Annotated in this window: 151 protein-coding genes and 2 tRNA genes (2 of these 153 running past the window's edge); 84 read left to right on the top strand and 69 right to left on the bottom strand. The window is 60.2% G+C overall.

Going from position 1 to position 106415, the window contains the following annotated elements; all coding sequences use genetic code 11:
* The 57 genes from J1C56_RS02480 to J1C56_RS02200 form a co-directional block, all read left to right on the top strand.
* Positions 1–1475, top strand: the 3' portion of a protein-coding gene (locus tag J1C56_RS02480) for a DNA-directed RNA polymerase (protein ID WP_214385680.1). The gene continues 1063 nt to the left of window position 1, outside the view; only the last 1475 of its 2538 coding nucleotides appear in the window; its start codon lies beyond the left edge, outside the window; it ends in the stop codon at positions 1473–1475.
* A gap of 27 nt (positions 1476–1502) precedes the next feature.
* Positions 1503–1739 carry a hypothetical protein gene (locus tag J1C56_RS02475; RefSeq protein ID WP_214385678.1) on the top strand — a complete coding sequence of 79 codons (237 nt, stop codon included), beginning with the start codon at positions 1503–1505 and terminating at the stop codon, positions 1737–1739.
* Positions 1740–1741: 2 nt separating this feature from the next.
* Entirely contained in the window at positions 1742–1963 is a 222-nt protein-coding gene (locus J1C56_RS02470; protein WP_214385676.1) for a hypothetical protein, read from the top strand.
* 3 nt (positions 1964–1966) lie between these two features.
* Positions 1967–2272: a hypothetical protein gene (locus J1C56_RS02465; RefSeq protein WP_214385675.1), complete on the top strand. Its 306-nt coding sequence runs from the start codon at positions 1967–1969 to the stop codon at positions 2270–2272.
* On the top strand, positions 2265–2549 hold the full coding sequence (locus J1C56_RS02460; RefSeq protein WP_214385673.1) for a hypothetical protein: 285 nt from the start codon (positions 2265–2267) through the stop codon (positions 2547–2549). Before J1C56_RS02465 ends, J1C56_RS02460 begins: the two co-directional genes overlap by 8 nt.
* Positions 2542–3150 (top strand): ssDNA-binding protein, encoded by a 609-nt coding sequence (locus tag J1C56_RS02455; RefSeq protein WP_214385671.1) that lies wholly within the window; start codon positions 2542–2544, stop codon positions 3148–3150. Before J1C56_RS02460 ends, J1C56_RS02455 begins: the two co-directional genes overlap by 8 nt.
* A gap of 34 nt (positions 3151–3184) precedes the next feature.
* Positions 3185–3625, top strand: a complete 441-nt coding sequence (locus tag J1C56_RS02450) for a PDDEXK family nuclease (protein ID WP_246591071.1) — start codon at positions 3185–3187, stop codon at positions 3623–3625.
* A 71-nt stretch (positions 3626–3696) separates the two neighbouring features.
* Positions 3697–3870 (top strand): hypothetical protein, encoded by a 174-nt coding sequence (locus tag J1C56_RS02445; RefSeq protein WP_214385667.1) that lies wholly within the window; start codon positions 3697–3699, stop codon positions 3868–3870.
* A 128-nt stretch (positions 3871–3998) separates the two neighbouring features.
* Positions 3999–4445 (top strand): hypothetical protein, encoded by a 447-nt coding sequence (locus J1C56_RS02440; protein WP_214385665.1) that lies wholly within the window; start codon positions 3999–4001, stop codon positions 4443–4445.
* Positions 4446–4458: 13 nt separating this feature from the next.
* Positions 4459–4656, top strand: coding sequence for a hypothetical protein (locus J1C56_RS02435; RefSeq protein ID WP_214385663.1), 198 nt, complete (start codon positions 4459–4461; stop codon positions 4654–4656).
* Positions 4649–5098, top strand: coding sequence for an NUDIX domain-containing protein (locus J1C56_RS02430; protein WP_214385661.1), 450 nt, complete (start codon positions 4649–4651; stop codon positions 5096–5098). Before J1C56_RS02435 ends, J1C56_RS02430 begins: the two co-directional genes overlap by 8 nt.
* A gap of 25 nt (positions 5099–5123) precedes the next feature.
* Positions 5124–5327: a hypothetical protein gene (locus tag J1C56_RS02425; protein ID WP_214385659.1), complete on the top strand. Its 204-nt coding sequence runs from the start codon at positions 5124–5126 to the stop codon at positions 5325–5327.
* A gap of 153 nt (positions 5328–5480) precedes the next feature.
* The gene (locus J1C56_RS02420) at positions 5481–6077 is read left to right on the top strand and encodes an RNA ligase family protein (RefSeq protein ID WP_214385657.1); all 597 of its coding nucleotides are present in this window, start codon (positions 5481–5483) and stop codon (positions 6075–6077) included.
* 119 nt (positions 6078–6196) lie between these two features.
* Entirely contained in the window at positions 6197–7750 is a 1554-nt protein-coding gene (locus J1C56_RS02415) for a toprim domain-containing protein (protein ID WP_214385655.1), read from the top strand.
* Complete coding sequence (locus J1C56_RS02410) at positions 7750–8037, top strand: hypothetical protein (protein ID WP_214385653.1); 288 nt, start codon at positions 7750–7752, stop codon at positions 8035–8037. Before J1C56_RS02415 ends, J1C56_RS02410 begins: the two co-directional genes overlap by 1 nt.
* Before the next feature lie 133 nt (positions 8038–8170).
* A complete protein-coding gene (locus tag J1C56_RS02405; RefSeq protein WP_214385651.1) occupies positions 8171–8380 on the top strand; it encodes a helix-turn-helix domain-containing protein in 210 nt (69 codons plus the stop codon).
* Positions 8380–8610: a hypothetical protein gene (locus J1C56_RS02400; protein WP_214385649.1), complete on the top strand. Its 231-nt coding sequence runs from the start codon at positions 8380–8382 to the stop codon at positions 8608–8610. Before J1C56_RS02405 ends, J1C56_RS02400 begins: the two co-directional genes overlap by 1 nt.
* 106 nt (positions 8611–8716) lie before the next feature.
* A complete protein-coding gene (locus J1C56_RS02395) occupies positions 8717–10732 on the top strand; it encodes a DNA polymerase (RefSeq protein WP_214385647.1) in 2016 nt (671 codons plus the stop codon).
* Positions 10733–10912: a hypothetical protein gene (locus tag J1C56_RS02390; protein ID WP_214385645.1), complete on the top strand. Its 180-nt coding sequence runs from the start codon at positions 10733–10735 to the stop codon at positions 10910–10912.
* Between the two features lie 233 nt (positions 10913–11145).
* Positions 11146–11955 carry a hypothetical protein gene (locus tag J1C56_RS02385; protein WP_214385643.1) on the top strand — a complete coding sequence of 270 codons (810 nt, stop codon included), beginning with the start codon at positions 11146–11148 and terminating at the stop codon, positions 11953–11955.
* Positions 11937–12269 (top strand): DUF3310 domain-containing protein, encoded by a 333-nt coding sequence (locus tag J1C56_RS32735; RefSeq protein WP_246591067.1) that lies wholly within the window; start codon positions 11937–11939, stop codon positions 12267–12269. The genes J1C56_RS02385 and J1C56_RS32735 overlap by 19 nt, the downstream gene beginning before the upstream one ends.
* On the top strand, positions 12266–12628 hold the full coding sequence (locus J1C56_RS02375; RefSeq protein ID WP_420797354.1) for a DNA ligase LigA-related protein: 363 nt from the start codon (positions 12266–12268) through the stop codon (positions 12626–12628). The genes J1C56_RS32735 and J1C56_RS02375 overlap by 4 nt, the downstream gene beginning before the upstream one ends.
* Before the next feature lie 264 nt (positions 12629–12892).
* Positions 12893–13093, top strand: coding sequence for a hypothetical protein (locus J1C56_RS02370; protein ID WP_214385639.1), 201 nt, complete (start codon positions 12893–12895; stop codon positions 13091–13093).
* A gap of 14 nt (positions 13094–13107) precedes the next feature.
* Positions 13108–14754, top strand: coding sequence for a portal protein (locus J1C56_RS02365; protein WP_214385637.1), 1647 nt, complete (start codon positions 13108–13110; stop codon positions 14752–14754).
* Entirely contained in the window at positions 14754–15131 is a 378-nt protein-coding gene (locus J1C56_RS02360; protein ID WP_214385635.1) for a hypothetical protein, read from the top strand. The genes J1C56_RS02365 and J1C56_RS02360 overlap by 1 nt, the downstream gene beginning before the upstream one ends.
* A 21-nt stretch (positions 15132–15152) precedes the next feature.
* Positions 15153–16025, top strand: coding sequence for a capsid assembly protein (locus J1C56_RS02355; RefSeq protein ID WP_214385633.1), 873 nt, complete (start codon positions 15153–15155; stop codon positions 16023–16025).
* Positions 16026–16122: 97 nt separating this feature from the next.
* Entirely contained in the window at positions 16123–16269 is a 147-nt protein-coding gene (locus tag J1C56_RS02350) for an HNH endonuclease signature motif containing protein (RefSeq protein WP_214385632.1), read from the top strand.
* Between the two features lie 42 nt (positions 16270–16311).
* Positions 16312–16385, top strand: a tRNA-Asn gene (locus J1C56_RS02345).
* Between the two features lie 188 nt (positions 16386–16573).
* Positions 16574–17542, top strand: a complete 969-nt coding sequence (locus tag J1C56_RS02340; protein ID WP_214385630.1) for a major capsid protein — start codon at positions 16574–16576, stop codon at positions 17540–17542.
* 65 nt (positions 17543–17607) lie between these two features.
* Positions 17608–18216, top strand: coding sequence for a hypothetical protein (locus tag J1C56_RS02335; RefSeq protein WP_214385628.1), 609 nt, complete (start codon positions 17608–17610; stop codon positions 18214–18216).
* A complete protein-coding gene (locus J1C56_RS02330) occupies positions 18216–20603 on the top strand; it encodes a phage nozzle protein (protein WP_214385626.1) in 2388 nt (795 codons plus the stop codon). Before J1C56_RS02335 ends, J1C56_RS02330 begins: the two co-directional genes overlap by 1 nt.
* Positions 20603–21088 carry a hypothetical protein gene (locus J1C56_RS02325; protein WP_214385624.1) on the top strand — a complete coding sequence of 162 codons (486 nt, stop codon included), beginning with the start codon at positions 20603–20605 and terminating at the stop codon, positions 21086–21088. The genes J1C56_RS02330 and J1C56_RS02325 overlap by 1 nt, the downstream gene beginning before the upstream one ends.
* Positions 21081–21542 carry a hypothetical protein gene (locus J1C56_RS02320; protein ID WP_214385622.1) on the top strand — a complete coding sequence of 154 codons (462 nt, stop codon included), beginning with the start codon at positions 21081–21083 and terminating at the stop codon, positions 21540–21542. Before J1C56_RS02325 ends, J1C56_RS02320 begins: the two co-directional genes overlap by 8 nt.
* On the top strand, positions 21542–23554 hold the full coding sequence (locus J1C56_RS02315; protein WP_214385620.1) for a hypothetical protein: 2013 nt from the start codon (positions 21542–21544) through the stop codon (positions 23552–23554). Before J1C56_RS02320 ends, J1C56_RS02315 begins: the two co-directional genes overlap by 1 nt.
* A 3-nt stretch (positions 23555–23557) precedes the next feature.
* Positions 23558–27382 (top strand): hypothetical protein, encoded by a 3825-nt coding sequence (locus J1C56_RS02310; RefSeq protein WP_214385618.1) that lies wholly within the window; start codon positions 23558–23560, stop codon positions 27380–27382.
* An 8-nt stretch (positions 27383–27390) separates the two neighbouring features.
* Positions 27391–29166 (top strand): phage tail fiber domain-containing protein, encoded by a 1776-nt coding sequence (locus J1C56_RS02305; RefSeq protein ID WP_246591065.1) that lies wholly within the window; start codon positions 27391–27393, stop codon positions 29164–29166.
* The gene (locus tag J1C56_RS02300) at positions 29166–29585 is read left to right on the top strand and encodes a hypothetical protein (RefSeq protein WP_214385614.1); all 420 of its coding nucleotides are present in this window, start codon (positions 29166–29168) and stop codon (positions 29583–29585) included. The genes J1C56_RS02305 and J1C56_RS02300 overlap by 1 nt, the downstream gene beginning before the upstream one ends.
* Before the next feature lie 59 nt (positions 29586–29644).
* Positions 29645–30346 carry a glycoside hydrolase family 19 protein gene (locus J1C56_RS02295; RefSeq protein ID WP_214385612.1) on the top strand — a complete coding sequence of 234 codons (702 nt, stop codon included), beginning with the start codon at positions 29645–29647 and terminating at the stop codon, positions 30344–30346.
* On the top strand, positions 30346–30702 hold the full coding sequence (locus J1C56_RS02290; protein WP_214385610.1) for a hypothetical protein: 357 nt from the start codon (positions 30346–30348) through the stop codon (positions 30700–30702). Before J1C56_RS02295 ends, J1C56_RS02290 begins: the two co-directional genes overlap by 1 nt.
* Positions 30699–30884, top strand: a complete 186-nt coding sequence (locus J1C56_RS02285; protein ID WP_214385608.1) for a hypothetical protein — start codon at positions 30699–30701, stop codon at positions 30882–30884. Before J1C56_RS02290 ends, J1C56_RS02285 begins: the two co-directional genes overlap by 4 nt.
* Entirely contained in the window at positions 30884–31111 is a 228-nt protein-coding gene (locus J1C56_RS02280; protein ID WP_214385607.1) for a hypothetical protein, read from the top strand. The genes J1C56_RS02285 and J1C56_RS02280 overlap by 1 nt, the downstream gene beginning before the upstream one ends.
* 108 nt (positions 31112–31219) lie before the next feature.
* Positions 31220–32950 carry a phage terminase large subunit gene (terL, locus tag J1C56_RS02275; protein ID WP_214385604.1) on the top strand — a complete coding sequence of 577 codons (1731 nt, stop codon included), beginning with the start codon at positions 31220–31222 and terminating at the stop codon, positions 32948–32950.
* 1591 nt (positions 32951–34541) lie between these two features.
* Positions 34542–35336, top strand: a complete 795-nt coding sequence (locus tag J1C56_RS02270) for a GP88 family protein (RefSeq protein ID WP_214385602.1) — start codon at positions 34542–34544, stop codon at positions 35334–35336.
* 70 nt (positions 35337–35406) lie between these two features.
* Positions 35407–35982 (top strand): hypothetical protein, encoded by a 576-nt coding sequence (locus tag J1C56_RS02265; RefSeq protein WP_214385600.1) that lies wholly within the window; start codon positions 35407–35409, stop codon positions 35980–35982.
* 26 nt (positions 35983–36008) lie between these two features.
* Positions 36009–36173 carry a hypothetical protein gene (locus J1C56_RS02260; RefSeq protein ID WP_214385598.1) on the top strand — a complete coding sequence of 55 codons (165 nt, stop codon included), beginning with the start codon at positions 36009–36011 and terminating at the stop codon, positions 36171–36173.
* Positions 36166–36381 carry a hypothetical protein gene (locus J1C56_RS02255; RefSeq protein WP_214385596.1) on the top strand — a complete coding sequence of 72 codons (216 nt, stop codon included), beginning with the start codon at positions 36166–36168 and terminating at the stop codon, positions 36379–36381. The genes J1C56_RS02260 and J1C56_RS02255 overlap by 8 nt, the downstream gene beginning before the upstream one ends.
* Before the next feature lie 3 nt (positions 36382–36384).
* Positions 36385–36678 carry a hypothetical protein gene (locus tag J1C56_RS02250; protein WP_214385594.1) on the top strand — a complete coding sequence of 98 codons (294 nt, stop codon included), beginning with the start codon at positions 36385–36387 and terminating at the stop codon, positions 36676–36678.
* 3 nt (positions 36679–36681) lie between these two features.
* Positions 36682–36858 carry a hypothetical protein gene (locus tag J1C56_RS02245; RefSeq protein ID WP_214385592.1) on the top strand — a complete coding sequence of 59 codons (177 nt, stop codon included), beginning with the start codon at positions 36682–36684 and terminating at the stop codon, positions 36856–36858.
* Positions 36859–36861: 3 nt separating this feature from the next.
* Positions 36862–37095: a hypothetical protein gene (locus J1C56_RS02240; RefSeq protein WP_214385590.1), complete on the top strand. Its 234-nt coding sequence runs from the start codon at positions 36862–36864 to the stop codon at positions 37093–37095.
* 378 nt (positions 37096–37473) lie between these two features.
* Positions 37474–37659 carry a hypothetical protein gene (locus J1C56_RS02235; RefSeq protein WP_214385588.1) on the top strand — a complete coding sequence of 62 codons (186 nt, stop codon included), beginning with the start codon at positions 37474–37476 and terminating at the stop codon, positions 37657–37659.
* Positions 37660–37686: 27 nt separating this feature from the next.
* On the top strand, positions 37687–38139 hold the full coding sequence (locus J1C56_RS02230; protein ID WP_214385586.1) for a helix-turn-helix domain-containing protein: 453 nt from the start codon (positions 37687–37689) through the stop codon (positions 38137–38139).
* 389 nt (positions 38140–38528) lie between these two features.
* Positions 38529–38897, top strand: a complete 369-nt coding sequence (locus tag J1C56_RS02225) for a MarR family winged helix-turn-helix transcriptional regulator (protein WP_214385584.1) — start codon at positions 38529–38531, stop codon at positions 38895–38897.
* Positions 38890–39858 carry a tyrosine-type recombinase/integrase gene (locus J1C56_RS02220; protein ID WP_214385582.1) on the top strand — a complete coding sequence of 323 codons (969 nt, stop codon included), beginning with the start codon at positions 38890–38892 and terminating at the stop codon, positions 39856–39858. The genes J1C56_RS02225 and J1C56_RS02220 overlap by 8 nt, the downstream gene beginning before the upstream one ends.
* Positions 39859–40054: 196 nt before the next feature.
* Positions 40055–40903, top strand: coding sequence for a prohibitin family protein (locus J1C56_RS02215; RefSeq protein ID WP_214385580.1), 849 nt, complete (start codon positions 40055–40057; stop codon positions 40901–40903).
* Positions 40904–40986: 83 nt separating this feature from the next.
* The gene (locus J1C56_RS02210; protein WP_214385578.1) at positions 40987–41169 is read left to right on the top strand and encodes a hypothetical protein; all 183 of its coding nucleotides are present in this window, start codon (positions 40987–40989) and stop codon (positions 41167–41169) included.
* Entirely contained in the window at positions 41166–41564 is a 399-nt protein-coding gene (locus tag J1C56_RS02205) for a hypothetical protein (protein ID WP_214385576.1), read from the top strand. Before J1C56_RS02210 ends, J1C56_RS02205 begins: the two co-directional genes overlap by 4 nt.
* Before the next feature lies 1 nt (position 41565).
* Positions 41566–41650, top strand: a tRNA-Leu gene (locus tag J1C56_RS02200).
* A 275-nt stretch (positions 41651–41925) separates the two neighbouring features.
* Here J1C56_RS02200 and J1C56_RS02195 read toward each other — a convergent pair.
* Positions 41926–42201, bottom strand: coding sequence for a hypothetical protein (locus J1C56_RS02195; RefSeq protein ID WP_214385575.1), 276 nt, complete (start codon positions 42199–42201; stop codon positions 41926–41928).
* An 87-nt stretch (positions 42202–42288) separates the two neighbouring features.
* On the opposite strand from J1C56_RS02195, the gene J1C56_RS02190 reads away from it, so the two are divergent.
* Positions 42289–42486 (top strand): hypothetical protein, encoded by a 198-nt coding sequence (locus J1C56_RS02190; RefSeq protein ID WP_214385573.1) that lies wholly within the window; start codon positions 42289–42291, stop codon positions 42484–42486.
* 91 nt (positions 42487–42577) lie between these two features.
* Here the strand turns inward: J1C56_RS02190 and J1C56_RS02185 are convergent, their stop codons facing one another.
* From J1C56_RS02185 to J1C56_RS02155, 7 genes are all read right to left on the bottom strand, one after another.
* Complete coding sequence (locus J1C56_RS02185; protein WP_246591063.1) at positions 42578–42952, bottom strand: DUF1515 family protein; 375 nt, start codon at positions 42950–42952, stop codon at positions 42578–42580.
* A gap of 1 nt (position 42953) precedes the next feature.
* Complete coding sequence (locus J1C56_RS02180) at positions 42954–43250, bottom strand: hypothetical protein (RefSeq protein WP_214385571.1); 297 nt, start codon at positions 43248–43250, stop codon at positions 42954–42956.
* A gap of 246 nt (positions 43251–43496) precedes the next feature.
* Positions 43497–43895 carry a hypothetical protein gene (locus tag J1C56_RS02175; RefSeq protein WP_214385569.1) on the bottom strand — a complete coding sequence of 133 codons (399 nt, stop codon included), beginning with the start codon at positions 43893–43895 and terminating at the stop codon, positions 43497–43499.
* Entirely contained in the window at positions 43892–44290 is a 399-nt protein-coding gene (locus J1C56_RS02170) for a hypothetical protein (protein ID WP_214385567.1), read from the bottom strand. Before J1C56_RS02170 ends, J1C56_RS02175 begins: the two co-directional genes overlap by 4 nt.
* On the bottom strand, positions 44290–44688 hold the full coding sequence (locus J1C56_RS02165; RefSeq protein WP_214385565.1) for a hypothetical protein: 399 nt from the start codon (positions 44686–44688) through the stop codon (positions 44290–44292). Before J1C56_RS02165 ends, J1C56_RS02170 begins: the two co-directional genes overlap by 1 nt.
* Entirely contained in the window at positions 44688–45545 is an 858-nt protein-coding gene (locus J1C56_RS02160; protein ID WP_214385563.1) for a glycoside hydrolase family 19 protein, read from the bottom strand. Before J1C56_RS02160 ends, J1C56_RS02165 begins: the two co-directional genes overlap by 1 nt.
* A gap of 22 nt (positions 45546–45567) precedes the next feature.
* Entirely contained in the window at positions 45568–47685 is a 2118-nt protein-coding gene (locus J1C56_RS02155; protein ID WP_214385561.1) for a D-Ala-D-Ala carboxypeptidase family metallohydrolase, read from the bottom strand.
* A gap of 216 nt (positions 47686–47901) precedes the next feature.
* Between J1C56_RS02155 and J1C56_RS02150 the strand changes: the two genes are divergently transcribed.
* Positions 47902–48480: a hypothetical protein gene (locus J1C56_RS02150; RefSeq protein WP_214385559.1), complete on the top strand. Its 579-nt coding sequence runs from the start codon at positions 47902–47904 to the stop codon at positions 48478–48480.
* Here the strand turns inward: J1C56_RS02150 and J1C56_RS02145 are convergent.
* Positions 48477–49301 (bottom strand): hypothetical protein, encoded by an 825-nt coding sequence (locus J1C56_RS02145; protein WP_214385557.1) that lies wholly within the window; start codon positions 49299–49301, stop codon positions 48477–48479. The genes J1C56_RS02150 and J1C56_RS02145 overlap by 4 nt on opposite strands.
* A gap of 51 nt (positions 49302–49352) precedes the next feature.
* Between J1C56_RS02145 and J1C56_RS02140 the strand changes: the two genes are divergently transcribed.
* Positions 49353–49490, top strand: a complete 138-nt coding sequence (locus tag J1C56_RS02140; RefSeq protein WP_214385555.1) for a hypothetical protein — start codon at positions 49353–49355, stop codon at positions 49488–49490.
* Here J1C56_RS02140 and J1C56_RS02135 read toward each other — a convergent pair.
* From J1C56_RS02135 to J1C56_RS02100, 8 genes are all read right to left on the bottom strand, one after another.
* Positions 49487–51583: a hypothetical protein gene (locus tag J1C56_RS02135; RefSeq protein ID WP_214385553.1), complete on the bottom strand. Its 2097-nt coding sequence runs from the start codon at positions 51581–51583 to the stop codon at positions 49487–49489. The two genes, J1C56_RS02140 and J1C56_RS02135, sit on opposite strands and share 4 nt — an antisense overlap.
* Positions 51583–52632 (bottom strand): hypothetical protein, encoded by a 1050-nt coding sequence (locus J1C56_RS02130; protein ID WP_214385551.1) that lies wholly within the window; start codon positions 52630–52632, stop codon positions 51583–51585. Before J1C56_RS02130 ends, J1C56_RS02135 begins: the two co-directional genes overlap by 1 nt.
* A gap of 110 nt (positions 52633–52742) precedes the next feature.
* The gene (locus J1C56_RS02125; protein WP_214385548.1) at positions 52743–53135 is read right to left on the bottom strand and encodes a hypothetical protein; all 393 of its coding nucleotides are present in this window, start codon (positions 53133–53135) and stop codon (positions 52743–52745) included.
* 3 nt (positions 53136–53138) lie between these two features.
* On the bottom strand, positions 53139–53597 hold the full coding sequence (locus tag J1C56_RS02120) for a GNAT family N-acetyltransferase (protein ID WP_214385546.1): 459 nt from the start codon (positions 53595–53597) through the stop codon (positions 53139–53141).
* Complete coding sequence (locus J1C56_RS02115) at positions 53597–54523, bottom strand: hypothetical protein (RefSeq protein WP_214385544.1); 927 nt, start codon at positions 54521–54523, stop codon at positions 53597–53599. The genes J1C56_RS02120 and J1C56_RS02115 overlap by 1 nt, the downstream gene beginning before the upstream one ends.
* 34 nt (positions 54524–54557) lie before the next feature.
* Positions 54558–54896 (bottom strand): hypothetical protein, encoded by a 339-nt coding sequence (locus J1C56_RS02110; RefSeq protein WP_214385542.1) that lies wholly within the window; start codon positions 54894–54896, stop codon positions 54558–54560.
* A gap of 11 nt (positions 54897–54907) precedes the next feature.
* Positions 54908–56101: a hypothetical protein gene (locus J1C56_RS02105; protein ID WP_214385540.1), complete on the bottom strand. Its 1194-nt coding sequence runs from the start codon at positions 56099–56101 to the stop codon at positions 54908–54910.
* A complete protein-coding gene (locus J1C56_RS02100; RefSeq protein ID WP_214385538.1) occupies positions 56098–57900 on the bottom strand; it encodes a hypothetical protein in 1803 nt (600 codons plus the stop codon). Before J1C56_RS02100 ends, J1C56_RS02105 begins: the two co-directional genes overlap by 4 nt.
* 397 nt (positions 57901–58297) lie before the next feature.
* Here J1C56_RS02100 and J1C56_RS02095 point away from each other — a divergent pair, with 397 nt between their 5' ends.
* Positions 58298–58663 carry a hypothetical protein gene (locus J1C56_RS02095; RefSeq protein WP_214385536.1) on the top strand — a complete coding sequence of 122 codons (366 nt, stop codon included), beginning with the start codon at positions 58298–58300 and terminating at the stop codon, positions 58661–58663.
* Here the strand turns inward: J1C56_RS02095 and J1C56_RS02090 are convergent.
* The 18 genes from J1C56_RS02090 to J1C56_RS02005 form a co-directional block, all read right to left on the bottom strand.
* Entirely contained in the window at positions 58660–59478 is an 819-nt protein-coding gene (locus J1C56_RS02090; protein ID WP_214385534.1) for a hypothetical protein, read from the bottom strand. The genes J1C56_RS02095 and J1C56_RS02090 overlap by 4 nt on opposite strands.
* A gap of 4 nt (positions 59479–59482) precedes the next feature.
* Entirely contained in the window at positions 59483–60571 is a 1089-nt protein-coding gene (locus J1C56_RS02085; RefSeq protein ID WP_214385532.1) for a hypothetical protein, read from the bottom strand.
* Complete coding sequence (locus J1C56_RS02080) at positions 60572–61207, bottom strand: phage adaptor protein (RefSeq protein ID WP_420797353.1); 636 nt, start codon at positions 61205–61207, stop codon at positions 60572–60574. It abuts the gene before it with no gap.
* 7 nt (positions 61208–61214) lie between these two features.
* Positions 61215–61640: a hypothetical protein gene (locus J1C56_RS02075; RefSeq protein ID WP_214385528.1), complete on the bottom strand. Its 426-nt coding sequence runs from the start codon at positions 61638–61640 to the stop codon at positions 61215–61217.
* Between the two features lie 10 nt (positions 61641–61650).
* Positions 61651–61833, bottom strand: coding sequence for a hypothetical protein (locus J1C56_RS02070; RefSeq protein WP_214385526.1), 183 nt, complete (start codon positions 61831–61833; stop codon positions 61651–61653).
* A 1-nt stretch (position 61834) separates the two neighbouring features.
* The gene (locus J1C56_RS02065) at positions 61835–62059 is read right to left on the bottom strand and encodes a hypothetical protein (protein WP_214385524.1); all 225 of its coding nucleotides are present in this window, start codon (positions 62057–62059) and stop codon (positions 61835–61837) included.
* A gap of 54 nt (positions 62060–62113) precedes the next feature.
* On the bottom strand, positions 62114–62515 hold the full coding sequence (locus tag J1C56_RS02060; protein ID WP_214385522.1) for a hypothetical protein: 402 nt from the start codon (positions 62513–62515) through the stop codon (positions 62114–62116).
* 68 nt (positions 62516–62583) lie between these two features.
* Entirely contained in the window at positions 62584–63594 is a 1011-nt protein-coding gene (locus tag J1C56_RS02055) for a major capsid protein (protein ID WP_214385520.1), read from the bottom strand.
* Positions 63595–63623: 29 nt separating this feature from the next.
* Entirely contained in the window at positions 63624–64892 is a 1269-nt protein-coding gene (locus J1C56_RS02050; RefSeq protein ID WP_214385518.1) for a hypothetical protein, read from the bottom strand.
* 2 nt (positions 64893–64894) lie between these two features.
* Positions 64895–65248, bottom strand: coding sequence for a hypothetical protein (locus J1C56_RS02045; protein WP_214385516.1), 354 nt, complete (start codon positions 65246–65248; stop codon positions 64895–64897).
* A gap of 32 nt (positions 65249–65280) precedes the next feature.
* Positions 65281–66276 carry a hypothetical protein gene (locus J1C56_RS02040; RefSeq protein ID WP_214385514.1) on the bottom strand — a complete coding sequence of 332 codons (996 nt, stop codon included), beginning with the start codon at positions 66274–66276 and terminating at the stop codon, positions 65281–65283.
* Between the two features lie 181 nt (positions 66277–66457).
* Positions 66458–67138, bottom strand: coding sequence for a hypothetical protein (locus J1C56_RS02035; RefSeq protein WP_214385512.1), 681 nt, complete (start codon positions 67136–67138; stop codon positions 66458–66460).
* 11 nt (positions 67139–67149) lie between these two features.
* Entirely contained in the window at positions 67150–68145 is a 996-nt protein-coding gene (locus tag J1C56_RS02030; protein WP_214385510.1) for a hypothetical protein, read from the bottom strand.
* A 137-nt stretch (positions 68146–68282) separates the two neighbouring features.
* Positions 68283–68531 (bottom strand): spike base protein, RCAP_Rcc01079 family, encoded by a 249-nt coding sequence (locus J1C56_RS02025; protein ID WP_214385509.1) that lies wholly within the window; start codon positions 68529–68531, stop codon positions 68283–68285.
* Entirely contained in the window at positions 68528–70627 is a 2100-nt protein-coding gene (locus J1C56_RS02020; RefSeq protein ID WP_214385508.1) for a portal protein, read from the bottom strand. Before J1C56_RS02020 ends, J1C56_RS02025 begins: the two co-directional genes overlap by 4 nt.
* Positions 70628–70691: 64 nt before the next feature.
* Positions 70692–71108, bottom strand: coding sequence for a hypothetical protein (locus J1C56_RS02015; RefSeq protein ID WP_214385507.1), 417 nt, complete (start codon positions 71106–71108; stop codon positions 70692–70694).
* A 3-nt stretch (positions 71109–71111) separates the two neighbouring features.
* Entirely contained in the window at positions 71112–71711 is a 600-nt protein-coding gene (locus J1C56_RS02010; RefSeq protein ID WP_214385506.1) for an HNH endonuclease, read from the bottom strand.
* The gene (locus J1C56_RS02005; protein WP_214385505.1) at positions 71704–72168 is read right to left on the bottom strand and encodes a hypothetical protein; all 465 of its coding nucleotides are present in this window, start codon (positions 72166–72168) and stop codon (positions 71704–71706) included. Before J1C56_RS02005 ends, J1C56_RS02010 begins: the two co-directional genes overlap by 8 nt.
* 124 nt (positions 72169–72292) lie before the next feature.
* Here J1C56_RS02005 and J1C56_RS02000 point away from each other — a divergent pair, with 124 nt between their 5' ends.
* Positions 72293–72481 (top strand): hypothetical protein, encoded by a 189-nt coding sequence (locus J1C56_RS02000; RefSeq protein WP_214385504.1) that lies wholly within the window; start codon positions 72293–72295, stop codon positions 72479–72481.
* On the opposite strand, the gene J1C56_RS01995 is transcribed toward J1C56_RS02000, so the two are convergent.
* The 30 genes from J1C56_RS01995 to J1C56_RS01850 form a co-directional block, all read right to left on the bottom strand.
* Entirely contained in the window at positions 72478–74187 is a 1710-nt protein-coding gene (locus J1C56_RS01995) for a hypothetical protein (protein WP_214385502.1), read from the bottom strand. The genes J1C56_RS02000 and J1C56_RS01995 overlap by 4 nt on opposite strands.
* Before the next feature lie 11 nt (positions 74188–74198).
* The gene (locus tag J1C56_RS01990) at positions 74199–74792 is read right to left on the bottom strand and encodes a terminase small subunit (protein WP_214385500.1); all 594 of its coding nucleotides are present in this window, start codon (positions 74790–74792) and stop codon (positions 74199–74201) included.
* A gap of 557 nt (positions 74793–75349) precedes the next feature.
* Positions 75350–75511, bottom strand: a complete 162-nt coding sequence (locus J1C56_RS01985) for a hypothetical protein (RefSeq protein WP_214385498.1) — start codon at positions 75509–75511, stop codon at positions 75350–75352.
* Entirely contained in the window at positions 75508–75771 is a 264-nt protein-coding gene (locus J1C56_RS01980) for a hypothetical protein (protein ID WP_214385496.1), read from the bottom strand. The genes J1C56_RS01985 and J1C56_RS01980 overlap by 4 nt, the downstream gene beginning before the upstream one ends.
* Positions 75768–76067, bottom strand: a complete 300-nt coding sequence (locus J1C56_RS01975) for a hypothetical protein (protein ID WP_214385494.1) — start codon at positions 76065–76067, stop codon at positions 75768–75770. The genes J1C56_RS01980 and J1C56_RS01975 overlap by 4 nt, the downstream gene beginning before the upstream one ends.
* 9 nt (positions 76068–76076) lie before the next feature.
* Positions 76077–76622, bottom strand: coding sequence for a transcription termination/antitermination protein NusG (nusG, locus tag J1C56_RS01970; protein ID WP_214385492.1), 546 nt, complete (start codon positions 76620–76622; stop codon positions 76077–76079).
* Positions 76619–76813: a hypothetical protein gene (locus J1C56_RS01965; protein ID WP_214385490.1), complete on the bottom strand. Its 195-nt coding sequence runs from the start codon at positions 76811–76813 to the stop codon at positions 76619–76621. The genes nusG and J1C56_RS01965 overlap by 4 nt, the downstream gene beginning before the upstream one ends.
* Positions 76814–77009: 196 nt before the next feature.
* A complete protein-coding gene (locus J1C56_RS01960; protein ID WP_214385488.1) occupies positions 77010–77342 on the bottom strand; it encodes a hypothetical protein in 333 nt (110 codons plus the stop codon).
* Positions 77339–77653, bottom strand: coding sequence for a hypothetical protein (locus tag J1C56_RS01955; RefSeq protein WP_214385486.1), 315 nt, complete (start codon positions 77651–77653; stop codon positions 77339–77341). Before J1C56_RS01955 ends, J1C56_RS01960 begins: the two co-directional genes overlap by 4 nt.
* Positions 77644–78036 carry a helix-turn-helix domain-containing protein gene (locus J1C56_RS01950; RefSeq protein WP_246591152.1) on the bottom strand — a complete coding sequence of 131 codons (393 nt, stop codon included), beginning with the start codon at positions 78034–78036 and terminating at the stop codon, positions 77644–77646. Before J1C56_RS01950 ends, J1C56_RS01955 begins: the two co-directional genes overlap by 10 nt.
* Before the next feature lie 79 nt (positions 78037–78115).
* Positions 78116–78763, bottom strand: a complete 648-nt coding sequence (locus tag J1C56_RS01945) for a hypothetical protein (RefSeq protein WP_214385483.1) — start codon at positions 78761–78763, stop codon at positions 78116–78118.
* On the bottom strand, positions 78756–79280 hold the full coding sequence (locus J1C56_RS01940) for a hypothetical protein (protein ID WP_214385481.1): 525 nt from the start codon (positions 79278–79280) through the stop codon (positions 78756–78758). The genes J1C56_RS01945 and J1C56_RS01940 overlap by 8 nt, the downstream gene beginning before the upstream one ends.
* The gene (locus J1C56_RS01935; protein WP_214385479.1) at positions 79277–79822 is read right to left on the bottom strand and encodes an HNH endonuclease; all 546 of its coding nucleotides are present in this window, start codon (positions 79820–79822) and stop codon (positions 79277–79279) included. The genes J1C56_RS01940 and J1C56_RS01935 overlap by 4 nt, the downstream gene beginning before the upstream one ends.
* Positions 79819–80193 carry a DUF1064 domain-containing protein gene (locus tag J1C56_RS01930; protein WP_246591061.1) on the bottom strand — a complete coding sequence of 125 codons (375 nt, stop codon included), beginning with the start codon at positions 80191–80193 and terminating at the stop codon, positions 79819–79821. Before J1C56_RS01930 ends, J1C56_RS01935 begins: the two co-directional genes overlap by 4 nt.
* Positions 80190–80465, bottom strand: a complete 276-nt coding sequence (locus J1C56_RS01925; RefSeq protein ID WP_214385477.1) for a hypothetical protein — start codon at positions 80463–80465, stop codon at positions 80190–80192. The genes J1C56_RS01930 and J1C56_RS01925 overlap by 4 nt, the downstream gene beginning before the upstream one ends.
* Positions 80462–81814, bottom strand: coding sequence for a DUF4942 domain-containing protein (locus J1C56_RS01920; protein WP_214385475.1), 1353 nt, complete (start codon positions 81812–81814; stop codon positions 80462–80464). Before J1C56_RS01920 ends, J1C56_RS01925 begins: the two co-directional genes overlap by 4 nt.
* Positions 81811–82005, bottom strand: coding sequence for a hypothetical protein (locus J1C56_RS01915; RefSeq protein WP_214385473.1), 195 nt, complete (start codon positions 82003–82005; stop codon positions 81811–81813). Before J1C56_RS01915 ends, J1C56_RS01920 begins: the two co-directional genes overlap by 4 nt.
* Positions 82002–82334 carry a hypothetical protein gene (locus tag J1C56_RS01910; protein WP_214385471.1) on the bottom strand — a complete coding sequence of 111 codons (333 nt, stop codon included), beginning with the start codon at positions 82332–82334 and terminating at the stop codon, positions 82002–82004. The genes J1C56_RS01915 and J1C56_RS01910 overlap by 4 nt, the downstream gene beginning before the upstream one ends.
* Positions 82335–82342: 8 nt before the next feature.
* Complete coding sequence (locus J1C56_RS01905) at positions 82343–82960, bottom strand: GcrA family cell cycle regulator (protein ID WP_214385469.1); 618 nt, start codon at positions 82958–82960, stop codon at positions 82343–82345.
* Entirely contained in the window at positions 82961–83482 is a 522-nt protein-coding gene (locus J1C56_RS01900; RefSeq protein ID WP_214385467.1) for a hypothetical protein, read from the bottom strand.
* Positions 83482–83667: a hypothetical protein gene (locus J1C56_RS32730; protein ID WP_246591060.1), complete on the bottom strand. Its 186-nt coding sequence runs from the start codon at positions 83665–83667 to the stop codon at positions 83482–83484. The genes J1C56_RS01900 and J1C56_RS32730 overlap by 1 nt, the downstream gene beginning before the upstream one ends.
* 189 nt (positions 83668–83856) lie before the next feature.
* Positions 83857–84459: a helix-turn-helix domain-containing protein gene (locus J1C56_RS01890; RefSeq protein WP_214385465.1), complete on the bottom strand. Its 603-nt coding sequence runs from the start codon at positions 84457–84459 to the stop codon at positions 83857–83859.
* A 139-nt stretch (positions 84460–84598) separates the two neighbouring features.
* The gene (locus tag J1C56_RS01885) at positions 84599–84910 is read right to left on the bottom strand and encodes a hypothetical protein (RefSeq protein WP_214386630.1); all 312 of its coding nucleotides are present in this window, start codon (positions 84908–84910) and stop codon (positions 84599–84601) included.
* Between the two features lie 380 nt (positions 84911–85290).
* Positions 85291–85515, bottom strand: a complete 225-nt coding sequence (locus J1C56_RS01880; RefSeq protein WP_214385463.1) for a hypothetical protein — start codon at positions 85513–85515, stop codon at positions 85291–85293.
* A gap of 12 nt (positions 85516–85527) precedes the next feature.
* Positions 85528–86052 (bottom strand): sigma-70 family RNA polymerase sigma factor, encoded by a 525-nt coding sequence (locus J1C56_RS01875; RefSeq protein WP_214385461.1) that lies wholly within the window; start codon positions 86050–86052, stop codon positions 85528–85530.
* A 113-nt stretch (positions 86053–86165) separates the two neighbouring features.
* Positions 86166–86570, bottom strand: a complete 405-nt coding sequence (locus J1C56_RS01870; RefSeq protein ID WP_214385459.1) for a hypothetical protein — start codon at positions 86568–86570, stop codon at positions 86166–86168.
* A gap of 367 nt (positions 86571–86937) precedes the next feature.
* Entirely contained in the window at positions 86938–87099 is a 162-nt protein-coding gene (locus tag J1C56_RS01865) for a hypothetical protein (RefSeq protein ID WP_214385457.1), read from the bottom strand.
* Entirely contained in the window at positions 87099–88211 is a 1113-nt protein-coding gene (locus tag J1C56_RS01860) for a hypothetical protein (RefSeq protein WP_214385456.1), read from the bottom strand. Before J1C56_RS01860 ends, J1C56_RS01865 begins: the two co-directional genes overlap by 1 nt.
* Positions 88212–88514, bottom strand: coding sequence for a hypothetical protein (locus J1C56_RS01855; RefSeq protein WP_214385454.1), 303 nt, complete (start codon positions 88512–88514; stop codon positions 88212–88214). It abuts the gene before it with no gap.
* Positions 88511–88732, bottom strand: coding sequence for a carph-isopro domain-containing protein (locus J1C56_RS01850; protein ID WP_214385452.1), 222 nt, complete (start codon positions 88730–88732; stop codon positions 88511–88513). Before J1C56_RS01850 ends, J1C56_RS01855 begins: the two co-directional genes overlap by 4 nt.
* Before the next feature lie 87 nt (positions 88733–88819).
* On the opposite strand from J1C56_RS01850, the gene J1C56_RS01845 reads away from it, so the two are divergent.
* The 18 genes from J1C56_RS01845 to J1C56_RS01760 all read left to right on the top strand — a co-directional run bounded on the left by J1C56_RS01845 (position 88820) and on the right by J1C56_RS01760 (position 98874).
* On the top strand, positions 88820–89104 hold the full coding sequence (locus J1C56_RS01845) for a helix-turn-helix domain-containing protein (protein ID WP_214385450.1): 285 nt from the start codon (positions 88820–88822) through the stop codon (positions 89102–89104).
* A 292-nt stretch (positions 89105–89396) separates the two neighbouring features.
* Positions 89397–89663 (top strand): Arc family DNA-binding protein, encoded by a 267-nt coding sequence (locus J1C56_RS33580; protein ID WP_214385448.1) that lies wholly within the window; start codon positions 89397–89399, stop codon positions 89661–89663.
* A 165-nt stretch (positions 89664–89828) separates the two neighbouring features.
* A complete protein-coding gene (locus J1C56_RS01835; RefSeq protein ID WP_214385446.1) occupies positions 89829–90110 on the top strand; it encodes a hypothetical protein in 282 nt (93 codons plus the stop codon).
* A gap of 96 nt (positions 90111–90206) precedes the next feature.
* The gene (locus J1C56_RS01830; protein WP_214385444.1) at positions 90207–90524 is read left to right on the top strand and encodes a hypothetical protein; all 318 of its coding nucleotides are present in this window, start codon (positions 90207–90209) and stop codon (positions 90522–90524) included.
* Entirely contained in the window at positions 90524–90739 is a 216-nt protein-coding gene (locus tag J1C56_RS01825; RefSeq protein ID WP_214385442.1) for a hypothetical protein, read from the top strand. Before J1C56_RS01830 ends, J1C56_RS01825 begins: the two co-directional genes overlap by 1 nt.
* Complete coding sequence (locus J1C56_RS01820; RefSeq protein WP_184698621.1) at positions 90739–91131, top strand: hypothetical protein; 393 nt, start codon at positions 90739–90741, stop codon at positions 91129–91131. Before J1C56_RS01825 ends, J1C56_RS01820 begins: the two co-directional genes overlap by 1 nt.
* 94 nt (positions 91132–91225) lie before the next feature.
* A complete protein-coding gene (locus J1C56_RS01815) occupies positions 91226–91864 on the top strand; it encodes a hypothetical protein (RefSeq protein WP_214385440.1) in 639 nt (212 codons plus the stop codon).
* A complete protein-coding gene (tas, locus tag J1C56_RS01810) occupies positions 91854–92837 on the top strand; it encodes a TIGR-Tas system RNA-guided endonuclease (protein ID WP_214385438.1) in 984 nt (327 codons plus the stop codon). Before J1C56_RS01815 ends, tas begins: the two co-directional genes overlap by 11 nt.
* A 181-nt stretch (positions 92838–93018) precedes the next feature.
* The gene (locus tag J1C56_RS01805; RefSeq protein ID WP_214385436.1) at positions 93019–94020 is read left to right on the top strand and encodes a hypothetical protein; all 1002 of its coding nucleotides are present in this window, start codon (positions 93019–93021) and stop codon (positions 94018–94020) included.
* A gap of 1 nt (position 94021) precedes the next feature.
* Complete coding sequence (locus J1C56_RS01800) at positions 94022–94894, top strand: recombinase RecT (RefSeq protein WP_214385434.1); 873 nt, start codon at positions 94022–94024, stop codon at positions 94892–94894.
* A 3-nt stretch (positions 94895–94897) separates the two neighbouring features.
* Positions 94898–95317: a DUF1367 family protein gene (locus tag J1C56_RS01795; RefSeq protein WP_214385432.1), complete on the top strand. Its 420-nt coding sequence runs from the start codon at positions 94898–94900 to the stop codon at positions 95315–95317.
* The gene (locus J1C56_RS01790) at positions 95314–95487 is read left to right on the top strand and encodes a hypothetical protein (protein WP_214385430.1); all 174 of its coding nucleotides are present in this window, start codon (positions 95314–95316) and stop codon (positions 95485–95487) included. Before J1C56_RS01795 ends, J1C56_RS01790 begins: the two co-directional genes overlap by 4 nt.
* Positions 95484–95678: a hypothetical protein gene (locus tag J1C56_RS01785; protein ID WP_214385428.1), complete on the top strand. Its 195-nt coding sequence runs from the start codon at positions 95484–95486 to the stop codon at positions 95676–95678. The genes J1C56_RS01790 and J1C56_RS01785 overlap by 4 nt, the downstream gene beginning before the upstream one ends.
* A gap of 169 nt (positions 95679–95847) precedes the next feature.
* Positions 95848–97473, top strand: a complete 1626-nt coding sequence (locus J1C56_RS01780) for a hypothetical protein (protein ID WP_214385426.1) — start codon at positions 95848–95850, stop codon at positions 97471–97473.
* Entirely contained in the window at positions 97466–97765 is a 300-nt protein-coding gene (locus tag J1C56_RS01775) for a hypothetical protein (protein ID WP_214385424.1), read from the top strand. Before J1C56_RS01780 ends, J1C56_RS01775 begins: the two co-directional genes overlap by 8 nt.
* Before the next feature lie 2 nt (positions 97766–97767).
* Positions 97768–98268 (top strand): hypothetical protein, encoded by a 501-nt coding sequence (locus J1C56_RS01770; RefSeq protein ID WP_214385422.1) that lies wholly within the window; start codon positions 97768–97770, stop codon positions 98266–98268.
* Positions 98265–98531: a hypothetical protein gene (locus tag J1C56_RS01765; RefSeq protein ID WP_214385420.1), complete on the top strand. Its 267-nt coding sequence runs from the start codon at positions 98265–98267 to the stop codon at positions 98529–98531. The genes J1C56_RS01770 and J1C56_RS01765 overlap by 4 nt, the downstream gene beginning before the upstream one ends.
* Entirely contained in the window at positions 98524–98874 is a 351-nt protein-coding gene (locus J1C56_RS01760) for a hypothetical protein (protein WP_214385418.1), read from the top strand. The genes J1C56_RS01765 and J1C56_RS01760 overlap by 8 nt, the downstream gene beginning before the upstream one ends.
* A gap of 132 nt (positions 98875–99006) precedes the next feature.
* On the opposite strand, the gene J1C56_RS01755 is transcribed toward J1C56_RS01760, so the two are convergent.
* Positions 99007–100434, bottom strand: a complete 1428-nt coding sequence (locus tag J1C56_RS01755) for a DUF6538 domain-containing protein (protein WP_214385416.1) — start codon at positions 100432–100434, stop codon at positions 99007–99009.
* 210 nt (positions 100435–100644) lie between these two features.
* Here J1C56_RS01755 and J1C56_RS01750 point away from each other — a divergent pair, with 210 nt between their 5' ends.
* On the top strand, positions 100645–101889 hold the full coding sequence (locus tag J1C56_RS01750; RefSeq protein WP_338001392.1) for a glycosyltransferase family 4 protein: 1245 nt from the start codon (positions 100645–100647) through the stop codon (positions 101887–101889).
* 90 nt (positions 101890–101979) lie between these two features.
* Positions 101980–103557 (top strand): glycosyltransferase, encoded by a 1578-nt coding sequence (locus tag J1C56_RS01745; RefSeq protein WP_214385414.1) that lies wholly within the window; start codon positions 101980–101982, stop codon positions 103555–103557.
* A gap of 24 nt (positions 103558–103581) precedes the next feature.
* Here the strand turns inward: J1C56_RS01745 and J1C56_RS01740 are convergent, their stop codons facing one another.
* Complete coding sequence (locus J1C56_RS01740) at positions 103582–104190, bottom strand: GDYXXLXY domain-containing protein (RefSeq protein WP_214385412.1); 609 nt, start codon at positions 104188–104190, stop codon at positions 103582–103584.
* Positions 104187–105290 carry a DUF2157 domain-containing protein gene (locus J1C56_RS01735; protein ID WP_214385410.1) on the bottom strand — a complete coding sequence of 368 codons (1104 nt, stop codon included), beginning with the start codon at positions 105288–105290 and terminating at the stop codon, positions 104187–104189. The genes J1C56_RS01740 and J1C56_RS01735 overlap by 4 nt, the downstream gene beginning before the upstream one ends.
* A 224-nt stretch (positions 105291–105514) precedes the next feature.
* Between J1C56_RS01735 and J1C56_RS01730 the strand changes: the two genes are divergently transcribed.
* Together J1C56_RS01730 and J1C56_RS01725 are read left to right on the top strand one after the other, a co-directional pair.
* Complete coding sequence (locus J1C56_RS01730) at positions 105515–105655, top strand: DUF1127 domain-containing protein (RefSeq protein WP_082496386.1); 141 nt, start codon at positions 105515–105517, stop codon at positions 105653–105655.
* A gap of 50 nt (positions 105656–105705) precedes the next feature.
* Positions 105706–105846, top strand: coding sequence for a DUF1127 domain-containing protein (locus tag J1C56_RS01725; protein ID WP_018427695.1), 141 nt, complete (start codon positions 105706–105708; stop codon positions 105844–105846).
* Between the two features lie 452 nt (positions 105847–106298).
* Here the strand turns inward: J1C56_RS01725 and J1C56_RS01720 are convergent, their stop codons facing one another.
* A protein-coding gene (locus tag J1C56_RS01720) for a hypothetical protein (RefSeq protein ID WP_214385408.1) crosses the window boundary here: on the bottom strand, positions 106299–106415 show its end. 498 nt of this gene lie beyond the right edge of the window; the window shows 117 of its 615 coding nt (coding positions 499–615); its start codon lies off the right edge, out of view; its stop codon occupies positions 106299–106301.

The following is a 106415-nucleotide window of genomic DNA, read 5'->3' as shown; positions in this document are numbered from 1 at the left end:
CGTACTGCTTCAAAATCCACGAACACAACCGCCGAGTGATCGGCAAGCGCGTGATGGCCGCCCGTGCATTCCAGGTGGCCCGAAGGATGTCGAAGTATGAAACGATCTACTTCCCGCATGACCTCGACAGCCGGGGCCGGGCGTACCCGAGGCCGAGCGGCTTCCACCCGCAAGGACCCGACTACGTCAAAGGCCTACTTCTGTTTGCGAAAGGGAAACCCCTCACGCAGACTGGCGTTAGATGGCTGGCAATCCACGGTGCTAACTGTTGGGGGGCGGACAAGCTTCCTATGGACGAACGCGAGGACTGGGGTCATGCGCATCTCGACCTCGCCAGACGTGTGGCCCGAAACCCCCGGGAAAATCTTGAATGGACGAAAGCTGATAACCCTTGCCAGTTCCTAGCATGGTGCTTCGACTGGGCTGAGGCTCACGCCGGTCCCTATCCCGAACACCACGTCTGCAAACTGCACGTCGACCTCGACGCAACCTGCTCGGGTCTTCAGCACTTCTCCGCCATGCTCCGCGATGCGGTCGGCGGCTTCCACGTCAACATGACCCCGAACAACGTCCGCCAGGATGTCTACGGGGCGGTCGCCAAGGAAGCCCTGCTCCTCATGCAGAACGACACCAACAGCGCCGAGGTCATCGAGACCAAGAACGCCGAGGGTCAGGTAGCACACTCCTACCGACTGGCCGACCTAGCCGGTGCCTGGGTGAACTTCGGGGTAACCCGCAGCATCACCAAGCGCCCCGTCATGGTGAAGCCCTATTCCGGCACCCGTGCCTCCTGCGGCCAGTATGTGGCCGAGGCGGTCGACGAGGCTCTGGAGGATGGCGTGGTCATGCCGTGGCCGAGCAAGGAGATGTGGACCTTCAAGATGTATGGTGCCGACATGGTCTGGAAGGCGATCCCCAAGGTCGTCGTCGCAGCCGATGGTGCCATGCAGTGGCTCCGCAAGGTGTCCTCGCTGGTCGGCAAGTCCCAACCAACCGAACGCCGTGTCGAATGGACGACCCCCCTGGGGTTCCCTGTCCACCAGTACAAGTTCGACACCAAGTCCCGCCAGATCAAGACGTTCTTCGACGGCAAGATTTTCAAGCCGAGCATTACCGAAGACCTCGACAAGCTGGACCCTCGGCAGATGGGCTCGTCCATCCCGCCATCCTTTGTTCACTCGCTGGACGGCTGTCACCTTCAGGCAACCGTCAGCCGAGCCGTAGACGAAGGCATCACCGACTTCGCCGCTGTCCATGACAGCTTCGGGGTCCATGCGTGTGATGTCGAACGCTTTGCGGTCATCATCCGAGAGGCATTCGTGGAAATGTACGAGACCCACGATGTTCTCTCCGAGTTCTACGAGACGGCCCTGCCGATGATCTCCGAAGAACTCCGGGAGGAAATCCCTCCTATACCCGCCAGGGGAACCCTCGACCTCCGAGGCATTCTCCAAAACCCCTTCTTTTTCTCCTAATCTCCACGTTAACGAGGACTCCACGATATGAAGATCACCACGAAGATGGAAGAAATTCGCTCCAAGTCGAACTACATTCCGGCATCGGTTCACTACTCCCGCCGCGCGTTCGACAAGCAGTTCGAGATCGTCGCCCGTGTCACCGACCGCACGATGGATGAACTCGGCGTCAACATCGGCGGCGAAGTCTGCCTCGATGTCCAGCGCAACCGGCAGGACGCCCTGGCCGCCGTGCGCTTCTTCCGCCACCAGAAGGAAATCTGATCATGCAGCGAGGAATACGCTGTCGTGGCTGCGGTGAGCGTTTTTACGCCTCCGTGGACCCCAAGGGCAAAGCCCCGGTCGAGTGCCAGAACTGCACAGGGTCCCACAACCCTATCCCGCAGATGGTCGCCGACGAGAAGGCAATCACCGAAGTGAACAAGCCGGTCAAGGGCAAGGCCCAGACCGTCGACCCCCGAAACCCCGGCACCCCGAAGGACGCCTGATCCATGCTGAACGCCTCCAACTTTTCCCGAAATTTCCACGTTAACGCAGCGAAACTGTCGGTCTTGGCCCCCACCCAGGGTAACCGCAAGTCTCGCCGGTATGCTCTCGCGGTGGCCCGTCAGGCCATCCACGGGGGAGAGGTTCTCGACCGGTTCAACGACACCCAAGTCGATGGCTCGATCCATCCCACCAAGGGTTGGCGCGGGGTGAGCCCCAAGCGGTCCATCGCAGCCACCATCGCCAACATGATGAAGCTCGGCTTCTCGTCGACGAACCTCGAAAGCAAGGAGGCCCTGCAGGATGCCTAAGGAAATCAAAGGCGAACTCTGGTGGTCGGATGTCGAAATCAACGACTACCTGGACAACCCCAAGAACGCCATCGCCCACGTCGACGACCCCGCTGACGTGATGGCCACCCTCGGTGAGCAACTGCGCACCGACCACCTCGTGGAAGACGGTTTCCGCGAGGCCCTCACCAACGACACGTTCCTCTTCGACGAGTTCGAAGAAGGCGACTATCACGAAACACTGGACCTCTGCGATATCGTAGAGGCAGTGGGAAAAGGCCACATCCTTTATGTCTAAGTCTGAACTGATCACTCTCCCGAAGGGCGAGGCAGTTTATCCGGCGCTGAGCCGTCCTGATACCAAGTTCAACGACCTCGGCACCTACAAGGCGAATGTCCGCCTGAAGGTCGACGAGGCCCTCCCGACCATCAAGAAAATCCAGACGATTGCCAAGGCCCACCTGGGCAAGGCGATGCCAGCGAAGGACAACAAGGTCTGGAAGTACGAGACGGACGAGGACGGCAACGAGACCGGCTTCGTGGTCTTCACCATCAAGGTGAACAACAAGCTGTCGAAGAAGACGGGCAAGGTCTGGGATCGCCGCCCTCTGGTGATCGACGGCAAGAAGAAGGAAATTCCTGCAGACGTGAACGTTTGGGGTGGCTCTGTCATCCGCGTCCAGGTCGAGGTCTATCCCTACAACCTCCCGAACAAGGGCATCAATCTCCAGCCGACTATCGTCCAGGTCATCGAACTGGTGACGGGCGGCGGCAAGGGTGACACCTCCGCGTTCGACGAGGAAGACGGTTACGAAGGCGAGGAAGGCAGCGATGCCGACACCTCGGGTTTCGACAGTGAGGGCGACGGGTCGGCTGACGACTCGGACGTGGATTACTGACCTAAACCGCTACCGCTCAGGTTTGGAGCGAGACATGGCTCGACAGCTTCGGCTGTCGGGCTGTGAGTTCGGGTTCGAGGTCGACAAGATCGACTACGTCAAACCCGCGAAAAAGGCCAAGTACAACCCGGATTTCCACACCCTGAAAAAGCGGGATGGCACCAAGTTGTACATTGAGGGGAAGGGCCGTTTCCTCACTGAAGACCGACAGAAACACCTCTTGATCCGGCAGCAACATCCTGAGCTTGACATCCGCTTCGTGTTCCAAAACGCGAGGGCGAAGATCAGCAAAACCTCGACCACCACCTACGCAAAGTGGTGCGAGGACAAGGGCTTCCTGTACGCGGACAAGGGCATCATTCCCAAGGAATGGCTGGCCGAATGCATCCCGACGAAATCATCCGCTTCGCCAAGCAAGAGCTTGCCGACGAGGCCTTCAAGGCCGCCGTCGCGGAAGCAAAGCAGCGGATACTGAAACAGCAAGCGAGGCCGTGGTGGCAGCGCCTGTTCCCCTACACCCTGAAGATTGAACGGAGATCGTGAACCATGTTTGACATCAAAGCAGTCGAGGCGGAAGCCAAGAAGGAACTGAACGAGGAACGGACGAAGGCCGCCAAGGCCAAGCTCAAGGCCGCGCTGAAGCGCATCGAAGACGCCCGGGCGATCCTCAGGAACGCCGAGGACGAGTACGCGGTGATCCTCCGGGACATCACCAAGTGAGGTTCGACGACCACTATCTGAGGTCCCAGCCGGTTACCCTTCACTGGGCTGGCTGGACCACTGATACCTTCCGGCTCCAACAGGCCGGTTGGTCCCTCAGTGCCCAGCAGGACCCCTACCGGAACCAGATGTCCATCGCCCTCCGCAATGAACGGGCAGGGATCGCCGGGATCACCGGAGCCGTCGACTGGCACTTCATGGGACACGCCGGGGACCCCTTCGGTGGTCGCACCCGCCTCCCCGACCTCCCAGTACGCCTCATGGCTCGCCAGATCGAAGTGATGCACACCATGGGCAACCACTGGGACAACTTCGCTGCCATCGACGCCCAGCCGCAGATGTACCAGCAGGAACGCCGCCGCCTGGAGGACTTCGTCCACTTCGCCCCGGCCCATACCCGCACCCAACAGCTGATCGTCCCTGAGGACACCGTCGACGACCTGATGGCTCGCATCATCGAGATGCAGCAGGGCCCCAGGATCGAGCGCATCCGGCAGGAGATCGCCGAGGGCGAGAAGGTGCGCTTCACCGACCGCCAGAAATTCCACGCCCAGATCATCAGCCTCGCGGCTTAACCAGGAGATTTCCATGAACGTCGAACAGTTTGATGCGGCCATCAACAAGGCAGTCGATGCCTTCATTGACGAGGTCGTGATCCTCAAGGGGAAACTTGAGGGTGCCATTGATTTGGCCTGTCAGGACGCCGCAGCCCACAACCTCCCAGAACATCTCTGCATCGCGTCAATCGCGGCGGGAATGAAGCGCATGGAGGTCCTCAATGGTTGATAAGCCTGTCGCCCACCGAGAGGATGGCTCACCCGTCTTCGACAACACGCCGACCGTGGTGATCGTCCTGGTTCCCCTGGAAAACAGCCGACGCCTACTAGCGGTTCTCCGAGGCAACAACCCCGGCAGGGGCCTCGTGGGTCTCCCTGGAGGTTACCAGATGCGCGGCGAAAGCTGGCAGGAAGCTGGTGCCCGGGAGGTCTTCGAAGAGACCGGATACCGCATCTACCCCGGTAGCCTGAAGCAGATCGGCCCTGTCGTCACGGACGAGTACGGGAACAACCTGATCATCGCCCAGCACAGCAGCCCTCCTGCCTCCTACGAGCCAAAGACCCTACCCGACCCCGAGACCATCATGGTCCTTGGTCTGACCGAGGTTGGCCCCGAGAGCCACTGGGCGTTCCCCCGGCACTACGACGCCGCCGTCCGCTTTTTCATCTGATCCCCACGATAACGGAGTTTCCACGATGTTCACCAAATCTGTTTCCTCGATCACTGCCAAGCTCAACAAGATGGTTCGCCAGCTACACGCCCACGCCGACGCCATGGAAATGAAGGCGGCGGTTCTGGAGGACGAACTCGACCGCCTGGCGAAGGATCGCTACGGCGCAATCGACGAGCGCACCAAGGCCCTGCGAGCCGCCGAGAAGATCGCCGCATTGGTGGAATGAGCTTCAACGACCACACGAACGACAGCCTCCCCTCGGACCTCAAGGTCACCCTCAGGGGAGGCGAAATCATCCTGAAATTCCGCACCGCGACTGTCTACCTGAAGCCCGAAGGGGCCCGGGAGATGGCGCAAGCTATTCTTGAGGTAGTCCCACATGCAGTTCCAGCCGTTCCCTAAGCTCTCCCGCCTGTCCACCTCGTGCATCATCACCGAGAAGCTCGACGGCACCAACGCCCAGATCGTGATCTCCGAGGCCACCTCGGAAGACATGGACATGACCAACGAGACCATTGCGGTCGTCAACGGTCTGGCCCTTCGTGCCGGTTCCCGCAGCCGCTGGATCACCCCCGGCAAGGCCACGGACAACTACGGTTTCGCCGCCTGGGCCGAACGCAACGCTCCTGAACTCGCCAAGCTCGGCCTCGGCCAGCACTTCGGTGAATGGTACGGCCACGGCATCCAGCGCGGCTACGGCCTGGGCGAACGCCACTTCGCTCTGTTCAACAGCGAGCGCTGGGGTCCCCACAACCCACAGACACCGAACTGCGTCCAGGTCGTCCCCGTCCTGCACAAGGGCGCGTTCTCCGACGCCGACATTGAGGAAGCCATGTGCGACCTCAGGATGAACGGCTCGCGGATGGTCGACGGCTTCATGAACCCCGAGGGCATCGTGGTCTACGTCCACAGCGCTCGCTCCCTGTTCAAGAAGACGTTCGAATACGACCTCGGCAAGTGGCAGGAAGCGGCTTGAGCGAAGTCGCGATCCGAACCCACCAACCTTGCGACGACTGCGGAAGCTCCGACGCCCTGGCGATCTACTCGGACCACACCTTCTGCCACTCATGCCGAACCCGTAGGAACACCGACGAAGTGGAGAGCATCGACGACGAGGCTCCGAGGACTGCTGGGTCCTCGGCCCTCCTGCGGGGGTCCTATACCGCCCTCGGCAAACGCAGGATCACTGAAGAGACCTGTCGGTTCTGGTCCTACATCCAGGCCGACTACTACGGGAACCCCCGTCAGATTGCCCAGTATCTCTCCGACGACCGCGCTGTGGTCGCCCAGAAGATCAGGACGCCCGACAAGGAGTTCCCCTGGATCAACCACAAGGCCGTCAAGGGTCTCTACGGCCAATGGCTGTGGCGAGACGGCGGCAAGCAGGTGGTGGTCACCGAGGGCGAGATTGACGCGCTGTCAGTCTCCCAGACCCAGCAGAACAAGTGGCCTGTGGTCTCCCTGGTCAACGGCGCAGGTAACGCCGCCAAGGACATCACCAACTCCCTCGACTGGCTCCTAAAGTTCGAGAAGATCATCCTGTTCTTCGACAACGACGAGGCTGGCCGCAAGGCGGTCAACGAGGTCAAAAAGCTCCTGCCTCCGGGCAAGTGTTGGATCACCTGGGCCCCCGAGGGCTACAAGGATGCATCGGACCTACTCCAGGCCGGTATGTCGGCCAAGATTTCCGACGCCATCTGGGGTGCCAAGCAGTACCGCCCTGAGGGGATCGTCAGCGGCTCCAAGATCATCGAGCGGCTGAAGTCGAGACCCAAGGTCACCAGCTTCGCCTACCCCGAGATCATGGCCCTGCTGAACTTCATGACCGGTGGCGGCATCCGGTTCGGCGAGCTTGACACCTGGACCTCCGGTTCGGGCATGGGCAAGACGACGATCATCAAGACCCTCCAGCACCACTACTTCGAAACGACCCCGTTCAATCAGGCCCTCATCCACCTTGAGGAACCCCTGGAGGACACCGGAGACGATCTGATCGCCATCCGGGTCGGCAAGCGTTTCACAGTCGACGACCCCGACTTCAAGGACACCCCCGAGTACCAGAAGGCCGCCGAGGAGCTATTCCTCTCGACCGATGACCAGGGTGCCCCGAGGTTCCAGCTGTACGACGCCTTCGGCTCGATGGAGGACGACAGCCTCTATTCCGTCATCAGGTACCTCCACGCGATGGGGTGCCGCATCTTCTGGTTGGATCACTTGTCAATTCTCGTATCCGAAGCTCCCGGCGATGACGAACGTAAGCGTATCGACTCGATCATGCACAAGCTGAAGTCGCTCACCGTCGAACTCGACATCTACATCGGCCTGATCAGTCACCTGCGGAAACCCCCAGGCGGCGGCAAGTCGTTCGAGAACGGCGCTGTGCCCACCCTGGATGACCTCCGGGGTTCTGGTGGCATCAAGCAGTTGTCCAACGGCGTCTTCGCGATCTCCCGAGACCAACAGGCCGACAGCGACATCGCCAAGAACACGTCGACCGTCTCGGTCCTGAAGTGCCGCAAGACTGGCCGAACGGGCACCGCGGATTTTCTGCTGTTCGAAGACACGACTGGACGCCTCGTCAAGGGCGTCGACCCCAAATCCATTTCAACAGATGCCTTCGATAACGAAGACAACAACGGAGAATACTAATGACCCCACAAGAGTTCCGCGAACTCTGGCGCGAGGACGTCATGTCCCGCGTCCACCGCGACATCGACGACAGCTGGCGACACGGCAACAACGTCACCGAGGTCTACAAGGACGAACTGACGGGCCGCTTCTGGCGCGTCGGCTATCAGGTTTCCGGCGACGGCGAGTACCACGGCATCCGTGAGCTTGAGTTCGACGGCCCCGCCGAGGTCTTCCCACACACCAAGCTGGTGGCCGTGGTGGAGTACCACACGACGAAGCCCCTAAGCGGCGTTGTCCCCGGATGACGCCATCTTTGCCTTAGCCGAGCGGCTGGTCCTTGAGGCCACCGACGATCCCCGACTGATCCCCCAATACATCGAAGCAACGAAGACCGCCCGGGCCCTTGAGGGTGCCCCGGGGTGGAAAGGACGTACCCAAATGACGCAAGTCGAAAAGATACTGAAACACCTGAAGGCAAACGGCTCGATCACGCAGCGAGAGGCCTACCTGGACTATGGCATCCAGAGCTTCCATCGCCGCCTCACGGACCTTCGGGACCTCGGCTACCGGCTCCGGGGCGAAATGCGCAAGCACAAGACCACCGGCCAAGAATACACGCGATACTTCCTCGTGGATGGACCGCGATAATGGAAGCGATCCTCAAGAAGGTCCTCCTGGATTGCTTCGACGACGACATCGAGCGCGACATCGTTCGCAGCCTCTTCCGGGGCTTCGAAAAGGAACTGAACAAGGTCGTGCGGGAGTGGTCCCTTCGGCATGACAAGCTGGTCACCCAGGTCGATCAGCTGATCGCCGAGCGCGACTTCTTCAGGTCCCAGTTCGAGCAAGTCACCAAGACCGGCGAACACGCCGAGTGAAAGCTTCCCACAGCTTCTCGGAGGCTCTGGCCACTTTGGTCATCCTCCTACTGCTGGCGTTCGTGTTCACCACGATGCCCTCGATCCCCCGCTGATCGGAGACCCGATGGTCATCCTCGGTTTCGACATCGAGACCAACGGACTACTGCAAACTCTGACGAAAGTTCACTCCCTGGTCATCACGAATGTCGTGACCCGAGAGCGGACCTCCTACGCTGACCAGCCGGGTTACCGCCCGATTGCCGAAGGCGTTCGGCGCTTGATGGAAGCCGACCTGATCGTCGGCCACAACATCATCAAGTTCGACCTTCCGGCTCTCCAGAAGGTCTACCCGTGGTTCCAGTACGACGAAGAAAAGGTGTTCGACACCATCGTCGCCTCGCGCCTGATCTGGACGAACCTTGTCGACACCGACATGGCCAAGATCAGGGCCGGAAGGACCTCCCTGACCCCCAAGCTTGCCGGTTGGCACTCGCTTGAGGCCTGGGGTCACCGCTTAGGAAACTGGAAGGGCGACTTCTCGGAAGTCAGAGAGGCCCAGATCGTCGCGGAGTTGGGGCTTGATCCCCGGAAAGACGCCGCGAGGATTTCGGAACTCGTCTGGGCCGAATGGTCCGTCGAAATGCAGGACTACTGCGAGCAGGACGTTGATGTCACCCTCGACTTCTACGAACTGATCGTCTCGAAAAACTACAGCATCCAAGCGCTCGATCTGGAGCACCAGGTCTGCTTCGTCATCGCCGAGATGGAGCGCAATGGCTACCGTTTCGACACGGTCGCCGCCGAAGGGCTCCTTGCCCAGCTGTCGGGCAAACGTGCCGAGATGGAGGATAGCCTCCGCTCGATCTTTAAGCCCTGGTATGTCGCCGATGGTGGCCCTCGGGTCCCCAAGAAGCCCAACAAGAAAATGGGCTACTGCGGCGTCGAGGGTGAGCCCTACTACGAGGATCGCGTTGCCGGTTTCGACGACGAGGGTAACCCCATCGTCAAGCGGCGGAAGGTGACCCCGTTCGAGGGCTATCCCTACACCAAGATCAAGCTGCAGGTTTTCAACCCGAACAGCCGAGACCAAATCTCCGACCGGCTCACCAAGCTGCACGGCTGGAAGCCCAGGGAGTTCACACCCTCGGGGAAACCCAAGGTCGACGAAACGGTCCTCGGCGAACTCCCCTATCCCGAAGCGAAAGAACTCACCCGCTTCATGACGGTGCAGAAGCGCATCGGCCAGCTGGCTGAAGGCGACAACGCATGGCTTGCCAAGGTCGACCCCGATGGACGCATTCGCTGCAACATCACGACCAATGGTGCCGTCACTGGACGCGCCACGCACTCCAGCCCGAACCTCGCCCAGGTACCTGCCTGTGACGCAGAGTTTGGTCCTGAGTGCCGCACGTTGTTCACAGCGACCCCGGGCAAGACCAAGCAGCTGGGCTGCGACGTGTCCGGTCTCGAACTGCGAATGCTCGGCCACTTCATGGCGAAGCATGACGGTGGTGCCTATGCGAATGAAGTCATCAACGGCGACGTTCACACGGTCAACCAACACGCAGCTGGGCTCAGCACCCGTGGTCAGGCCAAGACCTTCATCTACGCCTTCCTCTACGGGGCTGGCGACGGGAAGATCGGGTCGATCATCGGCAAGGGTCGCATGGCCGGTCGAGCCATCAAGGCGAAGTTCTTCAAGAAGGTTCCGGCCCTCAAGAAGCTGATCGACGGCGTCAAGAAAGCCGCGAACTCCAAGGGGCACCTAAAGGGCCTCGACGGTCGTCTCCTGCACATCCGCAGTGACCACGCTGCCCTCAACACCCTCCTGCAATCCGCAGGTGCCCTGGTGTGTAAGCAGTGGATCGTCGAGTTCGTAAGGCTCCTTCGGGACCATGGGCTCTACCACAAGGTCCGCCTCGTCATCTGGGTCCACGACGAACTCCAAATGGAGATCGAGACCGACCTGGACGAGAGCTACGACACCGTCAACGACAAGGGCGAGACCGTCAGGGTCCACAAGTCCATCGTCGGCGACCTCTGCATCGAAGCCATCAGGATCGCTGGTGAGAAGCTGGGCATTCGTGTCCCGCTGACCGGCGAATTCAAAATCGGAAACAACTGGAAGGACTGCCACTAAATGGTTGATAACGTTGACATTCGTTACTACGCGATTTCCTCGAACGGCCGAATGCTCCTCCAGGCAGAGACCGACGAGGAGGCCCTGAACGCGGTGGAGGCGAGCTACTACCACCGCCGCACCGCTAAGAGGATCGTCAGGGAAACCCGTGAGACGATCCACCTGAGGGACCCCGCATGATGTTCAACGCCTTCGTCCCTTCTGCCTCGACGGGCTTGTCGGGATCACGCCAACAATATTAGGCGAGTCCTCCGGGATCGTGATCGGGCTGTCATAGCCATACAGGCGGAACGTGATCCGTCCGTCATCCCAAGTGTTCACGATCTCAACCTCGATTGTAATCCTGTCGCCGTGACGGATGTCTCTTGGCTTCTCGGCCATCTTCAGCCCCTTAATTCACCCACGGAACAACTTTGACCAAACTGCTGATCGACGGGGACATGATCGTCCACCGTTCCTGTATCGCTGTCGAGAAGGACACCCGCTTTCTCGACCGGTACCACATCCTGTTCTCGTCCTTTGAGGACGCATGGTTCGTCATGCAGGAGACCCTGGCTGACATCACTGATATCGCCGGGACTGATGACGTGGTCTTCGTGTTCTCCGCCGAGGAAAACTGGCGCAAGACCATTGTCGACCCTGAGTACAAGTCGAACCGAAAAGAGAGCCGCAAACCCCTGGCCTACTGGTCGGTGATCGAAGAGATCGAGCGGCAGTACCCGACCCACCGGTTGCCCCTTCTGGAAGCTGACGACACCCTCGGTATCATGCAGACATCTGCGGAGCCGGGGTCGACGTGCATCTGGACCCTCGACAAGGACCTCAAGCAAATCCCCGGTTTCCAGATCAGGGACGACGAAGTCATCGAGATCACCGAAGAGGAAGGCGACCGCTTCCACCTCTTCCAGATACTCGCGGGTGACCCCACGGACGGCTACCACGGCTGTCCCGGTGTGGGCAAAGAGACCGCCAACAAGGCGCTCGCCGACAAGATCAAGCTCTGGCCGACCGAACACGTTCTGAAGCGTGGTCCGCGCAAGGGCGAGACCGAAATCCGCTGGGAGGAAATCCCCTCGGAGACCCCCTGGAAGACCGTGCTGTCGTTCTATCGACGCGCTGGTCTCAAGCCGAAGGATGCCCTGCATCAGGCTCGGCTCGCCAAAATCCTCCGCGCCGAGGATTACGTGAATGGAGAAATCAAACTTTGGGAACCGAAGAAGTGAAGTGCCGCATCTGCGGTGCTGAGTTCGGCGAACTGTGCCGGAACCCAGGCGGCTGCGGGACACCCTTTCCGATCCGCCAGTCGTTCAACGACGCCCCCAAGCTCCCCGCCTTGGACACCCAGGTCGGCGGCAGTCACTACAAGGACATGGCGATCCAGCCGATGACCTATTCGATGGCTAATGGCCTCGACGCTTGTCAGCACACCATCGTCAAGTACGTCTCAAGGTTCCGCTCTAAGAATGGCATCGAAGACCTTGAAAAAGCTCGACATTGTCTTGACCTCCTGATCGAGTTCGAACGGGGCAAGGCTTGACCCGAAGCATCGATTGGGTCGCTCGACAGGCCGTCATGGCTTCCATGCTCTACTACGGATTGGCCGAGACGACAGTATCGGACGGCGAGTTCGATGAGTGGTGCAAGAGGCTCGCTGCCGAGTGGGATGATCTCGAACCCATACGCCAATGGCAGCTGGGGTCCCCTGCAGAAATCGCCGCCTCCGGGTTCCAGATCAAGGTAACGACCGCAGCCGCCGAGGCCGCGATCCGACACCTTCGATCCGTGCGCCCGGGCCTCCCTCCGGTCGTCATGACCCGAGGGGATGGCTGGAGGTGGGGCGAAGAACATCGCGTCAGATACCTCAACACCTACGAATTCATGTTCGATCCGCGCTGATGATTTAGGGGAGTGACTGAGGTTGCTCCCCTTTTTCATTAAGTCCTACTACAGAACACAACGAAGATCATGCAACAGATTTTCCAAACCGATCCCTCAGTTCCCCAAGTTACTCAGGAACTCCTAAGGTATCTCAAGGAGACCTTCCCTCTGGAGGGCTTCAAGAGCGTTCGAAACGAACAACAACTTTTCAGATACCAAGGGGCTCAGGAAGTCATCGACCATTTAGCCGGTATCTGCTCTCACCAAGACCAGGAAACGTAAATGTGTTTCGGAGACACCCCCGAGGTTGAAGCCCCGGCCCCACCGCCTGAGGTTCTGACCCAGGCCGCCCCGAAGAAGAAGACGGCGGTCGACGACAGCAAGACCAATCCGCTTGCCATTGGCACCAAGAAGTATCGGACCACAACTGGTCTCGGCACTAACCTCGGTATCCCTAAGGCCCCTAGCGGCATCTCAGTCTAACCCCCGAGAATTCATTGACCATCGACCCCGCCAACAATGGTGTGGTCGCGGAGGAAGAGGAAACCGTTGCTGCGATCTACGAACGACTGAGTTCGGATCGACAGAACTTCCTGGACCGAGCCCGAGAGAACGCGAAGCTTACCATCCCGTCTCTCATGCCGCCTGACGGTTACACATCAGGCCAACGCCTCAGTACCCCGTTTCAGTCCATCGGCTCCCATGGCGTCAATACGTTGACGTCCAAACTGCTGATGACGATCCTTCCCGCCAACTCCCCCATGTTCCGACTGTCGGTCACCGATCAGGTGGTCGAGGAACTGAGCGCATCCACCGCGATGCGTTCGGGGGTCGAGAAGAAGCTGAATGAGATCGAGCGATCCGTCATGGACGAGATCGAGGGTCTGGCAATCCGCGCCGCACTAGTCGAAGCCCTGAAGCAGCTTATCGTTTCGGGCAACGTCCTCCTATACCTCCCCGCCAAGGGTAATCTGAAGGTATTCCGCCTCGACCGCTATGTGGTCCAGCGGGATTTCGAAGGGAACCTGCTGCGGGTCATCATCAAAGAGACCATCGCCCGAGAGGCCCTTCCGGCTTCTGTCCAGGCCCTCCTGGCACCCAAGGGTGACCTCCCCTCCGACACCGATAAGGTCGACGAGAAAGAGGTCGATCTCTACACCGTCTTCTACCGGGACGGCGACCGTATCCACACCTACCAGTCCATTAGGGGCCTCAAGCTCCCGAAGTCGAATGGCTCGTGGAAGCATGACCGTTCGCCTGTGATGCCTCTCCGCTGGAGCTACCTCCACGACGAGGACTATGGCCGCGCCTACGTCGACGAGTACATCGGCGACCTTTCGGGCGTCGAGAGCCTGTCCAAGTCGATCCGCGAGGGCACCGCTGCCGCCGCGAAGATCAACCCCATGGTGAACCCCACGGGTCTCACCCGGGCCATCGACATCGCTCGTGCGGAGAACCTTGAGGTCATCTCGGGTCGCGCTGATGACGTGACGATGCTGCAGTTCGATAAACAGGCCGACTTCGCCACCGCGAACACGACCCTGCAGGACCTCATCGGTCGACTGACCCACGCCTTCATGATGAACAAGTCCGTTCAGCGTCAGGCCGAACGTGTCACCGCCGAGGAAATCCGAGCAATGGTCTCGGACATCGACGATGTGCTGGGTGGCGTCTATTCGCTCCTGGCTCAGGAACTTCAGCTGCCTCTGGTCAGCCGCATCATGGACCGCATGGTCCGCGAGAAGAAGATTCCGAACATCGAGAGCATCAAGGGTGCGGACGGCAAACCCGTCACCAAGCCCAAGATCGTGACCGGCATCGAAGCCCTCGGACGTGGCCATGACTTCAACAAGTACATGACCGCAATCAACTCCATCATCCTCCCGTTCAAGGAGGAACTGAAGGGCAAGCTGAACATCGAAGACTTCGTCATGCGTGGTCTGGTTTCGCTCTCCATCGACACCGATGGTCTCTTCCTGACCGAAGAGCAGCAAGCCGCCGAACAGGCCAAGGTGCAGCAAGCCCAGACCGGACAGGCAACCCAGCAGATGATGATGGATGCCGTCAAGGGTGGTGTCCCTGCCTTCGCCAAAGCGGCGAGCGAGCGGATGCTCCCCTCGGAACCCCAAGGAACCCCTCAGTAATGTCCAATTTCGACAAAGCCTTCGCCGCAGCGCGTAAGGCCGGGAAGAAGGGCTTCACGTTTGGTGGCAAGAAGTTCAACACCAAGTTGGCTTCTGGCCCCAGCAAGAAGACCCCGAAGCCCTCCCCGAAGCCAGCCCAGCCGACCCCCAAGAAGGGTCCGGTTCCCACGGCTCGCCCCGACACCACCAAGACCGGCTCCACGGCCTCGGGCCCCCAGAAGTTGACCATCGGCGACCGCATCGTCCGAAGCGTCCGCATTGGGGAAACCGCAGTCAACCGAGGACGCCGCCGCGATGCTGCCCAGGCCAAGAACGCCGGGGCCGGTGACGCCATCAAGAAGATGCTGTCCGGCATGGACAAGCCTCGCAAGAAGTAACCCCAACCCCCTTGAGGAAACATGGCAAACGCCGAAACCGTAACAATCAATACAGGCGATGAAGGCTCGAAAGGCCCCAGCATCGAAGACTCGTACAAGGCACTCGTCGAAGAGGGTCTTATCGCCCCTGAGGGCGACACCCCAGGCGATGAAGCCAAACCGAATGCTCAAGGGGGAGCAGCGGAGGACGCCGATCCGGGCTCGAACGAAGAACGCCCCGATTGGCTCCCCGCGAAATACAAGACCGTTGAGGCCTTCCTGAAGTCCCATGAGGAACTGGAGCGCAAGCTCGGTTCCGGAAAGACGGACGAGGAAGAGCCCCGGGAACCCCAGGCCAACCAGCCGACTGCCGAAGAACGTGCCGCCGCCGAAGAGGCCACGAAGAAGGCAGGGCTCGACCTCCGAACGATTTCGGTCGAGTACCAGAAAGATGGCAAGCTGTCGGATGACACCTACACCAAGCTGGAAGCCGCAGGTTACCCGAAGGAGATGGTCGACATCTACGTCGAGGGTCTGACCAACCGCCTTCAGGCCACAGCCAATGCAGCCTATGAGGTTGCTGGTAGTGAACAGGCCTACGGCGAGATGATCGACTGGGCCATTGCCAACCTCGACGACGCCGAACAGGGCGCGTTCGACAAGGCAGTGAACTCGAACAACAAGGCGACTGCCCTCATGGCCATCCGTGGCCTTAAGGCTCGCATGGATGCAGCGGTGAAAGCCGAGGCCTCCGAGGAGCCCGAAGAGACGGTCGGCAAGGGTGGCAAGACCAGTGGTAACGCCTATGCGTCCCTGGACGACTACATGGCCGACCTGAACGATCCCCGCTACGACACGAATGCAACCTTCCGCAATCAGGTCATGGCGAAGCTCGCCCGTTCGAACGTCATGTGATCCCACGATGGCGAGAGACTACAAGAAAGAATACGCGGCCTCTCGCCGTTCTGATCGCCGTGCCGACAACATAGCCCGAAAACGGGCTCGTCGAGCGATGATCAAGAAACACGGGGCTGCGGCCCTTAAGGGCAAAGAGGTGGATCACAAGGTCCCCCTGGCAGCTGGTGGTTCCACCGGCATGTCCAATCTGACGATCCTATCCCGCAAGGCCAATCGCAAGAAGCAGCCCAAGCGGAAATGACCACGGCCCCAGTCCCTGCAATGCAAACTGGGGCCATCTTACTGGAATGTAGCTCAACGGTAGAGCAGCCCGCTGTTAACGGGTCGATGGAGGTTCGATTCCTCCCACTCCAGCCAATATCCAAAGACGTCAAAAGGCATATCCCCGCTCCTCTTTAGGAGGGCGATCCCCTTTGATTTCGATACTCAGCAAACTTGCCAGTAATCACCGGCCCCCTCGGGGATAACCGCAGATGAACCCAAGTTTTCCGAACGAAATCACCTGTCGAGCCACGGCTCGCTTTTGACTTCCCTTTGGAAAATACATGGCTCAGACGAGCGCAACCCTCGCCGGTATCGTTGCCGGTCCGTCGCATAGCGACAATCTCTACCTCAAGGTCTTCTCGGGCGAAACGATGAAGGTCTTCAACACTCGCACGGTCCTCAAGGGTCGTCACCGCGAGCGCACCATCACGTCCGGTAAGTCGGCCCAGTTCGCCGCAATCGGCAAGGCTGCGGCTGAGTACCACACCCCGGGTCACGTCATCCTGGGTCAGGACATCAACCACGGTGAGAAGGTCATCACCATCGACGACATGCTGATCTCTTCGGTCTTCGTGTCGAACTTCGAAGAGGCCATGAAGCACTACGAGACCCGCTCGGAATTCGCGTTCCAGATGGGTGACTCGCTGGCTCAGGCCTATGACCAGCACCTGTTCGCAATCGCCACCAAGGCGGCTGTAAACGGTGATACCGGTGCCGTCGCTGAGATGGGTGCTGCTACCGAAGACAAGATCGGCGCTTCGCCGACGCTGCAGAACATCGTGGACTCGATCTACAATGGCGCTGCTTACTTCGATGCAACCAACATCCCGGAGACCGACCGCGTCGTCTACGTGACGCCTTCGCTGTACTGGGACCTGATCCAGGACGGCTCGTTCCTCGACCGCGACTTCGGTAACGGTGGTGCGAACCAGAACTCGGGCGGCAAGCTCCGCGTTGCCACGTTCGAGGTGGTCCCGACCAACAACCTGTCGAAGAACTTCGGTGTCGAGAGCATCGTCGGCAAACAGGCCGGTTCGAACATCGCCAACTACACGGTCGATGGTACGTCCACCGCTGCTCTGCTCATGCAGAAGCAGGCACTCGGCACTGTCACGCTGATGAACCTCGCGACGGAGAAGGAATATCAGGTTGGTCGTCAGGGCACCCTGATGGTCACCCGTAAGGCTTGCGGTCACGGCGTTCTGCGCCCCGAGTGCATCCGCCTGATCTCCAAGAAGGCCGCTGCGTAAGCACCTCACACAACTAGGGAGTCCCATAACTGGGGCTCCCTTTTTTCTTTCCCAAGGGTATCCCCATGGCAGCACTCACCCCTATGACCGAACTCGCGGCGGTCAACCTCATCCTCAAGAACATGGGTGAGACCAAGGTCAACTCACTGACCGGCGTCCTGCCCCTTGAGGCCTCCCAGGCGTTCGACACGCTGATCGAGGTATCCAATGAGGTCCAGACCCCCGGCTGGTTCTTCAATCGCGAATATCGAATTCTCTACCCTGACCACCAGGGCAACATCTACGTCCCCGCGAACACCCTGCACATCGAGACGATCCAAGAGCATCGTCACATCAGGGTCACCTCAAGGGACAAGAAGGTCTACAACCAGACCCCGTTCCAGAACACCTTCACCTTCACCGGTCCCCTCAAGGTCATGCTGATCCTTGGGTTGGCGTTCGAATATCTCCCAGCATCCGCTCGGTCCTATATCGCCCTCAGGGCCGCTAGGGTCATGCAGGTTCGCGAACTCGGCGATGCCCAGAACCTCCAAGAGGACACTGGCGACGAGACCCGCGCCCTGGCCCAGCTCCACGCCGAGCAGCTTGCTGCCGAGCCTCTCTCCCTGAAGTCCGCGAGCAACGTCTATGACGTGGCCTCGGGGCTCCCACCGCTCCACATGCGTATCTCTTAATGGCATCAGTTTCTGGCGCTCTCGCCAACCTGATCGGGGGTGTCTCTCAGCAGCCCCCCGAGATTCGTGCGGTCAACACCGCCGATGATCTAAAGAACACTTGGTCTGATGTGGCTGTCGGCCTCGGTACCCGTCCCTGTGGGGCCTATGCGGGAGCCGTCAGTAACGCCCCGGCTGCGGGTAAGACCGTCGCCACCCACAACATCCACAAGCCCTCAGGCTCCTACCGCATCACCGTCCACGGCGGCGCGATCTACGTGACCGACATCAAGACCGGTACCGTGAAGCCTGTGACCGTCGAGGGTGCCGCAGGGGCCTATATCGCCACGGACGACGCCCAGGCTAACCTCGGCTTCATCACCCTCGGCGACACCACGTTCGTCTGGAACCGCTCCAAGACGGTGACCAAGACCAAGGTCACGGAAACCTCGGCCCTCACGGGTGCCTCGTTAGGCGGCGTGACCCGCAGGAACCCCAACAGGCATGGCACGGTGTGGGTCAAGCAGAGGGCTGGCTACAACGCCAACTACGCCGTCTACTTCAACAACGTCCAGAAGGCGATCTTCACGACCGGCGATGCGACCCCCTCGGCCATCGCTAACGATCTGAACAACGACCTCAACGCCGCTGGCATCGCTGGCCTCACGTCGACCATGGCCTCCAACTCGATCTTTTCGATCCAGCTGCCAGCCGAGGGTGACTACATCACCACCCACGACGACTTCTCGAATAACGCCCTTCAGTTCTACAACGACTTTGTCGACGAGTTCACCGATCTCCCGAACTTTGACGCCTTGGGACGCCTCGTCCTGGTCAAGCAGGAGATGGGTAACCCCCGGGACGACTACTGGGTCTGGTTTACGTCTGGTGGCTGGGAGGAGACCGTTGGCTGGAATGCCAGCGAGAGCCTGAACAACGCCACGATGCCCCACATCCTGGTCGACAACAAGAACGGCACCTGGACCTTCAAGCAGCACTCTTGGAAGGGCCGAGAGGTAGGCGACGACGACAGCAACCCCACGCCGTCCTTCGTCGATAAGACCATCAACTCGATGTTCATCTACAAGGGCCGCATGATCGTCCTGAGCGACGAGAACTGCATCGGGTCCCAGGTGGGCACCTTTGAGAACTTCTATCGCTCGACATGCACCCAGCTACTCGACGACGACCCCTTCGACATCGCCTCGCCAAACAGCAGCGGCGCTCAGGTCAACTACGGGGTCGAGTTCGATAATGGCCTACTCCTGTTCTCCAAATACGATCAGTTCAAGATCGACCCGGATAACGAGGGGACCCTCAGCCCGAACACGGTCTCGATCAAGCGGGTGAACGCCTACAACGCGGCCCCCATGGTTCCCCCGACCTACATCGGGTCGAACGTGCTGTTCGTCGACGACTTCGACAATGGCGGCTTTGCCAAGCTGCGGGAATATCAGGTCGAGCGTACCTTTGGTCGCCAAGTGGCCCCTGCGGTCACCGACGCGATCCCCGAGTACATCCCCTCGGGCGTCTACTCGCTCCAGGGCTCGTCCTCCGACGACATCATCGTCCTGCTCTCTAAGGGCAGACAGAAGTCGCTGTGGCTCTACAACTACTACTTCAACAGCGAGGGCAAAGTGCAGTCCTCGTGGCAGGAATGGACGTTCCCATTTAAGCTGTGGGGCGCAGGGTTCGTGGATGACCACCTGATCCTGACCGCCGAGTATGCTGGGAAGCTCCACCTCCTGTCATTCAACTTCGATAGCGGTGCCGATAGGGTCCTCGACCGGGACAGCGTCCTACTGGATTTCCGGCTGAACATCAGTGCCCTGTCGCCAACCTTCAACGGCAAGGACACCACGGTCACCCTGCCCTACGCGGTGCAGAACGACGCCGATCTGGCAAAGCACCTGGCTGTCGTGGCCCCCGGCAACACCGGACCACTTCTGTCGGCCAAAACCTACAAGCCGACCTCGCGCTCGGGCAACACGATCACCTTCAAGAACGTGGACCTCAGGAGCAACGATGTCGTCATCGGGTGGACCTTTGGCTTCTACTGGAAGCTCAATCCCATCTACATGCGCGACAACAACCTCGTCGCCATCCAGGACGGCCGATTGCAGCTGCGGGGCATCTCGCTCCTCTACAGCAACTCGGGTCCCTTCAGGGCCCTTGTGACCCCGGAGAGCCGAGACACCTTCATCAAGCCCTATACCGGCATCATCGTCGGCAGCGGCCAGGACCTCCTCGGGTCCTTCAAGCTCGACAGCGGCAAGTTCGCAATCGGGGCCTACGGCAAGGCCGACACCGTGTCCATCGTGATCGAAGGCGAGACCCCATGGCGGGTCCGCTTCTCCTCCCTGGAGTGGCACGGCTCCTACCGACCCACCAAGAAACGGACGACCTAATGACCCAAGAGATACGGGAGGTCCGTGAGGACGACCTTCCGTTCCTCGCGGCCAACCTCCGTTCTGCCGATATTCGAGAACTAATCGCCGTCTATGGGAAGCCTGACTTCCTCGGGTCCCTTCGGCGATCAGCCGATCTATCTGACCAAACCCTAGTCGGGTGCCCAGCACCTGGGGAAAAACCCGTGATGCTCTTTGGTATCCGAAAGGTGACCCCGAAGAACGCCCTGATCTGGGCATGTGCGACCGTCGACCTCGTCGATAACCGCATGGCCTTCCTCAGGGCCAGCCGACCCATCATCAAAAGGTGGTTCGAGGAGCGTCCCTCCGTCGACACCTTCACCAATTTCACCCACGCCAAGAACTTCGACCACCACCGGTGGCTTCGTTGGTGTGGCGCAGAGCTACTTCCGGCCCGTCGCTTGGGGCCCAGAGGGGAACCATTCCTCCCCTTCATCATACGGAGACAGAAATACCATGTGTGACCTCGGTCTAGCACTCGGTCTCGCTGCCGGTGCCGCCCAGGTTGCCGGTCAGGCCAGTGCCGCCTCCAAAAACCAGAAGATGGTCCGAGAGCAGACGCGCCTTGAGTACGCCGCTCAGGAGCGTGAGTTCCTGGTCGAGGCCGACGCCTCAAACAAGGACGCCTATCAGGCCCACCTAGAGGGTGAACGCGGAAAATCCGCGGTTGCCGCCAAGGGCGAGGGAATGATGGGCAATACCGCTGCCGCCCGAGAGGCCGAGCAGGGTCGCCAGTCCGCCCTCTCCATCCAGAACGCCAAGGATCGCCAGACTGCCGCCCGAGCCAACTACACGATGGCCGGTAAGCACTCGCAGATCGGCGGCCAGAACCAGATCAACACCCTTCAGGTGAACCCGCTGACCGCCTTCATGAACGTGGCGACCTCGGGCATCCAGAACTACGGAGCATTCAAGTAATGGCAGCGCCACAGCAGTCCGCAGTCCCCACTTACAAGGAGACGGCGGGCATCCCGAACCGCCCGAATACGGCCTACTACAAGTATGACGACCGAGAGACCCCAGGTTACGCCCTGGCGAAGCTCCTCGGGGCCCTTCCGGGGGCCGCAGAGAAGGCCGAAGCCATCGACGAGAAGGCCCCGTCGCAGGAGGAGCAGGAACAGCTTGCTGCCCTGGCCGTCATGGGTGCCGAGAAGGACCGCCTGAGGCTCGCCAAGGGCTCCAGCGTCTTCGGGCTCCTCAGGGATTCCGAAGGCTCCATGGACGCCTACGAGGTCAACCGTGGCCGCCGTGACGCCGACCTGTTCGCGGGGGACCTTCGGACGGCCTACGCCGATAGTGGCCTCGCCGACTCCGATGACCCCAAGGCCTTCGCCAAGTTCGTCCAGCAGTACCAGCAGCAAATCTTCAACGAGAAGCTCAAGGGTACCGACCCGTCTTACTACCACGGCTACGTCACCCGCATCGGTGGCGTGTTCGAGGACATGACGAAGGCCCACGCCGGGAACCTCGATAGCTTCATCACCCACAAGAACAAGAGGGCGATGGAGAACCGCATCGAGAGCAAGGTCGCCGTCGAACTGGCTACCGGCAAGGAGCAGGACGCTTTCGGCACCTTCATGGACAGCTTCACGAGTGCCGAGGGTGGTGGCAACTACAACGCCTTCCACGGCAACGCCGCGAACAGCAACATCCGCTTCACCGATATGACGATCCAGGAGGTTCTCGACTGGCAGTCGTCGGGTGCTTGGAAGCGCTATGGGGCCAAAAGCTCCGCTGTCGGCAAGTTCCAGATCATCGAAGGAACCCTGAGGGACATCGTCCGCGCCGCTGGCGTCGACCCGAACACCAAATTCACCCCGGCTGTCCAGCGCAAGCTGATCTTCTTCCGCCTCGCAAAGGACCGGGGGATGCAGGACTACCTGGACGGCAAGATTTCCGCCGAGGACTTCCTCGATAAGGGGCTCGCCAAGGAGTTCGCTGGTCTCAAGATGACTAACGGCAAGGGAGCCTACGATGGTGACGGCCTCAACAAGGCGTCCCACTCCGCCCGAAAGACCATCGCGGCCTTGATGCAGTTCAAGGATGCCTACCTCCGCGATCCTGCCCTGGTCTCCAAGACCGACAAGGCTGGCAAGATTGTCCTCAACGCGGACGATCAGGCGGACGAGCGTGGTTTGGTCGACGATCTAGATGGATCCGATGCCGAATTCGGTGTCGCCCAGCCCGAGGCCCGTAAGGTCGCCGCCGACACCCTGATCCGTCAGATGGAGGCCGACCCGAAGCTCGCCGACCGGGAGGACCTTGAGGACTACATGACCCGCTGGAGGCTCCCCAAGGCCGACCGCGACCGCGTCATGGAAGCCCGGGACCGCCTGAGGACCGAGAGCAGCCAGAAGGCTTCACTTGAGGAACGCAAGGCCACCCAGGAAATCCTCGGTTTCGCCGATAAGGTCATCCGTTCCGGGGACGCCGACAGCCTCGCTGAGGTCCGCAAGCGCAACCCCAAGGTCTACCAGAAGCTCCTCGATCTCCAGACCACCCCGGCTGACCCCGGGGGCCTGGACAATGATGGCTTCCTGGCCAGCGCCAACTACGGGAACCCCCGGTTCGCCGAGGATACCCTGACGGCCTACGCCAACGGCAAGATCGACCAGGAGACCTATACCACTGCCATGCAGCAGTTCGACATCAGGACCAACGTCAAGCCCATCCTGACGATGCCTGGGGTCAAGCCCTACGTCGACAAGCTCAAGCTCACCATCCCCGGCGACGAGAACAAGTCGATCTTCGACGCCCAGCTGGCAATCGCAGTCGATGACCTCACCAAGGCCAACGAAGGCCGCCGCCCCGCGCTGCAGGACATCCATGCAGCCGCCCAGTCCGTCCATCAGGCCATCACCGCGATCACCGCAGGTGAGCAGCAGTCCCGCATGGGACGGCCTGAGTACCAACTAGGAAAGCAATCGTAACATATGGAACAGACCTCCCCTTGGGTCCCGCAAGAGAACGGGACTTACCTCCCGTCCGCTGATCTCGTTAAGGCCGTTCGAGAGAACCCCGACCAGTATCCGAACGCAGTCGACGACTTCACCGCCCTCTCCGGTCTCCCCCGAGAGGAGGTCGAAGCCATCATCCGTAACCCCATGGGTTCGGGTGGAATGTTCGACAACCCTGTCGTCAACGCCCTCACCTATAACCTCAAGCTCGGCCAAGCCGCTGTCCGTGGCGTGGGTGAAGCCGCTGGCTGGGCCACCAAGAAGCTAGTCAGCGAAGATGCTGGCCAGTTCGTCCAAGATGCCGTGGGCCGCGCTCAGAACCCTGTGTTCGACACCGAGCGTGACGTTGGCGAGAAGATCGCAGAGGTAGCCGGTCAGGCCGCTCCTGCGGTTGCCGGTGGTGTCGCCGCTGGTGGCGTCATCGCTGGTGGTGTCGTCGGTGCCGGTATCTCGACCCTGACCTTTGGGGACGAGGACAACGTGGCCAACCTCGCCAATGACTATGCCGACAACTGGACGCCTGACATCCTGGTGATCCAGGACGAAGACGACGCGGACACCCGTGCCTTCAAGAACATGGCGTCCAACCTGATCGTCGACCTCGCGACCGCTGGTCTCGGCCACGGCATCGCCAAGGTCTACCGGCTGGTCAAGGAAGTCCCCAGTGGCTTCGTCGACATGAACGCCCTCAAGCAGATGGGCGACGAACTCGGGGTTAACCTCAGGGACACCGAAGGTGCCACGTCATCAGCCACTAAGGCCCTAGAGAACACCGCGATCCGCGCAGTGGACGAAGTGCCGCCCCAGGTCGAAGCTGAGGTGATCACCAAGGCCGCCGCCAGGGAGAAGGTGGCGCAGCGCATCTACGAGAAGGAGACCGGCACGGCTCCTGTGGAGACCCCGGCGACCCCCGAGGAAGTCCAGGCGTGGCGTCAGGAGACGCTCGGGCCCATCCAGCGCGACCTCAACCGCTCCAAAGAGGTGAATGTCGGTCTCCGTCAGCACCTCAAGGGTTTCGAGGAAGGCCCGGCCTACAGCAAGTATGCCGCCCACAGCGAACAGGTCATGAAGGCCGTGAACGCTGGCAACTACGAGGCAGTGATCAAGCTGTCCCGGGAGATCGACAAGATGCCCGACGCGGCCACTGTCGGTCACGTCTACAAGACCTCGGTCCTCAGGGCATCCCTGGACCGGCTCGAGAAGAACTTCGAAGTGATCCTGGAGCGCATCCGGGAAGACCCGTCGATACAGACCAAGGTGGCCTGGAAGGAACTCGCTGAGGACTTCCACGCGAACAAGGTCAAGCTGGCGGAAGAGTGGCGCAACATCGGCCATTCCTCGGCATACGCCTTCCTGACCCGCAAGGGCGTGAAGTTCGACGATAGCGTCTTGGCGTCCCTCAAGGACGGCGAGGCGGAACTGGCCAAGGAACTCCGCGAGAAGGGCTACACGCTATTCTCGTCCAAGGCTGAGTTCATGTCGTCGAAGATGCTGAACCTGAAGGAGATGGGCTACGACCCGCTCAAGGTCCTGAGCGAATTGAACCTCATGTTCGACGAGTTCGATAAGGCCCGAGCCGGTGTCCTGGACAACCTCAAGCACAACAAGCTCGCGAAGCTCACCAAGGCTGAGCGGGAACACCTTGAGGGCTCCTTCATGCGGTGGCTCAACGACATGCGCAACAGCGCCATGCTGGGCCAGCCATCGACCTCCTTCCTGGAAGCCCTATCCAACACGATCCAGAATGCCTCCCTGCCGATCACCCAGCATGTCCTCCGGGGCAACATTGGGCGAGCCTACCGGGAATACCTCGGCTACGGCACGGCACTCGGGCGCACCTGGGACACCTTCAAGAAGTCCTTCGTGCAGGGCAAGGGCGTCATGGACGACTTCGATGTCGCCGACGCTCAGAGGGCCAACGGCGCGAGCCTCCTCGGCTTCGACCTGACCCGCGACTACACGACCCTCGCCAATGAGGGGAAGTGGGCACGGTATGTGTTCTATCGTCTGTGGGATTTCGCCAGCACCCTGTCCATCGCATCCTCGGAAGCCTCCAAGGCCCTAAGGGGCGCTGGGCTCGCCTATGCTGATGGTCTCGAACTGGCGCTGAAGCAGGGGGCCACCAAGCCCCAGGCCAAGAAGATGGCCCTGGAGTACGCCCAGAAGCAGTTCAACCCCGATGGTTCCTTCAAGGACGCCGCTCTCCGCCTGGACGTGCAATCCACCGCATGGCAGTCGGTCTTCGATACCCGCTACGGGACGGGCCGCCTCGCCCAGGCCGTGGACAACTTCAGGCAGCACAAGAACCCCGTCATCAACGTGATGGCCGGTATCGCGGTGCCCTTCTGGCGCACCCTGGTCAACATCGGCTCCAACTCGTTCCAGTCGATCCAACCGATCCCCTCGGTTCTCCTAAAGCCCCTCGCCCGAACCAAGTACGGTTCGAAGGTGGTGGGACTGACGAAGTTCCTCGACGACTTCACCGGCAGCAACGGCCTCGCCGCCCAACAGCGAGCGATCGGTCGCCAGCGCCTCGGTTATATGACCATGGCCGGTGGCTGGGCCCTGATGCAGTCGGGCACCATCGACATCACCGGTCCCTCAGGGTTCCGCAGCTGGGACGCCAAACAGGCTGAACAGCAGGAGTACCCCGCGTCCTCCCTGATCGTCGGCGGTAAGGCAATCGACCTAACCCGCCTCCTCCCCTTCAGTGCGCCCCTGCTGCTCCTCGGCACGATCAAGGACATGCAGCGGGAGAACGAACTGCAGATGAAGGACGGCAACTACGTCGCGGCCAATGACAGCGCCTATGAGTTCGCAGCCACCTACGGCTCGGCCCTTGGTGTCCTGTCGTGGTCCTTGATGTCCGATGCCGCAGCCTTCCGTGGCGTCGGCGACGTTTGGGACGCCTTGGTCAACGTGGCGAAGGAAGGGGACCCACGGGCCCTCGTCAAGCTCTCCGAGAACTACGCCAAGCAGTTCACCCCAGCTGCCCTCAGGGTCGCCGGGAAAAACTCGGGCATGGTCACCGGGGACTGGTCGCAGCACTCGGCGCAAGGCTTCCTCAACGAGGTCCTGGCATCAGCTGGCTTCCACACCGGCTATCAGCGCCTCAACTTCCTGGGCCAGCCCCTGGTCGACAAGCATCGTGGTCTCGACCCGATGAACACCAAGGATGTCCGCACGGACGACCTGCTCTTCAGGGAGTACACGCTCCTGAACAGGGCTGGCGACCTGGGCCTCAGGGCCCCTGGGCCAACCGAAGTGTACGACAAGGCATTCTGGAAGAACCTCGGCGTCCAGCCGGGGACCATCGACTGGCTCTTCGGGAATGACACTCCGTCGCTCACCGAGATGAAGACCAAGGATGGTGCCAATGCCTACGACCGCTACCGCGATCTCCTCTACAAGGGGACCGCTTCCGCTGACATCCAGAAGACCACGGGCTCCGTGGGTGACCGGATCGACATCGGAACCGTGGTGGTCAGGAAGGGTGAGAACCTGGAGGCCGCCCTGCGGCGGACCATCGCTTCACCTGGTTACCAGAACCTGACGGCGGACGCCCGGGCCAAGGTCTTCAAGACCATCCACGGCGTTTTCACCAAGAACGCCAAGGACTACCTCGCCGACAACCTCATGGTGGACCCCTCGATCTTCGAAGGGAGCCGCTATGGCACACCTACTCTTTCACCAGAACCGCTCGATCCCACCGTGGGTGCCGTCAAGGCACTCGCTGGCGACGTGCAGCGTACCCGGGGTCTCCCCCGCTCTCTGGATGAAATCTTTGCGATAACCCCATGAACTGAGAAATGGCGAATCCTGTGAGCATTCTGTTCCCCGACGAAATCGGGGGACGGACCTCATATGCAATTCCCTTTGAGTATCTCTCCCAGTCGTTCGTGAAGGCAACGTTGAACGGGACTTCGGTCCCGCTCTCGTTCTCCGACACGTTCACTGTGGTGATCACCCCGGCCCCCGTTGGGGAACTCGTGATCTACCGTGATACCCCGAAGGACACCCTCATCAACACATACGCCGATGGGTCCATCCTCGTCGACGACGACCTCAATGCCTCCTTCTGGCAGTCCCTCATGGTGGCCGAAGAGGTCGCTGAAGCTGCCATCGCCAAGGGCGCTGATGGCCACTGGGACGCCAAGGGCCTCAAGGTCTCCAATGTCGCCACTCCGGTCGCCGCGTCTGATGTCGTGACCAAGGGCTGGGCCGAAGATGTTGGCTCTGGCTTCGCTGGACAGGCCGCTGCGTCCCGTGATGCGGCTGCTGCCTCGGCTGCTGCTGCTGCGGCTTCGGCCACCTCGGCGAACACGTCCAAGAATACGGCCACCACCAAGGCAACCGAGGCTTCGGCTTCGGCTACCGCTGCGGCTGGCTCTGCTGCCACGGCAACCACCAAGGCGTCCGAGGCTGCGACCTCTGCGGCTGCTGCGGCTGGCTCTGCGACCACTGCAGGGACCAAGGCGTCCGAAGCTGCCACGAGTGCGGCCACGGCCACCACCAAGGCCTCCTCGGCGACCAGCTCGGCTGACAGCGCCTCGTCTAGCTCAGCATCTGCGGCCTCCTCGGCGGCTGCGGCTCTCGCTGCGAAGATCGCTGCAGAAGCTGCGGTCGTCTCGGTGTCCCCGGCTGACGAGCAAATCTTCGAAGCTACCGGCAAGACCACGCCTGTCGATAACGACCTCCTGGGTCTCGTGGACAGCGCCGCGTCGTGGGTGATGAAGAAGCTGACCTGGGGGAACCTCAAGGCGACCCTTAAGACCTACTTCGACACGCTGTACGCGACTGTCAGCCACTCTCACACGTTTGCCTCGTTGACTTCCAAGCCCACCACGATGTCGGGATACGGCATCACGGATGGCACTAAGCTCTACTCCGCCTCGTTCCTTGTCTCGGGAACCTGGACCAAGCCGACCGGTATCTCCGCTGAGGCAATCGTCGAGGTTGAACTGTGGGGTGGCGGCGGCGGCGGGGGCCAGTACAACGGTGCCCAATGGGGCAGCGCGGGTGGCGGTGGCGGTGGCTACAACACTTATGCGTTCAGAGCCGGGGACCTTCCAGCAACAGTGGCCGTTACCATCGGCGCGGGTGGCGCGGTGAACTCCCAGGGTGGTGCATCCTCCTTCGGCACGTACCTCTATGCCTATGGCGGCGGCGCTGGCGTCCAGACGACAGGCTCGACCATGGCTGCAGGAGGCGGCGGCGGCGGTACGACCAGCGCGGGTGCCAACGGTGCTGGCTCCAGTCCTGGCGCTGGCGGCGGCGGTGGTCACCTTGGCGGCGGCGCTGCGGGTGGCGCTCCTCAAACTGCAGGTGGCACGGCCAATCACTACGGCGGCGGTGGCGGTGGCGGCGGGTCGACCAACGGTTCGGCCTTCAAGGGCGGTGACGCCTTCTATGGCGGTGGCGGTGGCGCTGGTGGCTTTGCCGCCAACAACCAGGGCATCAGCCAGCGCGGCGGTAACGGCGGCGGCGGCTCAAACAATCCTCCTCCCCAGGTGCCCGGCGGCGGTGGTGGTGCCAACCAGGGCCCAGGTGCCGCTGGCAAGTGCATTGTAAGGGTAATCGGCTAATGGCCAAATATGCAGTAATCGACACTTCCCTGAAGGTCGTAAATGTGATCCTCGCGAACGAGGGTTTCACCATCGTCGACCACCTCCTGGTTGAAAATACTTCGGCCAAGATCGGTGACACCTACGACAACATCAATGGCGTTTTCATCCCCGCCCCTGTTTCCCAGCCAACCCCTGAGGAACTGCGGGCTCTTATGCCTGACCTCAGTTCACGTCAGATTCGCTTGGGCCTTATCTCCATTGATGTGGCCGAAGCGGAGGTTGACGCGGCGCTCGCAGGTTCCCCTGAGGGTCTTATCGAGTGGAAACACGCGACATCCTTCCGGCGCTTGCACCCTCTGATCGACCAGATCGGTGTTGTCTTCTCACTCACTCCTGAGCAGATCGACACGCTCTGGCTCTGGGCCGCAGACCTCTAATTCCTAAGCCGTCCTGGGTTTCTCCTGGGGCGGCTCCTCCACCCATCCCCCTAAATCCAATGAATAAGAAGGCATTCTTCGACAGCATCCGTGCGGCGCTGTTCGACGGTAAGCTCAGTGGCGCTCAGGTCCACGGGCTCGAACTCCTGATCGCCGAAGGTGACAAGCGCCTCACCGGCAACGAGTCCCTCGCCTACATCCTCGCCACGGCAACCTGGGAGACCGCTTGGACCCTCAAGCCCATCGCCGAGTACGGCAAGGGTAAGGGCCGCAAGTACGGCGTCAGGGACCCCAGGACCGGCAAGGTCTACTACGGTCGCGGCTATGTGCAGCTGACCTGGGACTTCAACTACAAGAAGATGGGCGACTGGCTCGGCATCGACCTCTACGCCAACCCTGACCTCGCCATGGTCGCCGAAACTGCCGTGAAGATCATCTTCGAAGGCATGGAACGCGGCATGTTCACCGGCAAGAAGCTGGCCGACTACCTCGACGATGTCGATGAAAGTGACGAGGCAGACTTCGCTGAGTTCAAGGCGGCTCGCAGGATCGTCAACGGCACCGACCGGGACGACGAAATCGGCCGTATCGCCCTCAAGTACGAGAAGGCCCTGAGGCTGTCCGGTCGAACCGGTGGCGCTGTCCTGATCGACACGGGCGTTGCCCCGGTAGTCGTGGTCGACACCTTCGCCCCGCCGACCCCCAAGAAACCTTCAGGCCTCCTGCGCCTGATCCTCACCATCATCAAAGCGACCTTCTAATGTTTAAGACCATTCTCGGGTGGCTCACGGGCGGTACGCTCGACCGCCTCCTCGACACCATCGAACACCGTATGGATGACGAGACCAAGAAGGAAGAGATCAAGGCCGAGGTAACTCGCACCTACATCAACGCCAAAACCAATCTGATGGTTGGTCGGACGTGGTGGTTCCAGCTGTTCTTCGTGGTCCCTCTTGGGTTCCATTGGGCCTGTCTGAACTTCGTGTCGGCGGTCCCCCAGTGGGGCTGGACCGTCCACCCGCTTCCCGCGCCGTTCGACGAATGGGCAGGAGAAATCCTCCTGGCTGTGTTCGCTATCGACGGTGCCAAGGCCGTGATCGGAAGGCTTAAGAAGTGATCACCGAATCCTCGCAGACCACCGGCCTCATCGGCGCGGCTGTCACGGCCCCCTGGTGGGCCCCCATCCTGGCCAACGTCAACATCGTGCTGACGGCCATCCTCACCACCCTCGGTATCGTCCTGTCGGCCATCAAGATCGTCCAGGCGCTCCGCAAGCCCCCGACCAAGGAAGACGGCTGATGTCCTCGGCCACCAAAGACCTCATGGAGCTTCTGCACGGTACCGTCGCGCAGGAGCTTCTGGACCGCATCAAGGCAGGTGACGCTACCGCCGCCGACTTCTCGAATGCCATCAAGTTCCTCAAGGACAATGGCATCGAAGCGCAGATGTCGAAGAACCCCGGCGTGACCTCACTGGCCGAGCAGTTCCCCTCCTTTACTGACGACGACGAACACGTCGCTCACTGACTCCTGCAGCCCCGCTGAGGGCCGTTCCCGCCTGGGTGACCCAAGTGTCCCGAGGCCTCCTAGAACGCGCCCAGCGGGGCTCCCTGCCCGTTCCCCCGCAGTTCCCCCATGTCCCTCAAGAAAGCTCTGCTCGCATCGACAGCAGACACCGCAGCCGATCCGCTAAAGCAGGACTTCCGCAAGTTCCTCTGGCTGATCTGGAAGTACATCAACCTTCCTGATCCCACACCTACCCAGTACGACATCGCCCACTTCCTTCAGCACGGCCCCGACAAGATTTGTATCGAGGCGTTCCGAGGGGTCGGCAAGTCCTTCATTACCTCCGCCTTCGTCCTGTGGTGCCTCTACTGCAATCCCCAGGTCAAGATCATGGTCGTCTCGGCTTCTAAGAACCGAGCGGACAACTTCGTGACGTTCACGATGTCCCTGATCCAGATGATCCCTGAGTTGGCGCATCTGAAGCCCAAGCCGAACCAGCGCTCCTCGCGCGTCGAGTTCGACGTTGGTCCTGCCATCCCCGACCAGACCCCCTCGGTTTTCGCCAAGGGCATCGACAGTCAGCTGACCGGTGGTCGCGCCAACATCATCGTCTCGGATGACGTGGAGGTCATGAACAACTCCATGACGATTGCCGCTCGCGATCTGCTCATTGAGAAGACCAAGGAATACTCGGCCATTCTGAAGCCGAAGGATGACGAGTTCTCTGTGGCTCGCATCATCTACCTCGGCACCCCGCAGACCGAGGACTCGATCTACAACAAGCTACCCGAGACGTTCACCAAGCGCATCTGGCCAGCCCAGGTACCGACCCTGGAAGAGGTCCACGCCTACGGCAATGAATTGGCACCCCGCGTGATGAAGATGTTCACCCGGGCGATGTACGGGGCCCCCACGGACCCTGAGCGCTTCGACGAGGATGAACTGATCACCCGCCGCGCCGAGTACGGGGCCGCTGGTTACCAGCTGCAGTTCATGCTGAACACCAAGCTCTCGGACGAAGAGCGCTACCCGCTCAAGCTCAAGAACTTGATCGTCATGGCGGTGCCCCCGGCGAAGGCCCCAGTCGACGTGTACTGGCTCCCGAACCCCGATAGGGAACTCAGGGACCTCCCGAACAACGGCATGGCTGGTGACCGGCTATATGCCGCTGCGGGGCATTCCCAGGAGTGGCTTGAATACCAGCACCGCGTCATGTCCATCGACCCCTCGGGCCGAGGCAAGGACGAGACCGGCTACGCTGTCGGCTACCACCTCGCGGGTAACATCTGGCTTCCCAAGGCCGGTGGCCTCCAGGGTGGCTATGAGCCCGAGACCCTCGACACCCTCGCGAAGATCGCCAAGGTTCACCGCATCCAGACCATCGTCATCGAGAGCAACTTCGGCGACGGCATGTTCGCTCGTCTCCTGGAGCCGGTCCTGGCTCGCCATGGGGTCTCCGCAGCTATCGAGGAAGTGCGCTCCACCACCATGAAGGAGATGCGCATCCTGGACGTTCTGGAGCCTACCGTGTCCCAGCACCGCCTGATCGTGGACCCCGAGGTCCTCAGGGAAGACGAGGACTCGATCCAGAAGTACGAAGGCATGATCCGGCAGCACAAGTCGCTGTTCCACCAGATGACCCACATCTGCCGCCAGAAGGACGCCCTGCGGTTCGACGACCGTGTGGACGCTCTGTCCATGCTGGTTGGCTTCTTTGTCGACCTGATGAACCAGGACGCCCAGAAGGTGGCCTCCAAGAACCACGAGGAGTGGCTCAGGGCCCAGCTGGATACGTTCCACCAATCGCCTCTCAATGCCCACTTCAACATGACTGAAAGGCTGCTCTGGGGCGGTGGATAATTAAGTCCTACTACTGGAGAGAGACAAACTACCCTCCCTCCGGTTTCCCATAGATATACCCTAAGGTACCCTATAGATAACCTATAGGTACCTTAGGTCTCCTCAAGGTCCCTAGGTGGACTACTTCTAGTCCTCCTCCTCTGCTCTCCTCTCTGCTTCCTCCTCACAGGTCTGCTTGCACTGGACAGGGTGATACCCCCCGATGTCCACGCAGCGAGCCACACAAGCCTCCACCCGCTTATCCACGGAGGCCCCGAGGGCACCCTGGGTTCCCAGCGCTGCGCTCACCAGGACCATGGCGGAGACCAGCAGTTTCTTCATTCTCATTCATCCCTTGGTTTAAGATCGCTAGATCGGTCGAGGATCGCTAGATCGGTTCAAGATCGACTGTTAGCCCCCGTGGGAATCCTCAGTCAACCAGAGAGTCTCCACGGTACCGTAGAGGCCCACAGGGAGCCTTCAGTCTCCCAGGCTACCTACTACCGATTATCCCTCCCATGCCTCTCCCTGGGCAGCTGTGGGCCCTGCAGGTACCCTCGGGGACCCAAAGGGACCCGCGACCTTTTTGCGAAAAATCTGTATCCCCATATACGTATACCCAGGTAGCCCCTGCCCCCCGTGCCCCCTAGGTTTCCCTCCGGTAAAGCCCCTATACGCGCCAGCCTTGGGCACAACATCGGGCACACTATCAGCCTAACTCATTGATATAATTGGACTTAGATTGGATACTACATCTGATCAGCCCTGATTAGGACAGAATACCTAGGGATAACAGGTGATCCCCAAGGCGGAATGCTCATTCCATCTCTGAATTATTTGTTCCCTCATGTTCCCTCCCACATTTTTCCACCTTGGGGACACCCCAGTTTCCACCGGCCAGCCGCGCCAAAAAGCGGCGCTCATATACGGTACTAGGGCGCGACCGCGTTCCTATCCCGCTTGGGAACACCTCAGGGGCCTACACATTTTTTCGATTTCTCTCCGTTATCGTGTTGACTTCGGAAATGGGGCGTTCTAATGTTTGGTCACGGTCAAGGAAACGAGATCGACGGGGCCTCCGGGCCTCGGGGTTCCCTCCGGGTTCCTGTTCTTTGACAAGCGAAGATGCGCAAGTTTCCCTAGGGCTTCCTGCTCTTGGTGATCTAGCCACCGGCTCACTGGTTGACCCAATATCCCGACTGCTGCGGCGACAGGGCGGCGACACTGGAAAGCACGACAGGCTGACAAAATCACCACGATAACGGATTGACAACGGAAACGAAGCGAACTAGCTTTCAAACAACGGCGGAGACGCCGAGCGGCGAACGGGTCACCGCGCTAACAAGCGCTTAGAGCCTCGCCGGGTTCTTTGAAAACTGAATAGGTCACCTAAGACCATAAACGGGGCGCGGATGACAAAGCGTCAAGTCATCGGGCGGAGCAGCATCGTCCTAAGAGGGTAGCGCCTCGAATGCTGTGATCTCCTACCACGCAGACCAAGTGGTGGGACTATACAAGCCCAAGGGGTCCTTGGGTTTCTGTAGTCTCACCGTCCGTCACCTCCAGGCTGACGGCGGAGCTATGTCCAATTCCCTACGCTATCGGAGTGACCATGTTCAACGGTTCCCTCATTCGCTCTGGCGGCAACGCCAAGACCATCAAGGGTGACAAGGCTGGCGTCTATGAGACGGCCATCATGTACCTAGCGCCAGCCTCTCAGTCCCTCATGGGCAACGTGTGTCCCATGGCAGGGCAAGCAGGGTGCGAGGAGGGTTGCCTGTCCAAGGCTGGCCGCGCTGCCATCTTCAATTCAATCGTCAAGGCAAGGATCGCCAAGACGCAGCGGTACTTCAAGCATCGAGCCGCGTTCATGGCCGAGTTGGTCAAGAACATCGAAGCCTTTGTGCGGTACTGCGAACGCAAGGGCGTCAAGCCAGCGGTGCGCCTCAATGGCACCAGCGATATCCAATGGGAGTTCGGGCATCCGGTCTACCGCACCACCGACTTCGACACTGAGTTCGGTCCGTGGGTGGGTGAGTATGACAGCATCTTCCACGCTTTCCCTGAGGTGCAATTCTACGATTACACCAAGGTCTACAAGCGAGCCTATCGCAAGCTGCCAGCCAACTATGCGCTGACGCTGAGCTACAGCAACGCCCATCCCGCCTACTCAATGGCTGTCCAGACGGCAATGCGGGAAACCGGCATCAACGTCGCTGTGGTCTACCGCACCAAGGAACTCAGGGACGCCCACGCCGCTCGGGGCTACGGCATCTTCCAAGAGGTGCGGCCTGTCATCGACGGCGACGAAACCGACATGCGCTTCACTGACCCCAAGGGTGTCATCGTGGGTCTCTATGCCAAGGGCCCTGCCCGTAGGGACACCACAGGTTTCGTCGTGGGCTAATGTCCACGTTAACGGGGTGTCTTCGATAGGCACCCAACACCACAACCAATCCTATACCGCGAGCATTCCCATGTCCGTCCGCAAGTCCATCACTGCCGCCAAGGCCGCACTGGCCGCCATCGACACCAAGACCAAGAGCCGTGACGTCATCGTCAAGACCCTAAGGGCCGCTGGGTGGTCCTCGGTTGGGTCAGGCGCTTTCGCCACCTGCATGGCACACAAGGCCGCGCCGGGGATCGTCATCAAGGTCGGTCAGGTCGTCAGTTCCAAGGCGTGGATCAAGAGCCGCTGGCAGGACGGCTTCATGAACTACGTCGAGGCCACCAAGACCACGCAGTCCCGCTATGCGCTCAAGGTCTATCACTCGGCGTGGGTCAATGAACTGAGCGGCGGCACCTACGTCGCCATCGTCGAGCGGTGCCAGAAGGCGAAGAGCAAGGCGCACCGCGAGGCTATCAGTGGCATCGACAACGCAACCGCAAGCTGGGGAACGTCTTGGGGTGGCCGCGCGGTTTGCGTCGGGCTCAACTTCCTCGAACACGTCGCCGTCTATGGCACCCTCGATTGTCACGGCAAGAACGTGATGGTCCGCGCCAACGGCCATCTGGTCATCACTGACCCGCTCGTCCTCCCCGCTTCTCGCTAGTCCCAAACCTATACCGGAGAAGCGCCATGATTGACGCCAGCTGGGTCATCGTCTGCCGCACCACCGGCAAGCCCGTGATGGAAACCTTCAACTTCGAATTGTGCCAGTTCGTCCGCTCCGAGCGGTACCGCGTGGTGCCCATCAGGGCGTGGCTGGCCAGCCTTAACCAACAGGAGCATGACCATGACTAGCCGCATGTACCATACGCTACTGGCACGGGACGGACGCAACGCGCCGTGGAAGATCGAGTTCGGCGACTACAGCCGAGCCACAGTCGAAGCCGAGCGGCGCTACTACCGCGACCAAGGCTACAAGGCCGCGAGCCTCAAAATCATCACCACTGGCGACACGCAAGCCGAGATCAACGCGGCTGTCGACAAGCTCAACGCAGGAGAATGAACCATGGTCGCGAAGATCAAAACCGTCTGCATCGCTGGATCATGGGGTGAACTCACGGTCAGCGCCAACACCGGCAGGGTCATCAGCTATGACCATCAGGGCACCCTACCTGATCCTGACGGCGAGACAGGCTACTCCGACATCGTTCGTGTCGACCTCGACGAATGGCGGAAAACCTATCCCCGCGAAGAGCCCCAGCACCTCGACGTCCTCGACGTGGGCGCTTGGACCTCGGGTGGCGAGTACGTCCCGCCTGAAGTCGAATGGCGCAAGGACATTCGCGGGGTGGAGGCCTGAGCCATGCGCTATCAAGTCCACGCCAGAATGAGGGCCGACCATGAGATTGAGACGCTGACTATGGTCGTCACAAAGCCAACCCGTAGGGACGCCGAAGCGGCGCTGCTCACCGTCTTGGACAAACTCCGCATCTCGCCATTTGATGTCGTCAGCGCCTACTCGCTCGCAATGGAGGACTGAGCTATGCGATCGCTTGATCCACACGAGGAAGCCGAACTCGTCGCCTTCGCTAAGGCCGAGGGCCGCCTCTGGAAGGCCTACCTCAACCTCTTTTGGTACCGAGGGCTTCCTGTACCGGGCTTCCCACTCCTCTACGGCCTCCGCAACACCCACGGCCCTTACTGGCTCGACGCCTACCGCCTCCCGAAGAACCCGGATGCGGTCGCCCAGGCATCTGTCGAAGGCCGCCCAGCCTAGTTATCCACAACCACCAGATTAGGACATCATTCCTACTAGACGGCGATCCCGTCGACGGGTAAATGCATCCTTAAGAGAGGACAATATTCCTATGGAGATCACCGATTTCATACTGGTCGTCGTGCTGGTCGGAGGGCCCTACGGCCTCGCCATCTGGGCGCTGGTGATCGAGGTCAGGAGGACCCACCAGTGACCTATACCGACACCAATCGCCCTGGCTGGCTTGACCGCTGGCTCAACTCGGAGGAGCGCCGCCGTGGCTGAGTTCCCCAAGTTCGACATCGCCGAGCCCGAGGAAACCGTGTGGGCCTCCTGCACCAAGGGCCTCGCCTTCTTCACCATCATCCTCACCCTCATGTGGCTGCTTTAGGAGACACCATGGACAAGCCCAAGATCACCAAGCTCATCACTGACAGCATCGTCGCGGCGGCCTCGGCCATCGAATGTGTCGCCGACGAGAGCCCCGAGGAAGCCGAGCGGCGCATCAAGAGCGCCTACTACGGCCTCGACAACGCCCTGACGCTGGTTCGCCGCGCCAAGGTCACCACCGCCAACGCCGCCTGACCCAAAACCTGTACCGAACGAAAGGACATGACCATGAAGAACCATAAGCCCCTCAACACCGAAACCGCTCGTGCCCTCAAGCCAGGAACGAAGCTGGTCTTCATCAACGCTGGCCGCAACACCGTCTCCGCTCTCAATGGTGCGCTGTGCAAGGTTGGGCCGAAGGGTACCTTCACGCAGTTCGGCAGAACGTGGCTCGACATCATTTGGACAAGCCCTGAGGCACGTGGCCAAAACGACGGCGGCTATCACCCGTATGATTTCGCCGTGGCCCACCGGTCGCTCGCCCCTCAGGCCCGAGAGGTCCTGAAGATGCTGAAGGAAGCTGGCCGGATCACCGGAGTTCAGGCTTGGAACATCCTGAAGGTGCGCAGTCTGCCGCGCCGCATCTCGGACCTCAAGGAGGCCGGATACAACATCAAGAAGGCCATGAAAGAGGACCACACGGGCCAGCGCTACGCTGAGTACACATTAGCTTAAAAGCAACTATCCACAGGTGCCCCGGGGTAGACACGGTGTCGCACTAGACACCTGTCTCTTCGGTTTCGTAAACAAATTTTCATGTCAGGCTTATGGGGAAACCTGACCTTTCTTTGGCAACAAACAGGGACTGAAATCGATATCATGTACATTGCGTTTTTGAATGAGACCGACGACCCCATAGCAGTAATCTCAGTGGATGCAGAGGACCATTGGGGTGCCTGTGAGATCGGTCACGCCCTCCTCGGGGGTGCGAGGTTCCCGGGTGCTGTTGAGTTCCAGGTCTACGAGCGAAACCTCTACGTTTGCCTTCATATTGACGATAACGGAAAAGCTTCTATAGTGCAGATGCCGCCCGAATAAGGGGCATCACCCAACGGAGAATAGAAATGTCCAACAACCTTGAGTTCGATGCTCGCGAGCTAAACGTGATCATTCGGGCCCTGAAAAGGTTCAGCCAGTTTGACCACAAGATGCAGGTCTCCACGATCCTGACCCTTCTTGAGATCGCCCTGGCGGAGCGGAACAACGAAGAGATTTCCGTTCAGGACATCGAGAAGCGTGTCGGCCTCCAGTCTGGCACCGCATCCCGCAACACCTACTACTGGGGCGAAGGTCACCGGGAGAACACTGGGGGTCACGAGATGATCAACATTGGGTTCGCACCGAACGACCGCCGCAAGAGAACATTGCGCCTCACCAACAAGGGCAAGGCGTTCATCAATGACGTTGTGAAAGGGGTGACCGAGAATGGCTAGACAACGTGGTAACCGCTGGCAAGCTGATGTGCTGATCGACGGGCAACGCAAGCGCGTGTCCTTCGCCACTGAGGTTGAGGCGGTAGCCTATGAGAAAGCTGTGGAGCTAGGACACACTGGGGCTCCTGCGGTCACCCTCGGGCCGTTCATTGACGAGTATTTCGAACTCCTCTGGGGTGGCGACAAGCGCCCCGAGAGCAGCCGCCTCAGCTGCAAGGTCATCATGCAGTACATCCCCGAGACCACACCGATGGCCAACATCACGACCAAGATGATCATCACCGATCTGATTGGCGGCATGAAGAAGGCTGGCAAGGCTGGCGGCACCATCAACCGCAAGCTCTCGGCCCTGTCGAAGATCATGAAGCTAGCCAAGCGGCTGGAGGTCGTCGACCGGCTCCCCGAGTTCGACTACCAGCAGGAGGGCAAGGGCCGCGAACTGATCCTGGACAAGCCTGACGAGGTCAAGGGGCTCCTATACCTCGACCACCTCGGGCTGGCCGCCAGCGCCGCTCTGATGCGCTTCCTACTCTACACGGGGTGCCGCCTTGGGGAAGCCTACAAGGTCTCCCGCAAGAACGTCGCCAACGGCTACGTCACCTTCGTCGACACGAAGAATGGCGACAACCGCAGCGTCCTCCTGATCGGCCCTGCCAAGGAAGGTTGGGAAGCGATCTGCAAGATGACCGACGCCGACATCCCGTTCGCCGAAGCGCTGCCCGTCAAGACCTTCAGGGGTCACTGGGAGCGCCTCAGGGTACACCTTGAGATCGCCGACGATGGCCAGTTCGTGCCGCACATGCTTCGGCATACCTGCTGCAGCCGCTTGGTCATCAAGGGCGTCCCGCTGCCTCAGGTCATGAAGTGGATGGGACACCGGAACATCCAGACCACGATGCGGTACGCCCATCTGGCACCCAAGGACCTCGACATGGCGGCTAGGGCCCTCTTGGCCGCCTAACACCCACCACCACTTCTGACATTCGCTGGGCTCCCCCGAGAAATCGGGCGGGGCCTTTTCTTTGGCTCGAACCGGAGAACGCCATGTTCCTCCAATTCCTCGGCCTCTGCGCAGCAGTTGGCTTCGTCACCCTAGGCCTCCTGAAGCTGGCCGAAATCATCCAGACCATCACCAACGCCAAGAAAGGCAACTGACCATGACCATCAAGATCGCAGCATTCGGCGCTTCCGCAGCACTCCTCGCAATCCTCTCGTTCGGCAGCTTCTACGTGGTCGACCAGGGCGAACGCGGCGTCGTCACCCGCAACGGTGCCATCCTGGCCGTCAATGAGCCCGGGCTGGGCTTCAAGATGCCCATCATGGACGGCGTGACGTACATCGACGTGCGCTCCAAGGCGAAGACCTACGACAGCGTCATGGCCTACAGCGCCGACCAGCAGACCGCCACGCTGGCCGTCTCGATCAACTACTCGATCCCCGGCGACAAGGCAGGGATCGTCTATGCCGAGTACGGCAACGAGGACAACCTCCTATCCCGCCTCGTCGAGCGCAAGCTCATGGCCCAGGTCAAGAACGTCTTCGGCCAGTACAACGCGGCTCGGGCAATCACTGAGCGAGCGAAGCTCAACGCCGACATTCAGATCGCCCTGCAGGAGGCCGTCGAGGGTCCCGTGGTGATCGAGGCCGTCCAGATCGAGAACATCGACTTCTCGGACACCTATGAGGCCAAGATCGAGGAACGGATGAGCGCCGAGATCGAGGTCCAGAAGCTCAAGCAGAACCTGGAGCGCGAGAAGGTCCAAGCGACGATCCGTGTCACCCAGGCTGGGGCCGAGGCCGACGCCACCCGAGCCCAGGCTGAGGCCGACGCCGATGCAGCCCGTCTACGTGGTGAGGCCGAGGCCGACGCCATCAAGGCCAAGGGCGCGGCCCTGAGGGACAACCCGACGCTGATCGAGTTGACAGCTGCCGAGCGCTGGAACGGCACCCTGCCGACCACGATGGTTCCCGGTGGTGCGACCCCGTTCCTCAACGTGGGGAAGTGAGCGTGTGCCTATCAGGAAGATGTTCATCCTGCTGCCACAAGAGGGCAGAGGAACGCGACAAGCGGAGGGAGACCAAGGCCCCAGTGGCGAAGGTCTTCGTAGTCACCGGCTGGACCGAGAGCGGCGACGAGTTCGTCTACGTCTTCGCTGAGGAGCCAACCAAAGAGAGCCTCAACGCCTTCTTCGCCGACGAGATGCCCTACGAGTGGCGAAACGAGTGCATCCAGCGCTGGAGCATCAGCGAAGAGGAGGTGCGGTCGATATGACCAGCTTCGCTGAAATCAGCCAGATCGTTCGTTCGATCACGTACAAGCCGGGGTGGTGCTTCCACCTCGGCGCGGAGGCTGGGCGTGTCTTCATCCAGGTTGCTGTGAACACCTTGAGCGACCTCACCATGGACCCCACAGGGAAGTCCGAGGATCGCACCCCGTGGAAATCTGGCAAGCGCTACCTGTCGCCTCATATGTGTCGGCAGGAGATCGTCGGGGCCGTCTTTGGGCTCATCAAGGATGCTGAGTTGCACGAGGTCCACGAGTGGTTCCGCTACAAGGGGGCCTCAATCTACAACCCCCACCTTGACCCGGATGTCCTAGTCGAGGTAGCGAGGCGTCGGTCTTCCTTCAACGTTCGCGAGAACGCGATGTCGATGGTGGAAGGCTGATGCGCGTGTGGCGGAATTGGTAGACGCAGCAGGTTTAGGTCCTGCCGCCGCAAGGTGTGGGGGTTCGAGTCCCTCCACGCGCACCAAGGAACTGGATGTTGGGAAACCGCACATCCGGTGCTGTGACAAGGGTGTGCCAAACTGTGCCGCCACTGGCACACTCGGTGAAAAATACCCAACTAAATCAAGTCCTTAGTTTTGGGGATTGGATTTAGGTTCCAGTGCCGAGAGGCGTGTAGGTTCGACTCCTATCATCCGCACCACCTTCCCTCAGCTAAGCTGTTTTCATTGAACAATTTTCGGAGTCGGTGGCACCATTTGGGGCACATTTTGTGGCACAAGATGCGTGCTAATTAACAACCTACGTCGCCCGGCGGCTGTTCGCATTGTTCTTGAACGGGTTCGGCCGGTCCTTCTCAGTGCCATGGCTGAGTGTCAGCCCGATATCTTTGCCGCCACAGTTTTCGCACCTGAGCTTCGGCGTCAGGTCGTCATGCATGGTCGAATGATCGAAGCCTAACCGTTCGCCCAGCTTCTGCAGGTCCAGCACTGTGTGGTGCCGGCAGCGGTTGCAGTGCGCCCGCAGAGTGTGCGGGTGGTCGATGAGGGCTTGGATGTGGTCGAGGGCAATGGACATGCGAACGGAATAAGAACACCGACCCTTGCCGTCAAATCACATTGCCGGTTTCAATCCGCAGTGCTTCACTCCCGGCGGGAGGCGAGCATGGCAGAGAAATCGAGAGACATCCGTTTCGGCGATACGATCACGCTTGAGGTCGAGGTGGTTGGAACATGGGACGACGGGCGGATCACGTTCCATATCAGCGGGTATGCGGCCCCGATCACGATCAGTGCGGAATGCCCGGATATCGTTGGCGTAGACCCGACAAGCCCATCGAGGCAGAAGGGGCGCAGGCGATGAACTCGCAACCGATTTTAGAGTGGTTGAGAGTTGTCCTGAAACGCAAAAGCCCCGCGCATGGCGGGGCCTTGGTAAGGCGCGGACGTGACTGTCAGCCCCCGCGCAATATCTTCACGATTTCCGCCCAGTAGGAGAGGATGATCGCCGTCAGAGCCGAACTGCCGATACCGGTGACGGCCAGCGCCCCCATCCCAGCTTGTTTCCATCTCGTGACCTCATCTGTCACGGTCTTCACGGTCTTCATGTCGTTCTTCACTGTGTTCATATCCGATTCGAGATAGCCAGTTCTGGTGACGACCTCATCAAGGCGCCGATGGACCGTGGCGCGGCTGACGTCCGATTTGTCTTCCGAATCCTTCATATCGTCGCGGATGTCGCCGATTTCCTTGCCAAGCGCGTCGAGCTTTCCCATTATGGTGCCGAGTGTGCGGTTGATCTCGTTCAGGCCATTGAAGTCCGGCGGCATCTCAGACGCCCTTGTCGATTTCGGAGGCCTTGCCGCCCAACACCAAGCAGGCGACCATTTGGCGGACAATGAGGATGGACCATTGCCCGTTTTCGGAGTGCGTCACAATGACATCAGCATCCTTGGTCTTACCACGCATGATGACGAACTCGCCGAACCGCTTCTGCAAATCCTGCAGCACCGCCGGTTCAGGCCCGCACATCTGTTGCGCTTCCGCCGGCCTCGACATCAAAAACAGGGCAATGAGCAGGGCAAGCCCGGCCATAACCCATAGTGTGTACCGCCATGTCCTGATCATTTCCCCAGCCCTTTCCGGTAGTTTTGATCCCAAGCCCAACACCGATCGATCCGCGCATTTGCCCGACCAAGGGCGCGGTCTGTCTTCAGCAATGCGACGTCCAGCCGATCACCTAGCTTGACGCTGGAGCGTTCCTTGATGCGGCAGTCCGCTGGTTTTTCGGGAACCTTGGCGGCTTCCTGTATCGCGGCGCGCGTTGCCTCGGCCGCCACTTGAGCGCGCTTGGCATCTGCCAGCCGCGCCCGATCACTTGTTATGCATCCGGTCAAAGAGAGGCTGATCAACACCATCAGGAACAGCGCCGGCCTTGAGTTGTTCGATTTCATCGGAAAGCCCCTCGTTTTCGCGCTCGGTGGCGATGCGCTGTTCTTCGAAATGACGGTTGGCATCGGCGAGAGCAGACGCCCTGCCCTCAGCGAAAACGCGAAGATCCCGTTCGGCCGCAAGCTTCGCCTCGAGCGCATCGATCTCGGCGCCGGCCACGAGCTCGGAAACGGCCTTGTTCACCGCCTTTCGAACGGCTGATGCCTTGTCGAAATGAACCCAGAGGCCAGCAGCAACGATCAACGCCAGCGGAATCGGGATCATGATGGTGAGCACCCGCCATGCAGCGAGCGCGAGGGGTTTGAGGGCGAACCAGGTCATCCGTCGCTCCTCATGGCCCGCATACCCAGCGCGTGGCGCCTACCCTTGTGCTTTTCGTTGGCCCAACTCTGTGGCTGGAACTTGAAGTCGATAGGCAAGCCCGTCTGCGCCTTCAGCCAGTCTGAAATCGCCACGGTGTGAAGTAGCCATTTCAGGTCGTGCTCAAAGACACGAATGTCGGCCTGTGGGAATTCTCGTTGGAAGGCGTCATCCCCAAGGATCATGACGACATCGACGTCGCGCCAGTCGGGGCGATCCAGGGCGCTGCCGACCAGATAGCAGCCGAAGCCATCGTCATAGGCGCTATTTAGATGCATACAGGCGAGATTGAGCTTAAAGACTGCAGGCACGCCAACATACGACGCTTTCCTCTTTGTCTCAGGCGCATCAGCCATCACAGACCCTCTGTTTCGATATGAACAGCCGCCGCTGGATCAAGCGGGACGAGGATTCGCGTCCAGTCGACCGACAGAATGCCGGCACGCGACGGATGCGGATCATGGGCGAGCTTGCCATCCTTGTAGACGACCATATGGCTGACGCCACGCGGTGATGGGCCGCTGACGAGGTAATAGCCCTCGAAAGGCAGGTGGCCATGTTTCAGCCAGACATGGAAACCGCGTGCCTCCATCCAATCTTCGAACGCAAGGCCCCACAGGCGGGGCTCCGGCGCGATTTCGAGGAAGTGGGGAACGTCGGTGATCGGCAGGCCAAGAATCGACGCCGTGGCGGCGCGGACGCAATCTCCGCCAACACCTTCGCCCGCGAATTGGGTTTGATCGACGGGCTTCATCACAGACCCTCATGCTTCGAAATGAACAGCCGGTCGCGGAAGATGTAGACGACAAGCCCCAGAACCGCGGCGAGCAGGATGAGCGTCAGGAAGTTGACCCCAAGCGCATCCATGAGCGATCGACCGCTTTCGACGGCGCTGGAGACTTCGTAGATCTGGTTTCCAATGCCTGCCGTGGACAGACCGCCGGCCAGAAGGCTTGCCCGCCCGATGTTCGAGCGGGCAGCGGTCTTGCTTCCGATCTCGGAAACACTGTCGTCGCCCCAGATCTGAACTGCCTTGCGGAAGGCGGCGCGGCGATCGGCGAGGCCGTTGTAGCCACCATTCACCTTGAGCGTGACGCCGCGGATATCGTTCTTGTCGGCCGGCGCGTTGCAGCCGTTCATTTTCCAGAACGAAATTGCGGCGCGGACCCCGATCAACGCCTCGAGCAACAGATCGGGTTCCTTGACCAGGTCGAGCCCCAAAACCTTGCCGATCGCCCGATAGTTGTCCTTGCCTGTGACCTGTTTCGGACCCCGGCCCCGGAAACGCCAGCCGTCGTCTGGACCGACATTCCCCATCCTCCCGCCATAGACCTTATTGGCCAGCGCGCGCGGGTTCATGGCGTAGGGTTCCGCCGACTTCAGCGTCGGAAACCGCTTCGGCCAAACCGCGCAAAGTCGCTTCGCCGAATAGTTCAGGTTTTCCTCGGTGACGCGGAGCCCGCCGCTTTCAACGAACATCTGCGCCATGAAATGGCAGATCCGAAGCGGGGTATTGATCCCGGCGCGCTCCATTTCCGGCTGCGCATCCGCTATGGCCTTGATAAGCGCCGGCCTGCCGCCGGGCGCGAACGCCTTCAGCTCGTCGAGCATTTCGATTGTCCTTGTTGAAGAGCTAGTAGAGACCACCGCGACCGGCTTCGATTTCGCGGGAAGCGCCGGGGCTGATATCCCGGCCCCTGGAAACGTCGTAGGAGCGGTCGGAACCACTGGGGCGATCCGGCGCATTGGGGAATGGGCCGCCCGATGTCGGGTTTGCGAATGTCATGCGCTGGCCGAGGATGTTGGTGCTGTAACCGCCCATCAGCTTCGACAGCAGGCTGTTCTGGGCGATATTGCCACTGGCGAGCTTGCTGCCGAGTTTGGCGCCAACGGCCCCTGCAAGGGGACCACCAACCATGTTTCCGAGAGCCGCACCCAGCAATGAGCCAGCAATAGCCTTGCCAGAAGGCATCTTGCCCAGCATGCCGGCAAGAGGATCGGACAGACTGGCCTTGGACAGCGGCCCCGGTGTGCCTTTGACGGCCATCTGGTTGCCGTTCGGGCCCGTTGCCGTGGTCACGCCGAATGCGTTGGTCACATAGGTATTCGGGTTGTTTTCGAAGCGGGAGACGCTGTTGCCCCCCGTTGCCGTGCCAGTCCCCACCTGTCCGCCATAGATGTCGGATGCCGTGAATTTTGGTGCCGGTGGTGCGGCAAGCGCGAATGCATCTTCGATCCTCTGCTGAGGCGTCTTGACCCGAGCGGTTGTCGGCGTCGTCACGGGCTGCGCGATCTTCGGCTGGGTCACTACCTGCGGTTTGACCGCAGGCATGGCCGGAGCCGGCGTAAACAGCGGCTGCGGTCCCTGCGGAACGAGTGACTGAGCCGGTCCCATCAGGCTCGGCGACATCAAGGCCGCATTGGCCGGGGCTGTCGGTGCGGGCGGCTGAAGCATTGTGCCGCGCGGGATGCTGTTCATGCTGTTGGTCGGGGCCGGCACGGCACGACTGGCCGCGGCCTGCTGATAGACAGAAGCCTGCTTGGCGGGCGAAGGCTGGGCTGCGGGCGCAACCATCCTCTGTGCGGGCAGTGACGTGGCTGGCGCTGTCATCCGCGCCGAAGTGAAGGATGGTGCTTTGGTCTGGCCGATCCCCAACGCGGCGCGCGGGATCGACGGCGAGGCCTGAGCAGATGGAGTTACCGCCCCAGACACAAGGTCATATGCCTTCGAAGCGAGGTTTGCGATTGGATTGCGCCGGGTCAGTTCCGGTGCATCCTCATATGTCGCGTTCGTCGGGCCAATTCCTGGCAGGTTTGTTGCCAGAGACGTCCCAGGAGCCGCCTTCAATGTCTGCGAAGGCAAACCACTGGCCGGGGCTGTCATCATGGCAGAGTTGAACGATGGAGGGGTTACCCTTCCACGTCCAAGCATGCCTTCGGAAAGCAGGGCCGCCAACGGGTCTGTCCGCTCCGGCAGGCGATCGGCTGTGGCTGTGGTGACAGTGCCACGCGGCCCGAAACGTTCTGGATCGGGTTCACGTGGCTGTGCCGCGGCCAGATTGCCGCGCTCAACCACACCTGCCGGCGCTGCCATCAAGCTGGAGGGAACCGGAGCAAGGGGCGCACGTTCGATCTGCCCCAGAGGCGCGGCGACCAGAGGATCAGGATTGCGGGGCGGAGCATCAGGCACCGGGGCCTGATCTGGAGTCCTCAATCCCCCGAATTCCGCAGCGGCCTGGAACCAGTCGGGAGCCCTCGACATGTTCGCTGCCGAGCGGTTGTGCATGAAGTGCGGATCGACACCGTTCGGCCTGGCGCGCATATCGACATGCAGCATGTCCGGCGATTGATCATAGGTGATGAATCCGCCGGCACCGCGTTGCGTCAGTTCGCGAACAAGCTGCTCCCGTTCGACTGACGTCATGCCGGTCATGTCGATGTCGGCGGCCTTGCCTTGGACGTGCATGCTGCCCTTCGCGCCGCCCACCCTTTGATTGTGCGAGGCGCTGCGATAGCCGGACGTGATCCCGAGGTTACGGCCAAATTCCGTTGAAGTGCCGACCAGTGCATCCTGCAGGTCTTGGGCGATGCCAGACTGGTTGGAGTTGTAGAAGTCCAACCCACCCGGATTGAGGCCGTTCGGCGCAAGGGCTTCCAAGCCGCGCGGGCCGACATCGACCTGTGGCCGCGAAACCGGCTCAAATGCCGCAGTACGGAGAGCCGAACCAATATTCGACACGGCATCGGTCACTGTCGACGCGACCTGCTTCACTGGCGCCGTGATCGCATCAACGACCGATCGAGGCTGGACCTGATCAATGGCGACGGGCTCGACATAGCCAAGGGCTGTGTTGAAGGGGCGGCCCTGCGGATCCTCGAAGAAGATATGGCCTGTCGTCGAAGCGACCTTTGACAGGCCCTTGGGCAGGTTTCCGACAGCGCGCGGCGTTGCGTAGAACATGCCGGCATGGGTTGGCCCGTTCTGGACAACATCCTGAAGCGCCTTTTTTGCCAATTCCCGATATCGGCTGGCACCTGGAGGCAGCGCTTTACCGTAGGCGTTGAACTCCTTGCGGTTCGATACGATATCCTGATGCGAGAGCCCGGTGGCTTTCGCGCGGTTATCGATAGCCGATGCAATCGCAAGCATGTCGCGATAGCGCTGTTCCTTGGTGCCAGACGTCGCTTCGCCCAAGATGACATCAGCGACAGTTTGTGCTTTCATTTGGCTGAACCTCTGGAGGCGGAAATGTTGAAATTCATCGTCGCAGCGACCTTGCTGGCGACACCGGCAGCAGCAAAAACATGGTCAGATGCCAGTTGCTCTGTCGGGCTGACGTCCGAGAATGGCGGCTTCACGTTCCAGCCGCACGACGGCGATGCCGTCAGATGCGAAATTGCCGATTGGCCCGTCGATCAACAGAAGGCCAAGCTCTCGTGTGACGATGGCTCAAAGCCGGTGATGGTGGTGATTTCTGACAGCCAATTGACCTTCAATGGCGTCGAAATGACCGAAGTCACTGACACCGGGCCGATCTGCGACTAAGCCGCCAACGGCTCCCTGCCGCCGCCCTGCTTCAGGAAATCCTTGAACTCCACCAGCGCCATCTCCGTAATGCCGCCGATCCGCTTCCGGCCCTTCCCGTCACTGAACGATGCAGCATAGAAGCGGCGGGCCTCACGTTCATTGCGGGCCCCAAGAACAGTCTTGATCTCGTCGAATTCGCCGGTTTCGGGGTCGATCTGGTCGATGACAAATACCACCCCACTGCCGACATGAGGGCCGAGGAAGATGTCGACGTGGTCGTCGTCGGCACCGGTGGTCTTCTTCACATAGCCATAATGAACGGGCATTTTCACCCGCCATGACTTTCCTGAGGCGTCCTTGCCTTTGCGGACACCATCCTTCGGGGTCTCAATGGCGATATCCATGCCGGCCACTTTGAGATGGCCTTTGTTGTAGTTCCCTGCCTTAGCCTGCGCCTCGGTGGGGCGACGGGCCCGACGACCGGCCCTATCAATATCCTCAGGCGTTTCGGCCCGGATCGGGTTTCCCCGTGTTCCTGGCTTTGAAGGGACGGGCGGCGACAAGGCTGAGGGAGGCGAAACCGCATCCTCGTCGCCGCCCTGCAGGGTGGGAGCGCCGGTCGTGCGCTCAACCTCCCCACTCTCTTCATCACCTTCCCCTATCGCAGGCTCTTCCTGCTCGCCGACGAGGGTGACGATCTTGCTGGAAACAAGGAACTCATAGAGTTCATGCATCTGATCTGAGGATATGGTTCGGCCAGCCACAGCCTGCTCGAGCGCGGCAACCGCAGCACGACCGAACATCTCGATGTCGTCGTCCGAAAGGTCGACCTTGTGCATGGTTTTGAAACCCTTATTGCGAGAATGGCCGGGACCGCTTAGATTCAGGCAATGGATGAGAAGCCATCACCTGACATCATCGAAGTCGGCATCGATATCGTGGTCGCCCTTGGCGGGCTCGCTCTGATGCTCTACCTCAAGGCCAACTACGCCCACGACTTGGGCGCCTGGATCGTCAGTTTCTTCTAGTTCACGACCATCTGAGGTGTCGCGACAACGTTGCTGGACCGCGCCGCCAAGGCTGCGGCCTTCATCAGGGCGTCAACTGCGGCCATGCGCTGAGGCGAAATCGCTGCCTTCTGCACGGCACGGGCAATCATTGCCGGATCGTCCGAGAGCAACATCTTGGCAGTCTGGGTCATGACGTTGCCGTCGATCTTCTTGCCTGCCATCCTTGCCCCGCTGGAAAGGGCGGCGGCGGCGATGCCCTTGTTGAAATCGCCGGTGTACCACCAGGTACCACCACCGATCACACCGGATTCGATCAACTGGCGTGCCGTGGTCGAATTGCCGAAAGCACCGCGCAACGCATCCATGGCGGTCTCGACACGAACAAAGGCCTCGATTTCCTGTGCCCGATCCTTGCCGAAGGCCATAACCATCTTTTCCCGCGATTCCTGCGACTTGAAGAGGCGGTTGACGACATTGGTCCTGTCTCCGGCCGCTTTCGCCATGTCGATCAGCTCCGAGGCAAATCCGGTCTCGAATGCCTCGCGTTCCGCCGGCTTCATGGCGCGGATGCCACGATTGAACTCAGGCAGCGACTTGCTCGATTTGGCGAACATCTTGCCGGCCTCGACAGCATCCTCGGCACCGAAAAACGAGGCCGCCCCCTGTCGAGCTGCCTTGTAGGACGGAACGGCCTGATCGAGGTTGGATACAAGCTTGTTTTTCAACGCCATCAGATCGCCCGCAAGAACGTTGTCGCCGCCGCGCTTGGCGAGGCCGATATTGCTGTCGAGGTTGCGTTTGACCTGATCCCAGAACTGGAGCGTCGGTTTCGCGATCGACCCATCCTGGTTGACACGAAGCACGAACTTGCCGTTGACCTGTGTGAACGGGTTTTTCACGGCTTGGAAGCCATCAACTGCAGCGCGATTTGCGCCCCTCTTCGTGGCTCCAATGGCCGCTTCCTGCATTGCGGGAGCCTGCATGAGTTGAGACAGCCCGGAATGCCACATGTCCTGCGCTGCCGGCTGGGCAAAGGCACGGCTATATGCCGGCTTGTTCGCGGCTGATGCGGCATCTTTCAAACCATCGATCATCAGCAGATCGTCTGTCTTGCCACCGGTGAGGCGGCTCACGAGCCGGGTGACGCGATTGCCCTGCCCTGCAAATCGATCGCTGACAACGCGTTCCATGGCGCCACGCGCTTCTGGAGACTGATTGGCTGCAGCTCGAGCAAGGGCTCGGGTCTGCTCGCCACCCAGATCAGCATTCATGAGGGGCTGATTGTTCTTCGCTGCGGTGGCCAGATCGGTGGCGTCCAGAACACCGGCAGGACTTGCCTTGTCGATCTTGATTGCCGAGGCCACCCGGCGCCCTGCTTCGGCTTCAGGATTTAGCGCGCCGCGAACGACACTGCCAACCTTGTCTTTCACCGCGCTGTAGCCACCCTTGACCGCAGCCCCGACCGCTGGGATCGCACCACCGACAGATGCACCGATCAGCGTTGAACCAACGACATCTTCCACATCGCCACCACGCACTGCGGCATCGGTACCACTGATCGCACCGCCAGACGCCGCCGAATAGCCGATCCTCGATGGGAGCGACCCGGACAGGCCCAAAGCTTTGGCACCGGTTGCGGTGGCACCGATGGGTGCAAGCACGGCTGTCGAGCCGACGATATTGCCGGCAAGCGCCGTGCCAGGGTTATCCCTGATCACTTGCTCCTGCCGTGCCCGCATCTGCTTGTAGTTCTCGGCAAAGGTCTTGTCGGAGAATGGGGTAACGGCGGCTGAGGCCGCCGCACTCGTCGCTGCTTTCATGACGGGGCCGATTACAGGAAGATCGTTCGCCCCGGTGACGAATGCGCCGACCTTGTCGTTCATGCTGGTATGTTCGACCAGCCCAGTTTCCTTGTTGTAGCCCTCAACACCGGGCGGCACGTATTCTGGAACGTTGTGGCCAGCGTCGGGCGCTCCAAGGCCGATCTTCGTATTGAATTCCTCAATGGGCAGATCGGCATAGAACTTCTTATGCAGAGCTCCGGCAAGCTGCTCGTCGCTCATGTCCTGATACTGCGGGAATTTCTCGCGTACTTCGGCAATCGTCGGCATCAACGAATCCCCAACGGGTCAGAGAGGCCTTCACCAGTCCCAGACACCCCGCCAGCAGAAGGCGAGATTTCGCTGATGCCAGCCTCAGCGGCGAGACCTTCGATGTCGCGGCGCTTCTGCTCGATGAACGCCCTCAGAACGACCTGCTTTTCGGCTGGCGTCTTGTCAGGATCGCCCAACGTTGCGCGCAGGGTGTCACCTTCCTTCACTGTGAAGGCGGCACCGAATGTGTCGCGGAGCAGTGGCAGTATCTGATTGTCGACCGTGGCGATGTACTCGGATCGGGCCACAGCGGCCTCGCGCGGCTCCATGCCGGCCTGTTTCATGCCAGCGTCCAGCCCCTGCCCCGCAAGCGTGTAGGTCGCTTTTTTGGCCAGACCGTCAAGCTTGGTGATGACCGTCTCAAGCCCAGGCATCTTGCTGGACATGCTCCTGTAGGTCGCCTGTGCCTCGCCGCGCGCCTTGCCGGCTGCAGTACCGCTCCCGGTGGCCAGGGCTTTTGCATACGGGTCGTATGGAATGAAGCCGTCCGGGACATTCGATTTGATCAGTCGGCCATCCCTCGTGGGCTGGACATAAATCGTTTCTCCGGTGTCAGGATTGCGCATCATCTGGGGTGCAAGGCCGGTTTCCGACGTGCCTGCCTTGGCATCGGCCGCAGCCTTGCGTTCCTGAAGCGATTGCGCGCGCTCCGCGATTTCCTCGCGGCGGCGGTCAGCGGCCAGCTTGACCTCGTTCTGTTCTTTCGCAGTGTAATATTCTGATGCGCCGCCAAAACCCCTGCCGAACGACACGAATGGATCGCCTCCGCTATTGCCGAGATTGGCCATGCCTGCGCCGGCCGCGCGGATCATCTGGCGGAAGTCGCCACCAGCACCGCCGCCGCCGAGCAATTGCATCAGCGGGTTCTGGGGATTCGTCATTTCAGGAGAAGGGGCCGCAACGGGCATCACAGGCTCGGTTGGCTCCCGTCCGGGCATGAAGGTGCCGCCCGGCAGCGTCGCCGGTCGTTCCGTCGGGATCGGCGCGGTTTGGGGCAACGCGACCATAGGACGGCCCTGAGGCATTGCAGGAGCCGGCATAGGCGTAGCCCGAGACTGGTTTGCGCCACCGGTCAGCAGGGATACGAGGCTTTGAAGGAAGTCGGCCATTTTTGACCTCAGTCGTTGCTGCGGGGGCGGTTGGCGAACGGCGACCCATTGGTGACCCGCTTTTGCGGGTTAACGATGGGCGTTGGCGTTGCGACGGGGGCCGGTGCGGGTGTCGCGGCAGGCGTCGGGAATGGTGCCGTGCCAAGCATCGGCTTCAACGGGTCAGGCGTGGTCGCTACAGGCGTGTATCCCGTGAACGATGGAACGCCGCCTGTCATACCGCTCTGGGGCCGCGCGCCACCCTGTTGCTTGTCCAGACCGAGATTGATGCGCATGGCCTCATTGTAGCCGGTCGGACCCATCTCGAGTGCCCGGATTGCATCCTGCACGGCCTGAGGCATCACTGGCGTCGAAGTTGCCGCAGGTGCTGTTGTCTTCTTCTTGTCATCACCACCGCACATTTGCTACCGCTCCTTGATGTATGTTCCGCCGAGCGTCGTGAACCCGAAGCGGTTGAGGAACTTGCCGACGAGCTCGGGCTTGCCGGAATTCAGGACATTGATCACGAGCGGAAGACCGAGTTCGGATGCATAGGCATCGGCCTGATCCAGAAGCCGCATTGCCGTGCTGAAACCACGCTTTTCCGGCCTGACATATAGCCATCCATCGCCAAGATACGGCCTATCGGTCCACCATAACTCCTTGCGGCAAACGCTGATCGAGCCGGCGGTTCCGTCGTCGTCGCGCGCAATCCACACAGCACCATCGGTGAACATCTCCCAGATATGCTGCCATGCACGATCGGTGTTGATCCCGGTCGCGGCCTGCGTTCCGAATCGGTGTTCCTGCGCAAAGGTCTGGGCGAGAAACGTGCCGACGAGCAGGCCGTTTTCCTCGGTCGCGGCGAGGCGTTCGATTTCCATCAGAACAGCGAGCCCACAGCGGAGCCGAGCAGGCCGAAGAGACCATCATCCGATTTGGTCTTCGATGTCGATGATGTCGGATATGGCGAGCCCTGCACTGCGCCAAGCAGCTTCAGCGCATCATCGTATTTCTTGTTCTTGATCGCTTCCTGGAACGAGCGGAGCGCGTCGTTCTGCTCCTGAGAGGCTTCGCGCTCGACCTGCCCGGCATTGAACAGGGCATCGTTCACGTCGGTGAAGTTCTTGAAATACTGCTGGCCGAGCCCTGCGATGCCCGATGCTGCCGTTGCCTTGTTCTCATTGGCCAGGGTCTCGGCATCACGGTTTGAGGTATCGACGCCAAGTTTCGTCGCCATATCGCCGGACCGCATCTGCATGGCGTTGTTCCATGCATCGGAATAGGTCCGCCCGGTGATATCGGCGGCGTTCTCAGCAGCATCGTCATAGAGCCCGGTTTCAACGATGCCATGACGGGCATCACCAAAGGCCCCGGACATCGAGGCATTGGCGCCAAGATCGCGGCGACCACGCTGAAGACCGTCACCGATCTCCCTGATCTGGGGATCGAGGATCTGCCTCAGATAGGGGTTCATGTAGCCATCGATCGATCCGAGATAGCCGCCCTCGTCGGTGAGCTTTTCGGCGCTCAACTGATCGGGCTTGTAAGCCGCGAACTCGTCGAGCATGCCGCCGGCCTTGTTGGTCCCGAACAGTTCGGCCAGGTTCTGGTCGGCAAGCCAGTTCACATTGCCGATGGCCTTGTTCTGGCCTTGAGACAGCGGCGTGTAGAGCGTTTCGCCCGGTTTTGAGCCATAGACGTAATTGTCCGGGCTTTTCAGAAAGCTCTCGACCGAGCCGAGCGCGTTCTTCGTCGGGTTAGCGATATAGTCCGGGATCGAGCCGGTTGAGGTGGTCGTATTGGCCATGGGGGCGTGTCCTTTACGGGGCTTGCCGCAGTGATCAGGATTTGACGGCGTTGCGCGTGGCTTCGAAGGCGGCTCTTTGCGCCTTGAAGGTCTCCACGCGCGCCGTTATCGGGGCGTACTTGCGATGGGCCGTTTTCATTTTCTCAACATGCCCGAGCATGTCCGCCGGAAGAGGCGGGTAACCCATCTCGGCTAAGTGCTCGTTGACGGCGACCATCTGGTTGCCCGGCTCCATGTCTGGATCCACGACCGACCGGTGCGGCTCCGAGAAGAACACCGTTCCGTCATCATTGATCACCTGCTTCAGCAGTTGGAGCCCGATGGACCCGTCCGCGCAGAGAGTAATCTGGTTCAAGACTGTGAGTTTGTGCATGCTGGCTCCGATTAGACGGTGTAATGGCCGGCCCCATAGATGCGAACCACTCCACCTGTCGGCAGATCAGCCGCTACGAGCTCAGCCAGCGCTTGGGCGCTGCCGCTGGCGAGCGCATACATGAAAGTGGAATTGCTGGTTTCAAAGCCGAGGCTGGTGTAATTCGCCTTGGTCCAACCTGACATGAGAAGCGTCCCGGCTCCGACAAACTGCGAGCCCATGGTGAAGGGAAAGCCGGTGATGTTGAAAAAGCCGGAGGCTGTCGTGTGGGTCCATGTCGATGTCTGAAGCAGGCAGTTGAAAAAGACCATCTGCCCAATCTTAACGTATCGCCCTGACCGGCTTGAATAGGCCACAGACAGGTTGCCTGGCGTGGCCAGGGTTACCGCAGGGGTCCAAGTCCCTTCCTCGTAGTCATCGATTGTGTTCGCATCAGCAGATGGAACCTGTGTGGCCGGGAATGTCATCCCCCCACCTGACAGGATCGGAATAGCCGAGAATGTCTTGACCCCTGAAACGGTCTCGGCATTGCCAAGCGTCATTGCGGTGCCGGATGAAGCCGGCCCGGTCAGGGTGACCCCATCAGGTATGGTGATCGTGGCACCGGTGGCTGGTGCCGTGAACGCAACCTTATTGATCGACGTTGCCGTTGCGGCACCAAGAACGGGCGTGACGAATGTCTTGTTAGAGAGCGTCTGAGCCCCTGTCAGCGTCACATCGCCAAACGTGATCGCAAAAAATGCCGCTCCGCTGCATAGGATCAGTGCCGAGACGCCGTTGGGGATAGTCAGAGCCGTTGAGCTGCCATTGATCTGCTCCGAGCCATCGGGGTCGACCGTGACCGCACCACCATCCCCTTTCACCCAGAGGCCCCAACCTGTTCCCAGCGTTGCTGCGGCGGTGAGATTGACTGTCACCGCACCTGTCGCGCGCCAGAACTGATTACGATCGGCAGCGACCGCTGTGTAGGTGCCTGCTGCCTTCGTGACTGGGCTTGTGTTCGGCAAGTACTGAGATGGGTTGACCGTAGACCAAGCCGTCAGGTTGACACTCAGCGGCTGATAGGAACCGGCGACATTCGCAGCTATGGATTCCGCGGTATCGACGTGGCTTGCTCGAGCAATCTCATGGACGGCATTGACGATCCACTGCATCAGCGGATCTCGAACCACGGCTGGCGGTTGGCCGATGGCGGCGCGTCTCATCGTTTGCGCCCCGCACCGGAGATTTCAAGGCCCCATCGGCCCATCCTGAAATCTGAGCCAACGGTGTCGCCCGAAAGCTTCATGCCGAACTGCCGGCCAGCAACCCGGGCGTCGACCAGTTTATCCGTCGGCGCGATGGTCAGCGTTTCCGACATCATCACATCATCGCGGGGATGATCCTTGCCGTAGATGTAGAGATCGAGATCGCCGCCTTGGGTCTGGAAATCCGGCACAAACCCGAAGATATCGACCGATCGGTTGCCGCCATCGATATCGGTCGGCGCCAACTCGATATGAAACGGCAAGGCCGCCAGATCGTTGTCGGGATTGTCCTTGACGTCATGGACATAGACATAGCCGTTGGTGCCGAACAGGATCGGCCGGTATTCGCTGACCGTGTAGAGCGCCGCGGCAGTCCGGCTCCATGTCCCATGCGACCATGAGAAATCATCGAGATCGACCATGACATAAAGGTCGGGCTCGGTTGAGGCCCGGCTCGGATAGACGAACCAGACCTCGTTGAAGACCGAGTTGTAGAAGGCGAACGACTTGATCAGGTGTTCCGAATTGATATCCCCAAACACAAACGACTTGATGTCCTCGACATTGGGGATGGGCTGGGCCGCACCGGAATACATCCAGAAGCTGTTGGCACTCATCCAGAACGCGGTGCCGCTGGTTTTTGTCCAGGCATGAGGCCCGATCAGACCGCAGTTCGTAGCCACCTGGCGGCTGTCATAGACGAAGCCGGAGCCGGTGAACTGGAACAGGAACAGTGACGAATCCGACCAGACCACAGAGATACCTTCGGCAAGCGCTGTTCCCGCCATAAGCCGGGTGCCGCCCTGCAACTTGCGCTGGTTCGAGGTGTTGGTGTCCGATGGCGTCCAGTCCGTGAAATCCTCGACATCTGGCCAGCGCACCGTCATGGAGTCGAAGCCGCCGGTAAGCGTGGTGCAGCCCAAGGCAAAGATGTAGCGTTCCGGGGTCACGAAGGTATATCGGACCTGTGTCGGCGCATTGGTGATGACGGTTGGCCGGACCAAACCTCCCGATGTGTCGTAGTGCCAGATGCCGTCATTCGAGAGATTGACGATCAGATCCTCGCCATAGACGTCCATCGACCAGTTCGTCGGTTCCGAGATCAGGGCCGAGGCCAAAGATGCGTCGGTACCCCAGTAGCCAACGCCCCATTGCCCGACGCCCCAGCCGAGAAGATATGTCGGATCGACATCGCCGCAATTGAGCTCGTAGGAAGCAACGACCGCGGCACCACCACCTGTCGCCGTCGATGAGGCATTCGAGCCATGGGTGATCGTGAAGGTGTTGACGTCCACAACCTGCGTGACCGTGTAATCGCCATTGATCGTGATGCCGCCTACTGCGGAAGCACCGGAAAATGTCACCGTCGTCCCAGCCGCCTCGATCCCATGCGAGGAATCCGTGACTGTCACGATCGGCGAACCGTTGGTGGTCGCAAACGGGTTGTTGCCCAACGTGATCCCGGCTGCACCGATGCGGTAAGGCGTGATCGTTGAAACCGAGCCTTCGCGGAAGATGTAGAGCCGGCAGGCCGTACCCCAGACCAGACACTGGACGCCGGTATAGGAAGCCCAAGCCTTTGCGGCGCGTGCGGTGCCGAGAAAGGCGGTCTCGATGAACTTCTGGACACCGCCGATCTTCTGCGGTTTGCCGCGGACAAAGCGAACATGATCCATGTCGATCCAGCGGCCGGAAGCGGCATAGTCGCTTTCCGATTTCACCACGCCTGGCGGCACCTCAATGGGGACAAACGGCATGGCTAGACAGCACCGGCCTTTGTCGGGTCAGCAGAAATCGAAGCGACCATGCGCGGGTGTCCTTTCTGGCGTTAGCCATGTCATCGAGTAGATCGGGCGGTGTATTTGAAAGACGGGCGGCGCGGTGCTACATTCATTGGATGCATCAGCCGCAACCGAGAGGGGATATCCCCATGCGCATGTTGGCCTTGACGTGCATTCCGATCATTGGACTGACTGGCTGCGGGATGCTGCCGAAAGACGAGCCTGTCGCGTATCAAGCGCCTGTGGCTGTGGCTAAGCCTGCTCCGGTGGTGAAGAAGGTTGCCGTTGCGCCGAAACGGGTAGTGAGGAAGCCTGTGGTTGCTGCACAGCCATCGTCAGAAAGAAGCGAGCGCGACGGAGCGGAAAGCCCGTGGTGAGGATTGCCTTGGCTCTTTTGCTGCTGTTCTGCTCCCCGGCATTGGCGGGCAAGAACGACGCGACTTGGAACCCACCACCGAAATACGATCACCCCTATTCTGGCAAGCTGGAAAAGAGGTATCGCCCGCAAGCCAAGATCATGGCCGAATGCAGCGCCTTGTTTGTTGCAGACACGGGCAATTCAATCGGCGCATACCCTGGCATGAAGGGCTGTTCTATTCAAAAGCCCGGACATTGCATCGTCGTCGTGATCAACAAGCCCGTCGCTGTGAAGGGAAAGCCGGGGGTGCTCATCACTCCAGAGGCAGTGCTTAGGCACGAAATCGGCCACTGCAACGGCTGGACGCACGCCATAGACTAGTTGAACGACGCAGCTCGCATTGCGTAGACAGTGTTCCCGCTCCCCGTGGTGAAGCCAACGGAGTAGGCCGCATCGACACTGAGGCGGTTTGCTACCCCCACCACAATTCGGTGAGACCCGTCCACCGTGACTTGAGCCACTTCGGTCAGACCAGTCAGTGTAATGGCGCCTGTGTTGACGGCGCGAGCCACCCCACCGACGACTACACCATTTGCCGCGACCGCCAGCGTACCGGAATCTCCGCTCGGAAAGTCCGGGTTATCACTGGTGATCCCTGATGTCTGGCCGTGGGGGGTTGCCGAAGCAGCGCCGGCCAGGGAGAACAGGTAAAGTGCCGCAGCGCCAGCGGTTCCCGATGTGAAATTGACCACTACGGAACCTGATGTTCCGGCGGGCTTGGCGGCCCATACACCGCACCCGACCGCGCTGGCTGGCACCAACCCGCCGGCTGGGTCACCATCGCCGTTGTTGCCTCCCGCCGCGCTTGAGCCGCCAATCGTTACAGATGTCTGGCTAAGAACTTGGTCCGAGCCGGCGAACAGGGCTGTGACTGCGACGAGCGTCCTTCCCGTGTAGTCGATTCCAAAATCGCAGCTTGAGAACGTGTACGAACCCGAGCGATCTACGGTGTCTACTGCCGAATGGACAAGCTTGACGGCCTGCTTGCTGTAGAAATTCGTTGGCAGTATGAGATTACCGCTTGGCACCTCAGCCAGCCACCGAGTGCGGGTATCCGGAAAAACCAGAGTCCCCGAACTGCGCAATTCGTTGTTGATGTCGGCAAATGTCATCGAGCCGGATGATTGCAGGGTCATGGCCCTACCCCGTAACCGTCAGCGTGCCGTTGATGGTCGCATTACCGCTGGAGTCGATAGTGAATGCATTGGTTGTGTCGGCTGCGCCACCTGGACGAATGCTGATGGTTCCCGAAGTCGCGCGCGTGTAAATGCCAGAGGTAGCAATCATGTCTGTGCCGGCCGTGACGGTCGTGGTCGCCGATGCAGCGCCTGTGATCGATAATGCCGCATCGAACGAGTAGCCACTCGACGCGCCAGCGAAGGCGAGCGCATTCGAAGAATGAGTAACCGTGACATCGCCCGATGCCCAGTTGATGACGCCACCGGAGGCGAGGAATAGATCGCTCCATTTTAGAGACGTAGACCCGAGCGCCGCTCCGTCATCTGAGGCGGGAAGATTGACGTTTCCAACACTCGATAGGATCACGATCACCCGGAAAGCCGTACCGGTGCAGACGATGATCGCCGATGTGCCGTCGGCAATGGCCAGCGTCGTGGCACCATTGACCAGTTCGCTGGCATTCGGATCGAGCGTGACGATGCCGCCATTGGCGCGGACGACATAGGTCCAGCCTGCCCCAAGCAATGCTGCCGGCTTGAATGAAACCGTTGCCGTGGCGGAATATTCGTGGATGGCGCCGTCATCGGACTGCAACGCGGTGTAGCTACCCGATTTCGAGGCATAGACGGGCCGTGAGGCCGACCCACCTGCCCCGACGTTCATCATGCGGAGAACGTTGGTGCCGTCGCTGACCAGAATGGCGCGACCAGCCTGTGGAACCACGATTCCAGTGCCGCTCGTCGTCTTGAAGGTGACCGTGAAATCGCCTGTCGTGTCGTTGGTGACGAACCAGAAGCCCTTGCGGTCGTTGGTCCTGACCTCGACATTCGCCGATAGTGTGCCCGAGAGCTTGATCAGGAGCGAGCGCTCTTCATCGGCGGTCAGCGTGACATTCGAGCTCGAAAGTGTTTTCGACGTGACCTCGCCGACCGCGTCTTCGAGTGCGCTGAAGTTGAAGTCGGCAACCTCTCCCCAGTTGGCATAGCTGCCGTAACTGGATTCGCCAGTGGCGAGATCGACAAGCTGCAGGATTGCGGAAAGCGAAGCCATTTAGTCGTTCCCTTCCCATCCGAAATCGGCCTCGAGCCCACGCATCCCCATGTCCGATTCCTTCTTGATGTCCTCGATCAGCGACATGGCCTTGATCTCGTGGCGGTCCATGCTGTCGAATTCTTTCCGCTCCTCAGACGCAAACATCAGGCAGACGCGGCGGAGCAAGGTTGGATACCGATCGGTCAGGAAGTTGGTGAGGTTGTCGGCGGAGAGTGCGAGCGGCATCTTGTAGAAGACGAATTTCGCGGTGTAGGCTTGGTCGGCCTTCGAATTGAACTGCATCAGGCCGCCGATATCGGCCCATCGGGTGGGCATAGCCTCGGGCAGGACAGCACTTTCGTCCCAACCCAGTTGCGACCGGAACCGTTCAGGATCGAGCATTTTGATGCTCGAGATGAAACCTGGAATGCTGAGGTGGATCGGATCCAGGTATCCGGTCGGGAAAGCTGCGGTGGTAGCGGCAGATGAGATGGCAACGTCGTCCGTCGCCGTCATCTGCCGCACCCTGAGCTTGGAATAAATCCACTTCTCGGCCTCGCCGAGGATGCCTGCGGAATCGAGCCTCGACCAATTCTGATGGTATTTGATCGAGCCTACAGTCGAGACATCCGCGACGAGATCCGTGTAGTTCATGACGGCCTCAGCGCTTCACGTCGGCTTCGGCAACGACGCCAGCAGCCACGAGACCAGCGACAATCGATGCCGCATTGGTGGTCTCGATGCTCGGATAGGCCGCAGCGACTTCTTTCTTGATGCTGAAGAATGCGTATTTCGCCTCGCCGCGCGCCCACGCAGCAAGATCGACGCCGTCCTTGACTGGTTCAGTCTTTGCCACCGGGGCCACCACAACCGGCGCCTCGACCTTTGGTGCTTGCTGAGGTGCGGGAGGAACGGGCGCCGGAGCGCCCGCCTTTTCCTGCACCCGCGCGGGCTCCTGCTGGCCTTCCCGGAACAGAAATTCATATGATCCGGAGAAGAAGCAGGAATCCTGCTCATACATCGCGCCGTTATAAGGAGGGTGGATGCTCCCGAACGGGCGATTGGCATCAAAACGCGGGTTTGTCATGATCCGGCCCTCAGTAGCTTCTGACTTTGCCGTCTTTGATCGAGGACGAGATATCGCGGGCGCCGCCCCCGAAGCCTTCGTTCTTGATGCTCTTGGCCGAGGTGTCGCCGAACGAGGACGTATCCTGGCCGGTCTGCTTGATGATCTTGGTGCCGCGGGCACCGTCCTTCTGGTAGGTCTGGGACTTGTTCATTTCAATCGTCTCCGTAGAGCCTGCCCCACCGTGCTTCGTTCTCGTCCATCAACCCGCCACAAGCGAAATCCTCGCTGTAGCGGCCGGACGAAGGCGAATGGTCGAGCGATTTACGATATCTGGCGGTGTAGCCGTCAGAGGCGGCGTTTCCGGTCTCGTCGGCCGCGATGCTCACTGGCGTACGCGGGTTTCTCGGAGACTTCGAAACGTATCTGCGCTTATCCATGGGAGGGTTCCTTCATGGAGGTTGGCCAGCCGCCCGGAGGCGACCGGCGCTGGCTTACTGAGCCCAGTCGATGCAGACGGTGAGCACGCCGTCGCCGGCGCCGTCGCCCGTTGTGTCCTCGACAATGGCGATGAGGACTTCAGTGTTCGCGGCGATTTCCAGCCCTGTCAGCGGGCTGGTGGTCTGCGACGAGTCGTCGGTCGAGCGGAAGGTGTCGACGGCGGGCTCGCCGATCGACCATGCCATATAGGCATCGGCGTCACCGGCATTGCCAATGTTGATCTTGGCATCGCCGGTGGTGCCCGCGATGGTGGTCGTGACAGCCAGGCTGGCCCACTTCAGCCTGCCAGTCTTGCCCTTTGGGCCACGGATCATGCCGAGGGCGTTGTTGCCGGAAAAATCGCAGGACGCTTCGGCAAACGTATACTGCCTGCGGTCGGGATCAGCATAAGACATCTCTGTCTCCTGTTTTGCTGGATTGGGGAAGGCAGGCCGGGATGCCGGCCCGCTATGAGTTCAGGAGATCAGGCAGCGCTGTCCCACATCACCACACGGGCGTTGGTCGCGTCGGTGTGGCAGAGACCGGCCTGGCCCATGTAGTAGTAGGCCACCGCATTATCGCGGCCGAAGTCCTGCGGCAGCTTGGCCCGGATTTCTTCGGGAACTGCCGGCGCTTCGATCACGGTGTCGGCGCCGAAGAACAGGCACCACGACGAGAGCGCGTTGTTCCAGGCATCGTCGGTCGCGTTGTAGACGTAGTTCGCCGAAGACGAGGTGCCGGAGAACGCCGCATCATTTGCGTGGCCCTTCGGAAGCTCGTTCTGTTCGATGAAGCGCGTCGACTCGTAGCGGCCAACCTCGCCGGCATAGATCATCGCAACACCGGAATCGGTGTAGACGTGGATGTCTTCCAGCGCGTTCTTGAAGGCGCGCAGCGTCGTCGGGTGCGAGATGGCGACATAGTCGTCACCTTCGAACGCCGGGATATTGCGTTCCTTCATGATGTCGACGATCGCTTTGACGTGATCGTTGTTCATCGCGATGTTGTTGGTCGTTGCAGTGGCGCTGTTGGTGGTCAGCGTCACGTTGGTCGCGCTGTTGCCCGAGGTCGGGGCAACACGGAGCGGCGTCTGGAAGAACTGGTACGCAACCATGCGGTCCAGCGTCTTGCGGGCGTCGTCCTTCAGGGTCTGGTCGATGACATCCTTGACGTCGTGTTCGCCAAGGCGCTCGACTTTTTCGGTGAAGGGCACACTATTTCCAAATTCGGCGATCGTCAGCGAGCGCTGGGAGATGGTGAACTGGGTTTCGGGCATCCGCTGCTGTTCACCGATCGGACCACCGCGCTGGCCGACTGCCGAGTAGACGTTCCAACGATAGGTATCGCCCCTGTGAAGGCCGAGAGCATCGTCTTTGGCGTCTGCCAGGTTGCGGAACTTGGTCCGGGGCTGGAGTTCGAAGCGAAGGTATTCCGACAGATTGTCGGAGTAGAGATAACCGCCGCTTGCGTCGGCGGACCATACCTGTCCGGTCATGGATTTGTTCCTTTACGGGATAGTCGGGATCACCGACCGCGGCGGGCCTTTCGCATCTGCTGAATGGCCTGCTTTCGGACGTCCTCTCGGGAGCGTTCCTGAGCATCGATCGCGGAGGGCACAGTGGCCCGACGAGGTTGCGTTGCCAGCGCGCGTTTCCGCTCTTCACGCTCTCGCGTATCGACCGGGATCTGCGGCTGTTGCTGGGTTTGCGGTGTCACCATCCCGAATTGCTTGCGCAGCGATGCCGCGGACTCCTTGAGGATGTCCGGATGTGCTGGAAGCTGGTAGCCCTGCTGCTGCAATGTCCGATATGCGAAGGCCGTGACCTCGATATCGTTCATGCGGCGCTCGGCCTTCATCCTGTCGAGCGTTTCCGGCTCGACGCCGATCTCGAACATCCGGTTCCGCATGGTTTGTGCGGCTTCCTGTGCGAGTGCGGCCTGAAGGGCTGGGCTGTTTCTGAATTCGGGATTGCTGTCACCAAAACTGCGCAGTGTATCGGTCGTTTCCCGGCGGCGTTGGGCGGTCTCGGTCACGATTTCCATCTGGGTGGCGATGGTCTCGTCGATATTGCCTAGCCGGTCGAGAATGCGCTTTTCGATCTCTGCGCCATACTTATGGAGAGCCGCTGCGGCCTCCTTGGGATCGCCGACCTGAATCTTGTCGACGATGTCTGCCAGATCCGCATCGTCCGGTATGGTGGCCGGGGCCGTACGGCTGGCAACGGGAAGTTCTGCGTCAGTGGCATGGGTGGCCTTGGCTGCTCGCAGTTCTTCCAAAAGGGTTCGCGCTTCGGCGCGGTCTCGTTTCGCCTGGTCGAGAATGGTATCGGCGGCAAGCGCCTTCTGGGCATAGGCGTCGACCTGTTCCTGGTCGAGTTCGACTTCCTTGCCATTGACCTTCAGCTTGCGCTTGGCAGCAGGCGGCTGCTCTTGCTGCTGCTGGGCCGGAGGCTGAATCTCGCCCCGCTCATCGTTGCGGCTGGCAACACGATCGGAATGGGTTTCCACGTTCTTGCCGAACATGCGGTCGCGAGAGGCCGAAACCTCATCAGCGGTGGTGTCGCCTTCCTCGGGCTCACGGGCAAGCCGGGCCTTTTCGTAGATCGCCAGCCGCTTTTCGTCGAATTTGGAGCCGCGAACCGGAGCTTTTGGCTTTTCCTCGACCGGAGCATCGCCACGCTCGGCCAGAGGTGCCTGCTCCTGACGAGGCTCGACGGCATCGTTGCCAACGTCGAGGGCGTTGCGGTTTTCTTCGGAAATCAGTTCTGGGGTAAGCTGTTCGCGCTCGGCCATGTCTATGCGTCCTTGGGTTGAGCTTCGTCGCCCATGAGAAGCTTTTCGGTTTCGGCTATCTGTTCTTCGGTGAGGTCTGCCGACATCGCCTTGCCGGATTCAAGGATGTTGAAGATGTACTGGCAGAGCTTGTCGAAGCGCTTGACCTCCCATTGGAGATCTCTGATCCGGTCGGCATCTTCGGGCTTGCACTTGACCAGCCCGTTCACCGCCAGACGGGCATCGTCACGGGCCTGTTCAAGAACCGCCTTCAGTGCCCCTGTGGGTTTGAGCTGGAATTGGAGATCGAGCGCGGCGTCGAGCACCGTGATACGGTCGAATTCCTCCGCCAACATCTCGTCGATGCTGTCTGCCATCCGTTTTCGCCTCGGAAGTTGGAGATTGAGCCCTAGGCTCGGGTGATACCGTGAGCCCAAGCGGGCCCACGGAACGCCGTGGTGTAGTTCTGATTGAACTGCTTGGACCCGTTCAGGTCTGTACCAGCGACCCCGCCGGCAAAGATCGTGTCATGGCGCGTCGCATAGGTTCCTGCATTCGCGGTGTCGCCTATGCTCCGGTAGTAGTTCGCCAGCCAGGCATAGGCCGGGGAGATCATCAGGTTCAGGTCGGCGTAAGGTGTCGTTTCCTCAACCTCACCCGTCGAATAGTCGAACGCTTGCGCGGGGACGTCCCACATGTTGGCCCATTCGTAGTCCATGCTGGCCTTGATGGCGTTGCGCAGGTTGGTGCGGTAGGTCGCGTCCAGCCCCGAGTTGCGCTCGTACATCAGGATATAGCTATCCCGCAGCAGCGAGTTCATGAACGGCTTGCAGGCGTTGTTCTCGTCGTTCCAGCGCCCCGATCCGGCGCCGGTCGCGTTCCACTTGTCCATCGCCTTGTTGAGGAATGCAGCGAGACGGTCGGTCCAGTTGGAATGCTGGTGGTAGGAGACGTGGCCCTGAGTGAAACTATCGGGGACAGAGGTCCAGAAGACCGAAGGTGCACTGAGCAGGTTAGCCCAGTAGATCGCACGGATCGGGTAGGCCGCCTCGCGGCAGTTGAGCGTGTGCATCAGGTCGAGCGCGTAACCATCGCTCCATAGCGATGCCATCCTGCCCAGAGCGTCGAGTGCATCAGCAGCCTCGGCCGTGTCGCCCTGCTCTGTCATATCGTGGTAGTAGAGCATAACGTCTTCAGCCATCGCCCAATTGGCGGCTTGCGAGTAGTTGTTCCCGTACTCGCCGTTCTTGATGTAGTTGTTGATGAACTCCGACATCTGCGCCCTGGCGCGCGTCAGGTAGGTCGAATTGCCAGTTCGCGCCCACTGCACATACCAGATCTTCCCCCTGCCGTAGTACATGCCGCCGTGTGCGCCGCTACCACTACCGGGACTGCCACCTGTCATGCCGAAGACTTCAACACCGTCATCGGCCCAATGCACCCCGGCGGGGGTGGCAAAGCCGCTCTCCCATGTCGCAAACGAACCACCGAGCGCTGTCATTTCGGCTGGTGTCAGCCAGGGCCCGACGCGCGTTTCTATCTGCGCGAGGAAGGGTGAGCCTCGTTGCCAAAACCCGAGGCCCATATCATGGCCCCCATGCGGCGGAGGCCATGTTGATGTTGTTGTCACCGTCACCAGCGACACTGATCGTTAGTGCGCCCGTCGTCGTGGTGTGCGCAAAACCTAGCGCATACACAGTTGATATCGTTTCGTAGTCCTCTGTGGCATTCGTCCAGGTGCCGACATCAGCAGTTCCGACACCTTTCGTCACCATCGCGACAATGACGCCAATACCGCTTGAGGGGACGGTAAGTGAAACGGAGCCGGCGGAACCAGTGTAGCTGTCCGCGCGCATCGCGGTAGCTGTAGGTGTAGGCGTCGGCAGCGTCATCTCAGCGACGACAATGCCGATGTAGCTGATCGCGAATGCTGCGGTGACGGTCACCACGATATCGGCTGTCGTTCCAGTCGGAACATTGCCATACCAGAGCGACGACTTGTAACTCGCATCAGTGCTTTCAATTGCCTTTGTCAGAGCAACACCGCCAACTGTAATTCCCGTGACAACCTTGGTCGCCGCAGCGTGAAGTCCAACCCCGACGACGACATAACGCCCCGCATCTGCAGTGCCGATCGCTGTCGCACTAAACGTCGCAACCGAACTGCCGTTGGCGATGTTCTGCCACGCCGGGCCCGCGGTCTTGTTAAATGTCGGTGACGCGCCGCCGGCCGCAACGGGAGGCTTGCCTGCCCCGAGTAGTGCCATATGGCCCACGGTCAGGCGCCCTTGTAGCCGACCGCAGAGACTTTCGTGCTAGATCCTGTAGTGACGTTGGCGCAGTAAAGCGCGGTGTTCGCGGTGGGCTGGCGAAGCGGCACAGGGAGAGTGATGACCGCACCACCATAGACGGCCGCCGCCGGGATGGTCATCAGCGTCGTTCCGCCCGAACCATCCTGGATGGCAACATCGGTGCCGACCGTCGCATGGGCGTTGGAAACGACGATCGCCGTGATGTAATTCCGCAACCCAGCACCTGGTGCAGCAACAAGCGATGTGCTGGTCGTGCCTGTCATGGCCGAGGTGATGGCGCCAGAAACGAAGTTCTCCGGGTTTGCGTAGGGCAGAACAATCTGTTTGCCGGTCAAATCGGTGACAAAATCGGCTCGATCATCGCTCGCCACGGCGGCGATTTCAGAGGAACGGGCGCGGCCACCGATCTTGATCGGGTTTCCACTGTCAGCCCCGTCATGGGCAACAAGACCGCCGACAATATCGACGTCACCGATGTTGTTGGTGCCGGCAGGTGTCGCACCGCCTGAATTGGTGATGATCGAATCCAGCTTGGTCTCGACGGCGTCTGAATACCCGATCAGCGTAGTGAGGTTCTGGGCAATACGCTGAAGCCTGCCATTCAAGCCGCTCGAGGCCGTATCCGATGCAGGGGCGGTTTCCGTGATGATGCCCATCCGGGCGATGTCTTCCGTCGAATCCGTCACTGCAAAGGACGAGGCCGCAGCCTTCGAACCAAGCGAGGCCGGAACAAGCGCAATCAATGAGGTCACGCGCTGCGCAATGCGCTGCAGGCGTCCATTGAGGCCACTGGATGCGGTATCGGAGGCTGGCGCCGTCTCAGTGATAATACCGACGCGGGCTACATCCTCGGTCGAGAGCGCGACAGGTCTTGACGCGGCAGCCGCAGCCGAACCGGGAGCAAGCGGCTTCTCGACGGTTTCGTCGCCGCCAGCGGCATTCTTTACCGTCATCGTTGCCATGTCAGATATCCTCTAGAAGAACGAGTAGGCCGCTGTTAGCGGCGTCGGAGAACACCAACTCGCCGGGGACACCGGGAGTCGAAGTGACTTTCCGGCCCCGCAGCATGGAAAGCCCGAGGTTGATAGCGAGCATCATCTCAGTACAGCCCGACGATGCCTGTGGCCGTGGTGCCAGTTATGCGGCACGACGTAATCGCGTAGGGATAGACGGTACCAGCGACCAGAGAGACAGTCACATCGGCCGCGCTATCTGCGAACCGGATGGCCGCTGTGCCATCACCCGTACATGTGATCGCGCGGGTCTCCTGGAATATTGTCGTCAGGTGCGGCGTGATCGCGACTGCATGACGCGCTGCGCCGAGGAAGGATTTTGACTGTTGGGTCATTGTTGATCCTTTTTGCCGAGCATCTGCGATATCTGGTCGAGGACCGCATGAGCCTGATCGGCCTGCTGTTCTGACCTCATCTTCGCCATGTCGGCGTCATGCTTTTCTTGAGCGAAGGCCATTTCCTGCTGCACGCGCTTCATCTCGGCGTCATGCTCGGCCTTGGATTGAGCCATCTCCATCATCTGTTTCTGGACATCTGGCGGAGGCTGTTTTTCCTTGTCTTCCGGCATGCGTTCGAAGAAGCGATCGGCATCCTTGTAACCAAGCAGGCCCCACGCCTCCTGTGCCATGGCGGCACCATTCGGCTTGATGCCATCGGCGGCGAGCAGCGGGGCCATTTCCATTGTCATCTTGACGCCGCCCATGAACTTTTCGAGCTTCTGGCGGCTGTCGAGGGCACCGATGCCGACGTTGACCTTCACGGAAATCTGAGCGTCACCAAGAACATTCATCACATCCTGGAACGAGATCGGCTGTTCACCCGGCTCTTCCTGTGGCGGGCCGTCGAGGGCACTTGGCTTCTGCGTCGCAGAGAGCAAACCGGCCTTTTCGCCGGCAACCGCCATGACGATCTCATCGGATTCGTAGTACTGGATGGCACGGACGCATTGACGAAGGCAGGGTTCCACCCATGTCTCGACCCACACCCTGAGATCGAACTCGGTCAGGGCATTTGAAGACGATGCCATCAGGTTCATGCCGCCAACGGTCTCATTCAACTGGCGGTTGGATTGCACCGAACCTGTCGAAAACACCCCGGCAAGCTCATCGAAATCGACGTTGAGCGTGTTCAATTCGAGTTGGGCGCCACCATCCGGGCTCGGCGCCCTGTCGAAGGTGACGTCGTCATGTTCCTCGACCATGATCATGGCGTCGGGGCCGCGGTTCTGGACTTGCTTCCAGTCGATGTTGCGGCCGCGTCTGATCTTGGTGATCGGCGAAATCGCCATCTTGCGGGCATCGAGCCCGAGATTGGTGATGTCGTTCAGTTCCTGCTGCAACGGCTGCCAGGTCTCGACAGGTGCAGTCGGATGGGTCTTGTGGCTTTCCAGAGCACCGACGCCCATGACATAGGGGCGGTCGCCCTTCTGTTCAGGATAGCTGTCGCGGGTCGGGCGCGGATCAGACAGGAGGATGGTTTCACCCAACATCCAGTAATGCCAGTCCTCGCCATCATAGCGATAGAAGTTCTCGTAGAGCCAGATCACTTCGCCATTCTTGTCGGCGTGACGGCTTTCATAGCGATCGGTGCCATCGTCGCGGGCGCGTCTGACACCCTCGCTGCGGCGCATTTCGCCGGAACTGGCCTGCGTGATCTTGGCGACATCGATATCAGAGCGCCAGGCACCACCACCCATCATGGGACGTGAGGAATTCTGCGCAATGATGGTTTCGAGGTCTTCCTTGCGCATCGGATAGCCGGCAATGAAGAACCCGCCTTCCTGGATCGGATCGCGCCAGTCTGCGGTCTGGTCAATAAAGGCGTGCTCCGGCTCGATCAGCGTGATTTGAATCCGGTCGCGGATTTTCTCGCGCTTGGTCTCGACGGTCTCTTCGGTGGTGCCTTCATTGGTCAGTGGATCAATGACCGGCATGCCATTGACGTCGAGCACGGGCGCATCGACCAGAACGTCATATTCGCGCTCTTCGAACTCCCAGTACTGCTTGGAAACACAGATGCCGGTGAGCTGGGTATCCTGACGTGCACCGATAGCGGTCAGGAACCAGTTCGGACCAGTCAACCGCGTGCTGCGATCCAGGCGGTAGTTCAGCGCGGCATGGATGAAGCGCGCCGTCATCATCTGGAGACGATCCGAGGACCGCTCCGGTGTGATCGACACCACATCAGCCGTCGAGAACATCGCCGAGGCTGCGGTGGCATCGTTCTTACGCACCGCCATGCGGGTTTTCGGCTTGAACAGCTTGGAACGGTGCCGATAGCGTGAGGTATCGTACTTCGAACCGCTCATATGGCGGTTGGCGAAGGCGCGATAGTTCCGGCTCCATGGGGCGCGTAGCTTGGTCTGCTGGAAATCCGACGCCGACTTCAGGGAATCGCGGAACATGCGAATCCAGTCCTTGTCGTTCAGCATGCTTCCATCGTCGGCGCCCGTTTCGGACGCCGCACCATCGGCCAAGCCGTCTTCCAGTGGATCGTTACCCGAGGAGTGGGGCAAGGTGACCTCGTCCGCTGATGCGATCCTGGATGGGCATTGCCGCCAGCGCGTTGCGCCATTGGTCGAGATTGAAGCCGCCGCGCCTGATCTGGTAGCGCTCGAGCAATTCGCCGGCGCCACGCAATACGGTGCGCTTGCCGCCCGGATCGGTCAGAACTTCGTCGAGCTTGACCACATACCAGCGATTGCCGGGCATGATGCCGTTGAGGCGGATCTTGATGATGCCGCCCGTGGCGCTCATGGTGACCTCGACATGCCAGGCATGGCCGGCGTACTCGCGATTGAGCAAATCGCCGGTCCATTTCGCGATAGCCATTTTCGGCTTTGCGAACGGATCGGGCGACAAGTCATCACCGAGACCGGGATGCTCGTATTTGAGTTGCGGCTGGAACTGCATGGGTTAGCTGCTCACTCGTCCGGGGTGTGTTTGAGCATTGGCCAACCACCCCCAGGTCTTCCCACGAAGGATATGGCTGACGTTGGATTTGTGGATGCCAAAGCGTGCCGCTATCTCGCGATGCAGCAACTTGCCCTTGAGGGAGAGGATTTCTCGCACGTCCTCTTCACTAAGTTTGCGATGACCTGTGCCATGATCGAACATGTCAGCCATGTTCTCAGCATGCGTCTTCCAGACGAGATGAGCCTTAGTGCAGCAGGATTCATGCCCTTTCCCGCATTTATGAGCAGCCTCATGTTCTGGCGTAGGCGGCAAGCCGTTGACTTCCTCGCAGACGAGGCGATGGACAGCATGCACTTTGCCATCGACCCATACCTGCCCGTAGCCATTGCTACTCCGGCTGAATGGCCAAGCAAGGCATTCGTCGCCTTCGTACGCGATAACCACTTCGCGGAAATAGCGTTCAGCATCGCCGGACCTTCGCCCTGTGCCGCCAACCGGATCTCCGTGGTTTCTCCATCGGTCATAGTGATGTTTACACCAGCCGCGCGCCAGCACTTGGTCGCCACACTCCGCAATGGAACAGCGCATCGATTCATTCATCTGGATAAGCCGTCCCTACACGCCGAGGATCGCCGCGAAACTCACGTCCGTTGGACCATTCGTAGAGCCGCTCGTCCTTGCGCTTGGCGTAGAATTCGGGCTCGGCCTTCAGGATCACCGAAAGCCAGGTGAACGAAACCGTGCGTACATCACCGGTTGCCATGGAGTGGTCCTCTCGTTTCCTGATAGGCTTGGATCGCCCCTGAGTGATGGCCTGCATGGAGTAGGCTTCGAACTCAGGCGACGGATTGTCCTCGCCGATGTCTCGTTTGATCTGCTGCCAGACGTGCGTGCCCTCATGGACAAGCAAGCCGATGACCTCGACTGCGGAACGCTCGCTGGCCTTCTCGGAGATCGTCACCAGCACTGTGATCTCACCGCTGCGCTTGTTTTCTAGGACGGTGCAGCGGCCGGCAGTGTCGGGATAAGGCTCATCCTTGACACCGAGCCGCTTCATTTCACGCTTCCATGCCCGTTTCGATGGGCAGAAGCCGAAGCTCATCGGTTGCCAGCCGCGATCACACCACCAGACCTTATTGATGGGCTTCACCATGGGACCGCCTTAAGTTAGAATTGCTGTCATGAGCGATGACGTTGAAATCATCTTCACGTACAAAAAGCTGCCCAAACTGGATGGCTTCTCAATCCGAATTCCTGTCGCCGGCCATTACCGGCCAGAGGAACTGATGGACCTGCTGATGTTCGAATATCAGTGGCAATGCGACGAGGCCCCAACCGAGACCATCGTCATCCGCCTCCCCGAATTCTAAGCATCGGCCGCAGCCGGGAGTTCTGGGATTTCATCGTGGATCGATGGCGCCACCGGTTCGATGTCGTAAATCCGGCTCGTGGCATCGACCAAATCGTCGTGTGTAGCAAAAGGAAAGAACAGCATCTCATCCATCAGCATGCGGGTGAGATCGTAGACATCGCCGTCTTCGTTCTGTCGCTTCAATGGCTTGCAGGCCAGATACTCTTGCCCCCTCGCCTTGACCACTGAGATGGCCTGCAACTCACCTTGCATTGGCCGGAAGTTCATCTGTCCAAGCTCAAGATCGGCGGACCAGATACAGGTGCCGACGCCTGTGACGTGAACCAGCCCGGGCAGGAAGAACGAGCCAAACTCGAAATCAGGCTGCAGCCGCTCGACCCTGTGAACCTTGGACGCGCCACCCTCACGGGGCCATGCCAGTTCCTGGATCGAAAAGACGTATTTCTCAGCCCGCATCCGTTCCGTGAAATACTCGTCGTCGCTCTGCTGGCCGAAGCGCTCGTAGCCGACCTTGACCATGCCGACGCCGGGAACCGCGCTCCATTTCTTATGGATATGCTTCAGATGGTCCCAACGCTGCGACAGCGTCATGCGATGGCAGAAGCCGTCGAGCAGGTACTTGTTGCCGCCTGCGTCCAACCCGATAACCGCGATTGCGGTACGATCGCTGCTCGATGTCCGCCCCCGGCTTGGATCGCCGAGAATGTAGACGTTCATCGTTGCCGGCCGTGTGATCCAGGGTCTGAACCACTGCGGTTCAAAGCGCTGTTCCTTGTCCGCCAGCGGGTTCTGCAGCATCTGGGCTGCAAGCGTCGACCGCTGGGTCTTTCGCTTCTCTTCCCATGCTTCCTGTGTAAACAGGACCGGCTTGCCATCAGGCTTGCCGTTGTGGGTGGCTGGATAGATGCGCGGCGTGACGATGCCGCGATCAAGGATTTCCGCGTAGGTATCGGCAAAATTGTATCGGGTGCCGATGTATTGGACCTGCCCGCCCTGCGCCCCGAGGTTGTCGGACATTTCCCATGCTTCAGTCGTCTTCTTGATCTGTTCCGACGTATTCACCGATTCAAGCGTGACGACGTCGTCATAGGTACGGAGCTTGAAGTGCTTCGATGTTGGCTGGCCGTCGACAAGGCCCCATCCCTCAACCGTCGCTTCCTTCGGGTTGCCCTTGCGCCTGACCGTGAAGGCTTCTTCCGTCCACAGCGGCGCCTGGCTGCTCTTGGGCCAGCAGATATCGGCGTAGATTTCGCGGAACCGCTCGTTGCGATCGAACTCGCCACGGATCTGTTTGACGAACGCTTTCGCGATCTTCCGGGTATGCGAGAAGATGCCGATGGTGATCTCGGGATCGTTGACGATCTCTTGGATCGACCCAGCGAACGTGATGACCGACGACTTCCCGTGCTCACGCGCCCAGAGATCGATGTGGCCGTAGGGCGCCAGTTCAACCTCACGGCACCGATCATAGAGCCATGGGTGCAGGATATCGTGGCGGCCAAGGATATCGGCTAGCAGGAAGAACCGATCGACGCTGCCGAGATATGCCAGCCCGCCCCTGCTGAGATGGGGCACGATCTCCATGTAGAACTGCAGGGCTTCGATGAAGTCGAGGCTGTGGAGCTTGCCGGCCTCGACGAACTCGATCAGGTCAGCCTGCACCTTACCGGTGCGGTAGCGTTGGCCCTTGTATATGAGTTGCATTCATTTTCGCCTCACCCAAACCGCTTAAGCGCGGCATCGAAATGCACAACATTGCTGCCGGCGGGCAGATCGGCCCCTGGCTGGGGCTCATCCTCGGCCTTGGGCGGCGCCGACACGTTCAACAGGCGCAGCAGCTCGATCAGCGCGCCCTTCTTGTCGTGGAACTTGATCTTGATGCCTTCCTTGGTGTTGCCCACCTCGGAAATGGCCGCAGCCGTGGCATCGTCGATGTCGCTGCTGTCGATCAGCGTGACGCCGTTGGACATCACGATCGATCCGTCTATCATCTCGCTAATGCGCTGGGTTGGACCCCATTTGACCGCCTTGCGGATATCTGCGAAGCCGATGCGCCGCAGTTCTTCGATCACCTGCTCCTTGGTGACTCCGATGGCATTAATGGCCTTCTTGGTGGCTTCACGCTCAGCCTGTTCCCGCTCGGCCAGTATCTCGGCCACGCGGTTTTGAACCTTTTGATTCTTGTTTAGAGTGCTCGCGTTGCCGTGGTTACTGGCATACCCGGCGCTCTCGTAGGCCTTGTATGCCGGCTCACCCTCAGCGAGCCTCTGCGCGAATGCTTCCCATTTGCGGTTTGATAGGGCAGGCATCAGGCCACACCACCCGACGATGCAGGCGCATCCTGCTGTTCAGTCCATGTATGGGAGGCCATGGGGCTACCTCGCGCGGGAATGTGGGTACGGAATGATCAGGACGGGCCGGGCTTGATACCGGCTAAGCTGGCGTCGTCGATATTTAGGCTACGAGCCGGGCTTCCATGCCCTCGAAGCAGGCCGGTTTTCACCGGCACTTTGCCAGCCACCCTTGCAGTCGCTGCGTTTCCTTCAACGCCGCCGTCCTGAATTGTCTGCCCCCGACACTTAAGCCGGTACGTGGCCTCTCTGCTGTCTTCGCCTGAGCCGTTCCATGGTTGGCTTTCGGGTACTGGCGAGCAGCGCCATCCTTTTGGGCAACTGTGAATTCGTTTGGGAACTGCTTACGCACTCCGTTAGGCCCTGTCGCCGCAACGGGGAACGGGCGCTAGTCGCTCGACCTAGAAGGCCGCGAACTGATCAGCATTCGTCCCGGATGCTGTATAAGGTGATTTGGTCTTAAAAATCAATATGTGGGGTATGATCAGAACAAGAACACACAGTTATGGGCCGTCCTACCCGACGACAAGCACGAACGGAGGCCAATTGCCTTGTTCATAATCCTTTGACAGTCGAATACCTATGACATCTGTATCCCCAAAATCCTCATTAGGTATGCAAACCCGCATGTCTTCGGGGAATTTCGACAGCGCTTCTATCAGCTCTTTGACGGTCATGGCTTCAACGCCTCATCGATCATCCATTGCCAGACGCGGAGGACAGCCACGTCGTCCGCAGGCTTGCCGATTCCGAATGTTGCAGCGCTTTCGCCCTCTGCGACCATCGCGATGGTCGGATTGCGCATTTCTTCGATCGCAATGCGGGCAACGCGCATTGCCCTGAGATGCCTGATCACCTCTGGCGAGGCCGAAACCATTTCAACCACGTCCAGTTCGCGCTCAATCCGCGCGGCGACTCGTACGATCATCTCGCTCATGACTTCTCCTGCTGTCGTATAGCGGCGTCATCGGCAAGATGCACCGCCCCGATGGCTTGGTACAGAGCGAACAGCCTGTCGCCAGCTTCCATTGCAAGCCTAAACCAATCAGGGTTGAGGATAACGGCAGGATGCTCGGCAAGGCGGCTGTAGACATCATCGGCGTAGACGCTCGCCATATGCAGGGCTTCATGACAGCCCATGCCGCCCGGCGCGAATCCACTTAGGTCGCCGCTGTGTGTGTCCAGCACTTCCTTTAGTTCGTTCTGGCGAAATTCTTCGATATCGTCTCTCATCACTTCCTCCTACGCCGCCTGTATCAGATCATCAGGCACAAGAACCTCGATATCCTTGCTGCCGAACATCTTGGAGAGAATGAGCTTTGCAAAGCCTGGCTTGACCTTGCCGCCCCTGAATGTGGCCACGATGTTGTCGAACGGGCCGCCGATGATCAGAACCTTGTCGCCATGGACGAAGCCGGAACCGGCGCGCTTGCCTTGATCGAATGAGTTGGTATCGCAGAGATAGCGCAACTGCTCGACGGCCTTGGCATCGACCGGCATGGCGCGATCCGTCGCCGGAACCCTGACGATCTGGGCCACATGCTGGAACTTGCGGTTATGCTTGTTGACGGTTTTCGTCTGCTCAATCGATAGCTGGGCGAAGACATAGCCCGGCATAAGCAGCATCTCGACCGTTTTGACCTGTGCCTTGGTATGGCGGACCAATGTGATGCGATTGAAGGTCGGCACGAAATGGTTGATGCCGGCTTCCTTCAATTCTTCGGCGGCACGGCGATCGCCGCGGATCGTCGGACGCAGGACATACCATTTGGGAATATCTTCGTTCATTTGTCCCCTCGAAACATCTCGGGCTCGGTGCGCGCGTCGTAGTACATGCGCTCTTCCACCAGCACCTTTCCACAACGCGCGCAGGTCTCTTTGCGCATGTGCGTATAGACGGTGTTGGGTGATCGGCTGAGCGTAGACACAGGCTTGTGCCCTACAAGCCAGCAGACGAATGCTGTTGTTTTACCGCTCATCAGTTCGCCCACCCATCAGCAGCGGTCCAGATGACTGTAGAGCCAGCAAGCTCGCGCGGCGGCGATTCCATGTTGCAGACCCGACAAGGCTCGCCGGCACCGCCACAGCAGCCGTCACCATCACCCCATGAGACATGCGGATGGTTCTCGCAAACCCATCCAGTGCTGTCGCAATTCGAGCATTTGGGCTGGTCGCTCATCGTGGCTGGCCCTCCGCAAAGCGTGGGTCGACATAGGTCACGACAGGGAGAGGCTGCTGACACCACATCTCGACGAGGGCGTTTCCGAGAACGGTTGTCTGATATGGGTTCTTGTCCTCATCATGTGTGGCAATCCGGTCTTCCAAGACGCCAAGTTCCTTCAACCGAGAAATTGTCTCTGGGTAGATCGGTGCGGCACAGCCGCCGAATTCAGCTATGCTGCCGTAATGATGAAGAACGATTTTCATCTCGAACGGGGTCCACTGCCGGGCGGGCTTCTGACACTCGTCATAAGCAAAAAGGAGATTGTAGGCTTGCTTGGGTGTCATTTGGGCACCACCTCCAAAACCATAGTTTCCAAGGCTTCCGGGATGGAAACTGGCGTTTTGAGCACCACCCCAGATCGACCGCGATCAGTCACCACATACCGGGCATCAGACCGCCCGCCAGGCTTCCGCTGAGGCTCGCCAAACAGCAGCGCGCCCTTGGTCATCAGCGCTTCGACCAGTGAATGTGAAACCTCTTGCCCGTTCGGCTCCAGCGTCCACCAGACCGTGCGTTCCCTGTCGAAATGGCACCACAGCGCCAAGCCGCCGATGATCTGCTCGAGCAATTCGGATTGAGCCGTGGTCAGGCGCATTGAGCGGGCTCCTTCGCGGATTCGCCGGCGCGTTGGCCTTCGATCTTGCGAACGGCATGCAGAACCGTCGTATGGTCCCGACCGCCGAAGATCCGCCCGATCTGCGGCAAGCTGAAATCCGGTCGCCGTTTCCGAATCTCGTACATCGCGATCATTCTGGCTTCGGCGATAGGACGACTCCGCGATGCCCCGACGATCTCGGCATATGGGATGCCAGTGGCTCTCGAAACGCGCTCGATGATGCTTCGGGCTGGGAGCCGATCAGTTCCTCCGCTCACATCGATGACGCGGTATTCTTCGACCGCTCGTTCTTCCCTCAGAGCCCGATCAGCCTGTTGCTGCGCCACCCGTCGGGCCTCGCTGGCTGCAGCTTCCTGCGCCATGGCGGCGAGCCGCGCCTGTTCCTGGCGCCGTGCTAAGACCGCGCGAACGAATTGCCGGCTGTACATCGCGTTTTGGTGTTCAGCGTGCATTGCGAGCCTCGCCTTTGCCGATCCTGGTTGTGGTGATCTTGGATTCAAATGAACGCGGCCTTTTCAGCGCATCAAGGCGTGATTGCTTCTCCGCGCTCAGCCCGGTATGCGTCAGCGCGCCCCGCTTCAACCCGCCAGCGGCAGCGCTTTCGGCCAGAGCAGCAACACGATCACGCACGTTCGGGTCGTGCCGCTCCAGTTCGATCAGATGCCGGCGGCGATCATCTTCGGCGCGCTCGACCAACTTCCCGGCCTCGACACGCAGCGCCGAGCGTTCGGCCAGAATGGGCGTCAGAATGTGCCGTGCCCGCCGCGCAAACTCGGCGCATGTCGGCATGAACTGCCCGGTGTGGTTTTCGACGCGGCCGGCGAGGAAATCGTTCGCCGCTTCGGACACCGCCCATTCCGGCAGATCAAAACATGCCGTCCGGTACTCGGCGGCCATGTCGGCATGGTCGACACCAGGCTGATCCCGGAACTGGCGGAACATGCGCACCACGGCCTCGCCGATCTTGGCCGGCTCACATGGTTTCAGGACGGCATCGATGTCACGAACCCGTGCAGCGATCTCTCTGGCACGTTTCCGATATTGCTCGGGAAGGCGATCAAAGGCGTCTTTGGCGATGAGGTCAGTCATTGGCGAATGCTCCCATGATCAAACCCTCGGCAGTCTTTTTTTGCGCGCTTGCGCGCTTGAGAAAATCGCCAGATTTTCCTTCTCTCCCTCTTCCCTCCTCCATCTGCGGAGACTTTTCCCCTTTTTGGGGAAATGGAGTGACTTCAGCCTGTGGCTTTTCCGAAGTCACCTCCGGTAATAGGACGTACGTTCGGATTTCAGGGGTGATGGGATGGATATCATTCGGAGTTTTTGGCCGCTGATACTTCCTGAAATTCCGAATTGCGCCGTACTTACGGCCGTCAACTTCGTAACAGCGGATTGCATCAACAGCCTCCAGTTCGGAGAGCATCGATGCCACGTCGATATTGTCTGCCGGGAAGAGCCGCATCTTGAGCGTGATTGGCTTCCACTCGAATATGCCCTTGTCGTCGGATTCAACACCAAGGCCAAGGAACACGAGCCGCGCCGGGAAACTGGCGGTGACCATCCTCTCATCAGTGAAAAATCCAGGATGGAGGGAACGGATGCGGCTCATTCGCTGCCCCCGTGACCTATAATGCGGCGCCAGCAAACTCCACAGAAATAGCGGAAGGCCGGTGCCTTGCTGTGCATCTTGTTGGTGGCCAATTCCATGGCCTCGATGACGGTGAAATAGTCCAGTCGGTCCAGGAACATGCGGATGCTGGCGAGCCGCGAACGAAGGATGCTGTCGTCGCTGAACCGCTCCATATAGATGTCGGCCACAGCCCATAGTTCGTCCTCTTTACGATCCTTCTTTGCCTGGAGGATTTCGTAGTAGGCGCGGATTTGAGCTTCACGTTCTGCTGTCTCATTCGCCTTATCTGCAAGGGACTGAGGCACCGACGTCAGTAGCTTCGCGCCCTTCCCCCGGTTGCAGTCAAAGCAAGCCGTGACAAGGTTGTCTTGGTCATTCTCACCGCCGGCAACCACCGGGTGGATATGGTCTACTTCAAGCAAGGCATCCGGCGGATGCGCACCGCAGTAGGCGCACGTGAATTCATCGCGCTTGAATATTTCAAAGCGCAGCCGCTTGCTGATTGGCTGTCTGTCGGTCATTTTACAATCCTGATCTCGCGGCCGTACTGCTCCTTGAAGAGCCTGGCCTTGACCTTGAAATCCCGCGTCAACACACCCTTCACATCCTCAGTGATGGGCAGTCCTGAACTCGTATCGAAATAGTCGAAGTCGGCGCGGTACCGGCAGGCTACGGCCCCGTTGGCGGCCTTCAGTTCGTGCCAGACCTGCCGGCGCAGATCGTAGATCACGCCAAGCTTTTCCCACTGCTTCAACGTGCCCCAACGGTTGGCTTCTGCCTTGCTATCGAAGGTGATGCCGTCGAGCACAGTCTTGCGGGCACCGTACTTGTTGCGTTTCGGCTTGGGCTTTTCCGCGCGGAATTCGGCCGCCGTCATCCGTTCCTGTTTCATGCATTGGGATCCTCTCGGAGCAAGCCACCGAGCCGTAAGTCGGTTTCCGTCGGGGTTTCGATGTGATCGATGAAGCAGCGGCCCCACATGCATGATGTATCGAAAACGGCGCGCTGATCATCTGTCCGGCCTTCGAGCAACATCACGCCTGTAAAGCAGTCTTTCGACTCGGACTCGTCTGGCCAAACCTCAATACGCGAGCCGCTGTCCATGACAGCGATCATTCCGACAGGCGGATAGAACAGCGGGCCAGCCCATTGCACTTGCGTCATGCCGGCCTCCGGATTTTCAACAGCCCCGTCGGCACGTTCGTGCCTGCATCGGCGAAGCTGCCAACTGGCAGGTCGCGCCATTCGCCTTTGAGTTCGCCATGGTCGTACCAGGCTGTCGCCGGGAGGATCGAAACGAGGATGCCGCCCGGCTTCAAGAACTGCAGCGCATGGCGAACATGCTTGACGTAGTGCCGGCCATAGAACGGCGGGTTCATCAGCACAAAATCGAACTCCGGCTTAACCGGGCATTCGAGGAAGTTTGCCGTCAGGACATTGTGGCCTTTGGCTCTCGCCTCAGCGGCGCGGCTGGAGTGGTACTCGATGCCGAACGCACGGTGCCCGTGCGACCTGATTGCATCCATGATCCGGCCATCGCCGCCAAGAATGCGCGACGGCTCAGGTGGGTTATTGCGCCATTCACGGAGATTGTAGACGCCCGCAAACTCGAGCGCGCGTTCGACAACATCAGCCGGCGACCAGTAGAATTGCAGGTCTTTGGAGACCGACGTGCCGGCGCGCGGCTTAGCTTCCTCTTCCTCCGCATCAGGCAGAACTTCGCCATAGAACTCGGCGAGTGCTTTGTTAATGTCCGTCAGCGTGTCCGGCGCGAAGAACACATGAGCATTGCCATTGCTGAAGGTTCGAACCGTCATCCCACGGTCGATAGTCTGGGCAGTTGTCACCTTGCCGTAGCGATCGGTCTCTGAAGCTTCCCGGCCGTCAAGGATGCCATCCCCTCCCGCCCGGTGCATCATGGCGATGGCGTTGAACTCTTCCCATTCCATGAGCGGCTGGCCGCGATAGGCAGCAAGCGCGTTCACGATGTCGCGGAACTTGTCCTTGCCGTATGTACCGGAATAGTTGCCCCAACTGCTTATGATGACGCGCTTGGGCAGCCCTTTGACACCGATCCTCACCTTGCTGTGCGACTTGTACGCGGGATCAAGATCCGCGAATGTTTCGGCAAGTCCGCGAAGAATGTGCGAGCGCGGGTTCTCCAGATAAGGCCCGAACGTAGCCTTGGCGTTGTCGAACGTCAGTTCCGGCGGCGCTGCCAGCGTGCGCTCGAAAAGCTTCTTGTCCTTGGCGCTGGCGATCCGGTCGATATTCAGACGGGAATAGATCGCCTTCCAACCCGACGACACAAGGTTCTTGCGCATGTTGTCGGCGTGGACGTAGGCCTTGCCGCGCAATATCGGCTCTACATAAGTGCCCATGATGGTGCCTGCCATTTCGATAGCTGTGCAGGCGTCTTCGTAGGCTTTGATGGCCTGTTCCACACTGGCGGCCTTCGCATCATACTCATCGATGATGTCGGAGACGGTGCTTTGGCGAGCTATGGCGTTCATGCCGCAGCCCCTTTCCGCTCTATCGATCTCCGATAGTCATCAGCGATCTCGTGCAGGGCTTCGACTTGGGCGCGCATCTGCTCGATTTCGTGGTCTGGGCGCTTGCCGCGGCCTTGGCCGTGCTGCTCGAGCCATGTCATCTTGGATTGGATGATGCCGTTGATGCAGTCGAGTTTGTCCTGGAGGGTCATATTGCCCTCGCCGACGACTTCGAATGAGCCTTCCAGCCCGAAAGGATTTTCTTGATCAGCGTCTCAGGCGCACCGGTGACCCGTGAAATCGTGGCCGGTTCGAACTGGCCGGCGAGGCAGAAGACGGCCCGAACGGTTTCATCCAGATCAGGATTGCTTGCCGGGTTCTGCTTTTCCCATCCGACACGTTCCGCAAATGCAGCATCGAACAACAGGCGAGCATAAGCCGATGGGGTGTAGCCCATGAGCTTCGCGCGCGCCGCCAAGGTGTCGTAGACCTTGGGGTTCAACTCGAAATTGATCTGCCTGCGGATCGATGGGGCTGGCATCTGGCCTCCTACCTGCACTGCACGGCGCGAAGGGAGTGGGCCCGGCAATAAGGACGCTCAGGTGCGGAGGGACGTCCGCAGAACAGATGCTCAGCCCCCTTCTCGGCATCGTTCACCGGCCAGCGGCAATCATGGCGCGCAAGCTCAAGCAGCGGGATACCCCGGCTTTCGGCGTCATATGCCTTGGGGTCGCCGAGGTCTTCGGCGCGGGGGCGCGGAACGTTGGTGAGGATGGCGAGGTCGGCGACTTCCATGAATGAGCCCTCGAAATCATTGGACATGGCCACCCGCAGGCGCGCCGGCAGTGCTGTCGGCCCCGTATGCGCCCGCGTGCTGGTGAGCTTCGCGTGGAGCAGAGCATCGGGTGTTTTGGACGGCTTCAGGCGCTCGACCGTCTTGGCCGGCTTTGCGAGCACGCCCTTCTTGCTTGTCGGCGACTTCTTTTCAGCGAACCCGATCGCCTTCAGGATCGGATGCCGATGCACCTTGCCGATGATCGCGTTGCGGGAAATCTTGCTCCCGCGCATGGCGCTCATCTCGGCCGCGATCTGGGAAGCGCTTTTGCGATCCTTAAGCAGTTCGCCGATCTTGACGATTTCGTGTGGTTGATAGGATGGTGCGAGCATCTATGCGGCCTCCTTCATTGGACGCCCGACGAAGCGCGGCCCTTCGTGGTGCTGGGCATGGAACCTATGCCAAGCAACGTTGTCCTTGCCGGTGTGCTTGGTGCCTTCGATCCAGCGCAGTCGACCGACGGAAACGATGTGGCTGCACTGGGCCATGAATGGTGCGGATTGGCCGGTATGAGCCCAGTCCGCATCGAACAGCAGCCACGTCGGCGCCATGCGCTGGAAATGACGGATCATCGGGTGAAGGATTTCGCGGGTCCAAGGCGGGTTCGTTATGATCGCGTCGTAGCCGTCGAAGAACTTGATCTTGAGCGCATCCTGACCAGTCGAGAGATCGCCGGAATAGCCACAGCGAAGGCCGGCACCTTCCAACTGGCGGATCAGATGGCCCTCGCCGGCACAAGGCTCAGCGAACGTCTCGACGCCAGCGAGATATGGCACCAGCGCTGCCACTGCGCGCGGGTCGATGGTCTGGTAGCCGTCCATGGGACGACGGGGGAAATCGCTGCGCTTGCCCATCACTTACCCTCGACCAGCTTTTTGGCCACAGGTGCCTGTTCGTTCTGTTCGAACAGCCGGCAGGACTTGGCGTGATGAGGAATGAGGCGATTGGCCTTGTTTAGGATTGGCCGGGTACAGCGCTGCTTCTTGAGTTCGCCGGGCGCGTCCTTGTGGCGCTTGCCGAAATAGGCGGGCGCCTTCACGAACTCGACGATGCCCCCCCCCCGCCTGACGCTTCTTGCCGATCAGGCGCCACCAGATGCATTCGCGGCATGTCGTGCCTTCGGGACCGGTGCCGGCGATATGGGCCTGGCCGAGGAACGTTTCTCGGATCGGGCTATCGCACTTGGCTTCGGTCAGGTGCTCGCTGAAAAGGAGATGTTCGCCCATGATCAGAAGCCCCTCGGCGATGACACGATATGCGTCCATTTCCGACCGGCCTTGATGCCGCTGATCGTCTGCGGTGAAATGCCGAACTGCGCAGCGAGAACCGAGGTGCGTGCGCCCTCGGCCAATCGACGCTTGATGATGGTGACCTGCTGGTCAGTGAGCTTCGCCCGTGGTGCCTTCTCGCCCTGACGAGCTTCGCTGCGCCGACGACGAAGGGCGTCCCGCTCGAAAACCGACAAGTGGTGTTCGCGACGGTTTACGGCCTGCTCGGCCCAAGTGGCCCAACGGCAGTTGCCTGGATCGTACGGAAGACGGGGATCGTTGCGTTCGAGGGTGAGGCCCGCCGGGCGTTCGCCCATGTCAGCCATGAAGCACTGGAATCCGGTCTGTTCATTCGTGCCTCGCCGCCAGCGGTCGCAGACCGCCACGCCCTTCCCGCCATACCATGCGTAGTTCGGGGCGGTTTCGAGATAGCAGCGGTCGAGCATCTGCCGGTAGACGCGATACTCCGGCTTCTTCGTGTCGCCGGGATAGTGGGCGCTGATAGCCTCGGACCGCTTGCAACCGCAGGACATGTGTTTGCCCTTGGTCAGATTGACCGTCATTGCGACGACAACGACACCGCAACTGCAGCGAAGGGACCAAGCGGGCATCTTGCGTCCGCTCGATAGGGTCTTCATCGTCTTGGAGACGACGGTAAGGTGGCCGATGACAAGGCCAGGGATGATGTCTGATGTGCGCATGTCAGTAGCTCATCGGAGGAGCAAAGAAGCACTGGACCTTGTCTTCGGTCGGCCACAGGCAGATGTGGTAGCTGGTGTCTTCGGAGATGCGGACCTTGTCGGCCGGCACTTCGAACACATGCGGCTTGGTGACTTGGTTGTGGTCGCCGGGCACCAAAGTGATGCGATAGCCGCCTGCAATCGGGGTGACGGTCTTGCTCGATATCGCTTGGCAATCGCCGCCGCTGGCCGTGCCGAAGCAACAGCTAAGCGGGTAATCCCATCCGCTCGCTGCCTCATGGGCATATGCCTTCACCATGCCGACGACACCCATCGCGAACGCAGCGAGAGCGAGTAGCAGGAAGACCCACGCTGCTAGGTTCAGCAGAACAACCATGAGCGGCTTGGCCACTTGTTCGTCGGCATCACACCGATCGATCTGGCACCCGCAGGCAGGCCAGTTCGCGCAGCCCTGGTCCGTCACTGTGTCGGTTAGGTATGGAAAGCCGTTCGATCTCATAATCTGCCGTCCCCTGTTCCGAACTTTCGATGTCTGCTCTGGCCTGTTGATCGACGTCATCTTCGGAGGCGTGACGGATCAGGATTTTGCGGAGTGGTGCCGGCATCAAAGCTGCGAGTTGACGCGCATGGCGCTGTTGATGATCCGCTCGGCGAGAAGCGTGATCCGCTCGGCCCTCTCGCCGACAGCGCCGATCAGCCCGACATGCATAGGCCGTCCTCACGGATGCTGCCCTTGGACTCTCCACCTTGGATCGGGACCGGGACCGTGCCAATGAGCTGTTCGGCAAGTTCGCGAACGACGCTTTCGGCCTTCATCAGAGTATCGACGGCACGATCCAGGCGGCTGAATGCGTTGTCAGGCTGCGGCGTCATGGCGTCATAATCGGATGGGCCATAGGCCTTGGCGGTGTGGTTCATGTTCGTTCCTTTTCAGGGGTGTGGGGTTCGATATGCGGCGAGAAGCCGGCTCGGCTGATGATCGAGCCGCTGTTGAAGTTCTTCGCGACCACGGCAGATGCGGCTTTTGACGGCCTTCATGGTCGATCCATCACGCTCGGCGATCTCGTCGTAGGTGAAGCCAGCCCCGACCATCATCAGGTCGCTGCAATCGCGGGCCGGCAATTCGAAGACGCGCGCCAGAGCATCCTTGGCCTCGAGCGCTGCGGCCTGATCATCGGGTGCCGGCATCATCGCGATGATGGCATCAGGATCATCGAGGGCGGCGACACGCTGCGATTTCCGGGCTTGGGTGAAGAACTCATTCCGTAGAACGGTCGTCATCCAGGCACCGATGTTGGTGTCGGGTGCCAGCCTACCCTCGTAGCGAAGTGCCTTGGCCATGGCCTCCTGAACAAGGTCATTGGCAGTGTCGACGTTGCGCGCGAGCTTCATGGCCGAAGCCTTGAGCCCTGCACGCTGCGCTTCGACTGCCAGACCGAATTCGGAATCGACCATTTGCCCCACGCCCCGCTTTGGAGGTCAGTCTCGAATTGCGACGACAAGAATTGTGATGAGCACAGCCGCCACGCAGATCGCCGCGACGCTGTAGAAACTTGCTTCAGCCCACATCATTTGCTCATGGTCCTTTGGATTTTCGGTCCAGCAACAGCAGCAGCCAGGCCAGCCATTTTCGAATTGCGCGCATCGGCCAGTGCCTTTTCTTTTTCGTAAGCAGCCTCACCAGACGCGGCGACGATGCCGTACAACTGGCGGGCCAACATCAGCGCGCGGTAGACGGAACCACGCACATCCGTCATTTCCTGTTTCTTGTACTGGAGCCGATAGAGGTAGCTTTCACGAACGCCGATGTTCTTGGCGAGGCGATAACGAACAAGGTTTTCCTTGTCCCCACGGCCCTGCCATTCGGCGTCCATAAGTTCCTTTGTCCACTTCGTGGCTTCAGATAGCGCTGCACTACTCATGTCGTCCTCGGAAACTCTTTTTCCGTTTTCGGAAACTCTTTTGCCGGACATCTCACCGATCCTTCGTTACGGTCCTTGCTATGAACAAGGGCGAGCAACGAAAGGAACTGGACTGCGGCCCCGAACGGTGGACCGAACAGGATGCTAAGGACGCCGCTCGATTGCTTGCGAGGCTGGAACGGCGTGGCAATGGGTCTTCGGGGCCCCCAAAAAGTCCCGACAGAATTCAAGGCGAGCCGAGCAGGCGCGAAACCGCAGCCGCTCAAGGCACCCAGTACAAAATGGAGTTCAGCCGAGTGTCGTCCCCACCACCGGCCGAAACCCGTGGGGAGGCAAGCGCCAAGCGCTCCAGCCTCCCCACGGAAACCTGCTGCCAGGCGGGGGGCGTTGAACGGCAGCAGGATCGGTGAGGCGCGCATCATTTGCCGAGCGCCTTGAGAATGGCAGCAGTGGCAAAGGCTACCGCTGCAATGACCAAGAGGGCAGCGAGGTTCTCCACTGGAGCCCCATCGGGTGCCATGAACGCCCAGACCAAGAAGGCGAGGCAGCCGGCAGTTCTCCACTTGAGATGATCGGCCATTATGCTGCCCTCGCCCGAACACGTTCGGCAGCGCAGCGCGCGCAGAGAATGGAATAGGTCTTCACCTTGCAGCCGGCTTGATCGAGGCAGCCGTCTTTGCGTTTCAGGAAGTCGGGAACGTCGGCTTCGGAAATGGTGGCGGACGCCCCGCTCACGGATACCGGCTCATTCCGGTCCTGCGCTGCGCTGGCGGTCTGTTGTCCCGATTGGCCGCTATACAGCCTTGGCTTGTCGCCACCCTGCCCGCTCGGCACTTCATCGGAACTTTGGTCAGGTCGCCCGTCGTCAACCCGTGGAGAAACAGCGGCAGGGGAAGAAAAGACGGCTGGCGAGGTGGGTGTGCTTAGCTCGCCAGCCGATGCGGCAACCTGGGAGGATGGCGCCGAATGCTCAATTTCAGAATTGTCGCCCGAGGCGCTCAGGCCATCCTCGGGCTGTTCCGTGCGTTCATCCCCGACATGCACGGGAACATCGTGATTGAATGCCGCGACTTCTTCATCCTCACGCGCGGCCAGCGAGGCATTCCCGTCTATGATTTCAGCATCTACCTGGGTTTCTACCTGCCCAGTCAGCGCAATATCTTCCTCACCTGCCGGTGTGCGCGCGGTTGCGCTGCGATCTACATGGCCCTCTCCCGCATTGGTGACGATCTCATCGCCACTGTGGTCATCCGAGCCGGTCGCAATGCCGCTCGGCGATTCCGTTGCCGTTTCCGGCTCATCTTCGAAAATGACGCCGTCTTCGTCATGCGGCGGCAGGTCCGTCGCAATTCCGCTATGGCGCATGTTGATGTTGGCGCCGCCGTCGGAACGGTCGGCTGTCGTTTCGGCAAAATAAATTTTCTCGTTCATATTCGCCAAGCCGAGCATGTCGGCGTAGGCGGAAGCGAACTCGGCCTTCTCGACGATGCGCTTGACGCGCTTGCCTTTGCCGTCGTCGTCGCGCTCATCCTGGATTTGCGCCTTGAGCAGTGCTTTGACCTGCGACCAGTCGAGGCCCTTCATGGTCGCGACGTCGCGAAGCGCAGCGATCTGCTCGCCAACCTCAAGCCACGTTTCGACCAGAGGACGGCCTGCCGTGAAGATTTCGCGGAGCGCGGCGGAGGTCGACATCTATCGCTTCTCCGAGCCACGTTTCGGAACGACGATGTCCAGATAGGACTTGACGGTCTCACTGAGGCCGAAAAGGTTTTCGGCTCCGCTTTGCGGCATGTAGCGAATTGTGCGGATCGTCGCCTTCAACGCGCCGATATCGACGTTGTTGACCTTGGCTTCCGCGAAGATCAGCGCCTTGAGCTTGTTCTCATGGTCAATGCGATCCTCGACCGCCAGCAACCGATGGACCAAGCTTTTGATGTCTCCATCATAGTTCGAACCCATGACGTGGTCGGTGATAGGTGTGATGTTCGATTTCATGCCGCGGCCCCTTGGTCAGGGCTTGGGCCGAAAATGTCAGGGCGGAGATCGTGGCAGGAAACGCCGGTCAGGCTCTCGACCTTGCGTGCCCAGTTGCCGGGGATTTGGCCCCTCGCCCGCCAATTCATGACGACACTGGGGTTCTTTATTCCGAGCGCTGCGGCCGCCTTGGACGGGCCTCCAAGCTCATCAATCAGTTTGCCAACATCAGGTGCCATATGACTTCAATATCACGTAGCGTGATGATAAATCAAGCCGGCACGTGTTATTATTTTTTCGCTGCGTGATATGCGATACGTCGCGACATGTCAGATGGCGGAAAATCGAACAAAGACATAGCGAAGCGCCTCGTCGCACTGAGGGAGGCGCTCGGGAAGAACCAGACGGCATTCGCCGCACTGATCGAGGTTTCGCAGCCCGCTATGAATAACTACGAAAGGGGTATTCGTCGCCCCGACCTCGATGTCGCCTTCCGGATCCAGCTAAGAACCGGTGTCACTCTGGACTGGATATATCTCGGTAAGCGCGACGGGCTACCAGGGCAATTACTGGAGCTGCTACCTGATCTTTCGGAACGGATGGTTGGCTAGCGCCCCACCCACCACCTAAATTGACCAGAATATCATTGACATAACTCAACACCTTGAGCGCATCATCAACGTTTTCGGGCAGTTGAGCCGCAATTTGACACGCGCTGCGCTTTAAGAACTCTTCATGCACGTCACTAAGCCCTCCGCTTACCAATCGCCATTCGATAGGAACATATTCCTTATCCGTAAGTCAACCTCGTCTGTTGACCTGCGCCGATCGTGGCACATCAGAGGCACATTTCCACCCATCTTGCACCATTCCGGACGCCTGACCTTTAGGCCATAAGATGTCATGCCGCAGCGTGATGATCCCCGCCACAATCTCCGATTGCCTCCGTTACTGAAGGCTAAATTAGCTCACTCGGCTATAGATAGCGGGCGGAGCATGAATGCGGAGATTCTGGCCCGCTTAGAGGCTTCATTCACCCCGGAACCCACTCAGTTAATCAGTGAACTGCTGCAACCTATGGCGTCACTTAGCGAACCGGATAAAGTGAAACTTGGTGAACTACTCGTGAACGTTGGCGCCATACTGGCAAAGCCAACCACAACGAAGTAGCCAGGCGCCCTCGCCAGTCATCCCGGCCTATCAACCCGCTTCGGCGGGTTTTTTGTTGCGCTCATCAGGAAAATTCACACAGCGTGATTATTTTGCTTGCGTACATCACGCCATGTGATAATGTCTCTCCATAGACGCAGAGAACTAACGGGGGGGGCAACTGACATGACCGCAATCGCCGAATTCACCAACGCAAATATCTGGACCGAGTGGTTCCCTGAAAGCGAACTGCACGCCGTTCTGGCTGGCGAAGTTGTCATTCCCAACATTGGCCAAGTGAAGGGCGTCTGGAAGAAGGCGCTTCAACGCGAGGTGAAGGCGGGACGCCTTGTCACGTGGAAGGGCTACTGGTTCCCAGTTGCTGGCGCACAGCATGGCATCGGCCCGCTCAAGACTTGCTACGGCACTGCTGAAGCTCGCGCAGTCTTCGTCCCGGCTGGTGCCTGACATGACCGCAATCGCCATCCTGATCACCTTCGGCCTGCTGTCATACGCGCTTCTTGTTCAAGTCTGCCGCAACACGTTTTGACCGGAGCAACGCAGATGAGCCTCTATGATTTCTGCACCCACATTGCCGATCCCGACACAGGCGCGATCATCATCGACGACTACGAATGCCAGCTTTCGGCATCGGTCGAGATCAGGAACGGACTGCCGGAATACCACTTCGACGAAGTGATCAAGGATGGCGTCGATCTGCTCAAGAGCAAGTCGACCATGACCAAGATGCTGGCGTTCACGATTATCGAACAGGCCGAAACGGCATCATGGCTTCACGACAAGATCAACGAGCGCGAAGGCATCGTGTGTCGTGGGCTTGGCTACAATGATCCTGCCTCGCGTTTCGTGAGGGCAAGCTAATGCGTGTCGTCGTCTCCTATCGCGACTTCGAAATTCGCCCGTCGCTGGTCAGCTACATGGCTGCTTCGGACTGGACCTACGCCCACAAGGATTACGACCCGACGCCAGTCTATGCCGATGACGGTCCGAGCGACAGCCGCTGCGGCTTCGCCGGTTCGATCGACGAAGCCATGGCCGAAATCGACGAGTTCTATTCCGAGCAGGAGGCCGCGTGATGGACACCAATGTCATTCAGAAGCGCTTGAATGCTCTCGCCAAGGCGATGATGGCCAAGGGGCTGCGCAATCCAGATGCCAAATTCAACCTGCGCGCCAACGTTGAACCTCAGGTCTACCTGACTTGGGACAACATCAAGGTAAAATACAACAACCACTACGAGTTTTTCAACGACGCCGACATCACGGCAATGTTGGCAAAGGCTGACGCGTTCGTAGCCTCCCTGCCGAGCCCCGATGAAGCCCGCATGAATGAATTCATGACCGCGCTTGGCTCGGTCATCGATCTTGGCCGCGAAAACAACATCGAGGTCGAATTCGTCAATCCGCTGATCGCGACGATGAAGCGGCTGTCGGAGAACGTGCTCACTGACCAGCGGGTGGCGTCATGATCGCCCGTATCATCAACAACCTTGAACCATTCGAGTTCGTCGGCCTCGCCATCATGTTTGCGCTTGTCGTCGATGCTGTGGAGGGTTGGTTGCCATGAACGGCCCGAACGCAACCGCAATAAGTGCGGCTTTCGAGCGCCACGGGATCGTGGGGCGAGACGTCAGGCTCCAGCTTGCGTTCGCTGAATTTCAGAACAATGGCGGCGAATACGGTGTGGCTCTGGCCATGTTGAACGCCGCATTCGGAAAGGGAAGCGGTGGCCAAAATTCGATTGCCGACGACGGCCTAGCGGGATACGCCGCCGCTTCCCGCTTAGATGATGGTGAGGATGGCCTTCCTTGCAGTGCCGATGAGGCCACTCTGCCACTTCCATCCTCACCATCGCCAAAACGACACGGGGCAGGCCATTCTTTTCGTGCCAACAAGGCCATACTACCTGCGCCTCGCCCCGTGTCGGCCTCTTACCTCAAGGCGGCAAAATCCGGTGCCAAGCAGATCGCATTGACCGTTCTCGACTCCTTCAGGGTCCGTGACGGTCGCGCCATTGGCGATGTGCCGTGGTCGTCACTTGATCGCCTGATCTCCGAAGGTGGCCGCGAAATCGCGGTCTTGAAGATGATCCGCAACAAGGGCGTCCCGCCGGATCACAACTCTCCGATACGCCTCTATGTCGGCGTGCAGGAACTGGAACGCATCATCCAAAAAGCAGCGGAGTTGACCGATGCAGCCTGACATCCAGGATATCTGTGCTCAGATACGCTACCAGCACCGCCAGCGCGTCTATGCGATGGATCAACGGAAGCGTGCGGACCTCGCACTCGGATCATTCCTCCGCATGGTGCTCGGCTGGCGTCTCGACCTGCCGAAGGCCGAAGCGGACGCCATCAAAGCCAAGGCTGCATTCTTGGTAGACATCGGCGCGGATCTCGCCAAGCAGAGCGCGAAGCCAGTCGAAAAGCAAAAGGTAGTCATCGGCCTCGACGACCACGATTTCATCGAATGGCAGAACCTCATCATGGCGAGCATCAAGGCTCGTTCGCCATTCGATAATATCGAAGCGGCCACCACGAAGGAAATGGAACGCCTCGCCGTTCAACTGCCGGCATGGTCGGACTTCGGCCAGCACGTTCGCGGCTTCGGTGCCCGCTCGCTCGCCGTGATCGTAGCCGAGGCTGGCGATCTGTCCGCCTATCCGAAGAAGGGCCACCTCTGGAAGCGCATGGGCCTCGCCGTCATGGATGGTGTGCGACAGGGTGGCCTGTCCAAGTCGGCATCCAAGCAGGACTGGATTGAACACGGGTACAACGGCGAGCGTCGGTCCCGCATGTTCGTCATCGGCGATACGATGATCAAGTCTGGCGACACCTATCGAGCCGTCTATCTGGCGCGGAAGGATTACGAGCGCCAGCGGGCTGAGGCTAGCGGTCTGATTGTCGCCCCGTCGGCGAAGATACCGGCAAAGCGCAAAGACGAATTCGTCAGCGATGGCCATATCCATCGTCGCGCTCAGAGATACATGGAAAAACGCCTGCTGCGCGATCTGTGGCAGGCATGGCGGTGGGCCCAAGCCGGGGTGCCTGACAGGGCCAAGGTGCTATTGCCCGCCGCCGAAACCAATCACCGAGAGGCCAACCTGGGGATGCCAGAAATGGCCGTCGGTCAGCTGCCAATCGGTGACCCTAATGAAATGGCGGCGCTCCCATGAACGCCCCTTTCGTCCGAGGCGCTTCGCTGCAGGCTGAGACGCCAAGCCGCGAACTCTGGCGGCCGAGCAAACACGACCAGCTTCAAGCCCTCGAAACCCTATTCGCATCCGACATTTCGCAAGAACTCCGCCGCGTCCTTCGGGATCGCGAGCGTGAACTTGTCACACGGGAGGACTGAATATGAACGCGCATTTCCCGCCTCAGTACGCATGGTACTTCAAGGCGCTCGCCATGGCTGGCGATTGCGGCGAGTTGACCCGCAGCCAGCTTTCGACCCTCGGCATTTCCGAAGGCGATCCGCAGCCAGGGTTCTACCGCAAGCGCACCCACGAGGACGGCCCGTTCGTTCCGGTCGCGATCTGGAACACCGAGGGCGGCATGGTTGCCCTTGTCGGTGGTGCCGCAGCCGATCCGTCCAATGTCTGGTCGTTTTGTGCCCGCCATCCGGTTTCCGAGGCGACCTATAACGCGGTCGATGCCGGCGCGAACTGGCCGGATGCTGATCCTGTCGTTGCAGAACAGATCGCCGGCACCGGCCACAACAGCGCCACCGTCGACGAAGCCGAGGCGCTGCGCGACCAGATCGACGCCGCCCGCAAGGGCAACACCTACAAGGTCATCAACGACGACGAGACGTTGGCCAAGGCGCAGGGACTGCGGTCCCGTCTGCTCGAATTGAAGGGCGAAGCCGAGAAGAAGCACAAGAAGGAGAAGGAGCCTCATCTTGAAGCCGGTCGCGTCGTTGACCGCAAATGGCTCCCGTTGGCGAAAGACGCCGAGGCCGAGGCCAAATCAATTCGCGGCGCCATGGATGGTTGGGAAACCAAGAAGCTCCATTTGCGGCGCGAAGCTGATCGTCAGGCCGAGACCGCGCGGCTTGCAGCAGAGCAGGCCCGCATTGCGGCAGAACGGGCCGACGAAACCTTCGACCCCGTTGATGAGCCCGTCACGCAGCCTGTAGCAGCTTCGGCCCCGACGCCGATCAAGGGCAGCTATGGCCGTGCCGCATCGGTCAGCGTCGTCAACGTCGTGACAGCGATCACTGATCAGAAGGCGCTCTATGAGTTCCTGAAAGACCATCCCGACCTCAAGGACTGCATGTTCGATCTCGCCAAGCGGGCTGTGGCCAAGGGCCATACCGTCCCCGGCGTTTCGGTCGAAGAACAGGCAAAGGTGGCTTGAAATGAACGCCCTGACGAAGACCGAACCGCAGCAGAAGGTCATGCTGCTTGACTTCATGGCCGACAAGTACGGGCTGAAGCCGCAGGAGTTCGCCGATACCGTTCGCAAAACATGCGGCTTGCCGACCGCCTCGAACGAGGAGTTCGCGGCATTCTTGATGGTCGCCCGTGAATACGATCTCAACCCGATGTTGCGAGAAATCTACGCTTTCCCCAAGCAAGGCGGCGGCATCGTTCCAATCGTGTCGATCGACGGGTGGGTCAATCTCGTCAACTCGCATCCGGCTTGCGACGGCTTCGAATTCGATGTCGAGCATGAAGGCAAGGAACTCGTATCCATCACCTGCCACATGTACCGGAAAGACCGGGCCCGACCAGTGGTCGTCACCGAATACTATGACGAGTGCAAGCGTGACACGCAGCCGTGGAAGATGAAGCACCGTATGCTTCGCCATAAGGCGATGATCCAGGCGGCGCGCTACGCCTTCGGCTTCTCCGGCATCTACGATGAGGATGAAGGCGCGAAGATTGCAGACATGCGCGATGTAACGCCCCCACCGCGACCGACGGTGATGCGCCCGCCATCGCCATCAGATCTCATGGCCGAAGCCGAGATCATCGAACACACCGAGATCGTCGAGGAAACCGGCGAGGCTGTCGACGCGATCATTGAGGGTGACGGCATCGACTACGGCGAGGTCTTCGAAAACCTGCAGCGCGCCATGAATGAGGCCACCGACGCGGAATCGGTCGAGCAGGTTTGGGCCGATTTCGATGTCGAGGCAATGTTCCAGGATGACGCCGAAAGCCGCGAACTGGCCGACAAGATCAAGATCAACCGGCTGACCCAGATTCACCCTTTGAACGGGATGTGAGCGATGGCCAAGAAACCAGAGCGGCCAGTTTTCGCCTTCATCCGCCGCGGCAACACGCTGGTGCCCGAATGGGACATGGATGTCCATGCACTCGACGGCATCAGCCAGGGCCAGCGGGTTCGTATCGAGATCAAGGAATTCCGCAACGTCGGTCGCCACCGCGCCTATTGGGCAATGCTGCAGGAAGTGGTCGACGCCACCGAATGCGCGCTGTCAGCCGAGCGCCTGCATGAAGTCCTGAAACTCGAAACGGGCGTCGTGGATCTGATCGCACTGCCGAATGGCATGAAGGTCGCGATTCCGGGCTCGACCAGCTTCGACAAGATGGAAGAAGGCGAGTTCGAAGCCTTCTTCACCGCCGCCGAGCGCTGGCTTTCCGAAACCTACGGGTATGTCCACGAACGGAAGCGGAGGGCGGCATGACCGCCTCCCTCGAACGCAAGATACAGCACCTCGAAAACCGTATCGAGGAACTCCAAGCCGAATGCCAGGTCTACGAAATGATGGCTCACGACCTTGCGGCGGAGGGCATCATTTCGGCCATCACGCGCAAATGGCCTGTCATTGCCAAGAAGTGGGAGCAGGCAGCATGAAAAAGCTCGTGTCCGTCTCATCCTACATGCGCCAGCCCGCCGGCTATCCGCAATTCGCGAAAACCACTGACCAGCTTCGGGCCGAGGTCGCGAACTTCGACCATGTGCCGTTCGTCCTTGTTGCCGAGCTTGAAACCGTGCTTGCCAGTTTTTCGCGGGCGCAAGCCGAGCGGATACAGGAGAGCTTCTGATGAGGACCGCCTATTGCATGGCCTGCCTGGTTACGGGCTTCGGCGCTGCATCGCGAGCAAACGGAACGTCTCCCGACATGCTGTTTTCGCCTGATGCCGCATGGGTCAATTGGCCGTTCGCCGTCATATGGTTAGCGCTTGGGCTCTACGCTTTCGTGTGGAGGCCGGAATGAGCCGCCGCGAGTTCACCCGAAACCAGCGCGAAGAGATCGTTGAGCGCTCCAAGCGCGACGGCGTGATCTGCTGCGAAGGATGCCGCCAGGTTCTCGGCGGGAAGCCCCACGAGATCGACCATGTCATCCCCGAGGCATTGCGTCCTGAGGCTGACAAGAAGGCAAAGATCACCGTCGCTGAAGGTCAGCTACTCGGTATGTGCTGCCATCGAGGCCCCGACGGCAAGACCAACAAGGACGTGAAGGCGATAGCCAAGGGCAAGAGGCAGTACAACCGCGCCAATGGCCTTCATCAACCAGCCGGCAATCTCAAATCCGCCGGCTTTCCAAAGCCCGACAAAGAAGCACAGCGAGCCGCGAGAAGGGCAGCAAGCAAGCCCTCCAGGGCCGCACCTGCTTATCCGTCTCGACGGCGAAAAACACAGCCACCCGTATCCACTGGCGACAGTAAATCGGGCGCGAAGCTCGGCAATGACTGCGTTTGTCAGCATGTCGGCTATTGCGACGGTTCGTGCCAGCATCCTGAGCCTCTGGCCGCTCGCCTGTCCGCCGCATACGAAAAGGTTGCTGCTTGGCCAGAAAACCGCATGACGCCAGACGCTGTCGAAGAACTCGGCGAAGGCTTCACCGACCTCCTCAAATTGCGCAACCTTGTGCCCGACGTTCTCGCCTACCTCTCTTCCACTTCAGCAGGAGTGACGGAGGAGCAGACACCGCGCGTGAAGCAGTTGGAGTGGGTCGAATATTGGAGCGGATCGGACGAAGACATTCCATGCTGGCGAGGGGGAAACCCTCTCGGCTTCTATGCCGATGTCTGCTTTGCAGGCAAATACAAGCTCGCAAAGCACAGCGAAGCACCCTCCAGCGAACTTGCAGACCGCAAAGCCGCTGAACAGACCCGCTACGAAAAGGCCATCATCGCCGCCCTCGAAGCCTCTCGGTCGCCAGTCAGCCAGAACGAGGCGGATACCGTAACTATTTCTGTCGAACGGTTCAAAGCCATTACCGCTCAGGCGGGACGGTACGAGGCATACGAACGCCTCAGCCAGAAAGAGGCGGTGCCGGTCGCGTGGCGCTACCGAGCCAACGTCTCGCAAGACTGGTCTTTAGTGGCCTCACCTTGGCCTGAAGACTGGCCGGATCACTACGAGCGCAGGCCCCTCTACGCTTCCCCCGTCCCAGCACCTGCAGGAGAGCCGGAGATCAAGGCGCTGGAAACCGCGCTGCTCAAGGCACTTGAAGCCATGGTGCTGTCGATTGCGTTCTATGGCCGCGATAAGGGCACCAACCGCTACGAAACGACCATGGAGCAGTTGTGCGCCAAATGGGTCGAGACGGACGCAGCCATCCGCTCTGCGCTCCACCCCACTCCTATGCCAGTCTCAGCGCCTGTGGGGGTGGTGGAGAAGACCGAGCATCTCTTGCAGACGGTCGGTGACGGCATCGTTGCCATGTTCGAACAGATGATCAAGGGCAACTGGCGTGACGATCACGACCACGACGTGAAAATGAACGTCGCCATGATGAACCTCCAAACAGTCGTTCAAGAAGTGATGGAGTTCAGGACCGAGCATCTCGGGTATTGCGCGCCGCGAGCCCGCACGGAGGTAGAAAATGGCTGACGTAGACATCACCCCGAAGATCCGCTGCGACAACTGCGGCAAGGTCGAAGAGAAGACCGTATCCGGCTCGCACACATCGCGCAGCTTTTCCAAACCCAAGGCATGGGGGTCTGCCCGGATGGAAGGCGCGCGTTCCGCTGACAGCTACGGCGGCAAGAGTCGGCTCGATTTCACCGACCTATGCCCGCAATGCGCTGATGCCGCGCTGGATGCAGCATCCGAAGCCCTCAAAACCCTCCGCTCCACCCCTAGTACCGGCGTGCAGGATAGCGCTTCACAGGCGGAGGCGTGAGGATGGCTGTCAGCGAACTCGTTTGGGTCCAGAACCTGCGGTCCTTCATCCGGGGCCAAGTAGGCTTCGGGGACGAATGGCGCGATATCTTTGTCGAGCGCCTTGATGCGACTGTGGCTGACAACACCCGCCTCCAAGAGGCTCTTGCAGCAGCAGAGGCGGAACGGGACGCCGCATTGGAGGAGTTGGGCAAAGTCATCATGGCTTGCCCGCCCGGCTACCGGCAAGGCCCGCCGAGTGCTGATGTTCGTCGCCTTCGGGAACGCGCCAACGCCGCTGAAGACTTTCTCCCCGCCGACAGCAGATCCCTCCCCGCCCTACTAGCAGAGACGCGGAAGAAGGCGCTGGAGGCGTTCGGCGCGCTCTGTGACCAAGACGCGGCCTATTGTGGCAGTGAAATCCACATCACCTGCAACAGCCATAGCGATGCAATCGAACGGATGCGGGTTGCGCGCGAGGTTCTTGCCGCCATCCGTGCTCTCGCTGAAGAGGTGCGGACGTGAAGCCCTACATCACCTTTTGGTGGCGGAAAGCCACAGACTACACCGTCGATGACGATGTTCGTTTTGTCGCCGCCCACTACCGCGCTGGCGGTCCGTGGACCGTTCGCAGGATCGTCTACCGCCTTGCCAGTCGAACCGGGATTGTGGTGCGCCTCGGGCTCAATAGGCCCTGCTACTTCATCGGCTTCATGACGCTGACTGATCGGACCGAAACGAACGAACCCTCGCCCGGTCTCGCCCTCCAGGAGAGCAAACATGACTGACAAGATCGCTGACGAACTGCGGGCGTGGGCTCCGCTGATCGGGTCTGGCTACGAATGCCCTGCCGCCTCAATAGCGATGCATCGCGCAGCCGACGAACTCGACGCCAAGGATAAGCGAATAGCTGAACTGGAGGCGGGCGGCTGGCAGCCTATCGAGACGGCGCCCGACTTCGAACGCGTTATCGTCGCCGGATGGCAGCCCAAAAGCGGGACCGTAGCCGGTTACTGGTGGATGCATGAGGATGACATCGTCGCAGGCCGACCACCATCTGCGCTTCTGTGGCATCCATTCCCGATGCCCCCGCCCGCCCCCGTCTCTGCACAGAAGGAAAAGGCGGAATGACGAGGGCGCGGGTCGCACAACCGCGTCCCGATGACGCCCCGATCACGCTCGAGCGCATCGAGAAGTGCCTGGATCGCTTGGCCGTGATCATGATGCAGAACCGCGAACATGCTCCTCGGCTGCTTCCGATGTTCAAGTGGCTTGAGGAGGAGGCGGAGTCTCTTCGCCAGTCGGACGACGAGTTGGCCGGCGTGTTTGAGCGTGCAGAACGATCGCTGCGTCAAAAGGCAGAGCAATCTTATTGAGCTCGTCTCGCTGCCAGGCTAGCGCGCCACCGCTACCATATTTCGGCCGCTGAATAGTATGGCCCATGAGGCCCCGGCGCAGTTCCTCATCGAGCCCGCCCTCTTTCATCCGATCCTCGAAGGAATGCCGCAAGCTGTAGAACGTGTGCTTGTCGGTGGGCAGCAACTCGCTCTCGCGCAGGTATTTGTTGATTGCCGTCGTGAGGCTGTTTTCCTTGTTCACATAGCGCGGGAAGCCATTCGGGTGGGCTTGGAATACGGCCAGCGCAACCCCAACCAGCGGAACTGACCGGACAGACGATTCAGTCTTGATCTCACGGGGATTGTCATGATCCTCCCGCGGCTCGATGCGAATGTAGGGCACCTCAGCCTTGAGGAAGATCTCGGTCTTCTGCAGATTGCACAGTTCGCTCGGCCGGGCCCCGGTCTCGATCATGGCAAGCAGGACACCTCTCGCCTCAGTATTCAACCCTGTCAGGCCGTCGCCGGCCAGCAGTTTGGTCTTGATCCACTCAGTCGGTATCGGCGGCCTCGATCGCTTGGTCTTCTCGGCGAAGCCTAGCCCGTCAAACGGGTTCTGCTTGATCTCAATGCCCTGGTGCTTGTGGTAGCTCTCGTAGAGGCCACGAAGATTGCCGAGATCGCGATTGCCAGAGGTAGGCTTGTGCGTTGGCCGGCCCTTCTTCGGTGCGATCCGGTTGAGCCAATGATTGTAGAGTTTGAGCGCGTCCGCTCTGGTGATCTCCGATATGGCCTTGTCGCTGACGATCTCCACGAAGTTGTTGACGGCCCGCTGCTTCACCTTCTTCCAAGACTGCTTTTGGCTCTCGCTCTTGCCCCGGAGCTCGTCGTGGACGATCTCATCGGTATAGACCTTGAACGCCTCGGTTAGGGTGACTGAAGGTGCTTTTGTGACCCCTAGAACCGCCATGCTGGTAGATGCAGGTGTCCGCTCCTCCATGACGGCTTCGATACGACTGAGCGTGTCCCTCATGTCTCGCGAAACAAGCATTTCCTCCGTCGATCGATAGCTGAAGCCCATGGCCTCGACGCGCTTCACCGCCGCCTTGTAGCGAGCTTGCGCAGCCGCGCGGGGCTCATCGGCGATCATAGACGCCCAAAGCTGATCGTCAGCGGCTTCGAGGGCGTCACGCTTGCTGCGGGCCAACGCCAGGTCAGATGTCTTCAGGGAAGTCCGGACGTGCGGTGAGCGAGCGTCCATGTCGGACACAATGGCCGGCACGCGCCGCTTGTAATGATAAATTCCCCGACGCTGGATCAGGTGACGATCCTGGTCGTTTCTGTTATTACGCATTTATCGGCGCCTAAGGTGTGGCACAATTTGTGGCACAATTTGTGGCACCAAAATACGGAACGACGCAATACGAGTTTTACAACCTCAGAAAAGATATTGGTTTTTCAATATCTTACGAAGAGGTGCGCCCGCTAAGTAGGGGGCGTATCATCCGCACCATAAACGCTCTGCCCGGCGGACTTGAAACCTCTGAACGAGAGTGATCCAGCCGTGCACGCACCGACAAATCCAATAGGCGCAGCTTCCACTGTCGACAGCAATTGTCTGTCGACTTCGCGACGCATCCTGCTCGTTGCCTCTGATGCCGTGTGGCCGCCCATTTCGGGCGGAGACCTGCGCAACTGGCAGAATGCCAAGGCACTGGCCACGCTGGGCGACGTCCTGGCGACGTCGGTCCACGAACCATCCGTATCGGCGAAGCTCGACGACAACCGCATCACGGCGCTGGCCCTTGCCAATGCTGCCGAGGCCGCGACTTCGCCGCGCCTCGCCAAGCGCCAGACCCCCATCGACACGCGCATCCCCCAGATTGCGCTTTCGCGCCTCTTGGCCGCGGCGCGCGACTTCAGGCCCGACACCATCGTCGTCGAGGGAATACCGCTGTTTCCTCTCCTGCGGCATCTGCGCCCGCTGGCGCCGACACTCGTGCTCGACATGCACAACATCGAGTCCGACCTTGCCCGGCAGATGATGCCGAAGAAGGGCTGGCTGGCCGGGCTGTTTTCGAAAACGACCCGCCATGTCAGGCGCATGCGCGACATGGAGTTGCAGTCGCTGCGTGTGGTGGACAAGGTCTGGGTCTGTTCGGAACAGGATCGCGACAGGCTGCGCAGTCTCTCCGGCGGACGCGCCATCGCCGATGTCATTCCAAATGGCGTTCCCCGATTTGACCTCATCCCCGAACAGCTGGTCGACCAGCCCGAGATGGACAAGGGCAAACCGACCCTGCTGTTCATCGGTCACCTCAACTACCCCCCGAACCTCGAAGCGGCGCGGCGGCTGGCAACCCAGATCCTGCCGCGGCTGCAAGCCAAGCTCGGCGGCGCAAGGCTCATCATCGCCGGACGCAGCCCCCACCGCAGCCTCGCCGACGTGGCCGCCCTGCCCGACGTCGAACTCATCGCCAATCCCGACGACCTGGCGGAGCTTTATAGCCGTGCGCACCTAGCTATCGTGCCACTCGTCAGCGGTGGCGGCACGCGCCTGAAGATACTGGAAGCAATGGCCTGGGGCCTGCCGGTCGTCGCCACCCGGCTGGCGGCCGAAGGCCTGGGCCTGGTTGACGGCGTCGACATCGACTTTGCCGAGACCGACGACGAACTCGCCACGCGCGCGGCCGCGCTGTGCGCCGATCCCGGCTGGCTGCAGGCGCGGCGGCTTCGCGCCCGAGAAACGGTCACGCGACGCTTTGGCCCCCAGGCCATCTCGTCGGCAGTGAGAGCCAGTCTCCTCTAGACCGACTGAGAACCAATCGCCGCTTGATAAGGCTCGCCTAATGATGCCATGACTTCAGGCAACGCGGATCGACGGGTTGACTGGTATTGCATGACAATTCCCAAAATTCTTCACCAGACGTGGAAAACCGATAGCATTCCAGAGAAATTCCTCGGCTGGTCGAAGAGTTGGGAGAAACATAATCCCGGCTGGCAGCACATCTTGTGGAGCGACAGGATGCTGCTCGACTTCGTCGCCGAACATTATCCACAGTATCTGCCGACTTACTGCAGCTATTGGAATGGCGTCCAGCGCGCAGACGCGGCACGCTACATGCTGCTGCACCATTTCGGTGGGGTCTATGCTGACCTCGATTGCGAGTGCATCGGGCCTTTCGACGCGATCATGCACGAAGATCGCGTCGTCTTGTGCAAGGAGCCCGATATCCATGCACAGGACCAGATCCGTGTTCGCAACCTGCCCTATCTGTTGTTCAATGGCACTATGGCGAGCCCGAAGGCACATCCTTTCTGGGAGCATCTGATCACGGGCTTGCCAGCGATGCGAAACGCCTACGACGTACTCGACGCCACCGGGCCGTGCATGCTCACCGGCGCTCAACTCAGCTACGGCGACCAGGCCGCCTTGACGATCCATCCCAGCGCTCTGTTCGCCCCAACCGACAGGAACGGCACCGCCGCGCTTGATCCGACAGCCTCTTCGCCGACACTGTCGATTCACCATTGGAGCGGTACGTGGTGGATCCGCAGCAAACCACCCTCTGTTCTGGAACATCTACGGAGCGCATTCTACCGCGTGCGCCACGAGCTCACCAAGGGCGCGCAGATGGACGCGGCGGCGGCGCAAGCCGCGGTGGACCCGGCAGCCGTCAAACGCTTGCCGCCTTCCGGAAACAATATTGCCATCCTCATCCCACTCAGAGACGCCGCCGACCACATCGGTCCAAGTCTGGCAGCGTTGGCGCGCCTTGAGCATCCTAAGGAGTGCATCAAGCTGGTGTTCTGCGAAGGCGACAGCACCGACGGAAGTTGGGAGCGGCTGAAGCAAGCGACGGCGCCGTTGAAAGATCAGTACCGAGATGTGATCCTGCTCAGGAAGGCGCTGGGCAACAAGCTGGAACGCTCAAAACGCTGGAAGCCAAACCTGCAACGCGTGCGCCGCTCTGGAATCGCCGCCATACGCAATCACCTTATTGAGCAAGGCCTCGACGAAAGCGACGACTGGGCGCTGTGGATCGACATCGACGTCTGGCGCTACCCGACCGACATCATCGCGCGACTGACCGAAACAGGGCGGCGGATCGTGACGCCAGACTGCACCAAGGTCCCCGGCGAGGGCAGCTTCGACCTCAACAGCTTCGTCACTGCCCGCCAGCAGCGAGACTACCGCTACTGGCGGGCGATGCGGAAAGGGCTTTACCAGCCCCCGGCTAAGGAAGGGCGGCGGTTGTATCTCAGCGATCTGCGCGACGTTGAAAGTGTCAATCTCGACGGCGTTGGTGGTGCGATGCTGCTCGTTGATGCAGCGCTTCATCGCGGTGGGCTCAAATTCCCGGAAATTCCCTACAAGTTCCTGATCGAGACCGAAGGTTTTGCGGCGCTTGCCAAGGATCTCGGCATCGTTCCGCTCGGCCTGCCCAAGATCGAGGTGCTGCACGTCCCCTGGTAAAGCATCAGGGGACGTTGCCCTGTCTTAATAAAGCGGCTCTTCGAACAGCATGGTGTCGCCGTCCATCAGCGCCTTGATCTGGCCGCTGCCGTCTTCGGCCACCGCCACCTTGATGCCGAAGCTGCGCAATTCGGGCTCCGCGCCGGAGTTGCGCTTGCGCATCTCCTCCTCGATCGCCAGCCCCTCGCCTTCGGGCACGTAGAAGCGCTCGATGCCGTAGTCGACGCTGATGGTCGAACCCGGCGTCAGGCTCCAGCCGCTGGAGACCTGGCCCAGCAGATCAACCTCATCACCTGGCGCGGGCGTCGTAGCGGCTCCCAGCCAGGCCGACGTCGCCCGCCAAAAGCCGTCGGCATCCTTCTTCAGGCGCACAATGATTGGCCCTTCCGCAGTTGCGGCTTCGCCCTGCGGCAGGTTGGCAATCTTTTCCACCTCGATGCGCGAAATGTCATAGCCGAGCCTGACATAGTCGCCGCGCAACAGGTCGCGCGGGTCGACGGGCTCGACCTTGAGCAGGACTTCCTTGCCGTCGCGCAGGATCGCCGCGCGTCCAACGATCATCCAGCCAAGGAAACCGATCTGGGCCAGCGCCAGAACGATGGCGGCGACAACGAGCTTGTAGCGGGCCATCATGCGACTCCCTGGGCTGGCTGTGATTTCATGCGCCGCTCGATGCGGATGATCGCATAAGCGAGGCCGGCGAGAATGATTGCAGCTGCAAAGAAGAAGCCCGCCGTGTCGAGCATCGAGCCAACGGTCACCATGTAGATGACGGCGAGCTCGAAGGCGAAGCCGACATAGGCGATCCAGCGCAAGCCGCGGCTCTCGCGGCCAAGGAAGACAATCACCGCCGCAATGACCGCCAGCGCCACGGCGGCGGCAATGACAAAACCTCCGTCATCGATCTGGTCGAGTTGAACCATGCCCATGCCGGACAGGAACCCGATCAGAGCGTGCAGGGGCAGCCGCCCGCCAAGCTGGGCAATGCGTTCCGTAGCTGCCGGCGCGAGCGCCGCAACGGCGAGAAGAGCCGCGGAAACCAGCGCGAGCACCAGCCCGACCTCCAGCGACTCGTAGTGAAAGCCGAGCAGCACCGCATATAGAATGACCGACAGCGCGATCAGATGCCGGGCAGCTCGGCTTTGGGTCCAGAACGACAGCGCCCAATACGCCGCCATGAATGCAATGAAGACATGCGGGAACTCCGTGCGGCGGAACAGCTCAAAACCCTTCGTCACCAGCCACGCGTCGGCGATGCCGACTGCCGCCACGGTCAGCGCGTTCGAGCGCAGCGCCGCTGCGGCGATGGCCGTGCCTACCGACCAGGTGACGATCGCCGCCGCCTCGTCGCCGGAGAAATGATACATCTGGCCGATCAGCGCGATGGAACCGCCAAAGGCCGCGGCCGCGATCAGCCACAGGGCTTCGGCGAAGCCGCCGTGGTCACGCTGCTTGAGCAGGGCTCCGCCGACATAGCCCGCGAAGATCACGGCAAACAGTGCGCCCACCCGCGCCGCGCGCGGTATCGCTTCCCAGTTGGCAGCGACGAGGATCAGGATCGCCGCCGCAAACAGCAGCGCCGCCATGATGGCGAGGACCGAACCGAAGTTGAGCCCATCGCGCTCGTTGGCCTCGACATCGCGGATGAGCGCGTCGCCGGTCGCGCGGTCGACAAGTCCGCTCTCGACCCAACGGCCGATGTCACTCTTCACCTTGGTGGCATAGCTCGCCATATGTCACTTCCCCCTGCCCCGGCGGCCCATATCAAAGCCAAGCCGTTGTCATCATGGCGAAATTCAGATTCGGTCACAATTATGACCGAAGGCTTAATGCCCATTAATGCTGCAATGCACAAAACGCATTGCTGCCATGCGAGCATAGCGCTTCAATTTTAGGCAAGGGCATCCTATCTACGCCCCGTACACAGAAGAGAAAAGAAGACGAACGGAAAACGAAGATGAACCTGATCCGCAATTACCGCAACTGGCGCCGCTACCGTGACACTGTCTCCGAGCTGAGCCGCCTGTCGAACCGTGAACTGACCGACCTCGGCATCACCCGCAGCGACATCCACTTCGTCGCTCGCAAGGCGATCTAACCGAAGCCGATCTACCCGACCTACCTGTCCGAACCGAAAAGAGAACTAAAATGAACTTGCTCCGCACTTACCGTAACTGGCGCGCTTATCGCGAGACGGTGAACGAGCTTGGCCGTCTGTCGAACCGCCAGCTTGCCGATCTCGGCATCAATCGTGGCGAGATCCAGTCGATCGCCCGCCGCGCTATCTAATTCAGAGCTTCCGTCAGGGTCGACCTCCTCCCCGACCCGGACGGATCAGGTCAGCTTCTTCCTCCCGATAAGCTGACCACCTTAACACACCCGCCAGACCTCCTCCCCTGGCGGGTGTCGTTACCCCAGAGAGTTTCGCCCTCTTCGATTGGCGAACAGAATTCAGCCTGCGTCGACCTCCTCCCCGACAAAGGCGAATAGGTCAGCTTCCTCCTCCCGATAAGCTGACCACCCAAAACGACACCTGCCGGTCCTCCCCCGGCAGGTGTTGTTACCCCGAGAGCTTCGCCCTCTTTGATTGGCGAACAGAATTCAGCCTGCGTCGACCTCCTCCCCGACAAAGGCGAATAGGTCAGCTTCTTCCTCCCGATAAGCTGACCACCCAAAACGACACCCGCCGGTCCTCCCCCGGCGGGTGTTGTCGTTTTGGAGTCTGGTTCAGGCCTTCGATCTCAACGGATATCCGGTCTATAGTTCAGCGCGCCGCTTTCCAGCACGCCGCGCGACTTCCAGTCGCCGAGCCGAATGATGTCGGGTGCGCCACCCATCGGCGCATACCAGGAATCGAC

It is taken from the genome of Aminobacter anthyllidis (assembly GCF_018555685.1).
Classification (GTDB): Bacteria; Pseudomonadota; Alphaproteobacteria; order Rhizobiales; family Rhizobiaceae; genus Aminobacter; species Aminobacter anthyllidis.
The sequence above is the reverse complement of the archived record's forward strand: the minus strand, read 5'-3'. Positions and strand labels throughout refer to the sequence as shown.

Bases quoted from the DNA above. Each gene is read 5' to 3' on its own strand.
- J1C56_RS02475 (WP_214385678.1), top strand. From the start codon at position 1,503: ATGAAGATCACCACGAAGATGGAAGAAATTCGCTCCAAGTCGAACTAC.
- J1C56_RS02470 (WP_214385676.1), top strand. From the start codon at position 1,742: ATGCAGCGAGGAATACGCTGTCGTGGCTGCGGTGAGCGTTTTTACGCC.
- J1C56_RS02465 (WP_214385675.1), top strand. From the start codon at position 1,967: ATGCTGAACGCCTCCAACTTTTCCCGAAATTTCCACGTTAACGCAGCG.
- J1C56_RS02460 (WP_214385673.1), top strand. From the start codon at position 2,265: ATGCCTAAGGAAATCAAAGGCGAACTCTGGTGGTCGGATGTCGAAATC.
- J1C56_RS02455 (WP_214385671.1), top strand. From the start codon at position 2,542: ATGTCTAAGTCTGAACTGATCACTCTCCCGAAGGGCGAGGCAGTTTAT.
- J1C56_RS02450 (WP_246591071.1), top strand. From the start codon at position 3,185: ATGGCTCGACAGCTTCGGCTGTCGGGCTGTGAGTTCGGGTTCGAGGTC.
- J1C56_RS02445 (WP_214385667.1), top strand. From the start codon at position 3,697: ATGTTTGACATCAAAGCAGTCGAGGCGGAAGCCAAGAAGGAACTGAAC.
- J1C56_RS02440 (WP_214385665.1), top strand. From the start codon at position 3,999: ATGTCCATCGCCCTCCGCAATGAACGGGCAGGGATCGCCGGGATCACC.
- J1C56_RS02435 (WP_214385663.1), top strand. From the start codon at position 4,459: ATGAACGTCGAACAGTTTGATGCGGCCATCAACAAGGCAGTCGATGCC.
- J1C56_RS02430 (WP_214385661.1), top strand. From the start codon at position 4,649: ATGGTTGATAAGCCTGTCGCCCACCGAGAGGATGGCTCACCCGTCTTC.
- J1C56_RS02425 (WP_214385659.1), top strand. From the start codon at position 5,124: ATGTTCACCAAATCTGTTTCCTCGATCACTGCCAAGCTCAACAAGATG.
- J1C56_RS02420 (WP_214385657.1), top strand. From the start codon at position 5,481: ATGCAGTTCCAGCCGTTCCCTAAGCTCTCCCGCCTGTCCACCTCGTGC.
- J1C56_RS02410 (WP_214385653.1), top strand. From the start codon at position 7,750: ATGACCCCACAAGAGTTCCGCGAACTCTGGCGCGAGGACGTCATGTCC.
- J1C56_RS02405 (WP_214385651.1), top strand. From the start codon at position 8,171: ATGACGCAAGTCGAAAAGATACTGAAACACCTGAAGGCAAACGGCTCG.
- J1C56_RS02400 (WP_214385649.1), top strand. From the start codon at position 8,380: ATGGAAGCGATCCTCAAGAAGGTCCTCCTGGATTGCTTCGACGACGAC.
- J1C56_RS02395 (WP_214385647.1), top strand. From the start codon at position 8,717: ATGGTCATCCTCGGTTTCGACATCGAGACCAACGGACTACTGCAAACT.
- J1C56_RS02390 (WP_214385645.1), top strand. From the start codon at position 10,733: ATGGTTGATAACGTTGACATTCGTTACTACGCGATTTCCTCGAACGGC.
- J1C56_RS02370 (WP_214385639.1), top strand. From the start codon at position 12,893: ATGTGTTTCGGAGACACCCCCGAGGTTGAAGCCCCGGCCCCACCGCCT.
- J1C56_RS02360 (WP_214385635.1), top strand. From the start codon at position 14,754: ATGTCCAATTTCGACAAAGCCTTCGCCGCAGCGCGTAAGGCCGGGAAG.
- J1C56_RS02355 (WP_214385633.1), top strand. From the start codon at position 15,153: ATGGCAAACGCCGAAACCGTAACAATCAATACAGGCGATGAAGGCTCG.
- J1C56_RS02350 (WP_214385632.1), top strand. From the start codon at position 16,123: ATGATCAAGAAACACGGGGCTGCGGCCCTTAAGGGCAAAGAGGTGGAT.
- J1C56_RS02340 (WP_214385630.1), top strand. From the start codon at position 16,574: ATGGCTCAGACGAGCGCAACCCTCGCCGGTATCGTTGCCGGTCCGTCG.
- J1C56_RS02335 (WP_214385628.1), top strand. From the start codon at position 17,608: ATGGCAGCACTCACCCCTATGACCGAACTCGCGGCGGTCAACCTCATC.
- J1C56_RS02330 (WP_214385626.1), top strand. From the start codon at position 18,216: ATGGCATCAGTTTCTGGCGCTCTCGCCAACCTGATCGGGGGTGTCTCT.
- J1C56_RS02325 (WP_214385624.1), top strand. From the start codon at position 20,603: ATGACCCAAGAGATACGGGAGGTCCGTGAGGACGACCTTCCGTTCCTC.
- J1C56_RS02320 (WP_214385622.1), top strand. From the start codon at position 21,081: ATGTGTGACCTCGGTCTAGCACTCGGTCTCGCTGCCGGTGCCGCCCAG.
- J1C56_RS02315 (WP_214385620.1), top strand. From the start codon at position 21,542: ATGGCAGCGCCACAGCAGTCCGCAGTCCCCACTTACAAGGAGACGGCG.
- J1C56_RS02310 (WP_214385618.1), top strand. From the start codon at position 23,558: ATGGAACAGACCTCCCCTTGGGTCCCGCAAGAGAACGGGACTTACCTC.
- J1C56_RS02305 (WP_246591065.1), top strand. From the start codon at position 27,391: ATGGCGAATCCTGTGAGCATTCTGTTCCCCGACGAAATCGGGGGACGG.
- J1C56_RS02300 (WP_214385614.1), top strand. From the start codon at position 29,166: ATGGCCAAATATGCAGTAATCGACACTTCCCTGAAGGTCGTAAATGTG.
- J1C56_RS02295 (WP_214385612.1), top strand. From the start codon at position 29,645: ATGAATAAGAAGGCATTCTTCGACAGCATCCGTGCGGCGCTGTTCGAC.
- J1C56_RS02290 (WP_214385610.1), top strand. From the start codon at position 30,346: ATGTTTAAGACCATTCTCGGGTGGCTCACGGGCGGTACGCTCGACCGC.
- J1C56_RS02280 (WP_214385607.1), top strand. From the start codon at position 30,884: ATGTCCTCGGCCACCAAAGACCTCATGGAGCTTCTGCACGGTACCGTC.
- terL (WP_214385604.1), top strand. From the start codon at position 31,220: ATGTCCCTCAAGAAAGCTCTGCTCGCATCGACAGCAGACACCGCAGCC.
- J1C56_RS02270 (WP_214385602.1), top strand. From the start codon at position 34,542: ATGTTCAACGGTTCCCTCATTCGCTCTGGCGGCAACGCCAAGACCATC.
- J1C56_RS02265 (WP_214385600.1), top strand. From the start codon at position 35,407: ATGTCCGTCCGCAAGTCCATCACTGCCGCCAAGGCCGCACTGGCCGCC.
- J1C56_RS02260 (WP_214385598.1), top strand. From the start codon at position 36,009: ATGATTGACGCCAGCTGGGTCATCGTCTGCCGCACCACCGGCAAGCCC.
- J1C56_RS02255 (WP_214385596.1), top strand. From the start codon at position 36,166: ATGACTAGCCGCATGTACCATACGCTACTGGCACGGGACGGACGCAAC.
- J1C56_RS02250 (WP_214385594.1), top strand. From the start codon at position 36,385: ATGGTCGCGAAGATCAAAACCGTCTGCATCGCTGGATCATGGGGTGAA.
- J1C56_RS02245 (WP_214385592.1), top strand. From the start codon at position 36,682: ATGCGCTATCAAGTCCACGCCAGAATGAGGGCCGACCATGAGATTGAG.
- J1C56_RS02240 (WP_214385590.1), top strand. From the start codon at position 36,862: ATGCGATCGCTTGATCCACACGAGGAAGCCGAACTCGTCGCCTTCGCT.
- J1C56_RS02235 (WP_214385588.1), top strand. From the start codon at position 37,474: ATGGACAAGCCCAAGATCACCAAGCTCATCACTGACAGCATCGTCGCG.
- J1C56_RS02230 (WP_214385586.1), top strand. From the start codon at position 37,687: ATGACCATGAAGAACCATAAGCCCCTCAACACCGAAACCGCTCGTGCC.
- J1C56_RS02225 (WP_214385584.1), top strand. From the start codon at position 38,529: ATGTCCAACAACCTTGAGTTCGATGCTCGCGAGCTAAACGTGATCATT.
- J1C56_RS02220 (WP_214385582.1), top strand. From the start codon at position 38,890: ATGGCTAGACAACGTGGTAACCGCTGGCAAGCTGATGTGCTGATCGAC.
- J1C56_RS02215 (WP_214385580.1), top strand. From the start codon at position 40,055: ATGACCATCAAGATCGCAGCATTCGGCGCTTCCGCAGCACTCCTCGCA.
- J1C56_RS02205 (WP_214385576.1), top strand. From the start codon at position 41,166: ATGACCAGCTTCGCTGAAATCAGCCAGATCGTTCGTTCGATCACGTAC.
- J1C56_RS02195 (WP_214385575.1), bottom strand. From the start codon at position 42,201: ATGTCCATTGCCCTCGACCACATCCAAGCCCTCATCGACCACCCGCAC.
- J1C56_RS02190 (WP_214385573.1), top strand. From the start codon at position 42,289: ATGGCAGAGAAATCGAGAGACATCCGTTTCGGCGATACGATCACGCTT.
- J1C56_RS02185 (WP_246591063.1), bottom strand. From the start codon at position 42,952: ATGCCGCCGGACTTCAATGGCCTGAACGAGATCAACCGCACACTCGGC.
- J1C56_RS02180 (WP_214385571.1), bottom strand. From the start codon at position 43,250: ATGATCAGGACATGGCGGTACACACTATGGGTTATGGCCGGGCTTGCC.
- J1C56_RS02175 (WP_214385569.1), bottom strand. From the start codon at position 43,895: ATGACCTGGTTCGCCCTCAAACCCCTCGCGCTCGCTGCATGGCGGGTG.
- J1C56_RS02170 (WP_214385567.1), bottom strand. From the start codon at position 44,290: ATGGCTGATGCGCCTGAGACAAAGAGGAAAGCGTCGTATGTTGGCGTG.
- J1C56_RS02165 (WP_214385565.1), bottom strand. From the start codon at position 44,688: ATGAAGCCCGTCGATCAAACCCAATTCGCGGGCGAAGGTGTTGGCGGA.
- J1C56_RS02160 (WP_214385563.1), bottom strand. From the start codon at position 45,545: ATGCTCGACGAGCTGAAGGCGTTCGCGCCCGGCGGCAGGCCGGCGCTT.
- J1C56_RS02150 (WP_214385559.1), top strand. From the start codon at position 47,902: ATGGGTTGGCCCGTTCTGGACAACATCCTGAAGCGCCTTTTTTGCCAA.
- J1C56_RS02145 (WP_214385557.1), bottom strand. From the start codon at position 49,301: ATGCACAAGGTCGACCTTTCGGACGACGACATCGAGATGTTCGGTCGT.
- J1C56_RS02140 (WP_214385555.1), top strand. From the start codon at position 49,353: ATGGATGAGAAGCCATCACCTGACATCATCGAAGTCGGCATCGATATC.
- J1C56_RS02135 (WP_214385553.1), bottom strand. From the start codon at position 51,583: ATGCCGACGATTGCCGAAGTACGCGAGAAATTCCCGCAGTATCAGGAC.
- J1C56_RS02130 (WP_214385551.1), bottom strand. From the start codon at position 52,632: ATGGTCGCGTTGCCCCAAACCGCGCCGATCCCGACGGAACGACCGGCG.
- J1C56_RS02125 (WP_214385548.1), bottom strand. From the start codon at position 53,135: ATGTGCGGTGGTGATGACAAGAAGAAGACAACAGCACCTGCGGCAACT.
- J1C56_RS02120 (WP_214385546.1), bottom strand. From the start codon at position 53,597: ATGGAAATCGAACGCCTCGCCGCGACCGAGGAAAACGGCCTGCTCGTC.
- J1C56_RS02115 (WP_214385544.1), bottom strand. From the start codon at position 54,523: ATGGCCAATACGACCACCTCAACCGGCTCGATCCCGGACTATATCGCT.
- J1C56_RS02110 (WP_214385542.1), bottom strand. From the start codon at position 54,896: ATGCACAAACTCACAGTCTTGAACCAGATTACTCTCTGCGCGGACGGG.
- J1C56_RS02105 (WP_214385540.1), bottom strand. From the start codon at position 56,101: ATGAGACGCGCCGCCATCGGCCAACCGCCAGCCGTGGTTCGAGATCCG.
- J1C56_RS02100 (WP_214385538.1), bottom strand. From the start codon at position 57,900: ATGCCGTTTGTCCCCATTGAGGTGCCGCCAGGCGTGGTGAAATCGGAA.
- J1C56_RS02090 (WP_214385534.1), bottom strand. From the start codon at position 59,478: ATGACCCTGCAATCATCCGGCTCGATGACATTTGCCGACATCAACAAC.
- J1C56_RS02085 (WP_214385532.1), bottom strand. From the start codon at position 60,571: ATGGCTTCGCTTTCCGCAATCCTGCAGCTTGTCGATCTCGCCACTGGC.
- J1C56_RS02080 (WP_420797353.1), bottom strand. From the start codon at position 61,207: ATGAACTACACGGATCTCGTCGCGGATGTCTCGACTGTAGGCTCGATC.
- J1C56_RS02075 (WP_214385528.1), bottom strand. From the start codon at position 61,640: ATGACAAACCCGCGTTTTGATGCCAATCGCCCGTTCGGGAGCATCCAC.
- J1C56_RS02070 (WP_214385526.1), bottom strand. From the start codon at position 61,833: ATGAACAAGTCCCAGACCTACCAGAAGGACGGTGCCCGCGGCACCAAG.
- J1C56_RS02065 (WP_214385524.1), bottom strand. From the start codon at position 62,059: ATGGATAAGCGCAGATACGTTTCGAAGTCTCCGAGAAACCCGCGTACG.
- J1C56_RS02060 (WP_214385522.1), bottom strand. From the start codon at position 62,515: ATGTCTTATGCTGATCCCGACCGCAGGCAGTATACGTTTGCCGAAGCG.
- J1C56_RS02055 (WP_214385520.1), bottom strand. From the start codon at position 63,594: ATGACCGGACAGGTATGGTCCGCCGACGCAAGCGGCGGTTATCTCTAC.
- J1C56_RS02050 (WP_214385518.1), bottom strand. From the start codon at position 64,892: ATGGCCGAGCGCGAACAGCTTACCCCAGAACTGATTTCCGAAGAAAAC.
- J1C56_RS02045 (WP_214385516.1), bottom strand. From the start codon at position 65,248: ATGGCAGACAGCATCGACGAGATGTTGGCGGAGGAATTCGACCGTATC.
- J1C56_RS02040 (WP_214385514.1), bottom strand. From the start codon at position 66,276: ATGACAGGTGGCAGTCCCGGTAGTGGTAGCGGCGCACACGGCGGCATG.
- J1C56_RS02035 (WP_214385512.1), bottom strand. From the start codon at position 67,138: ATGGCACTACTCGGGGCAGGCAAGCCTCCCGTTGCGGCCGGCGGCGCG.
- J1C56_RS02030 (WP_214385510.1), bottom strand. From the start codon at position 68,145: ATGGCAACGATGACGGTAAAGAATGCCGCTGGCGGCGACGAAACCGTC.
- J1C56_RS02025 (WP_214385509.1), bottom strand. From the start codon at position 68,531: ATGACCCAACAGTCAAAATCCTTCCTCGGCGCAGCGCGTCATGCAGTC.
- J1C56_RS02020 (WP_214385508.1), bottom strand. From the start codon at position 70,627: ATGCTGAACGACAAGGACTGGATTCGCATGTTCCGCGATTCCCTGAAG.
- J1C56_RS02015 (WP_214385507.1), bottom strand. From the start codon at position 71,108: ATGCAGTTCCAGCCGCAACTCAAATACGAGCATCCCGGTCTCGGTGAT.
- J1C56_RS02010 (WP_214385506.1), bottom strand. From the start codon at position 71,711: ATGAATGAATCGATGCGCTGTTCCATTGCGGAGTGTGGCGACCAAGTG.
- J1C56_RS02005 (WP_214385505.1), bottom strand. From the start codon at position 72,168: ATGAAGCGGCTCGGTGTCAAGGATGAGCCTTATCCCGACACTGCCGGC.
- J1C56_RS02000 (WP_214385504.1), top strand. From the start codon at position 72,293: ATGAGCGATGACGTTGAAATCATCTTCACGTACAAAAAGCTGCCCAAA.
- J1C56_RS01995 (WP_214385502.1), bottom strand. From the start codon at position 74,187: ATGCAACTCATATACAAGGGCCAACGCTACCGCACCGGTAAGGTGCAG.
- J1C56_RS01990 (WP_214385500.1), bottom strand. From the start codon at position 74,792: ATGCCTGCCCTATCAAACCGCAAATGGGAAGCATTCGCGCAGAGGCTC.
- J1C56_RS01985 (WP_214385498.1), bottom strand. From the start codon at position 75,511: ATGACCGTCAAAGAGCTGATAGAAGCGCTGTCGAAATTCCCCGAAGAC.
- J1C56_RS01980 (WP_214385496.1), bottom strand. From the start codon at position 75,771: ATGAGCGAGATGATCGTACGAGTCGCCGCGCGGATTGAGCGCGAACTG.
- J1C56_RS01975 (WP_214385494.1), bottom strand. From the start codon at position 76,067: ATGAGAGACGATATCGAAGAATTTCGCCAGAACGAACTAAAGGAAGTG.
- nusG (WP_214385492.1), bottom strand. From the start codon at position 76,622: ATGAACGAAGATATTCCCAAATGGTATGTCCTGCGTCCGACGATCCGC.
- J1C56_RS01965 (WP_214385490.1), bottom strand. From the start codon at position 76,813: ATGAGCGGTAAAACAACAGCATTCGTCTGCTGGCTTGTAGGGCACAAG.
- J1C56_RS01960 (WP_214385488.1), bottom strand. From the start codon at position 77,342: ATGACACCCAAGCAAGCCTACAATCTCCTTTTTGCTTATGACGAGTGT.
- J1C56_RS01955 (WP_214385486.1), bottom strand. From the start codon at position 77,653: ATGCGCCTGACCACGGCTCAATCCGAATTGCTCGAGCAGATCATCGGC.
- J1C56_RS01950 (WP_246591152.1), bottom strand. From the start codon at position 78,036: ATGGCGCAGGAAGCTGCAGCCAGCGAGGCCCGACGGGTGGCGCAGCAA.
- J1C56_RS01945 (WP_214385483.1), bottom strand. From the start codon at position 78,763: ATGACTGACCTCATCGCCAAAGACGCCTTTGATCGCCTTCCCGAGCAA.
- J1C56_RS01940 (WP_214385481.1), bottom strand. From the start codon at position 79,280: ATGAGCCGCATCCGTTCCCTCCATCCTGGATTTTTCACTGATGAGAGG.
- J1C56_RS01935 (WP_214385479.1), bottom strand. From the start codon at position 79,822: ATGACCGACAGACAGCCAATCAGCAAGCGGCTGCGCTTTGAAATATTC.
- J1C56_RS01930 (WP_246591061.1), bottom strand. From the start codon at position 80,193: ATGAAACAGGAACGGATGACGGCGGCCGAATTCCGCGCGGAAAAGCCC.
- J1C56_RS01925 (WP_214385477.1), bottom strand. From the start codon at position 80,465: ATGACGCAAGTGCAATGGGCTGGCCCGCTGTTCTATCCGCCTGTCGGA.
- J1C56_RS01920 (WP_214385475.1), bottom strand. From the start codon at position 81,814: ATGAACGCCATAGCTCGCCAAAGCACCGTCTCCGACATCATCGATGAG.
- J1C56_RS01915 (WP_214385473.1), bottom strand. From the start codon at position 82,005: ATGACCCTCCAGGACAAACTCGACTGCATCAACGGCATCATCCAATCC.
- J1C56_RS01910 (WP_214385471.1), bottom strand. From the start codon at position 82,334: ATGCCAGCCCCATCGATCCGCAGGCAGATCAATTTCGAGTTGAACCCC.
- J1C56_RS01905 (WP_214385469.1), bottom strand. From the start codon at position 82,960: ATGCTCGCACCATCCTATCAACCACACGAAATCGTCAAGATCGGCGAA.
- J1C56_RS01900 (WP_214385467.1), bottom strand. From the start codon at position 83,482: ATGGGCAAGCGCAGCGATTTCCCCCGTCGTCCCATGGACGGCTACCAG.
- J1C56_RS01890 (WP_214385465.1), bottom strand. From the start codon at position 84,459: ATGACGGTCAATCTGACCAAGGGCAAACACATGTCCTGCGGTTGCAAG.
- J1C56_RS01885 (WP_214386630.1), bottom strand. From the start codon at position 84,910: ATGGGTGTCGTCGGCATGGTGAAGGCATATGCCCATGAGGCAGCGAGC.
- J1C56_RS01880 (WP_214385463.1), bottom strand. From the start codon at position 85,515: ATGAACCACACCGCCAAGGCCTATGGCCCATCCGATTATGACGCCATG.
- J1C56_RS01875 (WP_214385461.1), bottom strand. From the start codon at position 86,052: ATGGTCGATTCCGAATTCGGTCTGGCAGTCGAAGCGCAGCGTGCAGGG.
- J1C56_RS01870 (WP_214385459.1), bottom strand. From the start codon at position 86,570: ATGTCCGGCAAAAGAGTTTCCGAAAACGGAAAAAGAGTTTCCGAGGAC.
- J1C56_RS01865 (WP_214385457.1), bottom strand. From the start codon at position 87,099: ATGGCCGATCATCTCAAGTGGAGAACTGCCGGCTGCCTCGCCTTCTTG.
- J1C56_RS01860 (WP_214385456.1), bottom strand. From the start codon at position 88,211: ATGTCGACCTCCGCCGCGCTCCGCGAAATCTTCACGGCAGGCCGTCCT.
- J1C56_RS01855 (WP_214385454.1), bottom strand. From the start codon at position 88,514: ATGAAATCGAACATCACACCTATCACCGACCACGTCATGGGTTCGAAC.
- J1C56_RS01850 (WP_214385452.1), bottom strand. From the start codon at position 88,732: ATGGCACCTGATGTTGGCAAACTGATTGATGAGCTTGGAGGCCCGTCC.
- J1C56_RS01845 (WP_214385450.1), top strand. From the start codon at position 88,820: ATGTCAGATGGCGGAAAATCGAACAAAGACATAGCGAAGCGCCTCGTC.
- J1C56_RS33580 (WP_214385448.1), top strand. From the start codon at position 89,397: ATGCCGCAGCGTGATGATCCCCGCCACAATCTCCGATTGCCTCCGTTA.
- J1C56_RS01835 (WP_214385446.1), top strand. From the start codon at position 89,829: ATGACCGCAATCGCCGAATTCACCAACGCAAATATCTGGACCGAGTGG.
- J1C56_RS01830 (WP_214385444.1), top strand. From the start codon at position 90,207: ATGAGCCTCTATGATTTCTGCACCCACATTGCCGATCCCGACACAGGC.
- J1C56_RS01825 (WP_214385442.1), top strand. From the start codon at position 90,524: ATGCGTGTCGTCGTCTCCTATCGCGACTTCGAAATTCGCCCGTCGCTG.
- J1C56_RS01820 (WP_184698621.1), top strand. From the start codon at position 90,739: ATGGACACCAATGTCATTCAGAAGCGCTTGAATGCTCTCGCCAAGGCG.
- J1C56_RS01815 (WP_214385440.1), top strand. From the start codon at position 91,226: ATGAACGGCCCGAACGCAACCGCAATAAGTGCGGCTTTCGAGCGCCAC.
- tas (WP_214385438.1), top strand. From the start codon at position 91,854: ATGCAGCCTGACATCCAGGATATCTGTGCTCAGATACGCTACCAGCAC.
- J1C56_RS01805 (WP_214385436.1), top strand. From the start codon at position 93,019: ATGAACGCGCATTTCCCGCCTCAGTACGCATGGTACTTCAAGGCGCTC.
- J1C56_RS01800 (WP_214385434.1), top strand. From the start codon at position 94,022: ATGAACGCCCTGACGAAGACCGAACCGCAGCAGAAGGTCATGCTGCTT.
- J1C56_RS01795 (WP_214385432.1), top strand. From the start codon at position 94,898: ATGGCCAAGAAACCAGAGCGGCCAGTTTTCGCCTTCATCCGCCGCGGC.
- J1C56_RS01790 (WP_214385430.1), top strand. From the start codon at position 95,314: ATGACCGCCTCCCTCGAACGCAAGATACAGCACCTCGAAAACCGTATC.
- J1C56_RS01785 (WP_214385428.1), top strand. From the start codon at position 95,484: ATGAAAAAGCTCGTGTCCGTCTCATCCTACATGCGCCAGCCCGCCGGC.
- J1C56_RS01780 (WP_214385426.1), top strand. From the start codon at position 95,848: ATGAGCCGCCGCGAGTTCACCCGAAACCAGCGCGAAGAGATCGTTGAG.
- J1C56_RS01775 (WP_214385424.1), top strand. From the start codon at position 97,466: ATGGCTGACGTAGACATCACCCCGAAGATCCGCTGCGACAACTGCGGC.
- J1C56_RS01770 (WP_214385422.1), top strand. From the start codon at position 97,768: ATGGCTGTCAGCGAACTCGTTTGGGTCCAGAACCTGCGGTCCTTCATC.
- J1C56_RS01760 (WP_214385418.1), top strand. From the start codon at position 98,524: ATGACTGACAAGATCGCTGACGAACTGCGGGCGTGGGCTCCGCTGATC.
- J1C56_RS01755 (WP_214385416.1), bottom strand. From the start codon at position 100,434: ATGCGTAATAACAGAAACGACCAGGATCGTCACCTGATCCAGCGTCGG.
- J1C56_RS01745 (WP_214385414.1), top strand. From the start codon at position 101,980: ATGACAATTCCCAAAATTCTTCACCAGACGTGGAAAACCGATAGCATT.
- J1C56_RS01740 (WP_214385412.1), bottom strand. From the start codon at position 104,190: ATGATGGCCCGCTACAAGCTCGTTGTCGCCGCCATCGTTCTGGCGCTG.
- J1C56_RS01735 (WP_214385410.1), bottom strand. From the start codon at position 105,290: ATGGCGAGCTATGCCACCAAGGTGAAGAGTGACATCGGCCGTTGGGTC.
- J1C56_RS01730 (WP_082496386.1), top strand. From the start codon at position 105,515: ATGAACCTGATCCGCAATTACCGCAACTGGCGCCGCTACCGTGACACT.
- J1C56_RS01725 (WP_018427695.1), top strand. From the start codon at position 105,706: ATGAACTTGCTCCGCACTTACCGTAACTGGCGCGCTTATCGCGAGACG.